Here is a 115343-nt window from a genome sequence, read left to right on the forward strand (position 1 = left end):
AATGCTATGCTATATGAAACAATTATCGTAATCAATCGATCCAATATTTTTGTACCACTCGTATTTTTCTTCATTTTCTCCCCCTAATGTTCTAACGATTATAAAGAAAACTGTTTTCGATTCTCACGTAAGCAATAATAATATGTCATACAAAGCACAGCAATGCTTAACCAGAACGTAAAATAACCAATTTCCCCTACAAACAAATGCATAATTCCGTATCTCGGCATTTGCCAAAACAAATAATCAATTGCATCGTTATGTAATGTCCATATAGCTGCTACTGCAAAATGCCATTTTTTTATACGGTAAAACGGTGCATATAGCACTGCTTGTACTGCCATCGCAAAATGTGAAAGCATTAACATATACCCGATAAAGCCAATAGGACCTTTTACATAGATCATAATCCCATTTACAACAACAGCCCATATTCCATATTTTATTAAAGTAACAATCGCTAGCGCCTCTATTAATCCCCAATTTCTTTTTATTAAAAAAGCAATTAAAACAAAGACAAAAAAGAGACTTGCCATAGGACTATCAGGTACAAACGGCCAAAATATAGGTGAAGTTTCTTTTAATTGATTTCCATACCATATAAATCCGTATATTGTACCTAATATGTTAACAACTAATAAAAATAATAATACGGAGCGTTGTCTTAACATTGCATACAAATAAACCAAGTTGTATGTCCAACACCTTTCATTCTTTCATCAAACTCTACTCTATTATATAGTAAACTTTCTATCATCAAAATAAAAAGCTGACTACAAATTTTGTAGTCAGCTTTTTATTATTTTTTATTATACTTTGCAACGAATTCCGAAAGCTTCTTCAGCTCCTCATCTGTACCTTTAAATACACCTTTAGGCATGGAACCTTTTCCCTCTTTCGCAATTTTAGCAATTTCTTCTGGCTTCAAAGTTAAATTTTGCAGTGCCGGTGCTGCTGCCCCGCCCTGTAAATTGTCACCGTGACATGTTAAACAAGTATTTTTTTGCATTAATTTATAACCGTCATCATTTTTATCAACTGGTGCTGTTTTTACAATTGCTCCTTGTTTTTTTGCAGCTTCCCAGTCGTGGTGTGCTACAGATTCCCAAGTTAAAAAGATAATCGATGCAATTGCTAAAAGCATAAATCCCGTTGCTACAGGACGCTTCAATGGGCGTCTTTCTGGGCCTCGATCAAGAAATGGAGCTAACAGTAATGCGCCAAACGCAATCCCTGGCATAATGAACGCTCCAATTACAGTAAATGAGCCAGAAGCATAAGAATACTTTAATAACTGATACAAGAATAAGAAATACCAATCTGGAAGTGGTATATACCCAGCATCAGTTGGATCCGCCATTCTTTCAAGCGGTGACGGATGCGCCACTGTTAAACATAAATAACCGATTAAAAAAACTGCACCAACCATCCATTCTTTTAACAAGAAGTTCGGCCAAAATGCTTCTGTTTTCCCTGGGTATTCCGAATAGTCTTTTGGAATGTTTGGTTTCCGAGCTACTGGTACCCGAGAATCTCCTACAAACTTCATCCCTTTGCCGCGATGCATAATCTCCCTCCTTTAGTTCTTTCCCCTTTAATTTAGCAATCTCTTATAGTGGACCGGAAATACCTTGTTTGCGAATCATGATGAAGTGGAAGGCCATTAAACCTAGAAGTGCTGCTGGTAAGAAGAAGACGTGAATAGCAAAGAAGCGAGTTAATGTTTGAGCGCCAACAATTTCGGAATGACCAGCGAGTAATGTTTTAATGTAAGGACCAATGAGCGGCGTTTGCTCTGCAATTTGAATCCCTACTTTCGTAGCAAATAACGCTTTCATATCCCACGGTAATAAATATCCGGTAAAACCAAGACCTAACATAACAAAGAAAATAAGAACACCAACAATCCAGTTTAGCTCACGAGGCTTTTTATACGCACCCTGGAAGAAAACTCTAAGTGTATGTAAAAACATCATTACAATTACGAGACTAGCACCCCAGTGGTGCATACCACGAACAATTTGCCCATATGCAACTTCATTTTGCAAATAATAAACCGATTCCCAAGCATTTTTAATATCAGGCACATAATACATCGTCAAAAACATTCCAGATAAAATTTGAATTACAGTAACGAAAAAGGTAAGTCCGCCAAAGCAATAAACGAATGCAGAAAAGTGATGTGCCGGGTTTACATGTTCAGGTACTTCATGATCAGCGATATCACGCCATATTGGTGTAATATCTAACCTTTCATCTACCCAATCATAAATTTTATTTAGCATCTACTTTGCACCCCCTCTTGGCTTCGCTTTTCCTAGATACAACGTTCCATCTTTCACTTTAGATTCGTATACATCAAGTGGAGCAAGGGGCGGCGTGCCTTTAATGTTAATTCCGTCTTTTGTGTAACGGCCCCCGTGACATGGACAAAAGAATTGATTCGGATGTGCTTTGTCCGAATTCCAGTTAACTGTACATCCTAAATGTTTACATACTGGAGAGAACGCAACAATGTCTCCGCTTTCATCTTTATGAACCCAAGCTGATTTTGGCTCTTCGGACTTGTACCAACCATCAACCTGCTTCACCTTAAAGTCGAAACGTTTCGGCTCTGTTGTAATATCCTTTACTTGTGCAACAGCAACCATATCCGTTCCCGCTTCTTTTCTTAACACCGGATCAAGCGCAAATCGCGTCATCGGCATTAAAATACCCGCTGCCATAAAGCCTCCTACCCCTGTAAGGGTGTAATTTAAAAACTGTCTTCTTGACACACGATGTTCTTTCTCGCTCACGAAAATTTCCCCCCTCTATCAGAAATTGTCCCCTCGTGATAAATTATATAAAAAATAAAAACTAGGACACTATCATGATATAATACGCTCATGCACAGGTCAATATCATACTACTCATAATAATAAGAACTTTCTGTTTATTATTGTTTTCCCCATTTTTCTTCTAACATTACCATTATATTTTTTATATGTGCATGAATCACTTCTCTTTTCGCTTGATCACTAAATTGTTCTAACGCTAATGAAGGAAACCAAAATAAATCTCCCTGCAATTCTTGCATATCTTCTTTCCATGAAAAATCACTTGTAACATAAGCAATATGCTTAAAACCTTGCTTTCTCAAATGATTTGTCCATTCTTGCAAACGGCCTTTTTCGTTTTTTTGACTTTCTACTAGATACGTAAATGCAGGTAGTAAAAGCACTCTTCCTTTATATTCTCTTTCTAGCTCCATACTCAACAATTCGATAAATTCGCCTTGTTCTACTACCGTTTTCATTTCTTTTGCTGCTGAAATTGATAAAAGTGGTATAACACCCGTATCTACATATTCTCTTGCTTGCTCAAACTGCTCCACATCTTTTACAATCCATTTCAAATTTCTTCCCTCCCTCACCTGGAAATGACAGAACTTTCACTTTATATATATTAAACCATACTAAAAGAGGTAAAAAAAGAAAAACTACCTATATTAAGGTAGTTTTTCTTAAAAAGTCTGAAATTTGTAAAATTTTATGAATCCAAATGAATTTTATAACATCTTTAACTCCGCTGTTAACCTATGAAACGCTTCCTTATCTTGCTTATCCAGCGCTTCATCAATTTGCTTTAGAAGACGTTCTCTTCTAAAAGAAAATACACTTTCTTCTAAAAACCTTTCTGCAAGTAAACGATCTTTTTCATTTACTTCAATGTGCTTTGGTAAATACGGGTTTTCTTCTAATACAGCTACATAGTTGGCATTTTGAAACGATGATTTAAAATTGAGTTGAATATAAATATCCTCATCTCGATTTAAACGAATATCATGAAACGATTTTTCAGCATCTGTTGTCATAACATTTTGTTTAAAAAAGTGAAACGGTGTATCTTTTACACAATTCGCGGACATTACTAAGCCACGCGGACAATATTTTGCATGCTCTACGAAGTGGACTTTATGCATCAATTGGTCGTGACTCATTAAATAATTCAAAATCCATACACATTCACGCTGTTTCAGTTGGTAATTATTCAAAAACCATTTTACAAAATCCTTCTTCTCGTTTACAGAAACAGGGGTATTCATAGCAATTAAGTCCCTCCTCTGTCTTTCTCTTTTCTTTTTAGATTCAAGAAGCGGCATTCAGTTTCCTTCCAACTTATGAAAAATCCTCTAAATTATATAACAATTCTTCAATATGAATTTGTGTCGGGTCTAGTTGTATTAACTGAGTAAATACTTCTTTCGCCTCTTTTCGCATACCTTCTTCCAATAAGAAATAACCGTACTCTTCCAAGAAGTCTGGATGATTCTTAAAAGAAGTATATGCACTTTCATAGTGTTTTAATGCATCCGAATACATTTCTAATTGTTTTTTTGCAAATGCAAGATCCCAAAGTAGTTGTGTATCTGGTTCTCCGCTATCAATTGCACACTCTACAACAGCGATTAACTCTTCATATTTTTCTTGTTCCTTTAAGATGTACGCATATTTTAATGTTGCACCTAAATGTCCTGGATCTAACTCAAGCGCTTTTTGAAGTACTTCCTCTGCTTCCGCAATTTTCCCTAATTTCGCTGCAATGTTTGCTAATTCTACATAAAATGGTACAGAAAGCTCATCTACTTTAATTCCTTCATGAAGTGTTTCATAGCTTTCTTGAAGCATCCCTTCTTTTTCATAGCTTTTCGCTAAATACATGTAAAGCGATGCATACTCAGGATCTAATTCTTTCAGTTCTTGCCAAGCACCAATTGCTCGTTGGTATTCTTCACCTTGGTATAACGTGAAGGCATATCCAAATAATGAGTGAATATCTTTTTGTTCCTCTAAACCTGCTTCGTAGTAAGAAATCGCCTCTTCCCAATTTCCAATCGCGCTTAACGTTTCTCCAAGGCGTAGCGCAATGACAACACCACCCATTACTTTATGTTCCGCTAATAGCGACTCATAATAAGTGATTGCCTTTTGTTCTTCACCTTTACTACTATATAACTCTGCTAATCCAAACGTAATGACAGGCTCGTCAGGCATCATTTCTTTCGCCTTTAATAGTTTTTGTTCTGCTACATCATCGAAACCTTGCATTTGGAATAAATCCGCAACAAGTAATAACGATTGAACATATAAATCATCATTTTCTGGAATATCATGAAGCACCTCAATCGCTTCATCTTCTTTGTCTAGATCAATATATAATTCTGCTAAAAATACAGTGAATTCACTTTCCTCTGGATACAATAAACGTAAGTCTTCTGTAATAGCTAACGCTTCATCCGTAAATCCAAGTGTATGATAATAGCGAGCGATATCATACTTCTCTTCATCATTCGCGATTTTTAATTGTTCTTTTAATAATTGTAATCCTTTTTCCGCTTCACCATTTTCAATATATGAAACAGCTTGTTCAAACTTTTGCATAAACGTCTCCTTTAATTCTAAAAAATATTCTTTTCTGTTCATTTACCCCGCTATTAACGGGCAGTAAGACCCCACCTCAAAATTCAGCTAAGGCAAAGAAGTTAGTTTTTGGGTCAACTGCCCGTAAAAGCCCGATTGGTTCAACTAATAATCAGCGGGGGATAAACATCCCCTACTAATTAAAGTTTCACTTTATCATAAGCAACTAGGTGTAAGAACGCAACCTTTAGAATGAGCATACTTCTTCTTGTACTTTCACTGATAACGATTCAAATATGACACCGATACCGCATTACTACTTTCTATTGTACCGTTTTCTTTTATGACCGTGCAAATAACTCCCCTTATTAATTATTAGCCCGCACGAACTCTTTACAGTTCTTCTTTATTTAAATAAAAAAAGACTCCTATATTAGGAGCCTTTACAAACTCTTAAGAGTATGTTTCTTCTTTCTTTACTTGCTCGTTTACAAGCTCTTTCAACAGTTCTATAATTTCATCATTTTCTTCTTTCAAACCGACAGTAATACGAATGCCATCATGTATACCAAATGCAGCACCAGAACGAACGATATAGCCTTTCTTCATTAATCGTTCGAAAGCCTCATTACCAGGAATACCGAGCTTTAAGAAAATGAAATTTGTTTGAGATGGATAATAGAATACGTTATATTCCTTACAAAATGCGTAATACTGATGTAAACCTTCTTCATTCTTTTTCACACATTCTTGTAAAAATGCTTGATCTTCTAAAGCAGCGAGTGCTACAGATTGCGCTACAGTCGATGTATTAAATGGTAACCTTGCTACTTCTAATTGCCCAATTAACTGCTCATTACCAACCGCATACCCAATACGGAAAGCGGCTAAACCGTATGCTTTTGAAAACGTGCGTAAAATCATAAGATTTCCATACTTTTCAAGAAGTGGCAACGTTTGCGGATAGTCTTCCGCCCCCGCATATTCATAATATGCCTCGTCCATAATAACGAGCGCTGACTTAGGAACTGATTCTAAAAATGAAAGTAATTTTTGTTTCTCTACATATGTACCTGTCGGATTATTCGGATTACAAATCCATACGATCTTCGTTTTATCATCTACTTGCTCTAGCATCGCATCTAAATCATGAATGCCATCTTTAAGTGGTACTTCACGAACTTCTGCTCCTTCAATAACAGCATGGTGATGGTATTGCGAGAATGTCGGATTCGCCATTACAACATTTGTTCCTTCGTGTAGTAATGCACGGCTAATCATTTGAATGACTTCATCTAATCCACTACCAAATAGTAGTTGTTCTGCTTTTACACCTAAATGTTCCGCTACTTTTGTCCGAAGTTCAAAGGCATATCCATCTGGATAAAGGGCATATTGGCTCGCTAAAGAAGTTAATGCTTCTGTTACACGCGCTGAGCAACCGAATGGATTTTCGTTCGATGCTAATTTCACAATTTTTGATAATCCATATTCCCTTTTTACTTCTTCAATATTTTTCCCAGGCACATACGCTCTCAAAGTTAACAATTGTTCTTTTACTCTCATTTTTCTTCCCCCAGTCGTTTTATTCAATTCGATTACAATACGGTTATACTCCCTTACTATAATCGTTTATCATAACCGTCACTATTACGAAAGCACTTCTAAATAGGCTCTTCACAGTTGTTACCTATCTTTATACCATATCCTTTTGAAATGCCTCTAACGCAATATGAACAGTCTCATCTGGAATAGATACGACATTTACTACCCCATATTCCTGCATAAGTACCATATGAATTGCTCCAGCATTCGCTTTCTTATCTTGTTTCATCAACCCGACGAGGCGTTCTACATTCAAATCACTTGGCATTTTTGGATAACCGTACTTTAAAAACCACTGCTTCATCTCTTCATAAGCAAGATTAACCTTATACACTTGCTCACTTAAGAATATAGCAAATAACATTCCAACCGCTACTCCGTCACCGTGAGTAATATTTCCGTATCCTAGTTCTTTTTCAAGAGCATGACCTAACGTATGTCCAAAGTTCAAATGAGCACGTACACCTTTTTCTGTTTCATCTTGTGCTACAATGTTTGCCTTTACAGGAATCGCCTTCGTTAATATGTGGATTAATTTCTCATCACGAAGATCTGCTAATGTTTGCACTTCTTCTTTTAGCCAATGATATAGTTTCACATCACCAATTAGAGCATGTTTTATCACTTCTGCATAACCTGAGCGCCACTCTTTTTCAGGAAGAGACTGTAAAAACGGTGTATGATATACGACTGCTTCTGGTTGATGGAATGCACCTATCATATTTTTACCTAACGGATGATTGATTGCTACTTTCCCACCTACTGCGCTATCGTGAGCTAATAAAGTCGTCGGAACTTGAACAAAGCGAATTCCACGCATAAATGACGCAGCAACAAAACCAGCTAAGTCTCCAATCATCCCGCCTCCAAGTGCGATAATTAAAGAATTTCTATCTAATTTATTTTCAAGAGCTGACGTATGAGCCGCATAGAAATTTTCAAAGGACTTCTCTTTTTCACCACTCGGTACAACGAATGAAAATACTTTTTGCTCTATTTGCAACGCATCTACAACCGTCTGTAAATGTAAAGATGCAACAGCTTCATCTGAAATAATCATGATGTTTGATACAGATGGCTTCATATTTTGAACAATCGTTGTCAAATGTGACAACGATTCTTTCCCTACATATACATCATATTCTTTTGATTTCGTTTGAATATGTATGTTTCCCATTAAAATCCCCTCGCATATTCATTATGTCTCTCAATATTTTCACGAATAAGGTCCATACGATCTAATCCGAATTGTTCTATTAGAGCTGTAGCTAATTCCCAAGCTACAACCGCTTCTGCAACGACACTAGCTGCTGGAACAGCACAACTATCTGAACGTTCAATACTTGCTGTAAAAGGCTCTTTCGTATCAATATCGACACTTTGCAACGGTTTATATAGTGTAGGTATCGGTTTCATCACACCGCGTACAACAATTGGCATTCCAGTCGTCATACCGCCTTCTAAGCCACCCGCGTTATTTGTTCTTCTTGTATATCCATGCTCTTCATTCCACACAATTTCATCATGAACTTCGCTGCCCGGTCTATGCGCTGCTTCAAAACCAATTCCAATCTCAACACCTTTAAAAGCATTAATGCTCATCATTGCGGCTGCTAATTTTGCATCTAGTTTTCGATCATAATGCACATAGCTTCCTACTCCAATCGGCATTCCTTCCACAATTACTTCAACGATGCCACCAATTGAATCACCATTTGATTTCGCATCATCAATTGCTTTTATCATTTGATTACCAGCTTCTTCATCTAAACAACGTACAGGTGATGCTTCTGTAATACTTTTTAATTCTTCAATTGAACGATACGTAGTCTCCTTAGCCTGTACACCACCAATTTCAATTACATGGCCTGCTACTGCAATACCAAGTTCCGCCAACACTTTTTTAGCAACCGCACCAGCAGCAACACGTACTGTCGTTTCGCGAGCCGAAGAACGTTCCAGTACATTTCTCATATCTCTATGACCATATTTAATCGCACCATTTAAATCAGCATGTCCAGGTCTTGGTTTTGTTACTTTCCTTTTCATTTCTTTTTCTTCTTGTTCCGTTAACGGCTCTGCACCCATAATTTTTGTCCAATGTGCAAAATCACGGTTTTCGACAACAAGCGCAATTGGAGAACCTAATGTCTCTCCATGTCTAACACCACTTACAATTTGCACTTGATCTGTTTCAATTTGCATGCGTCTACCGCGCCCATATCCCTTTTGCCTTCTAGCTAACTCTTCATTTATATCATCCGCTACTAATGGTAGTCCGGCCGGAACACCTTCTATAATCGTTGTAAGTTGTGGACCATGAGATTCACCAGCTGTAATATATCGCATACGTTATTCCTCTTTTCGTATATGTATTTATCTCGCTATATTAAGCAATAATATTATCTTTCATTACTCTAAAAATATGAAAGAGTTATGAATACATCAGCCATTCGCTTATTCTCCGATAGGCCGTTACTTTACATATCAATATATCATAACAGCTCTAACTTCGTAACTAATAGAAATAAAAAAAGTGCAAGAAGAATACCCCTATTCTCCTTGCACTTTCTACTATTATCACAGTGATTAAAGCGTTTACAAATTATTTCAAAATAATTAGTAAATCCATTCATTCATTAATTTTGAGTAGTCAACTAATTCTTCTTCTTTAAAGAAAATAGCAATCTCGCGCTCTGCACTTTCTAACGAATCAGAACCATGGATAATATTTTTCGCAACAGTTACACCGAAATCTCCACGAATTGTTCCAGGAGCTGCTTCATGTGGTCTTGTTTTACCCATCATGTTACGAGCTGTATCTACTACACCTTCACCTTGCCATACCATTGCAAATACAGGGCCAGATGTAATAAAGTCTACTAATTCACCAAAGAAAGGTTTCTCTGTGTGCTCAGCATAATGTTGTCCAGCAATTTCCGGAGTGACTTGCATTAATTTTGCACCAACTAATTGAAAGCCCTTCTTCTCAAAACGAGCTACAATTTCCCCAATGAAGGCACGTTGTACACCGTCTGGTTTAACCATTAGAAATGTTTTTTCCATAAAAAATCTCTCCACTTCTGAATTATGTATGTAATTGTATATCCCCACACACATATTAACACCCTTATCACAATTGTGCAATAGTTTTGAAATAGAGAGATTATTTTATTTTTTAGAAAAAACACTAAAATTTTCGTTTCCCAATATACTTTGCTACATTTTGTAATGCATACTTTGCTTGTCCACGTGGGAGTGGTTTTATAATTTCTAATGCTTTATGTAAATAACGTTCACTAAACGCAAATGCTTTATCAATAGCATCACTATTTTTTACAGCCTCAATAATTTCTTTCATTTCGTCCGCTGTTGTATTTTCATGTACAGATTTGATTTTCTTACAAAGAACCGGATCTTCCATAGCATATAGAGCAGGAAGCGTAATGTTTCCTTGCAATAAATCACCACCAGCAGGTTTTCCAAGTTTCTCTTCTGTGGAAACGAAGTCTAAAATATCATCAATAATTTGATACGACATCCCTACGAAATAGCCATACCAAAACAGACGACTTACTGTATCACGATTAGCGCCAGCAGCAATTGCTCCTAATTGGCAACTTGCAGCAATTAATAATGCGGTTTTTCGCTTTATTCTTCTTAAATATGTTCTTAAATTTTGGTCATAGTCATACTTATCTTTAATTTGTTCGATTTCACCTTTACAAACTTCTAAAATGGTATGCGATAGAGCCTGATGTGCCTCTGGAATTTCAATATTCGTTATACATTCAAGAGACTTAGCGAATAAATAGTCCCCTGTATACATGGCAATACGATCTCCCCATTTCGCATTCACAGTTGCACTACCACGTCGTAAAAACGCGGCATCAATAACATCATCGTGAACAAGAGAAGCCATATGAATAAGTTCTAACGCAACAGCTACATGCTTAATTGCGTCTAACTTATAATCTCCAAATTTCCCTGCAAGCAACACAAATACAGGACGAATTCGCTTCCCACCAGCTTCAATAAGTTGTAATGCCGCCTCTTCTACTAATGGCTGTTCAGAAGCAACTGTCTTTTTTAATTCTTTTTCTATCACATTAATATCCGATCGTAAAAAAGAGTACATAAGTTGTAACTTCATATTGTTCACCTTAACCTAAAACTTCTTTTTTCTATTTTGATTCTGGTTTCATACCTAAATGCATCGCTGCTACCCCAAAAGTAAATGGCTTCACTTGCACACGTTCAAGTCCAGCTTTTTCGAACATATTAGCCAATTCTTTCATACCTGGGAATGTACTAGCAGATTCTTGCAGCCATGAATATTCTTTATAACTTTTCGCAAATAACTTTCCAAATAACGGCATGATATATTTAAAGTATAAAATATAACCTTGTCGAAAACCAATCATTGTTGGTTGAGATGTTTCTAAACAAATTACTTTTCCACCCGGTTTTACTACACGCGTCATTTCTTTTAATACGTGCATATAATCCGGTACGTTACGTAAACCAAATCCAATCGTTACATAATCAAATGTGTTATCTTCAAATGGAAGTTCCATTGCATTTCCGTGTAGAAGTTCTACTTGTTTTAATTGTAAAGCCTCTACCTTTTGCTTACCAACAGATAACATATTTTCACTGAAGTCTAAACCAACAACCTTGCCCTGTTCACCCACTGCTTCAGCTAGCGCAATTGTCCAGTCCGCTGTCCCGCAGCAAACATCAAGCGCTTTACTACCTGGTTTTACATCCATAATGCGCATCGTCTCTTTACGCCACGCTTTATGCCTTTGAAAACTAATTACAGAATTCATTACATCGTATTTATCAGAGATTTTCTCAAATACATCATGTACTCTTTCTTCTTTTGATTGTTGCATGCTCGTACCTTCTTCCAATGTAAAATTGCTTATGTCTTCGATTTATCTCTTAACACAGAGTTTATTTCGCTTATATCTGTGTGATTTTCTAAAAATTGATTTTCTTTCTTTCCGAGTTCCATCATCCATCCATTCATAACTGTTTCTGCATCCGCTTTATCGTTCAAAATCTCTTGAACCGCTTGAAAAACAGGTGAATGCTGTTTTTCAACATGTAATTCACATTCTTTTTGGAGACGATTTTTCCCTAATACATATGTTATAAACGATTTCCAATGCGATAAATGAAAATGATCACATGTTTTTTGCAAAAGTGCAGACTCAATCGTTACTACACTTTCCAGTATGTCATCCATCGTTTTATGCGCTTTTTGATATAACATTATTTTGTGTTCATTAATTTCTTTAATTCCTTCAGCAAGCGCACGAATTAAAACAATATCACGATTCATAGATAATAAGTAATAATATAACCCGCTATAATAATCACCAGCAAGCACTGTTAACTGGCGACGCTTATGCGATTCATTCGCTTCTTCCCCTACTTTATTCGATACTCTTTCATGTGTATCAAGCGCAATTTGCACAAGCATAATCGTTACTACATAATGCTCAATTTGTTCTATATGTAAATTTGCACCTTTTAAAGTACCATATAACAATGCTATTTTCTCTTCATCAATAAATGGTTCTTCAATATAGTTTATAAAATAAGGATGGCGTAATTTCACCATCAATTTCTCTCTTATACCCGCATACCCTCCGTAGATGTCACACACAAAAATCACCCTTGTTTTCTAATTCATAAAACTTATTATAACACATACACTCTATTTTCTATAACCAAAACTTGGCTACTCTTTCCAAACTTCTATCGAACTACATAACATCTTCTATTCTTTTAAGTAGCCTTTCTATTCTCACTCTGCCTTGCTAAAACTATATCATTTATTTACAAAAAAAAAAAAAAGAAAAGCAGTTTCCCACTTTTCTTTACTTCGTTTTAATAAAAGATAAAATTTCACTACGTGCTGCAGCATCATTTTCTAGTACACCACGTACCGCTGTTGTTACTGTTTTTGCACCTGGCTTTTTCACACCGCGCATCGTCATACACATATGTTCTGCTTCTACTACTACCATTACACCATGCGGCTCTAGTACTTCCATAATAGAGTTCGCTACTGTTGATGTAATACGTTCTTGCAGCTGTGGACGACGTGCAATTGTATCTACAGTACGAGCTAATTTACTTAACCCTGTCACTTTTCCGCCTTGCGGAATATATGCAACGTGAGCAACTCCATAGAATGGAACTAAATGATGCTCACACATCGAATAAAACGGTATATCTTTTACTAGTACAAGCTCCTCGTGATCTTCTCCGAACACTTTGTGCAAATGTTCTTTCGGATCTTCATGCATACCTGAGAACACTTCTGCGTACATTTTTGCAACACGCTTTGGTGTATCAAGTACTCCCTCACGATTTGGGTCATCTCCGATTGCCTCTAAAATAAGGCGTACTGCATGTTCAATTTGTTCTAAATTAACTTTTGCCATCCGCTAGCCCTCCCGAAAACCTAAAAGTGATACGAACACATTCTAGCATATTTATGTTTTTAAAAGCAAAAAGAAGAGTTTCCTAAAAGGAAACTCTTCTTCCCTGTTAATATGTAAGGATTATTTAACCGCATCTTTTAACGCTTTACCAGGTTTGAATGCAGGTACTTTACTTGCAGCGATTTCAATCTCCTCACCTGTTTGTGGGTTACGACCTTTACGAGCCGCACGCTCACGAACTTCGAAGTTACCGAATCCGATCAGTTGTACTTTATCACCTTGTTTTAAAGCTTCTAAGATAGAATCAAAAACAGCGTCTACTGCTTTTGTTGCGTCCTTTTTAGAAAGGGAACTTGCTTCTGCAACAGCATTGATTAAATCTGTCTTGTTCATGCCATTCACCTCCTCCCAAAGATAAGACTGTATAATGATCATAAAATGAGTCTTACTTTCATTTGTAGGCAATTTTTACAAATTCTATACTACAAAGATGTAGATAAATCATTATCAACGCCTATATTATACGATTCTCCTTTATAATTCAATATTTTTAAGGAAATTGTTACTCTTAAAATGTGAAAATCTGATGAAACTTGACAATTTACAACAATATATTAGATAATGGCTGTTTATTTTCCTATTTTATATGCGAAAATTTAAAAAATCCCTCTACGATGAGAGGGATTTTTTCTTATAATATAATCGCGATTAATCCGCCAGATCCTTCATTAATAATTCTTTCTAGCGTTTCTTTTAATTTATATCTCGCATTTTCTGGCATTAAAGATAGTTTCGCTTGAATACCTTCCCGAACAATCGAGCTCAGCGAACGTCCAAATATATCAGAATTCCAAATTGATAATGGATCATCTTCAAAATCTTGCATTAAGTAACGAACTAGTTCTTCACTTTGTTTTTCAGTACCAATAATTGGCTCAAACGTGGACTCCACATCAACTTTAATCATGTGAATAGATGGTGCTACCGCTTTTAATTTCACACCAAACCTTGAACCGTGACGAATAATTTCTGGCTCATCTAAGCTCATATCAGCTAACGCAGGCGCCGCTACACCATATCCTGTTTGTTTTACCATACGCAGGGCATCCGCCACTTGATCATATTCTATTTTCGCATGAGATAAATCGAGCATAAGCTTCAATAAATGATCTTTCCCTCGAATTTCTACCCCTACTACTTCTTTTAAAATTTGATCATATAATTCATCTGGTGCATATAGATCAATCTCTGCTACGCCTTGCCCCATATCAATGCCAGCTAGGCTCGCTCGATCAATAAATTCATACTGACTAAACTGCCATACGACACGGTCTACATCACGAAGACGTTTTATATCCTTCACAGTCTCTTGAACGGCTTCTTGATAACTTTGGCGTAACCAATGCCCTTCATTTAGCACCATTACCCAGCTCGGAAGGTTCACATTCACTTCTAAAACAGGGAACTCAAATAACGCCTCTCGAAGTACATTGTATACATCTGTTTCTCTTAAACTTTCAACACTCATCGCAATGACTGGGATATCATATTCTTCAGATAAGCTTTGGCGCAATTGCTCTGTATCTGGATGATACGGCTGTACAGTGTTAATGATCATAATGAAAGGTTTTCCGACTTCTTTTAGCTCATTTACGACGCGTTCTTCTGCCTCTATATAATCTCTTCTTGGAATTTCACCAATCGTTCCATCTGTTGTAATTACAACACCAATTGTTGAATGTTCTTGAATTACTTTCCGTGTTCCGATTTCTGCAGCTTCATGGAATGGAATAGGTTCTTCATACCAAGGAGTATTAATCATGCGCGGGCCATTCTCATCTTCATAGCCTTTTGCTCCTGGAACTGTATATCCGACGCAATCTACTAATCGAATATTCACTTCAAGACCTTCATCTACTTCGATAGAAACCGCTTGGTTTGGAACAAACTTCGGTTCCGTCGTCATGATTGTACGGCCAGCAGCACTTTGAGGTAGTTCATCCTGCGCTCTTTGACGGTCAGACTCATTTTCAATATTAGGAATAACTACAAGTTCCATAAATTTTTTGATGAATGTTGATTTTCCTGTTCGAACAGCTCCTACAACTCCAAAATAAATATCACCGCCTGTGCGTTCCGCAATATCTTTAAAAATATCTACCTTTTCCAAGTGATTCCCTCCCTCAATATTTTTGGGAATAATTCCACGTTTATAGTCAACTAATACCTTCTCTAACGTTGCCTATAATATCTGATATAATATAATGGTATTCTAGAAGTTCGGACAATATATCATATAATTTTGTCCAATTTCATATGACTATTAAAAAAATACCTTTTGTTTGCATCGCAAGTTGTGTAACATAAAAAACCTTTCTTCTAGAACTTATTCACTAAAAGAAAGGTTCATGACTTATGATTTTAAAAAAATTGGTTCTCCATTCTTTACCGTATACGGTAAAGAATACGCAGGTACAAACGGAGAATCTTTCGAAAGTATATTCCGAATATCTTCCCCCTCCTTAAATTGTCCTTCGTTTTTTTTCAGCGCTTCATATAAGTCGATTCTATAATCAACATAAATTTCTCCCTTTTCGTTAATTACAAACGGAAGTCCTTTACCAGAATACGGACTTGTCACTTGCGGTACATCTTTATATCCAAGTTTTTTGAAATCTAATTCATACACACCATCTGAAATTACCTTTTTAAAAGGTGGATATTGATGTTCATCTCGATACATCCTAAGCTTTAATGATAATTGCTGAATTTGTTCAGCCATCCTCACATCAATTAACTTTACTGTCGGGTTTGTTTCAACGTCTATTAATACGTATTGATATACTCCCCCGCTTTCATAGGCATTCCCTGGCGCTTCTTGTATGTAACGCGGAGAAATCTTTTGAAAATCGATTGGATATTTTTGATAAATAGGCGTATTCATATCCCGCGTCTTAATTGGCAATATCCCGTCATTTTGCTCCTTAAATGTCGCAACAGCTTTTTGAACGACCTGCAGCTGATCTTCATAAGGCACAGCATTTTGTTTCATATTTTCTTTTGGATACAGACATCCTGTTAAAATGCTCATACAACAAAATATTAAAATAATATGGACTTTTTTCACTAGCAATCACCTTTTCATACTAATTTAACTCGCTCCGTATCATTCCCTTTACTGCTGTACAGGTCCACTAAATACAACAAGAAAAATAACAATTCCTGATACAATCATAAGGGTGTACGCTACCAACGCTGTAATCCCTTTCAAAAATTTATTCTTTATTTTATATCTGCTTAGCAAAATAAAACTTACTGCAAAAAACATAAATCCAATTGCCCCTAAAGCAAACCACATTTTTATTAGCCCTTCCGACATATACACACCCCTTTTTATCAATCTATTTTTATACTATTTTAACAAATTAAAATCTTTAAACAAATACAAAAAAGAACATTTTACTACAAATCGAGAATATGTAGTTTTAATCAATAGGTTTTTCAGCATTTTCCACCAGTCTAGATAAAAATAAAACCGAAGCGAGTGTATCACTGGCTTCGGTTGACCAAATATGCCCAAAACAGCTCTATTCCCATACTTTCATGGCTATCATATGCAATCTACAAACTCTTTGTTTCTCATATTTTATTTTTTAAACATTTTGCTTAACGAGCCAAAATCTGTCGGCATATTATTGTTAATAATCGCTTTTACAATTTGATCCTCTTGTTCTTTCGGCACTTCACGTCCTGCCATAAGAGCCACTTGATGAATCAATTGACGAAGTACAGTCTCATCACGTAAATTCGCATTTTGTACAGATGATGCTAATTTAAAAATATCTTCTTTATTCACTTTCGCTTCTTTTTCAATATTATTAAAAATGTTGTTATCCATTCTTTTCACCCTCTCCTCAAGTTACTCTTCATCCTATGCAAAAATAAAAAAATGGTGAAAAGACCCAAAAAAATAAAAAGCGACAGAAGTACAATTGTACTTCTGTCGCTTTTCTTTAAAGTAAGTCAGGTATAGCTTCCACTTCATGTTTTCGAACACGCCCCATTAATGAGCCTACTGCATCTTTTACATTATTCCCATTGAATAAGACGTCATATAAAGCAGCTGTAATCGGCATTTCCACTTCCATTTTCTCTGCCAATTCATGCGCAGCTTTCGTTGTTCTTACACCTTCCACAACCATACCCATGCTTTCTAACACTTCTTCTAAAGAGTGTCCTTTTCCAAGCAAATTCCCAGCACGCCAATTTCGGCTATGGACACTTGTACAAGTTACAATTAAGTCCCCCATACCAGTTAGACCAGCAAACGTTAACGGATTTCCACCCATTTTTCTTCCTAAACGAGCAATCTCCGTTAAACCACGCGTCATTAATGCCGCTTTCGCATTATCACCTAATCCAAGACCATCAGTTATCCCAGCAGCTAATGCGATAATATTTTTTAACGCACCACCAAGTTCAACTCCAACGATATCTGGATTTGTGTATACACGGAAATAACTATTCATAAACAAATCTTGTACTTCCTCAGCCGCTTCCATACGCTTTGCTGCAGACGTAACAGTTGTCGCCTGACGTAACCCAACTTCTTCAGCATGACTCGGTCCAGACAGTACAACAACATCTTTAATTAAATCCTCTGGAATTTCTTCCTCAATCACTTCCGAAATACGTTTTGATGTACCAGGTTCAATTCCTTTACTTGCATGAATCCAAGTAGTCGGACCCGCTACATATTTCTTCATATCTTGTAGTACTTCTCTATACGCTTTCGTTGGTACTACAAGCAGTACTACATTTACATCTACTAATGCTTCTTCTAAAGAAGAGTAGGCTACGATTGTGCTTGGCAATGTAATTCCCGGAAGATATCGACTATTCTCATGTTTTGTATTAATCTCATCCATAAGTTCAGAACGATTTCCCCAAATACGTACATCATGCCCATTGTCAGCTAATACCATCGCTAACGCTGTTCCCCAGCTACCTGCTCCAACTACTGTGATTTTTGTCATAAAATCACATCCTCTCCATTAGTCTCTTGCTCTAGCGATAATGTGAATCGGCGTTCCCACAAAGCCAAATGATTCACGTAAACGATTCTTTAAGAAACGCTCATATGAGAAATGCAATAGTTCTGGATCGTTTACAAACACAACAAATGTTGGTGGTTTTACCGCAACTTGTGTTGCATAGAAAATCTTCAGACGACTACCGTTATGCGTTGGCGTTGGATTCATCGCTACCGCATCCATAATTACATCATTTAATACATTCGTTTGAATACGGATACTATGACTTTCATTTACCTCATCGATAACCGGTATTAGCGTTTGTGTACGTTTTCTCGTTTTCGCAGATAAGAACACAATCGGTGCGTAATCTAAAAATTGGAAATGAGCACGGATGTTTTCTTCAAATGCTTTCATTGTTTTCTCGTCTTTTTTCACTGCGTCCCATTTGTTTACAACGATAACGACAGCTCGCCCTGAATCATGAGCGTATCCAGCGATTTTTTTATCTTGTTCAATAATTCCTTCTTCACCGTCTAAAACGACTAAAACAACGTCAGAACGTTCAATCGCTCTTAGTGCACGAAGTACACTATACTTTTCTGTACTTTCATACACTTTCCCTTTTTTACGCATACCAGCTGTATCGATAATTACATAATCTTTCCCATCTTTACTATATGGTGTATCGACCGCATCACGAGTTGTTCCTGCTACATTACTAACAATTACACGCTCTTGACCAAGAAGAGCATTTACAAGTGATGATTTCCCTACGTTTGGACGGCCAATTAAAGAGAAACGAATTGTATCTTCATCATATCCGTCTTCTTCAATCTTTGGAAAATGCTGTGCAGCTTCGTCTAATAAGTCACCTAATCCTAATCCATGTGTACCTGAAATTGGGAATGGTTCACCAAATCCTAATGCATAGAAATCATAAATATCACTGCGCATTTCCGGATTGTCCACTTTATTTACTGCAAGTACAACCGGTTTATTTGAACGATATAATATTTTCGCAACTTCTTCATCAGCTGCTGTTACACCGTCACGACCATTTGTCATAAAAATGATAACATCCGCTTCATCAATTGCTACTTCAGCTTGTTGACGAATTTGTGTCAAAAATGGCTCGTCTCCAATATCAATTCCACCTGTATCAATAATGTTAAATTCATGATTTAACCATTCTCCAGCGCTATAAATACGATCGCGCGTTACACCTGGAATATCTTCTACGATTGAAACTCTCTCTCCAACAATTCTATTGAAAATAGTAGATTTCCCTACGTTCGGGCGGCCTACTATTGCTATTACTGGTTTCGGCATATACTTTCATCCTTTCAACTTGCTTCTGTTTATTATGTAAAAAACCCTTCTTTGTGCAAGAAGGGATTTGCATTCCAGAATATTTCTCAACGTATCAAAACACCTCACATTATAACACACGTTGCTAATGTTTCACAATAATATATACATTCTCTTGTAAGCGATGCGCAATGCCATCTAGAATTGCCTCTAAATTATTTGCAACAAATTCTAATTCCTCTTTAGATTCACAAGTAAACAGAGGAGCACCACCAGCAAATTTCTCCGGGGTCGTTGTAATAACTGCAAGAATTACACTTTCTAACATCATCTCTTATCTCCCCTTCCTTTCGGGGCTTCCGATGACATATGAACAGCACTTTCTAACGTCGGCACGTTCCCTATGACACCTATCGCTTTCTCCGCATCTTGATCTTGTGGCAAGACAAAGATTCCAACCCTGCCATCCTCTAAATCACGCTTTGCTAACGGTACAAGTGCCGGCGTACCAGAATCTCTATAAATCCCTAAAGCAACAGAAACATCATGTAAAATAGCTTGTCGTTGTCCTAAGTTAGAGATTGTCACCATCGCATCAATTGATTTCGGTCTTAAAATAAAACCCATTCCATACTTCATAATTTCCTCTTGTCTTGCTGGCAATCCAATATTCATAATGTAAATATTATCAATATACAGCCCCGCTCCTTCAAAACGAAGTGGAACATGCTCGATATCAACAAGATCATGCAACCTCTTACCAGACATTAATTTTTTCGCGATAAAAAATGCGATGATAGCCATAACTACTCCAGCAATCCATGAACGGAACCCTATATAAGCAAACGTCGTTACAAACGACGTTAACATCGCCAAATAGTTGCGACTTTCAAAAACTAATGCAATTCCTTCAATATATGTATTCCCACGTGGTACAAGCTCATAACCATCTAATTGTTGCAATGTATTTCTTTCCATATTACGCACATCACGAAACTGTGTTGCTGCTAACGTAAGAAACGTAATGGCAGAAAAATCTTTTTTCAATATAGACGGAATTGCAATCGCTCCTAAAGCCGCCGCAATTAACCCCATCGCAATATGAATAATTTTCCCGTGGAGCCTCGTCGGATATTGCCGGGTATCTGTCCGAAGCATGAGCACTCTCGTTACTGTCCCTGCTATTACGCCGCATAAAATGGCCGGTGTATATTCAATCATGTATTACCCTCGCCTTTCTTTTACGTGTTTTCCTCTTAAACTGTTCCATGTGTACGGAGACTTTCGCAATCCAAAATAAAATTGCCATGAATAATGTAGAAACAGCAACGATATCAAAAAACGCTAAACTACCGTAATCGTAAGGAAAATGCAGTTTCCGAAAAATAATTGTCACAAACAATTCTCCCTGTAACATTCCTATATAAAGAGAACATAGTCGTAATATGCGATCCTCATGTAATAAAACGGATGCATATACAAGAGCACTACTTAACAAAAATAACCTGTCCACCACAATCCAAATTGGATCATATACTTCTAACAAATGAAAACTTGTATATAACATTGCAATAATAAGTGCCGAAAGTAAGCTATATAATTTTTTCCAAATAGAATAGAGCGTGAGTCCTATAAAAGCTATACCAGAAAGTAAAAGTGCATTTACTGATACCGTAAATGAAGCAATCGTTACATGTAACGGAGAACAAATAATAAAAATCAATATACAGGCGCTTATCTTCCACCGAATAGAGTCCTTTTTCATAAAAAATGTTACGACAATCCACCCTATCCAAGCTACAAAATAAAAAGTACTCCCTTCCATCATTTCACCTCCTATGTTTTCCATTATGGGAACTTTTTATGAAAGTTAATCCACTTTCTTCGCGCATAGTTTTTTCATATAACAGCAACACTTTTAATAAGGAGGTGCTATTCATTATGGGTAAAGATCGTCAAGAACGAAAACTAAGAGAATCTCGCCGCGTTGAATCTGACCGCGACCAATCACTACAATATCCGGGTGCAACTGGACTTGATACACCTGAGCAAGCTCGAAAACAGAATCAGCACTAAATAAAAAAACAGCCGATTTCCGGCTGTTTTTTTATTTATCATAATATTAATCCCTTTTCTGTCGCTTTATTAATTGCTTCCACTCGATTAGAGACCTCCAGCTTAGCGTATATATTAATTATATGTGTCTTCACCGTTGAAATTGAAATACAGAGTCTTTCAGCAATTTCTTTATTCTTAGCACCAGTCGATAAAACCTTTAAAACTTCTAATTCTCTTTGGCTCAATACAATACCTCTTTGCTCGCTTTCTCCTAATAAGGTATATAAAAACTTCTTTTCTTCCTCATTAAAGTTTTCGATTCTCTCTTTTTTTAATTGTATAAGTAATGATTTTATTTGTTCCATCATTAATATATATGGAGAGATAATATGATTTTCATAACTATAATAAATCGCTTCTCTCGTTAAATTTAAAAGCTCACGCATATCACTTTCTTCTTTTTTTAGTATATAAATTTTTAATAATATTGCTTCAATAAGCATAAGCTTCATTTTATTCTTTCTTGTAAACTCTGCGACTTCATCAACCAATTGCAAAGCTTCTTGCACGTTCCCTTTTCGAAATATAATTTTTGCATACAACAATTTATCTTCGATACGCAGCTTTTTTCGCTTTATTTTTTCATGATACATTGAAACAAAGTTTTCGATTTGTCCTGTATATTCTTCACTAAGTTCTATGGCATATTTTAAGACTGATGCTAAATATTGTTCATTTTTATATATCGAAAATGTTTGCAGTTTTTTTATCGTTTCCTTCGCACACTGTTTCTCACCTTTTAACACTTGCACTTCCATCACATTGTATAAATACGCTTTTTCTAACGCTAACTCCTTTCTTGAAATCCTTTGCAGTGATTGTTCTGCTAAATGTAATTGCATCCTTTTCGTATACACACCTGTAATACCAATATCACAACTACCTTCCAGTGACGATAACGATGGATATTGTTTCATTAAATCATACATAGCAGTGTATAATGATTCACATTCATTCAAATCTCCTAAATCTTCTTTTATTTGACTCAACGAACTAAAAATAACCATTTTTACATATGGATTTTCAAGATCTTCCTCAATCCTTTGAGCTTTTTCCAGCATATAAAGAGCATCTTGAACACGATCTTGATATCGTAAAAAAAACGAAAATTCTACATACATAATCGCTTTAGTAACATCACTTACATTCATTTCATCAATTTCATGAGTGAGTTGTATATCCACATATAAATTTTCTTCTGTCACTAAAGCTTTACAAAAATCAAATAACCTCCAAGGTTGCCCCCCCTCACTTTGTTCGTAAATTGCTTTTAACAACTCTTTACAACGTTCTAATTCTAAATTGCAATAATAATAAAAAATAAGCTGTAAAGCCATCTCTCTACGCTTTACAACAAAGGATAAAGGAATAAGTCTCAAATATCCCCATCCTTTTCGGTTTTGCGCATATTGTTCTATTTTAGTTAAAGCCAATTCATAACTTTTCACTTCTAATAGTAGTTTTATACATTCATCAAAATCACTTAAATGTTCGTATATAGTTGATGCATGTATATATAAATTTTCTCGTTCACTTAATTCATTACAATAATGCTGTAAAAACTTTTGAAAAATTGCATGATAACGATATATTCCGGCATTTTCATCAACCACTATTATAAATAAATGTTTTTGAAGCAAACGATTTAATATTTCTTTAGCATTCTCTATTCCTAGTAATTCATTACAAATATTCTCATTAAAATAATTTAAAATAGAAGTCTTTATAAGAAAATCTTTTTCCTCTTCTTCTAAAGATTTTAAAATTTCATTGGACAAATATGCGATTACATGCTTATTCAATCCCTTTATATTCTTCAATTCATCCTTGCGATCTATTCGTGCAAGTGCAAGTAATTGTAAACCACCAATCCAACCTTCTGCCAAACTATTCATCTTTTGAAGAAGTTCTCGTTTCATATTTAGCCCAAGTGTTCTTTGGATAAAATGTTCTCCCTCTAGAGATGAAAAACGCAAATCCATATTATCTATTTCTAACACTTTTCCTTCTACTAATAGATCTCCAATATATATACTTAGTTCATTTCTCATCAAAAAAATAACTCGAACATTAGACGAAGAATATTTTATAAAATACATGATAGATTCACATACATCTTGATCATCTATGCAATGGAAATCATCTAATACAATCGTAATATTTTCTTCTACATTCAAGAGATTAATTAAAGATACAATTATATTTTCTAATTCCGCTTTATGCATAATTGTTTGAAATAGAGAGAATAGATCATCTCCACCTTTTATAAAATGACGCAAACTTGCCAACATGTAATACCAAAAAGAAAACAGCGTATTATTCTCTCTATCTAATGAAATCCAAGTTGCTGATAAATGAGGATTTTCTAATAAAAACGATGCTAAAACTGTTGTCTTTCCACTACCCGCTTCACCCTTAATAACTATCACTTTATAATCATATATACGCTGCAATTTCCGAATAATATGCTCTCGTTCCACATAATTTTTACGTGGAACTGGCGCTATTAATTTTGTCGAAATGATTTGAAAATCTTTATTCATTAAATCACCTTACTATTCCCATTATAAAAATTCATTTTTATATTTTACCTAATATTACCTTCTTTCTATTTAACCATATACTCAGCGCAAAAAATACCGCAATTATAACAAGTATATATAATAGATGACCTACACTATTTACAAATCGATTTCCATTTTCTATCGATTCAGCAAATAAAAGATATTGTTTCTGCGGGAACAAACTAACAATCCAATCAAATATTGTCCCCTTTTCCTTCACAGTAAAAAACACCCCTGACAAAATAGATGTTAAAACAATAATTGAAGACGAAATCGATACTGCGTTATCTATTTTATTCACTACTGTGCTCATAAATAAAGAAAACGAAATTCCAAATAGTATAAGTAATCCTATTAAAAAGCTATATTGTAAATAACTAAAACCTATATCCACTTTAAACATATTCTTTTCGATAATTAAAACGAGTATAGTTGGTATATATAACATAAAAAAGGTAAATATAATATGCCCTAATAAGTAATTCGCAATATATATTTTGGATGAAACAATACGTGTAAACATCCCCTTTTCACGTTCTTCCGCATAAAAACTCATAAACATTACAGTACTTATTAAAATAAACATACAAGTGTATCCTAATATGGCTGTCCCTATTTTTCTCTTTGATTGAAATGGTATATTATTATTTTTTTGAATTGTCTTTTCTAGTTCTTTTTTAAACTCACTTCCTCTTATTGTTTTCACTTCTAGCTCCCCATTTCCTACTGGGGTAATTACCGCATCATACTTTTTCGTCACAAATTCCGACATAGCTGGCATTTTATTTACTTGCACGAGATTGATTCCCTGTATCGAAACATAGGAATCCATTTTCCCTACATAAGCTACATTTGCTTGCATTTCAAACTTCACTGTAAAAAAAATAGCCAGTGCTATAGAGATACTTAAAAAAGTAATCGTTAAAAAAATATAGCCTTTCTTACTTAAAACACGATTCATATTATTTTCAAAAATACTTCTTATTTCATTCATACATAATCCTCCACTTTAAAAAATAACTTGCAAAGTAACAAACAGAAGCTAGACATAACGATAAGTATAGTGCTTGTGGTAATAACTAGACTTAAATCCTGGTCATATATAATTTTCATTACACATTCTACAATCCACTTTACAGGTGAAATATAAGATAGAGCGCGTGTTAGCTCCCCATATCCGTCAAGAGAAAAGAATAGCCCTCCTAGAATTGCTAAAACATTATTTACAATACTTAATATCATATTCGTTATTTCTTCACTTTTAAAAATACAGCAAAACAGTACGCCAACTATTGAGGAAAAAAAGTTAAACAAAAATAAAATTATAATGACATAAATAGTATTACTACCTCCATAACTTACATTTAAACAACCATGTACAATTAACATAACTAATAGTAAACAAATAGATGTTACAGTAAAAGTCGCCATTACTTTTGCAACATAAACATATCCAATACGAATCGGACTATACATTACTCGTAAATTACTACTTTTCAAACTCGTTTCCATGAAACTATTAGATGCCGTCATTGACACGTTTAATACACAATAAACTAGTATAGTAATTCCATAATAATTGTAAGATGTAATTTCTTTATCACCATAGTAGTCTGAACTTAAATAACCAAAAATCATAATAAATAATAATGGAAATATGGAATTTATTATTAAAAGCGTTGGATTTTTTATAACGTTAACTACATCTCGTTTATATAGTGTAAAAAAACTCATACATATCACCTTCAATCTCTTAAGTTTCTTCCTGTTAATTGTAAAAATACCGTTTCTAAGCTGGCTACCTCACTTGTTATATTTTTGATTTTAATTCCGTTATTCATTAAAAAACTTATCAATTTATCTAAATTTTCTATCCCTTTTATTACCTTGATTTGCAAAACATTCTCTTTTACCTCTACACTTGTTACTCCTTCTATAACAAATAACCGTTCTTCAATTCCTTGTATCATTCCATCACATATAATGGTATAACGCATATCATTTTCAATACTCCGTTTTATTTCTTCTTTCGATCCTTTCGCGATAATTACACCATGATCAATAATGATAATTTCTGTAGCAATTTCCTCTACTTCTTCCATGTAATGAGTCGTATACAAAACCGTATTTCCTCGCTCACTTAATTGCTTAATTGATTGTAAAATGTGATTACGCGATTGCGGATCAATCCCAACAGTTGGTTCATCCATAATAATTATTTTCGGTTTATGAGCAATTGCACACGCTATATTTAATCTTCGTTTCATACCTCCAGAGAAAGTTTTCGGTTTCTCGTGTTTTTTATCTAGTAAAGCAACAAATTGTAAAGCATCTGTTACAGCCTGTTGAAGCTCCGGCCCTTTTAATCCATATAAAGATGCAAAAAATGTTACGTTTTTTTCAGCAGATATATCTTCATATATAGCTATATCTTGTGGAACAATCCCAATATTACTTTTTACATAACGACCATATTTCTTACTACTCTTTCCTTCAAATAAAAAATCTCCATTATCCGGTTTCAATATTGTTGATAATATATGAATCAACGTACTTTTCCCTGCACCATTTGGACCGAGAATACATAAGACCTCTCCCTCCTTAACGGAGAATGAAATATTAGATAAGGCTTTAAATCCCCCATAATATTTCGTCATTTCATTTACTTCAATTATATTTTTCATTTAATCCTCTCCTCTCTATGTCAGTTTACGAAAAGAAAGCATAAAAAAAATCAACCGAACGGTTGATTCCTTCGGTTGATTTTTTATCTCCTACTATAATGCGTCGTATCAATACCACGCTGCGTTAACCAATGATACGTTTCGCCCTTTACAACAAGAGGTACAGATTGTAACTCTTCTATCGTCTTCGCGCCAAGAGCTGTCATAATAAATTTCAAATCTGTATGTAGAAGATCAATTTCATCCACTAACTTCTCGATGCCATCTTGCATTAAAATGCGTAAAAAGTATCCAGCAAAAGCAGTTGTATTCGCCCCTAATGCGATTGCTTTCGCTACGTCAAGCGCTGTTTGTATACCCCCAGATGCAATAAAAGAGAGGTTATTATTTGTAGAGGTTGCTTCAATAATCGAGGTTGCTGTTTGTATGCCCCAGTTATTAAAATAAGAAAGCATTCGCTGTCTTCTTTCATTTTCAACAGCAGCAAAATTCGTACCACCTTGTCCGCCAATATCAATTGCCGTTACACCTATGCTCGCTAACTGTTGCATTGTTTCCTTACTCATTCCAAATCCAACTTCTTTCACAATGACAGGAACTTTACTATTTAAAACAATTTTCTCAACACGCTGAAGCACACCAGTAAAGTCACGGTCTCCTTCTGGCATCGTTAACTCTTGTATGACATTTAAATGAATTTGTAATGCGTTCGCTTCAATCATATCAACGGCACGCTCTGCCTGCTCAGTAGTTGCCTCACTACCTAAATTAGCAAAGAAAACCCCATGTGGATTTACCTTTCTAATTATCTTATAAGAAGCAGCCTCACTTTCATCTTTTAACGCAGCCATTTGCGATCCTACAGCCATAGCAAGATTATGATGTTTCGCTACATATGCTAATTGCTCATTAATATGTAACGTTTTCTCTCCTCCACCACCAGTCATCGCATTGATAAAAATCGGCGAACTTAGTGAAAGTTCGCCGATTTTTGTTTCACATGTTATTGTGTCATAATTTGAATTTGGCAAGCTTTGATGCACAAAATCAATATCATGAAAGCCATGCGTACGAGACTGACCAGTAGAAAGAGCGTATTCAATATGATCTAATTTACGTTTTGCCCTTACCACTTGTACCCCTCTTTATTTCTTTAATTTTTTCAGTTGTTCACCAATAATGTCACTTAATTGGAAAGTAGCAGAATCAGCATTCGGTTCATACTGACTATAATCTTCAGTTACATTATTTTCCTCAAGCGCTTCTTTTATACTTAAAGAAATACGTTTCTCTGCTACATGAACTTCAAGTACTTTCACTTTTACTTCTTGTCCCATTTCCAATACTTCATTTGGATTTTTCACGTGACGATTTGCAATTTGAGATACATGCACAAGACCTTCGACGCCAGGTAAAATTTCAACGAATGCACCAAATGTAACAAGACGTTTTACTATTCCCTCACGAATATCACCAGCTTTTACTTCACCAGCAATATTTTCCCAAGGTCCTGGTTGAGCTGCTTTAATTGATAAAGAAATACGTTGTGTATCAGCATCAACAGATAATACCTTTACTTTTACCTTTTGACCTTGCTCTAATACTTCAGAAGGTTGCTCTACACGTTCGTGTGAAATTTGTGAAATATGAACTAAACCGTCCACACCGCCAACATTAACGAAAGCACCAAAATCCGTTAGTCGTTGTACTGTCCCTTCAACAACGTCGCCTTCTTTTAATGAAGAAATTGCTTCTTTCTTCTTAGAATCTAGTTCTAATTCTACTACCGCTTTATGCGAAAGGATCACACGATTTTTTTCACGGTCCAATTCAACAATTTTCACGGCTAATGTTTTGCCTTTATAGTCAGTAAAATCTTCTACATAATGTACTTCTACAAGTGAAGCTGGTATAAAGCCACGAACACCAAGGTCCACAACTAATCCACCATTCACGATATCTTTTACGGTAACATCAAATACGTGACCAGAAGTAAATTTCTCTTGTAATTCTACCCATGCTTTTTCTGCATCAACAGCACGTTTAGATAAGACAAGATCATTTTCTTCTAATTTAATAATCTTTAATTCTAGTATTTGATCTAATTCTACAACATCGCTTGCTTTTTCAATATGAACGTTAGCTAATTCACTAATTGGAATTACGCCATCTGTTTTGTATCCAACATTTACAAGCACTTGTTTCTCTTCAACTTTCGTTACAGAACCTGTAACAACGTCACCAACTTGTAATTCTTTTGAATCCATAACTTCTTCATTCATTTTCTCTACCATGGAAATACCTCCCTACAGAATTGACAAAGCATTTTTTATGTATATACGAAATGAAAACAATTGTTTTCATTTGCATGTTTAAGAATTTATCATCACATACGTAAGCTTCATACATTTCACTAGAAAATATATTAAACCTATATAAATAGTATACAGCAAAATCATGTTGAAGAAAGTATGTTTTGAAATATAATAGCGAATATATTCTGACAGTTTTATTCCTCTTTAACTAACTTCTTATAAATCCGGTCATTTGTCAAGGAAAGAGACTCACAATTCACGTATCCTTTACATTTTTATATAAACAAAAAAGAAAGAGGCTACCCCCTTTCTTTATTTCGCAAACACTCCCGAAACAATACCCATAATTTTTTGGACAACTTCTTCAATTGATAAAGAAGTTGTATCTAATTCCAATGCATCATCAGCTTTTTTTAGAGGAGAAACTTCGCGTTCTGAATCTAATTTATCACGCTGAGCAATTTCTTCTTTTAACTGCTCTAAATTAGAATCGAAACCTTTATTCATATTTTCTAAATGTCTTCTCTCTGCTCTTTCTTCAACAGAAGCAAGCATAAAGATCTTTACTTCAGCATCTGGTAACACATGTGTACCAATATCACGACCATCCATTACAACGCCGCCTTTTTCTGCTAACTCTTGTTGACGACGTACCATTTCTTCACGAACAAGGCGATGTTTTGCCACAATCGATACTCGATTCGTCACCTCAGGTGTACGAATGACTTCCGAAACATCTTGTCCATTTAAAAATACAAGTTGTGTATTTTCTCCTTGCTGAAACTCAATTTTCACATTTTTTACAACTTCCATTAACTGCTCTTCATTTTCAATGTCCACTTTTTGCTCAAGGGCTGCATATGTAATTGTACGATACATTGCGCCTGTATCAATATAAACGTAAGAAAGCTTCTTCGCCACAACTTTCGCAACTGTACTTTTTCCAGCCGCTGCTGGACCATCTATAGCAATTGAAATTCGTTTATCCATTGTAACACCTCATTTTTTCACTTATAAAACAAAACGAAAAGCAGGTATTCTCCTGCTTCTTCTCATTTGCTTCACGTCATTAAATCCTCAATTATTGTAGCATAATCCTTCATAGAAGAAAATGAAAACTACCTATTCACCCGTAAGATTTCTGCTTTGTTTTTTACCATGACACCTTCATAATAAACAATTTTAGATAAATATTTCACTGATGACTTATGTATAAATAACAATTGCACAACAGAAAGACAAATGAATTGTATTATTAATATACGAATAAGCATTCTCTCCATCTTTTTCAACGTAACGGCTCCCTCCTATACTGTATTTGCACATTTCGTTTCGTAATTTTATACATCGTACATATAGCATTTCATTTTATTGTCATTTTCGAGGCATACTTTTATACATTTCCATTGTCGAATTTACTCAAAACATGTTATGTTCTAAATGTATTTTTTTACTTGAAAGGGGTATAAGCATTGAAAAAAATCCTAGTTTTACACACAGGTGGAACAATTGCAATGGAGGAAGATAAAGAAACTGGGGTCGTACAACCAGGTGAAAAAAATCCTCTTTTAAAATTCATTCCGGATTTAGAAGGCGATGTTGATTTAATCGTTGAAGATGTGTTTCATCTACCATCTCCTCATATGACACCGAGCGAAATGTTACAATTACAAGTCATCATTGATGAAAGAGTAAAACAAGACAACATTCATGGCGTAGTCATTACGCATGGTACGGATACATTAGAAGAAACGGCCTATTTCTTAGATTTAACAGTACAAGCAACTATTCCGATCGTTGTAACAGGCGCAATGCGCTCTAGCAATGAATTAGGTGCTGATGGTCTATATAACTTCTTATCAGCTGTAAAAGTCGCTAGCAGTAGTGAAGCTGCCGAAAAAGGCGTTTTAGTCGTATTAAACGACGAAATTCATTGCGCTACAAACGTAACGAAAACACATACAAGTAATGTAGCAACATTCCAAAGTCCACAGTATGGACCAATCGGTATGGTAACAAAACGTGGTGTTGTATTCCACCATGCTTTAGTACATCACGAAACATATTCAGTAAATAAGGTTTCTAAAAATGTAGTCGTTCTAAAAGCGTACGCTGGTATGGACGATACATTGTTAGCAGCAATTGAAAATCTTCCGGTAGACGGGATTGTTATTGAAGCGCTTGGACAAGGTAATTTACCTCCAAGAACACTTCCTAGTCTAGAACGACTAATAAATAAAGGAATTCCTGTCGTATTAGTTTCTCGCTGTTTCAATGGCATCGTTCAAGATGTATATTCATATGAAGGTGGCGGCAAACAATTAAAAGATATGGGTATTGTATTCACATACGGTTTAAACGCTCAAAAAGCACGTATTAAATTATTAGTTGCATTAGAGAATACAACTTCTCATGAAGCAATCCAAAACATGTTTATGCACGATTAAAAAGGAAGCTGTCGAAGTTTATTTCGACAGCTTCTTTTTATATTTCTCTTGTTGCAATGGTTTGCGCAATCGCATCCCCATGAAATCGACCGTTCTCAATAAATATTTCATTTGCATTATTTCCAGCAGCAATTACACCTGCAATGAAAATATTTTCAGCGTTCGTTTCCATCGTATCCTGTGCATAAATTGGACGTCCTGTCTCTTCATCAATCCGAACACCCATCTTTGTTAAGAAACTATGATCAGGGTGGTAACCAGTCATCGCAAATACAAAATCATTTTGGATTGTATATGCTTCGCCATCAACGGTATACGTTAATGTATGTTCAGTAATTTCTTTCACATGAGCCCCGAAATGCATGTCAATTGTACCATTTCGGACTAACGCCTCAAACTCTGGCAAAATCCACGGCTTTATACTTGGTGAATACTCACTTCCGCGATATAAAACCGTTACACGTGCACCAGCTTTCACAAGCTCTAAAGCGGCATCTACACTCGAGTTTTTCCCACCTATAACGACTACATCTCGATCAAAATAAGGATGTCCTTCTTTAAAATAGTGAGCTACCTTCTTCAATTCCTCACCTGGAACATTCATATAATTTGGATTGTCATAATATCCAGTTGCTACTACAATATATTTCGCTATATATATTTCTCTACTTCCGTCACGCTTTGTCGTCTCAACCTGAAAAGCTTCTCCATCTTTTTGAACGTTCTCCACTCGTTCAAAAGCATTTACACGTACAGATTTACGTTTTACTACTTCGCGATAATACGCAAGCGCTTGATTTCGAACAGGCTTACGATTTTCTGTAATAAAAGCTACATCACCAATTTCTAATTTTTCACTAGAGGAGAAAAATGTTTGATGAGTTGGATAATTATAAATCGCATTTACAATGTTTCCTTTTTCAATTACTAACGGATTTATCCCTACCTTTTGCAACGAAATTGCTGCTGCTAATCCGCACGGACCGCCTCCAATTATAATAGCTGTTTCTTTCTGCATACTCGGTTCACTCCTAGTCTTCTACCAATACACTATTTATAAAAACAAGAAAAAACCTACTTACAGCAGTAGGCACCTATCTTTATTGTATTCATTTTTCATATATTTGTCATCTAAACGAAACGTACATCCGATAGACATCTGCTAAAAACTGCTGAAATTTAATACCTTGTTTCCCTAATACATTTTCAGGATCAATCTTTCTAGCTGGGTCAAGTGTTTTATGTGATACGATATCTTTTTTCGGATTCAAGCCGAAGATTTGACATAAATACGCATGATACCACGTAAAACGGGTATATGCTTCCCAAAAGTTAACATCACCGCCATAACAAAGCTCCACTCCAATGGCAGCCTTATTGGCATCATATCCATATAAGTCATTATCTGTCGGCACACCATATCGAACATGGTAGGCAACTTCATTTATAGGAATAATTTCTAATATCGTTTTGTCATCTATAAATGTATGTGCCGAAGCTTTCGGCTGTATTTCATTAAAATAATCCCGATTCCCAATCGCATTGCTACCAGGATTCCCCGTATCATGACTTACAATAAACCTTACTTTAGAAAGAGGAATACCCGGTCGTGAACTTCCATATCCAATATAGTTACGCTCTATAGGAAACATCGCCATTACTACCAACTCCCGCTTCAGAAGATTACCTTACTTCTTTATATATGTATTCGGTAGCAATGTCCTTATAGCATATTTCTTACGCGAAGAGAAAATCGAAAATATTTGATGTGAACACCATAAATAATAAAATACTTACAGCAACTCCATAAAAACCGTAAAACCAAACACAATCTTCTTTCGTATCTAAACCGAAAAATTTATTTACTGATTGTAATAATGTGCCGCGCTTACTTTGTTTGTTTCTTAATACTTCCACTCGTTCTACAACATCTGCTGGCATCATAAATCTTTGGTCTACTGTCATTTTCATCATTTATCTCTCCTTAAAATCATTTCCGTTTTGTTTATCTAAGGAGAGTATAGCACGTTTGTTCGTGTAGAACAAGCGTTCTTTTTGTTTTTATTTTATTTTTCAACAAACCAATTAATAATTACCAATATAAAAGCGATAATCGGCCCTACTACAACCGCACCAAATATTAAAAATAATAATCCTTCTCCGAACACCCGAGCGGTACTTGCTTTTCGATCTTGCTTCGTTTTTACGAGTTCTCCCTCTAACCTCTTAACCTTTTCTTCTAATTGTTCTACTCGTTCCATCATTTCATCTCCCATTTACAACACCTCACTCTAATACTTCAACAAAAAAAACGTGATTCCCTCGAAAGGAATCACGTTTTCTCACAATATAATATTATACCCAACCTCTGAAGCGACTTGCTTCAGCCATTTTACGAACACCGACCATATACGCTGCTAAGCGCATGTTCACTTTACGAACTTGTGCTGTTTCATAAATAGAATCAAATGATCTTACCATTACTTTTTCTAAACGTTGTTCTACTTCTTCTTCAGTCCAGTAGTAACCTTGGTTATTTTGTACCCACTCAAAGTAAGATACTGTTACCCCACCAGCACTCGCTAATACGTCTGGAACAAGTAAAATTCCGCGATCTGTTAAAATTTTAGTTGCTTCTAATGTTGTTGGACCATTTGCAGCTTCAACAACAATTTTTGCTTTAATATCATTAGCATTTTCTTCTGTAATTTGATTCTCAATTGCAGCTGGAACTAAAATGTCACAATCAAGTTCTAACAATTCTTTGTTTGAAATTGTATTATTAAATAGTTTTGTTACTGTACCGAAGCTATCACGACGGTCTAATAAATAATCAATATCTAATCCATTTGGATCATGCAATGCGCCGTAAGCATCTGAGATTGCAATAACTTTTGCACCTGCATCATGCATAAATTTAGCTAAGAAGCTACCAGCATTACCGAATCCTTGAACAACAACGCGCGCACCTTTAATATCAATGTCGCGTTTTTTTGCAGCTTCGCGAATACAAATTGTAACACCTTTCGCTGTTGCTGTTTCACGTCCATGTGATCCACCTAATACAAGTGGCTTACCTGTAATAAATCCTGGCGAGTTAAATTCATCAATACGGCTATACTCATCCATCATCCATGCCATAATTTGAGAGTTTGTGAATACATCTGGAGCTGGAATATCTTTCGTCGGCCCTACGATTTGACTAATTGCTCGTACATAACCACGGCTTAATCTTTCTAACTCACGGAATGACATTTCACGTGGGTCACAGATAATTCCACCTTTACCTCCGCCATATGGTAAGTCGACAATACCACATTTTAAACTCATCCAAATTGAAAGTGCTTTCACTTCATTTTCTGTTACATTCGGATGGAAGCGAATTCCACCTTTCGTTGGACCAACAGCATCATTATGTTGTGCACGATATCCTGTAAATATTTTAACAGTCCCGTCATCCATACGAACTGGTATTTTCACTGTCATCATACGAACTGGTTCTTTTAATAATTCATATACTTCGTTTGGATAACCCAATTTTTCTAACGCTTCACTGATAACAATTTGTGTTGAATTCAATAGTTCAAAATGTTGTTCCCTTTGTTGTTGTGTTTTTGTTTGAGTTCCCTTTTCGGCTACCATAGTAAGTAAACCCCCTGTAATTTCACTTGTTTAGTAAACCTTCATTGCCTAGTATACACCGTTAAATTTGGAATGCAATAGAAAACGCTAACAAATATATACAAAGTATTTTCTGTTGCAAGCGTTTTCACTATCATTATAGTCCTTTTATTACTTTTAGAAAAGTAAAATACTTAAATATTTAAATATTTTTTATTTTATTCATGTACAGCACTTTGAAAAGATACATTTAAGTACAATAAAAAAAACAAAACCTTAGGTTATATTAGCTAAGGTTTTGTTTTTTCACAAAGTAATTGTGTATTTGTTCAATTGCTTGAGAAGCCATTAATTCTTTACCATACTCCATTAGACGATAAATAGTTGCTGTAGACGGATTACCATATTCCGCTAAAATAGCTATAAAATCTGCCTTCAGTAATTGAATTTGCTCCTCTTCTTCCATCCAAAGATAGAAACGCCCATCCCACGTATATAATTTTCCGCCAGTTACATCAAGGTTATATAAACGATTCGACAGGTTAATTACGTCATCTAGTGTAGCAAATTCATAAAGGATATGCTCGCTTTCATCTAGAGTCACTTGCATTTCAATAAACTCGTCACGGAACTCATCATCTGTATCCGCTTCTTGATGTTCTTTCGTTACAATTACGACCATTCCTTGCGCTTGTAGAGAAAATACTTCAACTGCAATCGGACCATCCGCTTCAAATCCTAATTCTTTATTTGCTTCTTGCATCATATCACGAAATAATTGCTGTACTTTCGGTGCATTTCTCCACAAATCTTCTTTCGTTAATCCTCTTTCAGATAAATCATCAAATGTTAAGAAAATTTTTATCTTATTGTAATTTAATCGTTCCAGCCTCATATCATACCCTCCCTACGCAACCAATGAATATAATTTTTATTATATGAAATAGAAAATAGATGGTTCTTTTCGAACAACTATTCTAACATGTTTAACCAATCATCCCATTCTTCTTTCGTATCACCAATTAGGCTTGTTTGAATGTTCAACTGATCTCGAGCACCTATTTCTCCTATAATCCCAACAGAAAGGTTCTCATTTTTTTCTTGCAAAAAACCCACATAGCTCATTACATTCTTCCGTTCTCGTCCGTCATCAAAAGAGATTACTACATATTTAGGTCTTATTTGCTCAACAGCTAACGAAATACTATCTTCCGCTACGCTTGCCCGAATATATATCACATCATATCCTTTTAATCGTAAATACGTTGAGAAAACAAACCCTTTCAACATATTACTTTCTAACACGACAACTTTGTGTATAGAAGAAAACGATGATGCATTATGATATACCATCCCTAGACGCGTTTGTAAAAATGATACGACATATTGGAATTGCACCATTGTAACTTCATTGTTATTTTTTAACGTTAACAATTTATTTGACACTTGAAGAACAATACTTGCTATAACTTTTTCTGTTGCATAAATACTAAAAGCCTCGTTTAACAATGCAGAAGTTGTAATTTCATCAAATTTTAACAAAGCTTGTAGTATATCGTCCACTAAAACAACTTCTCTATCGTAATGTATTTCATTTTGAACATTATTCTGCAAACGATTCCCTTCTAATAATTGAACTGCTTGTCCAATCATCATGCCGGAAGAAACCTTGTCCATTAACCATTTTAAAATTTGAATATGCTCTTCTGTATATAATCGATGCCCCGCATGATTCCGCTTTGGGGCAATCATTTGATATCGTCTTTCCCATGCACGAAGCGTACTTGGTTGAATTCCAATTATATTCGAAACAGCTTTTATATTATATTTTCCGTTTAGAGTTGGCATCATTTCCCTCCGCATAACGTAATAATATGTGTTTGAGCAGGTGCTCGGAAGCGAAGTGGAACCAACGTTGTTCCATACCCATTACTAACAAAAAGAGTCATATTTGAATGCTTATATACGCCACCTTTTAAATATTTTTTAGATGGGAATAATCGAATCTGTCCTCCATGTGTATGTCCACTTAACACAAGTGAAATTTGTTCTTTTCCAGACATTTTATTTATTATATCAGGGTTGTGGCTAATTAATATGCGAAAACCATCTTCCTTACAATCAGCCAACGCTAAATCTAAACGATCACGTTTCAAACCAACATCATCTACACCGAGCAAACAAATTTTCTCTCCTAATTCAGACTCAAATACAACTCTTGTATTATCTAAAACTTTCACATTATTTTCTAATAATAAAGCATCCAATTCATGATATTCAATCTCATAATCATTATTTCCCCATACAAAATATACAGGAGCTATCGCTCTTAACTTTTGTATATTTGCAGAGATTTTCGATAAAGGGACACCTTTTTCCGCTAAATCACCACCAATAATTACAAGATCTACTTTTCTTTTTACTTGTTCAATTAACGAATTCGAAATGCCCCTTCTATGAATATCTGATATAAAGAATATATTTACTTTTTGAAAACTTTTCGGAAATTCTTCAAATATTAAAGTATGTTCTAGCACCGTATTACGCGTTGCTTCCGTATACATTACAAGAAGAAATATAATACCAATACAAACGAGAGTACTTAATAAGATAATCCATATCATATATTTTTTACTCCCTTCCTCATAAAGATAATTCCCAGTTTTTATAGTAAGTATTTTACTAACTCTCTCGCTTCGTGGACTTATCTTTTATCGGAATTTTTAATTCTTGACCTACATTCACTTCATCTTTTTGTAAATCATTATACTTTTTAATCACTTCGATCCCAGTTTCATCTGAAAAATATTGCTTTGCTATACTTTCTAAGGTTTCTCCCTCTTTCACCGTATGTGTGACAACTTTCTCAGATGATGCCTCGGACTGAGATTTAGCTGAATCAAAGAAAATGACCTCAAATGCACTTTTTCCAGCGTTATTACCATCACTTTTCACCTGAATATATTTATCCGTATACCATAAAATACTAATTGGTAGTAATATGAATAGAAATGTTAAAACTCGGACGAAAATATGATTCATTTTAAACTTTTGTTTTTTCTCTTTATTTCTATGAATTTCACTACGCGGCGGTAAACCTTCTTTTTCTTCCACTCGCTCAACTTCTAATTCCTCTTCAAAATCAGGAATTCGTCTTCTCATGTTGTTCACCACCACCTTCCATTTATTTTCTTAATTGGAGCCCCATTATAAAATCAACAAGAAAGTGTGCAAAGATTGTTATAAACAAATTTCCTGTCCATTCAAATACATAGCCAAAAACAAAACTAATGAAACAGACGAAACAAAACAAAAATGGCTTTTTTATATACCGAATATGTAATACTGCAAATACGAAACTCGCTATTACAATTCCAAAGTGCGTCTGCACTACACCTCTAAATAAAAATTCTTCTGCAAAGCCGATAATGAATGTAATAACAAGTAGATGCATAACTGACATCCCTTGAAACATCCTATCATTAATACCACCATCATCAAACCAAGACTCTGGAAATACTCGCATTGCAACATAATCTAATAACACAATACCAATCGCTAACAAGCCACCTATTATAAGTATAGACACCGGTTCCCATTTCCACAGACTATACACCGACTTTATATCTCGGAATAGTATATATGCTAGTAAACAACCGATACCGATAATAATGAACTGTGTGATATACAGATTCAACCTTATTTCTTTCGGACTCATATCTTCAATATTATGCCTTTGAATGTTCATCATTCCCCCATCTTTTCTAGACCGAAAAGCTTTTGTAACTCTGTTTCCCAATTATAGTCGAAATCCGATTGTTGCGCTTGTCTTTTTTTATAATCTGTTTTTGTAATATGACAATAGTCGCAGCAATTCTTTAACTCGCCCTCTTTTCTGTAACCGAACTGTCGCAGCAAATATTCACGTCTACATTCTTTCACTTGTATCCATGATTTCATGTTTTCTAGCTCACTATATTTATTACGTAGCCTGATTTCTACTTCAGCTATTAATCTTGTCATAATTTCATCTGACAAGCTCTCTAATATTAATTTTCTCTGTTGTATGATTCCAAGCTTTTCAAGATGATAGCGGACGAAACGCCAATATTGTTCATTAAATCTTGCTGCATTATAACAAATTTCTTCTACCTCTTCTATTGGTAATTCTTTTGTTTGAAACATTCTTTCCTGCAGTAAAGAAAATAAAAATTGTATTTGTGACTGGCTTGGCAATTCATCTTCAATGATTGAAATTGGTAAATCGTGATCTAACGGACTGCATAGTAAAATAGCTATACTAGGTTCACCATCTCTTCCAGCTCTTCCGATTTCTTGTAAATAAGAAGCTATATTAGTCGGATAGTGGAAATGAATAATATATCTCGTATTTGATTTATTTACTCCCATACCAAAAGCACTTGTACATATTACAAGCTGCAACTGGTCATTCATAAACTGCTGTTGAATTAACATGCGCTCTTCATGTTCCATACCACCATGATAGAAAGCGACACCAGTAACGCCTTTTCCCCTTAAATATTCCGTTAAACGTTCTGTCCATGCTCTGCTTGAACAATATACAATCCCCGGCCCTTGTAAATACATCACCTGTTCCAAAAGCGCCTCTTTCTTCTCTTCTATCGTCTCCACAAATTGTACTTCCATTGCTATATTTGGACGATCAATAGAATACACATGCTGCGTCACATTCTCCAAATTCAAACTCTCTGCTATATCTCGGAGTACATCTTTCGTCGCTGTTGCAGTTAATGCTAGCACCGTAGGAGACCCGATATTTTCAATAACTACATTTAGTTTTTTATAATCTGGTCTAAAATCATAACCCCATTGCGAAATACAATGAGCTTCATCCACAACAAATAATGAAATATGAACTTTCTTCAATTCTCTTATTAACAATTCCGACTGCAACATCTCAGGTGAAACAAAAATAAATTTATAGGAAGCTAACCTTTTCATTGCTTCTCTTTTTTCATGTAATGTCCGAAAACTATTAAATGCTATCACTCGGTTTTTCACAACATATTTTAATTGTGTAACCTGATCTTCCATCAAAGATAATAATGGTGATACAACAAGTACTGTCCCTTCTTGCATGAGCCCTGGAAGTTGATAGCACATAGACTTCCCTCTTCCGGTCGGAAGCATCGCTATAACATCTTTTCCTTCCAATAAATCTGTAATTACCCCTTTTTGACCTGGACGAAATTCAGAATATCCAAACCACCTATATAAATATTCCTCAAGTTTCATTTATACCCTCCATCCGCGCCAATACAAGACGAACTTCAAAATAAGAGATACCCTCTCCAACAGCTTGTTTCAACTCACGCAACTTACGTGTTTGTAATGCATCAATTACTTCTGTTACTTTATCTATTTTGTCTTTTTCCATAAACATCTCGATAGAAAAATCTCTTTCACGCAAAGCAATTTCAACAAAATGATCTTCTATCGTTGCAACCTTTAGATTTCTAATTGTCGCTATTTCTTCTAATGAGCGCCCTTGTCTCCAAAAATTATATGTTTTTTTCGTTGATAAACTAAATAATTCAGCTCTCTCATTTGGATAAGAGATAATCTCAGCTAATAACGGAAATTCATTTTCTTTATCGCGAACTTCTTGTATAAGGAAATGAATTGTACCCCAAAATAAGAAATATACCCTGAAAATATCTCGTTTCGTAATTTCCGCTAACTGCTGCAATGTACAACCGATACGTTCATATCCTGTTAATCTATATGTTACAATCGTTGCTTCTATCACATCACATTTCCCTAAAAGATTATGTATTTCTTTCCATAATCTTTTCGCCAATTCACTTCGCCTATACGGCATACCTGTTAAAAATCGCTTCACCCACACCATTATTTCTGTATCTTGTTGAATAGGAATAAACTTCGTATTATTCTGTTGTAAATTAGATACAGTTTGAATAATTAAAGATAATCTTTTCCAAAACGTTTCACCTAATTCACCATAGTGCAAACCATGCAAATGGGCTGGAAAAGCATACCCTTCCTCCCATGTATGTAACTGCATTTTACCTTTAGGTGTTAACAAATATGTATTTTCATGTATTTCTTGAATCAAATCTGCTTGCAACAACTTTGCAACTTCACGATCATATTCATTTCTATTTAACGATTTATATATTCCAAACAAAAAAGAAATTCGGAACATATTTCCATCTTGTAACGTTTGCGAAGAACGTTTTCCCTTTAATAAATAATAAATAGAAGAAACGGTTCTTTCACCATTCAATTGTTTTAAACAATACAATACAGTATATTGTAGTTGCATTACCGCTTCCACCTTTCAATCTAACTTAATTACTTTTGATATGATTGCGCCATCTACCGTTACTCATTAAACTTATCATATGGGCAATATATACCTGTATATATTATATTGTACCAAACGAAATAACATTTACGTATTTTGAAAATCTTATGACATAATGCAAAAATTAGTTGACACTCTAATTGATAAGGATTATCATTATAATTTTATGTTGAAAAGTTTTAAAAACCGTTTTACAATAAGGTTATAATTTTTATAGCGAGCTTTTCACATACATATTATCAGGAGGGAAAAAAGATGGCAAAATATACAATCGTTGATAAAGATACTTGTATTGCATGTGGTGCTTGTGGCGCTGCTGCACCAGACATTTATGACTATGATGATGAAGGTATTGCATTCGTAACATTAGACGATAACCAAGGTATCGTTGAAATTCCAGATGTATTACTTGAAGATATGATGGATGCATTCGAAGGTTGTCCAACTGACTCAATTAAAGTTGCTGACGAATCATTCGACGGCGATGCTTTAAAATTCGAATAGTCTTTTATTAACTTCAAAAAATACCTCTCATTCATTTGAGGGGTATTTTTTGTTTTCTATTTTCAGTCTCCTTAATAAAAAACCATTAGTAGTTGTATACTACTAATGGTTTTATTTTATATTTATGCATTTTTCATTTTTGCAAATACCCATACTTTCAGGCGTGAGAATAACGCTACAAATACAATTGTTACAACAATTCCTTTAATCAAATTAAATGGTAAGATTGCCGTTACAACCGTTGTTTTTATCGCTTCGCTAGACATAGCTGGTGAATTTAAAAACCAAGTGTAAGCTGGGAATATGATGATGTAATTTAATACACTCATAATGAGCGCCATTGTAATTGTCCCTAGCATTAATCCTGTCGTTAAACTCTTAACAGTACGATACTTCCTAAATAAGAAAGTTGCTGGTCCAATAAATAAACATCCTGCAATAAAGTTAGCAATTTCTCCAACTGGTACTCCCGTTAAACTCCCTTGAATCCCGTAATGTAAAATATTCTTTATCGCTTCTACAATTACCCCTGCAACTGGCCCGAAAATAATCGCAGCAATTAGAGCTGGCACATCACTAAAATCAATTTTTAAAAATGGCGGAAGCCCTGGGAATGGGAAATCCAACATCATCAGTAAATATGCAATACTACTTAGCATTGCTACACTCACCATCTGCACTACACTGTTTTTTTGTTTCATCTTTCTCTCTCCTTTTCCATCGATCATCTCATGGAAAGTGGAAAGGTTCTGCTATGCCTACTTTTTCATAGAACGAAAAAACCCTTTGTGTTTTACACAAAGGGAGAATTTAAGGCACATCAAACAGACGTTCAAATACCTATCTTTTTTGAACGCTTGAACCTCCATCTTCTCCCATCCAGACTGTACTGTCGGCTTTGGAATCACACCAAATCCTGCCTTAACGGCTCGCGGGCTTAGAACAAAATCACATATAGTTCATCACCGCCGGTCGGGATTTTCACCCTGCCCCGAAGATAGACCGATATTCTATTTTCTACTTCATTATACAACAACATGATCGTATTGTGAACAAAAAAATCGTAACTTATTAAAAATAAGTTATTAATTTTACATAATCAAAATCATTCATTATATTTTACAATACACTCCATATTTTTTAGTATTCGGCATTTCTCCTATGAATCCCCTAGTCATATATAATTAAAAGTGATAAGATGTTGAATTGTTAAGATAAGAACATTTTCTGGATTATGGAGGAAATGTCATGAAGAAAGAAAAGAGACACTCTATTCGAGAAACAATGAAAAAAAACTTAAGGAAAGAATACTTTTACTTAAAAAAAGAATTACTTTTCTACTGTCCAATTGATTTAGGCACATTCTCAAGCGAGACATACTATGCTGCTTTCGATGAAGATGGCATCAGTATTTATCAGTATGATAAAAAGTCAGAAAGTAAATTAAAATTATGTGAGCGTCATCCATGGAAGAGTTGGAATAAAGTAAAGGTTGATCATTATTTGACAACTTCACAATTTATTTTTCAAGGTGAGCGAAACTGGATATTATCCCTTTTCCAAAAAGGAAAAGAAGCTCAAAAAATAATAGAAGAGCATACATCTTTACAAATTGAAGTTGTTTCCCGCTCTTTCTTAAAAAAGCTTCCTGGTTTCCGTTCTAATGCACCGTTGAATAAATACATCGGCAGCATTTGCTATACTGCACTCATTGCATTTTTATTAAAATGGATGATTCCATTTCAAGGACCACAAATCGCCCTGTACTCTATTTCAATCGGTTGTATGCTTCTTGGTTTACTTTGTTTGACAATTGGTTTAATTGAACCGACTATTGTACTATTTCGAACAAACGAAAAAACAAGAGCGAAAGTATTTTACTTATATAGCTACTTAGCTATTTCTGGATTTATATGTGTCTTTATTTTTTGGTAAAAAAGAGCTAGTTTTAACTAGCTCTTTTTTTACTTTACATATAATTGTTGATTTGGATAAATCAGCTCTTGTTGCAACCCATTTTTTTCTTGAATTTCCTTAACTGACATTCTAAATTTCCGCGCAATGCTAACTAGAGTGTCGCCTTTTTGGACGACGTATAACGATGAAGAAACTGCTTCATTTCTTTGTTCATGTAAAACAAGCAATGGATTCATCGCATTCTTTTTTGCCATCGTCCATCTTCCTTGATGAACTTCTAAATGTAAGTGTGCACCTCGGGATTCTCCTGTATTTCCTACTTCTCCAATTATTTCTCCTTTTGAAATATAATCCCCTTGAACTACATATCTCTTATTTAAATGTGCATACACAGCCTCATATTCTCCATGTTTAATAAAAACAACGTTTCCATAACTACTTGAATAATAAGACTTTGTTACCTTACCTTCTTGAATAGCTGACACAGGCGCGCCAATCGGTGCCGCTATATCTATACCGTAGTGTTTTCCGTGCCTTGTTCCAAAATAATCACTTATCTGTCCTTCAACAGGCCATGCCCATTGATTTCCCTCTGCGTACACATGTAATTGAGATAAAAATAGTACTGTCAATAACATGACGCCATATTTTAAAGCTTTCATATACATCCTCCGTTTTCTAATTACGACCATACCTTCTCTATTTTGGTATATTACAGAAAAAACTATACAAAAAAAGAAAGTGAATCACTCCACTTCCTTCTCTTTCTTATCACGAAAAACGATTGCACTGCGATTATACTCTACATCTTTTACTTGTAATCGAGCGTTTATTACTCTAGCTACTGCAAATAAATAATCAGATAATCTATTTACATACTTTAGAACAACTTCATTTATTTCTCCTTCTTTTTGCAGGGACACGATACATCGTTCTGCTCGCCTTACAACTGTACGTGCAATATGAATAGCAGCTGCCGACTCGCTTCCACCTGGTAAAATAAACCGTTCTAGTGGCGGTGCTTCTTCTGTATACGAATCGATCCTACTTTCTAAGTTTTCGACCATTTCAATTTTTACTTTATAAGGAATTTTCTCGCCTACTATCGCCAAGTCTCCCCCGCAATCAAATAGTTCATGTTGAATCGTTTCAAGTTCATTGTAAATATCTCCGAAAGACCCGCCTTGTAGTTTAGTCATCGCATATCCAATATGAGAATTCGCCTCATCTATTGTGCCATATGCTTCAACTCGGATATTATCTTTATCCACTCTGCCGCCTATTACACTTGTTGTCCCTTTATCTCCTGTTTTTGTATATAATTTCATCGCTTTACGACACCCCTCTCATCATTCTTCATTGGACTAAGTTAGAAAAAAAGTTCTACTATTATTTATTTAATTGATTTTACAAAAAAATAAACAACAGTAGAACTTTATTCATTATCAACTTTAAAAACGTATATCTAAATTATACGATTCGGTAAATATACAGAGAATGTAGTTCCCTCTCCAACGACACTTGAAACAGCAATTTTCCCATCATGGCCTTGCACAATATTTTTTGCAATCGCAAGCCCGAGTCCTGTTCCACCTTTTTTCCCACGTGTTCTTGCTTTATCAGCTTTATAGAAACGATCAAATAAAAATGGAATATCTTCTTCTGGAATACCAGCGCCCGAATCTTGTACTTCAAAAATAAGACCATTATTTTTCGTATCAATTACAAGCGTTACATGTCCACCTGCGTTCGTATGACGTATTGCGTTATCAATTAAATTCGTCAATACTTGTTCCATACGATCTGCATCAAACGGGTATTGCTCAATTGGATTTTTGAAATCAACCGTTAACGCGACTTCTTTATCCTTTGCAATTCCTTGGAATTTACGACTTATTTTTTCAACGAAAGGATGAATATCAACTTCACCTATATGTAACTCTACATTACCACTTTCCATACGCGCTAAATCTAACAATTCATTTACAAGTTTCCCTAAACGAACGGATTCATCATAAATGATTTGAACAAACTCGTTAATTTCTTCTTTTGTTTGCACAATATCATCTAAAATTGCTTCACTATACCCTTGGAGCATGACCATCGGTGTACGAAGTTCATGTGATACGTTCGCAATAAAGTCTTGGCGCATTTTCTCAAGACGGCGTTCTTCCGTCATATCACGCAATACAGCTACAGCCCCACGAATTTTCGTTTGATTGTAAAGCGGCGTCATAAGAACTACATAGTTACCTTTTTGTAAATTAATTTCAACCACTTGTTGTTGTTCGCTTTCTACAACGAGATGGAATAGTTCAACAAGTTCAGAAGGTAGTTTTTTACTGAGCTCTATCTCTTTTTCTTCTTGCCAAACTTGTAAGAAATGTTCAGCCGGCGGATTGATTACAACGACTTCACCCTCTTGATTTAATGTAATAACCCCATCTGCCATACTACTTAAAATACTAGCTAACTGTTCTTTCTCTTGCTGCAGGGCATTCATATTAAACTTCAACTGTTTCCCCATTTGATTTAAGGCTGTTGCAAGCTCACCAATCTCGTCCTGGGATACCATAGGAGCTTTTGCATCAAACTTCCCACGCGATACCTCAAAAGCAACCTCACGCATTTTACGAAGCGGTGCTGTAATTCGAGTAGATAAGAAGAATGCAAAGAAAGTTGTTAATATAATCGCAATCCCTGCTGATAAGAATATAAAATCAGTCGTTCTTTCCATACCTTGTATCGGCACTTGTAAAGATTCGTATACAAACACTGCACTTTGATTTTTTGACTGTACTGGTTTTCCGACAATCATAATATCATTTTCAGTATTTTTATTCTTTCTACTATTAGAGGCTTTTCTAATGTTATTCTTAATTTCTTTTTTGTCTGTAAACACAGCCGCTAATTCTTTATCTTCTTTTAAGTCATCCATTGTAAGAGTGACTAATCCTTCTTGTTTCGGTGAAGAAGATATTTCTTTTCCATCTTCTACAATAATGATCCTTGAAAGTGGATCAGAGAATTTGTATGCGATATTCTCAATCGTTTTTACATCGGCACCTTCTTCAATTAACTCTGAAACACTTGTTGCAACTTTTTGAAGCCTAGCTTCACTCATATCAACATAATATGTTCTAAAAAACTGTGAAAGTAAAATCGCAACAAATCCAAGCACGAACGAAACGAGAAGTAATATGGTCATCCATAACTTCCCTACTACACTTCTCCAAAGCATCAGTCGTTCACAACCTCAAACTTGTAACCTACTCCCCAAACGGTAACAATCATCTTCGCAGCATCGGGTGATTTTTTACTTAACTTCTCACGTAAACGCTTTACATGCGTATCAACTGTACGTAAATCTCCGAAGAATTCATATTGCCATACTTCTTTTAGCAATTGCTCACGATCGAATACTTTATCAGGCGCTTTCGCTAAGAATAATAGTAATTCGTATTCTTTCGGTGTTAAGTTCACCTCATTACCATCTGCTGTAACACGGTGTGCATCATTATCAATTGTTAAATGAGGGAATACAGTAACATCTTTTGTCGTTGTATCTTGTGTAAAGAATGTTGTTGGTACAGAACGGCGTAAGACCGCTTTCACTCGAAGCACTACTTCACGTGGGCTAAATGGTTTCACAATATAATCATCAGTTCCTACCTCAAACCCTTGTACTCGATTTACTTCTTCACCTTTTGCTGTTAACATAATAATTGGCGTCGCTTTCTTCTCACGAACCCCTTTACATACTTCGATACCATCTTTACCCGGCATCATAAGATCTAATAAAATTAAATCATAATCATTTTGCAGCGCCATTTCTAAAGCTGTATCACCATTGTCTGCTTCTTCAATTGTGTATTGTTCTCTCTCTAAATACATTTTCAACAAACGACGAATACGATCCTCATCGTCTACAATTAAAATTCTTGATTCATTTTCCATTTCTACCCGTTGCGTACTTTTACCACAACGGTTCACACCTACCCTTCTATACTATTATGTTGCGCTATTCTCGTTTATTTAAGCAATCTTCTAAATGTTTCACTTCCCATATTATGCTTCACAAGAATAATAAAGTTTGTTCAATTTTTTTCCAAAACTATGTATTTTTTTTGAACAGTATATAATGTCCTCGACATCATTTTACAAAATCAACCGCTACTTTGTCATGTTTTTCTCAAAAAAGAAGAAAAGTTGACAAAAATAAAATAGGAAAGTGACATACACTCTCCTATTTTATTTCTCTATGCGTATGAATGTAAACCCGCGATAATTAAGTTTACTACAATAAAGTTAAACATAATGATTGCAAAACCAATTACCGCTAACCATGCTGACTTCTCTCCGTGCCACCCTTTTGATAAACGTAAATGTAATACCGCCGCATAAAAGAGCCAAGTTATAAGTGCCCAAACCTCTTTCGGATCCCAGCCCCAAAAACGTGTCCACGCTATTTGAGCCCAAATCATGGCGAAAATTAATGCACCTAATGTGAAAACTGGGAATCCAATTGCAATAGAACGATATCCTATTTCATCTAACAAATCGCTATTCGTATTTTTCACTAACGGCTGAAGTGCCGCTGATACTCGTTTACGTAAAATTAGCCTTAATACGATATAGAGTAACGTTCCAACTAACATTGACCAAATAACAGTATTTAATTTTTTCGCATTTACAATCGCCGGAACTTCAACTGTCGGCTCTAATTTATTTTCTGTCAGTAACTTCCCTTCATGCGGCCCCACTAAAGCCGGAAGATTGTATTTCATTTCCACTTGTTGTTCATTTTTATCAATCCATTGAAACTTCGCTTCATATTTCATACTAGAATATACCGTTGTTACTCCAATAAACCCAACTGTACAAACAAGTGTGAATACTACCGTCTCTAGCCAAAATGTACGTTTACTTTTCACTGATTGATCTACATTTTTCAATAAATACATAACGCCCGTAATAAAACTAATTGCTAAAATTGCTTGTCCTGCAGCCGCAGTCGTCACGTGAATATGTAACCAATTACTTTTTAAAGATGGAATAAGCGGTGATATTTCCCTCGGAAACATACTTGCATAAGCAATTAATAAAAGCGCAACTGGTAATGCAAATAGTCCGATTATACTTACGCGGTACATAAAGTACATGACAATAAATGCTCCGACAAGCATCATGCCGAAAAACGTACCAAATTCAAAAAAGTTACTAACTGGCGCATGACCTGATGCGATCCACCTTGTTACAAAATAAACTGTTTGTGCAATAAACCCTAAAATTGTAATCGTTATTCCTACGTTTGCCCATTTATGACCCTTTTCTTTAATTGCTCCCCCAAAAAATAGAGTGGCAATTAAATATAAAATAAATGCGGTAAAGAGAAAGTTACTACTTATTTGCACCATATCGTTTCCCCACCTTAACTAATTTTTTTATCGACTACTTTATCATTTGGTTGCGGAATTGCTGTACCTTCTAGTACTCTTTCAATATCTTTCTTTAAACCGAACCAGTTTTTATTCGTATGTCCTGCAATCCACCATTCATCATTAACGCGTTGTATCCAAATACGGCGATGATTCCAATACATTCCTTGAATGACACCAACCATAAATATAAATCCTCCAATACCGAGAATCCAAAGCGTTAAATCTTTCCTTACAGTAAGTGCTGTTGCATTTTGCATTTCCACGCCTGCAAACGACATTTTATATTTATTATTTCCATCAGGTTCTATATTTTGCTGAATACCAACAAAACTCACTTCACCATCTGGTGTTTCAGGCGTAAACATTTTAAATACAAATGCAGGGTTGTTTGGTAATTTTGTTTTTGTATTTGGCCTTCCATTCTCATCAAAATAAAAATCAGGGAAATAGCTTAATAGTTCTAAAGAATAACCATTTCCTAAATCATATTTTTCTGCAGGGTTTGTTAAATCAACTTTAATCGGTCCCCACTTTTGATTATTTTCTTTATTTTGCAAACGGAAGGACATACTTTTAAATTCATTTTCTCTATAACTCAATTGATAAACAGCAAATTGATCAAATTTCAGCGGTTCATTTACTCGAATTTCAACTTCTTTTACTTTTTCCAATTTTGGTTTTTGTCCAGCTATCTTTTCACCTACCGCTTTATATAATACGGCATTCGTTTGGAAGTTTTTCGCAATCATTTTATCACCTACACGGTCAATTGCTTCATCAAAAACTTCCTTGTCCTTACTTTTATCATAAACTTCCTTTATAAACTTCTCACTTTTTAAATAATATTGGCCATCCGTCCCTGGTATTTCTTTCGTTTCACCATCACGTAACCAAAGCGTTTCATCTACATACATACTCGGTAAAAAACGAAGCATCGCACCGAATAAAAAGATAATAAGACCGATATGATTTACATATGGACCCCAACGCGAGAAACGTCCCTTTTCTGCTAAAACGTTTCCGTCTTCCACTTTCACATTATAGTTCGTTTTCTTTAAATTCTTTTGAACTTTTTCAAAATCTCCCTCTTGCGGTGTACCAGTGCCATATAATCTTTGTCTCTTTAAAAAGCTAGGGTGTCTTTTTACCCCTTGCTTCTTTAAAGCTTTATAAAGTGGAATGACACGGTCTAAGCTACATATCACAAGAGAAATACCAATTGAAGCAATTAACATCATATACCACCATGAACCGTATAAATTATTAAAGCCTAATTGATAGTATAATTGCCCTAAAAATCCGTATTCTTGCTTATAATATTCAGCTGGTGCAATTCCTGGAGTTATGTACATTTCTTGCGGAAAAATAGTCCCTATCGCCGATGCAGCTAAAGTGATTACAATGAGCCATACACCCACTTTTACAGAAGAGAAAAAGCTCCAAATTTTATCAATAATCGTTTTTGTTTGCGTGAGAGATCTCCGAGCACTCCCCTCATAGCGCATATCCAATAGTTTTATATTTTCATTGCTTTCAAATGGTTTCCCACAAGCTTCACAAAAAACAGTTCCTATCGGATTCACATGTCCACATTCACATTTAATTTCTTTCAACACTCTCACCGCCCCTGTATCTATATGTACTATTGTATATTCTAACCTCAAGTTACCGCAATACTCAGAATTTTTAAACCGAAGGCACTATAGGTAAGCGCCTTGTATGTAAAGGTTTTCTTTATTACGGAGTGATTTTCTTTAAATACTCCTCCAATTGTTCCTTCGTTTGTTCACCTTTAATCTCTTGAATCACCTTACCATCTTTATCAATCAAGAAGCTTGTTGGTAATGGTATTACTCCATACGTTTTTATAATTTCTCCACCTTTATCGATTGCAACGGGGAACTTAAGATCGTATTGTTTCACAAAATTCTTAACAGCAATATCCGTTTCATCTGCATCTAACGCAATGATTTCAACGCCTTTTTCTTTATACTTTGGATATAGTTCATTCATATAAGGCATTTCTTTCTCACAAGGTTTACACCACGTACCCCAAAAGTTTAAAAATACACCTTTTCCCTTAAAATCTTTTAGCTCAATTTTCTTTCCTTCTAAATCTGTCACAACAAAGTTAGGTGCTTCTTTTCCAATTTCCATTTTCTCTTCTTTAGAGAAATATCCTTGATAAAGTGTAAATCCTACAGCACCGCTTAAAATGAGCAGAATAATAACGCGAAATAATAAGCGATTTTTTTTCATATTGTTTCCCCTCTCTTCGACGAGTGATGAATATATGTATTTTTAATAAATCACCAGCGGAGCATTCCACTGGTGAAAGTTTCACAATATCGATTAGCGAGGCTTTGTAGAAGCCAATGCACGTAATTGTTTCACCTCATGCGGTGTCAATTCTCTTGCATCACCAGGTCGCAAGCTACCCACTTCTAAAAAGGCGTAGCGTTCACGCTTTAGTTTCACTACTTTACAGTCTAAAGCTTCAAACATACGACGTACTTGACGGTTACGACCTTCATGAATTGTTAATTGTACAATCGCCATTTCTTTACGCTTGTCCCAAGAAATGATTTTCACACGCGCTGGTGCTGTTTTTCCGTCTTCTAACATAACACCGCGTTCTAACATGCGAATTTTCTCACCTGTTAGAGGACCTTTTATTTTTGCAACATATGTTTTTTCAACTTTATATCTAGGGTGCATTAATACATTTGCGAAGTCCCCATCGTTTGTCATTAATAATACGCCAGACGTATCATAATCTAATCGTCCGATTGGGAATAAACGTTGTGTAATTTCCGGGAAAAAGTCTGTTACAACACTTCTTCCTTTATCATCTGATACACTTGAAATTACGCCAGTTGGTTTATATAGTAAAAAATAAACAGGTTCTTCTTTTTCAAGAGGAATGTTATTCACTTCTACTTTATCTTGAGGAGTTACTTTCGTTCCTAACTCCTTCACTATTTTTCCGTTAACTTTCACTTTTCCTTGCTGAATTAATTCCTCAGCCTTTCTTCTCGATGCAATACCTGCTTGCGCAATCACTTTTTGTAATCGTTCCATTTCTTTTTTTCACCTCGAATTTATCTTACCTTACATTAGAAAGACTTGGCAACCGCATACGCTTAACGGCTTTTCGCTTCCTCTTACTTAAACAACATAGCGATGATAATAAACATATAAAGGTCAAATCATGGTTTTACCTTTTATTATTGTCCATATTTTTCATATTGCTCACAATAAAAGTTCATTATTTTGTCAAAAATACCGCATAAAAAAACCACTATTAAGCAACACCTTAATAGTGGTCGTATACGTATTATAAGCGAAATAGCATAAAAAATGAATAGTATTACTTAAACATTAAAGAAACAAACACAATCGAACAAATAATTCCGATTAAATCAGCAAAAAGTCCTACTTTTAATGCATCTCCCATTTTTCTAATTCCAACAGCTCCGAAGTATACTGTTAAAATATAAAAAGTCGTATCTGTACTCCCTTGCATCGTAGAAGCCAATCGCCCAATGAATGAGTCTGGTCCATATGTGGCAATTAAATCGGTCGTAATACTTAAACCAGCAGAGCCCGAAATAGGGCGTATAAGTGCCAGTGGAACAATTTCTGCTGGGACATGAATTAAATCTAACATCGGCTTCATTACTGATATCATTGCATCCAATGCACCTGAAGCTCGAAATATAGAAATAGATACGAGCATTCCAACCATAAACGGTAAAATAGAGATTGCAATTTGAATTCCTTCTTTTCCCCCCTCAACGAACGATTCATACGTCGGCACTTTCTTTATCGTTCCATATAAAAGAATAAAACCAATTACACAAGGGATTACCCATAATGATATCGTATTAACAATACTCATTTTTTCCGCCCCTTCCTACTCCTTCTTCGGTAAAAATAGCGATCAATCCAAATCGCTCCGATCATAGAGAGTACTTGTGCAATGAATGTTACCCCAACAATTTCAGTTGGATTCGCTGATTCATACGTCATTCGAATCGAAATGACAGTAGTAGGAATTAAAGTAATCGCTGATGTATTTAACGCAAGAAACGTCACCATAGAACGGCTCGCCGAATCCTTTCCCCCATTTAACTCTTTCAATTGTTCCATCGCTTTTATACCAAGAGGGGTCGCAGCATTACCTAACCCAAAAAAGTTAGCCATCATATTCGATAAAATAAATCCCATTGACGGATGGTCCTTTGGTATTTCTGGAAACAATCTTTTTACTATCGGCATAAAAAGTGACACTAACTTTTTTAACAACCCTGCTTCCTCTGCAACTTTCATTAAACCGAGCCAAAATACTAAAACACTAATGAGCCCTATACAAATTGTTACTGCGTCTTTTGCTCCATCAAATACTGCTTTATTGATTGCTTCCATCGTTCCATTAATCATGGCATATACAATCCCTATGACTGCCATCGCTACCCATACGAGATTAACCATCGCTTCCAACACCTATCATATGAGAAAAAATTTCTTTCACATTATTCCAATACACTCCCGTTGTAGCTACTAACTTTCGTTTACTATAAAATAAATTTCGTTCTCCAACTTTCTCATTGCCAACATAAATTTCTGTCTTTCCAACCTTTACTCCATCCTTAAGTTTCGCACTTTTATCGAGTTCAACTTTTAATACGACATTCTTTCTTTCCTGCTCAGTTAAAGGTACCGCAAAACTATTTTTCGTATAAACATGATTGGCATATTTCTTTTCAGTTATTTCAGCAAGAGCTCCTTGTCCTACAACGTTTGTTTGTTTGAAACGTTCAAAACCTTTATCAAATAAATTCATATGATCATCCCAATCGCTAGAAGCGCTCAAAGTCACGACAATTAAATCTAGTCCATCTTTTGATGCTGTTGTAACAAGCGTCCGTCCTGCTTTCTTCGTAAAACCCGTTTTTCCTCCTGTTGCAAATTCATAATAAGACGTCACAAGTTTATGTTTGTTTTTCCACGGATAATCCCACGAATCTGATTTATACGTTTTTGTCCCAAAAATCTTCTTAAAGGTTTCGTTCCCCATTGCATACCTTGTTAAAAGTGCCATATCATAGGCCGACGAATAATGGGATCCATCTCCATCCAAACCATGTGGGTTTGAAAAGTGAGTATCTTTCATTCCAATTTGTTTCGCCTTTTCATTCATTAAATATACAAACCCTTCTATACTCCCTCCTACATTTTCAGCAATTACTTGTGCTGCATCATTACCAGATCTAAGCATGAGTCCGTATACTAAATCCTCTAATTTTACTTTCTGTCCAGGCTTTAAATAAATTGCTGAGCCTTCTACTCTCACTGCTTCATTACTAACCGAGACCATTTCTTTCATTTTTCCTGACTCAGCAGCTAACAAGGCAGTCATAATTTTTGTTATACTAGCAATCTTTTGCGGCTCATGTTCTGCTTTTCCGTATAATACGCGACCTGACTGTTGCTCCATTAATACAGCATTTCGAGCACTAACATTGCTGGTCATCTTTGCATATGTAGGAATTGGTATAACGCTTGCGTACATAATAAGAAGCGTAATGATTACACAAATTCGTCTCATATTTCCCCCCACGTCCTTTTGGCACTTTTTGTACAAGTGTATGCTTGGCCTTTTAAAATATGAACGAAATCTCCCTCTCCTACCAATAAAAAAGACGCAGAGAACCTGCGTCTAATAAGGTGTCCATTCTATTTGTTTTGCACTTTCAAATCTTTTTTCTACATCCGGCCAATTTACAACATTCCACCAATTTTTAATATATTCATCTTTTCGATTTTGGTATTGTAAATAATACGCATGTTCCCACACGTCTAGTACAAGGAGCGGTATCGTATCCCATTGTGTAAATAATTGATGAAGTGTACTCTGTAAAATTTCTAATCTTCCCGATCGCGGAACCCAAACGAGAATTGCCCATCCTGAACCTTCCACTTTAGAGGCTGCTTCTGTAAAATGTTTTTGAAAACGCAAGAAACTTCCAAAATCTTGTTCAATCCGGTGTGAAAGAGCCCCTCTTGGACTTCCGCCGCCACCTTTTTTCATGTTATTCCAAAATATTGTGTGCAAGTAATGACCTGATCCATGAAAAGCAGCTTCTCTTTCCCAATGCTTAATTAAATCAAATTGATTTGTTTTTCTCGCTTCTTCCATCATCTTCTCTGCCTTATTTAATCCTTCCACGTAACTACGATGATGTTTATCATGGTGTAACATCATAATTTCTCTAGAAATATACGGTTCTAACGCATTATATGGATATGGTAGTGGCGGGAGTGTATGCCCTCCAATTGGAACAGCTCGTTCACTATCCCCTCTTTCACATAGTTCATATTCCTCTTCTCCCTGCACGAATACTTCCTGCAAATGATGCTGAATATGTTCTACATCATCACTTATTTCATACATAAACTCTGCATCTGTATCATACTCATGCTCTTTCATACGATCTAATAACGTTTGAATTTTATAAGCAAGCATATGGACATCATACACTTCCATTGCACGGCTATCTAATACGTGAAGAACACTTTCACACCAGCTTTCTACTTCATGAAAGTAATCTGTGAATACACCTTGCTGACTCATGTTACACCTCCTTAATGCTATCCCCTTAAATATATTCAAAGGAAATCCCTTATATAACTGTGCAAAAGGAAAAGAAGCTAAGTACCCTTAGCTTCTTTTTCACAATTAATATTTGTGTAACATCTTTGTTTGGTAATCCGTCTCATAATATTCTAGTTCTTCACGCATCAATTGAAATTTACCTTCTAAATTCTTCATTACTTGCTCTATAGATGCAGGTGGCGTTTGTTGAAAAACGATGGAGTTTTTCCCTGTATAAGCAGATCGACTATTTTCATACCAATGATCACTCTTTGGTGAAAAAAACTCTGCAATTACTTGATGATAAATTTTATATAAAATCTTTTCAGCTGCTGTCTTTCGAAATGGCTGGCTATTTAACAAAACAAAACACGCATCATGCCCTTCTTCACAAAAAACGAGAAGACGTCTTATTGCCGCTAATAACCCTTTATAATATTGTTCGTTTCCTGCCGGTGTCTCTTCTAATAAAGAAGGCAACGTATGATAATTTACATAATTGGTTATCAAATGAATAACATCTTCTAAAAACATAGAAACTTGTTCTGTTTGATTTTCCACCATTAGATTAGACATTTTTCCCTCTCCTTTGCCAGTTCACGCTATTTCTACTCTTTTATTTTTATGTAATTCAGCCAATATTTCTTGTACTTTCACGACTATTTCCTCATCAAAATATTGTTGGAATTCTTCTATATTATTTAAATACAAACGTTTTTGCATGCGAAGCTCATTCTCTTTCAGTAAACAACAGATCGCTACAATATCCCGCAAATATATGTCTTGATTTTCTACTTTACATACCGGATTTCCTTCAAAAGGAGTAATTTCTTGTAAAACTTCTTCAAAATATCGAACATATAAAACAGAAAAGGTTCTTTCTTTATCATTTAATATATATGTCACTTCAGATCTATTAAAGAAATCTTCTGATGTATTAGGTTTTGCTTTCTCTAGCTCATATCCCGCATAACCTATTATAATCATCTACTTCCCCTCTCTTCCTTCTTTCAATTTATTTTAACTTAATTTTCTGACAAACGAAATACTCTTTTAAATATAATCCCTATAAAAAAATAGCTTCTTCATACAGGAATTTACCTTTTTATTTTTCTTGAAGTTTGTCATAATAATATTATTGTCTCAGTTTTCTTATACAAGGAGAGTTGTATTTATGTCGTTTTCATGGAAACGTTTCTTACAAATCGGGAAAATTATCTTCCCATTTGTTGTATTAACCATTGTATTCTTTCAAGCAAAAAAAGAATTAGCAGGCATTTCTTTTTTAGAAGCAATCAATACAATTAAAAACATTCCAACCGGAGGAGTCTTTTTAGCAATTACACTTGGTGCATTTGCCGTATCAACAATGTTCTTTTACGACTATGTTATGCTTCGTTATTTAAAAGCTGATATACCTGTCCAAAAGATTTTTCGTATCTCATGGATTGCTAATACCTTAAATGGATTTATTGGATTTGGTGGTCTCGTTGGAGCGGGTGTACGTACGATGCTTTATCGTCCATACATAAAAGAAAATGGCAAGCTGATTAAAAGTATCGCCTGGATGACAACTGCTTTTATTAACGGACTCGCTATTCTTTCATTCCTCGGCCTTATTGGAATATTAGACACAAGTTTTATTTTGCATGAAAAACCGTGGCTATGGCCTGTTTTGATCTTCTTCGCCCTTTTCGTCCCTATATACATCGGCTTTTCTAAACTAAAAAATAGAAAACCAAAGCAAACCGAAGGACAAGATGAACGAGAAGAAGAGAAAAATCCAACTGTTTTATACTCATTAGTTTCGTTAGTTGAGTGGGTATCTGCTGGTATTGTTATGTACGTCATACTAATATTATTTGGCATTGATATCGAATTTCAAAAGTTTTTAGGTGTGTATGTCATTGCTGCTTTAGCTGGTGTTGTTAGTCTTGTACCTGGTGGACTTGGTTCATTTGACCTTGTGTTTTTAACTGGGCTCGGACAATATGGCATTGATACAGGCGTATTACTACCTGCTATGTTATTATATCGCCTCGTCTATTACATTTTACCATTCTGCCTCGGTCTTATTTTTGCAGCTTTTGAAATGACAGGCGTGGCCATTAAAAAGTTTGAAGACAAACCTTTTATTGCGCCTGCATTAGAAACAACTGGTGTTATATGGACTTTGCAGCGTGATTTTCTAGGAAAACTAGGTTCATGGGCCTCTGCTGCTTTAACAGTATTTGCTGGATTAATGGTTATTTTATCGACCATTCTACCGACAAGTATAAACAGAGCACACGCCTTACATATTCTAGCTCCAAAACATCTTATTCAATTTTCTTTTAGCTTATCACTAACATTCGGTATTCTCCTCCTAATCCTTTCACGAGGCATATATTATGGAACAAAGCGTTCTTACTATATGACGATTGTTTCTTTAATCGGAGCAGCTATCTTTAATACGCTAAAAGGGATTGATATTGAAGAAACGTTTATTTTATTAATTGTACTCGCTGTATTATATATGCTTCGTAAAAGATTTGTACGCGAGAAAATGGAAGTCTCACTTTCTGATATCGTAAAAGTTTTTATATTCTTACTTATAACTTTATATTTATATAAAAACTTAGGGATTTTATTTGCAGGTGCAAAAGAAGCTTTTAAACCTGATTTTGTCGTTCGTAATATTACGCAAGTAAAACGAAGTGCATTAGCAGCTGCCTTTTTCGTTCCTACATTTTTACTAATTGGCTCACTCATTGCTAATCGTTATCGAAATGAATTTCCCGGGCAACCAGCTAATGATAAAAGATTGCAAAACTTTTTAGATGAACATGGTGGAAATGTACTTAGTCATTTAGGTTTTTTAGGTGATAAACAATTCTTCTTTAGTAGTGATGGGAAAGCGCTCCTTCTCTTCTCTATAACTGGAAAACGTCTTGTTGTGCTAGGTGATCCAATTGGAGATCCTTCCTCCTACCGTACTGTGTTACAAGAGTTTTTAGCTGAAGCTGACCGATTTGGATACATTTGTGTATTCTACCAAATCGAAAGTAAATGGATGAGTTTATATCATGATTTTGGTTACAACTTCTTTAAGCTTGGTGAAGAGGCTGTCGTTGACTTGAACACATTTACAATAACAGGAAAAAAACGTGCCGGTATGCGAGCAACTTTCAACCGTTTTGAACGAGAAGGCTATACATTCTCTATTCACCAGCCGCCGTTCTCAGATGAACTATTTGAAGAATTAAGAAAAGTTTCAGATGCGTGGCTCGGTGGAAAAAAAGAGAAAAGTTTCTCACTCGGATACTTTGATCGTGAATATATTAGCCGTGCTCCTATCGCTACATTATCTGATGCAGATGGAAAAATCATTGCATTCACGACATTTATGCCCGTATATCAAGACGGATCATTGTCTGTTGATTTAATGCGCTATTATCCAGATGCGCCTAGCGGCATTATGGATGCAATTTTCATCCACCTATTCCAGTGGGCAAAAGAAAATGAATACCACTCCTTTAATATTGGTATGGCACCACTTTCAAATGTAGGTTTATCGACACAATCTTTCTGGTCTGAACGGGTTGCTGCTGCCATCTTTAATAATGTTCGTTACACATATAGTTTCAGCGGGTTACGACATTTTAAAGAAAAATATAAACCAGCATGGAGCGGTAAATATTTAGCATTTAGAAAGAATCATTCTTTACCAATTACGATGCTCTCTGTAACAAAATTAATAGGAAAAAGAAAAAACAGCTAAATAGTTAGCTGTTTTTTCTTTTTTGAACTTGTACAATAAATTCTTTTTCATATTTCTTACCATTTATATAGAAATCTCCCCATATTTTGTACGTTCCTTCAGCAGGAAATGTAATACGGTATTGTAATTGTCCATCTGTATCAACAGGGATTGCATATAAAAAATTTTCTCTCGTTTCGTCCACAATATAGAGCGCCTCCACTTCTCCTCTCTCTGAATGTAATTTCAATTTTTCACCCTTTTTCGCTTGAAATTGAAATGTTAACGTCACTGGCTCATTCGGATGCAGTGCACCGAATAAAAGAGAAACTTCATACTCCCCTATTTTTTTTGTAAGTACACTATCGATTGGAAATTTTACTTTTTTCTTATTTTTCTCCTCTATTTCCTTCCCAAAATCTTTCTTCGCAAATGATTGCACAGACTTATTTTTGTCTTCATATAAAAATATTGTATATCCTTCATCTTTCGCTATTTTAGAAGATACCTTATATGATCCATTTCCTGCGAATGTAGGTTTCATTTGTTGTACATGTTTTAATTGTCCGTCTACAATAACTGCCCGAATTTGATCATTCACACCACGCACTTCGCTACTTTTATTATTTAATAATTGAAACACAATATCTGCTTTCTCATTTCCTTTTCCATTTGACACATCCCATTTTACTTCCTGAACATCACCTACAGTCTCTGTAGTTTCTTGATACTTTTTTATGTAAAATCCGCCTACTACAACAAATAGCAAAGCAACGAGTCCAATGACAAGATTTTTCAAAACATCACCTACCATTTTTATAGTCTCTATTCATACAAAACTTCTTACATATATATTCTAGATGACAATTTATGAAATCCTTCTGTTTTGCACATATTACAAATAATAAAAAGATTTTAATTGAAAGGATTCGTAGTGTATAATGCAAATGATATTGATTTCTATCAATACATTATAAGGAGGACTTTTCATGAGTGTACATATTGAAGCAAAACAAGGCGAAATTGCTGAATCTATTCTATTACCTGGTGATCCATTGCGTGCAAAATATATTGCTGAAACATTTCTAGAGGACGTTACTTGCTATAATAACGTGCGTGGTATGTTAGGTTTCACTGGAACTTATAAAGGAAAACGTGTATCTGTGCAAGGTACAGGTATGGGTGTTCCTTCTATTTCTATTTATGTAAACGAATTAATCCAAAGCTACGGAGTTAAAAATTTAATTCGCGTTGGAACTTGCGGTGCCATTCAAAAAGACGTAAAAGTACGTGACGTTATTATTGCAATGACAGCTTGTACGGATTCTAATATGAACCGTTTAACATTCCCAGGATTTGATTTTGCACCAGCTGCAAACTTCGATCTTCTAAAGAAAGCTTACGATGCTGGAACTGAAAAAGGCCTACACGTTCGTGTTGGTAACGTTTTAACAGCAGATGTATTTTACCGCGAAAGCATGGACATGGTTAAAAAGCTTGGAGATTACGGTGTACTAGCAGTAGAAATGGAAACAACTGCGCTTTACACATTAGCAGCGAAATACGGTGTAAATGCATTATCTGTCTTAACAGTAAGCGATCACATCTTCACTGGTGAAGAAACAACATCTGAAGAGCGTCAAACTACATTTAACGAAATGATTGAAATCGCTTTAGATGCAGCAATTCAACAATAATACATTAAAGAACTCGTCATACGTCTGTCGAGTTCTTTTTATGTGACTTTTTATTAAAAACTACTTCCAGAAGAGACAGATTTTCTCCTCTACTTTTTTGTAACGTTTGTTATAATAAAGAAACCATTTACAGTATTTCTCACAAGAGGTGACGCAGTGAAAAACAGAAGTATCGTCTTTAAACTATTTCTATTAACATCAACATTATTTACAATCATATTCCTCCTATTTTTCCTAGGACAATCTCTATTTTTAGAGAAATTTTATATTAATAAAAAAGTAAAAACAGTTCAAACTGCTTTTGAAAAGTTCGTAGATACGTACGAAAAAAGTGGGAAAACTTATGAAGAAATTCGAAAACTAAAACAAGAATTTCATGATAAAACAAATGCTGACATGCAATTTTTAAATACGAATGGCATTATTAAAAGCGACAACAATTACTATATTGATGTATTTAATCCTAAAAATAATGAGACATATTCTATTCCTCTCAATAATCTTTTAACACCCGAAGAATATAAGAAATTCGAAAACTTAGGATTGAAAAAAGACGATGTGATAAACGTCGTCGGTTTGCTACAAAACAAAACAATAACACCAATAAAATTGACAACAAATTATAATCGATGGCAAAACGAATATACCAATTCAGATTTTTCATCTATTAATGGTAACCCTTCTAAAAATAGACTTACAAACCGATACAAAACTGTTACTCAAATTGAGTTTACTGGTACGATCTCTAAATTACAGCTTCCATCGAAAGCGGAGGTTCGTCTTGCAAATGATATTGAAACATTGCAAGCCGTTCAATATTTTGCAGAGCTTATTAGAAATGGCACTGCTAACTCGCAGCAATTAAACACTTATATAATAGATAGCGGGGAGAATATAAAGAATAGTATCTTTGTAAAACCTATTATAGAAAATGGAGAGATTACAGAATATGCTTTTGCGATAGCATCTTTGCAACCTGTTAATGAAGCGATGCTCGTTTTGAAAGATTATTATGTCTATGCCTTAATCATCGTATTTCTCGTAATTATTTTGTTATCCTTCTACTACTCAAAAATCATTGTGAAACCATTAATTAAAATGAATCGCGTTACAAAGAAAATGGCCAATTTTGATTTTAGCGAAAAATTACCTGTAACAGCAGACGATGAAATTGGAGGGCTTTCCGGTAGTATTAATACGTTATCTGTAAATTTAAAAGACCGAATCGATCGATTAAATGTTGCCAATACAAAATTACAACAAGATATTGAACGTGAACGTCAATTAGAAAAAACGCGAAAAGAATTCATTTCTGGTGTATCACACGAATTAAAAACACCGCTCAGTGTAATTAGAAGTTTCGCTGAGGGAATTAAAGATGGCGTTAGTAAAGATACGACGTATTACACAGATGTTATTTTAGAAGAAACTGAAAATATGAACAGACTTATTGTTGAAATGTTAGAATTAGCAAAATTAGAATCAGGTACGTACAAACTAGATATGACGACGTTCTCAATCGGTGAATTAATTCAACAAGTCTATACAAAGTTATTATTTAGCATGGAGGAAAAGCATTTACAAGTGAATATAGATGTAGACCCTTCTATATTTGTGAAAGCGAATCGTAGTCGTATTGAACAAGTAGTTGTGAATTTACTTAGCAATGCAATTCGCTATACACCAGATGGAGAAAAAATACAAGTCTCCGTTATGGAAATGGAAGGTACAGTAAAAGTTGAAATCGAAAACACAGGAAACCCTATTCCAGAAGAAAGTCTTGAAAAAATTTGGGATCGTTTCTATCGTTTAGATGCATCGCGTAGCCGTCATACTGGTGGTACTGGTCTTGGATTATCTATTGTTAAAAATATTTTAGACCTCCACCATGCCGAGTACGGTGTATATAATACGACTAATAGTGTTGTATTCTACTTTAATTTACAAAAAGTAAAAGAAGTCAAATAATTTGTCTTAATTTCACTAGGAGTTCACATGAAATTCACACTCTCCCTTTATAGTAAGAAACAAGTTAATCCTTTCCTTTACACATATAAAAGAGGAGAGTGCGTGAAATGAAACAAGCAGGACAACCTATTCAAAACGAAAAACAATTAGAAACTATCAAAAATATACTTTTACAATCTTCGAAACGTGATGGCTTATTATTCGTATTAGCTGTAAATTCTGGCTTAAAAGTAAGCGAAATCTTACAATTAAAAGTTAGTGATGTAATCGATGAAAATGAAAATGTTCGCCATTCCATTTTATTTTACAATGAAAAAGTAAAGAAACATAAATGGTTCGCTGTAAATGAAGACTTACAGCACGCGATCGAAGACTATATGAAAGAACGTAAAACTTGGAAACGTAATGAACCATTGTTAAAGTCTCAAAAAGGAACAAAATCTATTACGAGACAACATGCGTGGTACATTTTAAACAAAGCTGCAAAAGAAGTTGGATTAGAAGGGATTAGCTCACATACACTTCGAAAAACTTGGGGATATTGTGCATACAAATCAGGTGTTGATATCGCATTTTTACAACACTTCTTTGATCATAGTACTCCATCAAAAACTTTAAAGTATATCGGTATTGCTTAATAACTCTTATACATAAAAAAGGTTACCATTTATAAATGGTAACCTTTTTTATGTTTCACATTCTCTTTTCTTGTCTCTCCTATATTGTAGTGGTACTCTAATAGTAAGGGGGAGAAATTATGAACACTTTAACAATTGAATTACCGAAAGAAACGGCTGAAAAACTTGATTTATTAAAACAAGCTTATGAAAAGAAAACAGGTGCTTCTATTTCTGAGAGTACTCTTGTTCAAACACTTATCTCAAAAGAATTTATCCAAGCGATAACTCCTTTTGATTTACAACAATTCATCACTAGCAAAGAACAGCATTAATTGCTGTTCTTTTTTTATACTTTATCAGGGGTTTGCCGGAAATCTACCTCGAAACAATTCCTTACTTTAGCCAAACTTCTATTAGGCATCTCCCTATCGTTACTACCTCACAAAAAATTTTTTATTTATTTTCAGGAAAACCATTGACAATGATAATGATAACCATTATCATTTATTATGAAGCCAACAATTGATGAATCAACCAAACGCTCAGTAACATTGTTACCCCTCTTTTTCATATAGAAAGGCACTGTACATTCCCCCTGTTTGTACAGTGCCTTTCTTGTTTATTATCACTCAAACAAATTTAATTGCTCAGGCTTTGGCTCACCATATGTAATGTTCATCATTTTCATAAGCTGTTTCGCATTATCAGCCGCATCTCCGCCTGAATTATTGTTAAATAGTACGTATATGTCCTTTGTCTTCTTTTTTAATTGTTCTAATCTTTCTACCCATTCTTCTAATTCTTTATTATTGTAGCGATATAAGCAACGAACCGCTCTCCAATTTTCCCCTTTATCAAGCCAGCCATGAACATTTCGGCCATGAAAACGTATTAACACCATCTCTGCATTCGTTACTTCTAATACGAGTGGTACCGAACCCATCCCTGCCTGTGGCTCATCACAAATTGTATGAATCCATTTCTCTTGCTCTAGAAACTTTAACGTCTTATCTCTCATTTCTGGATAAAACCATGTTTGATTTCGAAATTCTATTGCACACGGAAAACCTTCCATTTTTTCTTTCGTATATCGGAGAAAATCTACATTTTTCTTTTTACAATCAAACCATGGTGGATATTGAAATAAAATCGTTTTTAATTTACCAGCTTCAATTAAAGGAAGAATAGATTGTTTATATACATCAAACATCTCATCGAACGTAGAAAAAGGAATTTCACCTTTCATATGTCCTGTCATTCCTTGATATGCTTTGACGATAAAAGAAAAATCTTTCGGTGTTTCCATTGCCCATTTCGTATAGTTTCGTGCAGGTTGCATCGCATAAAATGAACTATCCACTTCTACTATAGGGAAATACTCACTATATGTTCGTAATTTATTTCTATTTTCATAGGGGTCTATATATAAAGAATCATGATCTCCCCACCCTGTTACTCCAATGAAAAGCAAATATATTCCTCCCTTTTCAACTTCACCTACTATCCATTCTACTCACTTCCTGAACACTTCGACCAATCAATTTCATTAAGTAGTCCCTTCTTTAAGAGTATCCGTATAAAAATATGATATACTAGATGGAAGAATTTTTAAATTGAGGGGTTATTTATTTATGCTTCCAAAAGATGATATTGTGTCTCATGAAAAACGAATAGAAGAATTAGAAAATAAAGTACGTTTTTATGAAGAACTTGTGAATCAATTACCACATCATTTCACATATAAAAATCCACAGATTGGTTTACAAATAAAGAAAACGAGATCAACTCATTCTATTCAAAACATACAAAAAGAGAATAAAGAGGCTGATTTTCAGCTTACTTGCGATTCATTATTTTTATTTAAACAACTTGAAACATACTTTGTTCATATTTTTGATGCTTTTTCACATCATGTAACCTTTGTTGATAATAAAGGAAATATAACCTTATGTAATCAGGCTGCGGCAGATGATTTTGGTGTAGTACGAAATGATATAATCGGAAAACCAATTCAACAATTACTAAAATTACCTGAAGAAAAAATTAAAGCTCTTGAAACCTTAAGAACAGGCACAGAAATATATAATGAAGAAGTTTTAGACAAAAACTATGGCATTTTAAATAACCGGATTATTCGTGATTATAACGGAGAAATTTTTAGAGTTATTAGTGTCTTTCATTATTTAAACACAGAACGTGATGCAGAAAAATTTTCGTTAGCAGGGCGAATTGCAGCTGGTATTGCACATGAAGTACGTAATCCTCTTACAACCGTACGAGGTTATTTACAATTTTTACAAGAAACTGTTTCTCCATCTAATAAAGAACTATTTAAAAACTTACTTATTCCTGAATTAGATCGCGCAAATAGTATCATTACAAAATTTTTATCTATTTCAAAAACACGTGAATTTACAAGAGAACCCTTTCCAATTAATACATTTTTACGTGATTATATTCAACAGTTACTAGCTAGCGAAGTCTTTTTACATAACATTTCAATTGATTATAATTTTTCTACCGAATTAGATGATATTTTAGTTCATATTGATCGTCATGAACTTGTGCAAGTTTTTTTAAACTTATTCCAGAACGCTGTCGATGCTCAAGGAGAAAAAAAACTTTCTATCCAAATTACTAGTTACCGCCTAGATAATTTTGTTCGTATTACTTTCACTGATAATGGAACTGGTATTCCATCAGCGATTCAAGAATATATATTTGATCCATTCTTCTCAACAAAAGATTCCGGTACAGGACTCGGCTTGGCAGTAACGAAAAAAATTATTCAAAATCATAACGGTACATTAAAAATGACTAGTAATGAAGATGGTACTACTTTTACTATTTCAATTCCAATCTTACCTAAAACAGCCCTTGAAAGATTAAATCAAGACAAATAAAATCCAATCCACGAACTGCATGTCAATTGTTAAATCCCTTAACAATCGACATGCAGTTTTTTATGTTGAACTTTTCTTCTTTACATTATATGAAACCTTCTCTATATCTTACTTATTTGTTTGCCAAGCGGGCCAATTTCTTATTTTTTTAGAAATGGTAGTTTGTCCATCACGGATTTAGTATAAATTTCATTTTAATATATAGTAATGACTATTGATTCTATGAAAGAAAGGAATGAAAAGATGAACAATAAAAATAAAGGAAAAGTATTTTATGGTAATGACTGTTGCGAAGTCAGAGCTTGTAGTCATATTAACATCTCTAAGTCCGAACTTACAGAATTCGTTAGACTTCTTCAAGCTCTTGGCCAAGCTATTCAAGCTGTCTTTCAAAACCCTTCTCAAAATAATATCGATAACTTAATCGCTGCCCTAAATAACTTACAAAAATTTCTCAATTGCTTAGATTTATCTCCAGCACAAAAACAAATTGGAAATTCTATCATTGCTAATCTATTAACTATTTTAAGAACAACACCTTTCTCATGCGGAGCGTTGTACGTTGAACTACAAAGCCTGCTTAATTATTTATTGTATATCGCTAAGTTATTCAAAGTAGATTGTTGTACGACCGACAAACTAGTTAAACTCATAACAGAGATCCAAGCTATCCTAGTTCAATACGGGTCAGGATGCCTTGGAGGAGGAGGAGCAACTGGTGCTACTGGCGCAACAGGGGCTACTGGACCTCAAGGACCGGCTGGTGCTCAAGGTGCTACTGGGCCTCAGGGACCGGCAGGCGCTCAAGGCGCTACTGGACCTCAAGGACCAGCAGGGGTTCAAGGCGCTACTGGACCTCAAGGACCTCAAGGTATTCAAGGACCGGCGGGCGCTACTGGGGCTCAAGGACCTCAAGGCGTTCAAGGACCTGCGGGGGCTACCGGCGCTACCGGGGCTCAAGGACCTCAAGGCGTTCAAGGACCTGCAGGGGCTACTGGTGCTACGGGGGCTCAAGGACCTCAAGGTGTTCAAGGGCCAGCAGGGGCTACCGGGGCTCAAGGACCTCAAGGCGTTCAAGGACCTGCGGGGGCTACCGGGGCTACCGGGGCTCAAGGACCAGCAGGGGCTACTGGCGCTACTGGGCCTCAAGGACCTCAAGGCGTTCAAGGACCTGCAGGGGCTACTGGCGCTACTGGGCCTCAAGGACCTCAAGGCGTTCAAGGACCTGCGGGGGCTACCGGGCCTCAAGGACCTCAAGGCGTTCAAGGACCTGCAGGTGCTACCGGCGCTACCGGGCCTCAAGGTATTCAAGGACCGGCTGGCGCTACTGGCGCTACCGGGGCAACAGGTGCAACAGGTGCTACCGGGGCTCAAGGACCTCAAGGTATTCAAGGACCGGCTGGCGCTACTGGCGCTACGGGTGCAACAGGACCGGCGGGTACTCCAATTCCTGTAACTACGGCTGTATTAGGAAACACAAATGCACAAACTGTATCACCAGGAAGTAATATACAATTTAATGAAACATTTGAATTGTCAAATATATCCTTTAATGGTTCTGATACTCTAACTGTTTTAGAAACTGGTGTATATGATATTAGTTTCTCTGCATCTACAACTTTCCCAGGTTCTTCACCATTTGGCTTCGGTCTTTCATTTAACGGGCAACCACCTACTCGTAATTTCTCAACTAACGTTATCGGTAGTGCGGTTTCTTTCTCAACGATTGTTACTTTAACAGCTGGCACAACAATTTCTGTACAGCCTACAGCAAATACTATTTCTATTCCTAATACAGGCGAAACAACTGCTATACTTTCCATCTTCCGAATTTACTAACCACAATTTCCAATACTATTTTGGAGTTATCAAGCACATTTATAAGTACTAAGTTTTTGATTGTCTATTAAATCTCTCTTTGAATAAAAAGGAGCACTTATTTGGGAGGATAGGTGCTCCTTCTTTACGTTTCTTTACTTCAAATTTACTCTATCTTAATCCTCATTTTGTATGATAAATAGTGAAGTCAAAGATATGAAAGAGGGATGAAAATGAGAGTTATGTCACTAATACGCATTTGGTTTGCACTTATGGTATGCATTATTTTATGTGTAGGATTTTTTTTAACTCTAAAATATTCCACTATATCAAAAGCAGAGAGAAAAACTGCTCCATACAAACTTCTATATACGAAACAAAGCAACATCCCTTATTCCAATGCCACAAAGAATGAAAAAAAAGTTATAAAAGGGATACTTATTACGAAAGCTTCTAGTTCCGAGGCGTTACTCCAAATTGCTGAAATGATTAAAGATCAGTATACAAATAAAAAAGTCGATGAAATTACACTTTCTATCCACAATGAAAATAGCGGTAATTACGAAGAAGAATTACCTTACGAACCTATTAGTAAAGGCCAAATAATCGTCACATACGATTCCGAATCCTTTGGCAGTACGAATATTATACTTAACGAGTAATATCATGTATCTCAATAGATATGGATTAATAGCTAATGAAGATAGACAAAACTCTCTACCGATTAAAATTTTATGTTGTTTTTGTACAAAAAAAGAGGCGAATTTCGTTATTCGCCTCTTTCTTTTACCAAAATGAAGGAATCCATTCTTTCACTTTATCAAGCCACTCTTGTTGCTCTTGTTTTCGTTGTTTTTCCTCTTCTTTCCTTCTCTTCTCTTCTTCTTTTCTTCGTTTTTCCTCTTCTATTGTAGTCAATTGTTTTTTATAATCAGCCTCAGATATGAGCGATAACTGAAATGCTTTTTGAGCTGGATTTGCGTTCGCTTTTTTCATAATATCCCGGAACATTGTCGTCGTAATTTGACTACCACCCGGAACATAATGATCGCTATCGGTTTTATCATATCCTACCCAAATCGCACCTACCAAATCTGGTGTGTATCCAACAAACCATGAATCCTTTGCACCGGTGCTCGGGCCATTTACAATTTGAGTAGTTCCTGTCTTACCTGCCGTATCAACATTATTAACTTTCGCCTTTTCGCCCGTTCCCTTTTCGACAACACCTTTTAATAAATATGTCATTTTTTGAGAAACTTTCTCGCTCGTCACTCGTGTCTCTTTCTTATACCACTTTCCAAGCGTTTCACCTTCAGCATTTTGTATCTCCCTAATTGCATGAGCTTCCACTTGGACTCCGTCATTTGCAAATGTACTGTATGCTTGAGCCATTACAAATGGAGATGTTCCCACATGCATACCGCCTAAAGCAATTGGATACGTACGATCTTCTGGCACTAATGGAATACCAAATCGCTCTAAAGATTTCAATCCTTTATCTAATCCAATTTGTTCTAATAGCCACACAGCTGAAACATTATACGACTTTGCTACGGCTTCATACATTGTCACATCACCGTGAAAAGTATGATCGCTATTTTGTGGTTTATATTCTTTAATGTTAAATGGTTCATCTTTTAATATATCGTATACTTCATATCCTTGTTCTAACGCTGGTACATATACAGCCAAAGGCTTTAACGTTGAGCCAGGTTGTCTTTTTAATTGGGTTGCATGGTTAAACTGTAAAAACTGATACGGCCCTCTGCCTCCAACTAAAGCTGGTACACCACCTGTTTTGGGATTCATAAGAACTACACCCGTTTGCATGAGTTGGTCTGAGCCACTATCTTTGAAATAACTATCATTATTCACAACGTCTTCTACGGCCTGTTGTTTTTTCGGGTCAAGCTCTGTATAAATACGATAACCACCTGCTAAAATTTCATTTTGTGTTAATTCGTACTTGTCCATCGCCTCTCTAACAATATAGTCTACATATTGAGAGTATTTTCCCTTGTATTTATCATCAACGCCACGTTTTAACACAAGTCCACTCTCTTTTTCTTTATTATACTGTTCGTCCGAAATATACCCTTGCTCTTTCATTAAACTTAATACGACATTACGTCTTTCAATTGACTTGTTAAAGTTTTTATAAGGTGAATACGCAGATGGTGCTTTAATCAAGCCCGCAATCGTTGCTGCTTCTGAAATTGTTAAATCTTTTACATCTTTATCAAAATAAGATTTAGCTGCCCTTTTTATACCCCAAGCACCTTCACCAAAATAAATTTGGTTCATATACATTTCAATAATTTCATCTTTCGTATACGTACGCTCTATTTTTTTTGTTAAAAAATATTCCTTAATTTTTCGAGAGTATGTGCGATCCTGTGTCAGAAATACATTTTTCGCAAGTTGTTGTGTAATTGTACTTCCCCCTGCTACAACTTCTCCTGCTGTAATATTTTTAAAAACTGCACTTATAATTCCACTATAGTAAATCCCGTGATGGTTAAAAAATTCCTTATCTTCTACTGCAACAATGGCCTGAACCATAATATCAGGAATATCTTTCTTTTTTACGCCTTCTGTTTTAGAAGAAGCTAATTTAGTCGCAACTTCATTATTTGCATCATAAATTAAGGTCGGCTGCGGAACAGCCTGCTTTAATTCAGATATGTCTTGAATAGAAATTATTATATTTATAGCAATAAATAGAGTAGCGAGCAAACTTCCTAATACAATTAATGAATTACGAAGCTTCTTCCTCTTGTTGAACCACTCCTGCATTTTTTTTAAGTGAGTGTTCTTCAATTTCATTCGTTCACTTCCTTCGTTTGTTTACACTCTTCTTTTCAAAAGGAAGAATATACCTCCTTTTAAATTTATTATAATAACGTAGTCTTTCCTGTAGTGTAAAGCTTTTCTTTCACATTCATACTTTTTGCAAGAAAAGGACATTCTACAAGTAAGATATTCAATATTGATTATTAATATTATTAATACAACAATAAGAGTTATGTTAAGTTTTTGTAAACTTTTCGATAAAATGTTTTAAAAAACGACAGTTTTTTGTTAGAATTGACTAGCCAATATATTTTACATATATTACTTTTGTGGGGGTAACTAATAATGGTCTTTAAATCAAAAAAAGATAAATTTTCTGAAATGTTAATGAATGTTTCCGAAAATTTAAAAGAAGGCGCGCAGTTTTTCGTGGAGTATAAAATTAAAAATGCTAGCGATTTAAAAGAGTTTTCTATGCGCATGAAAGAGTATGAGTCAAAAGGTGACTCATTTATTCACGAAATCATTATGGAGCTAAACAAAGCGTTTATTACTCCTATTGAACGTGAGGACATCCTACAGCTTGCAATGAGTATGGATGATGTATTAGATGGATTAGATCATAGTGCTGGTCTATTCGAAATGTATTCTATTACAGAAGCTGATGAATACATGATTAAATTCGTAGAAGCAATTAATCAATGTGCGATTGAAATTGCAAACTCTGTTGAATTAATGTCTAACAAAAAATTAGTCGACATTCGTACAAATGCGATTAAGATTAAAGATTATGAATCACAATGTGATGATATTCGCCGTCACGCGATTAAGCACTTATTCTCTCGTGAAAAAGATCCAATTAAGATCATTCAATACAAAGAGATTTACGAAGAGCTTGAAGAAGTAGCGGATAGCTGCCAAAGCGTTGCAAACGTATTAGAAACAATTATTATGAAGAACGCGTAAGGAGTTTGATCATGGATACACTCTTGATACTGACCGTTTTAGTAGTCATTTGCGCTTTAGCTTTTGACTTTATTAATGGATTTCACGATACAGCAAACGCTATTGCAACGGCTGTTTCAACGAAAGCTCTAAAGCCTAGACATGCAATTATTATGGCAGCTATTATGAACTTTTTAGGTGCGATGACATTTACAGGTGTAGCAAAAACGATTACGAAAGATATTGTTGATCCGTTCGCTTTACAAAATGGTTCTCTTGTAATTTTAGCTGCTTTACTTGCGGCAATAGCATGGAATTTGATTACTTGGTACTACGGTATTCCAAGTAGTTCTTCGCATGCAATCATTGGCTCCATCGCAGGTGCAGCTATCGCTGCTGCTGGTTTTAGTTCATTAAACTTTAAAGGATTCATAAAAATTATTGAAGCTTTAATCATTTCACCAATTATCGCATTTGTTATTGGTTATATCGTATACAGTATTTTTAAAGTCGTCTTTAAAAACTTTAATTTAACGAAGACGAACAAAAACTTCCGTATATTCCAGATTTTCACTGCTGCATTACAAGCTTATACACATGGTACGAATGATGCGCAAAAAGCAATGGGAATCATTACAATGGCTCTTATGGCGAATAGTTATCATACTTCTAGCGATATCCCGTTCTGGGTACAATTATCTTGTGCCATTGCAATGGGTCTTGGTACTTCTGTCGGCGGATGGAAAATCATTAAAACTGTCGGTGGACAAATTATGAAAATTCGTCCTGTAAATGGTGTAGCTGCTGATTTATCATCATCTCTTGTTATTTTCGGGGCAACATTCATTCACTTACCAGTTAGTACGACGCACGTTATCTCTTCTTCTATTTTAGGGGTTGGTGCTTCTCATCGTGTGAAAGGTGTAAAATGGGGAACTGCAAAACGCATGTTAATTACTTGGGTTATTACACTTCCTATTTCAGCTTCTTTAGCTGCTTTATTTTATTCTTTATTACACTTAATCTTTTAATTAAAAGTCGTCTTCCTTATTTTTCTAGGAAGACGACTTTTTTGTGAACAAAGCTTTTTCCCATGAAAAAGCGTGTATAATAATTGGTGGATAAGTTATATAGAGGAGTTGGCAATTTTGGAATACATCATGTTACTTTTCATCGGGCTAATCGCCGGGACAGTCGGGAGTCTAGTCGGACTTGGCGGCGGAATTATTATTGTTCCGTTATTAATCGGATTACACAGCCTATCACCACAACTTGCAGTAGGAACCTCAATGGTAACAGTCGTTTTTACAGGACTATCTTCCACCCTTACTTATATGAAGCATAAACGAGTAGATTACAAAAGTGGACTTATTTTATTTATCGGGAGTGGCCCTGGTGGTATCATCGGCTCGTGGGCGAATAAATTTTTAAACCAAGATACATTTTCTTTATATTTTGGGATTTTTCTTATTTTTGTCTCCATTCTTCTTATGTTACGAGACAAATTAAAACCCCTTTCTTTATCAAATATGACTGTAATCAAGCGCTCTTTTACAGATAACGAAGGAAACACTGTACACTATCAATTCCCACCGCTTCTCGCTATCTTTATCGCCTTTATAGTTGGTTTTATATCTGGGTTATTTGGAATTGGTGGCGGTGCTTTACTTGTTCCAGCAATGATGCTACTTTTTGCATTCCCAGCACATATTGCTGTAGCAACTTCGATGTTTATCGTATTTCTATCAGCAATTGTAAGTTCTGCAACTCACATCTCCCTTGGAAATGTCAGCTGGATTTACGCATTAATTCTTATTCCTGGTGCATGGATTGGTGGAAAAATCGGGGCATATATTAATACAAAATTAAGCGGTAACGCCGTAATTAATTTATTACGTATCACATTAATTATTCTTGGGACTAGATTAATCATTACTTCTTTTTTATAACGTGTTCTTTTTAGAATGCGTTTTTTCTTATACACATGAATATAAAAATCCTCCTAAGAGAACAAATAAAATTAAACAAACACATAATAACATGTAATTGGAAATATGTACTTTCTTCACGTTGACCACTCCTATAACTGCGACTGTTACCTTTATGATAGCGAAAAAATAATTTACTTGCAGTTACAAAGTGCTAACAATGCAAAATCATTTATTACAAATTTTATCCTTATATTTCATTTCTTTGTATATTCTATCGTTTTAATAAAAAAAGATGTCATATTGACATCTTTTTAGTGAAGAAGTGACCATCCCATAAAGTCTTCATGTACTTGGCACGCCCTCTTATCGTTTCGATCATACAATTCAGCATAACTATCTGTTTCTTCATCATAAGCCATCGTATAAATAATTTGGCCATCCACTTCAACGGATAACACGACTCCACCTTTCATCTCTTCTACATGAATGATGGCATTTGCCGGAATTCTCATATCCGTCATTTTTATCGCATCTAACAATATACTAAACCCCCTACAGCGTATTCATTGCTAGTACTATTACACACTAAATAGTATACTACTGTAATAGCATATATTTCGTCAATGAAATTGCTGTTTAAATAGCATATTGTCTTTATACATATACACTAAAAAATAGAAATGTTTAATAAACGGGGGGCTAACATTGATTCTACACAAAGGAGATGTACTATTCCGTCAAGGTGAGGACGGTCCTTTATATTTTATAAAAACAGGTTTATTAAAAGTAGTAAGGATAGAAGAAGATGGAACACCATTTCTATTTAACATTATCGTTCCAGGAGAAACGATACCTCACCATTCCTTAATTTCACCGAAGGAATATCACGGTACAGCAATCGCTTTAATGAAAACGGAAGTTGAACCTATAATTAGCAATGAGTGGTACAATCAACTTCAAGCGGATCCTGCATCATATGCAAATATCGCTATGCAATTACAGTCAAAATTAAGAATGATGCAGCAACGTATCGACCAATTGACGACCGTCTCTCCAAAAGAACGTCTTCATCGCTTACAAGAATGGTTCACACTATATTTAGGTGACATTCCTATATATGAAATATTAACACAAACTGAAATTGGTCAGCTCATCGGTATACGCCGCGAAACGGTAAATCGATTATTGCGAGAACAAATAAAAAACGAGGTGAAATAATACCTCGTTTTTTTGCTTCTTCAAACTCCATCTATTGTAAGCTTGCTGCTGGACCGAAAAATTCATAATGAATATGCTCTTGTTTCACACCTAAATCCGTTAATGTAGCATTTATATGCTTCATAAATGCTACTGGACCACAGAAATAAAATTCTGCTTCCGTTGTCGGAATAATCGTTTGCAGCCATTCAGCTTCAATCAAACCTTCTTTATCAAAGTTTTTCATTTCCAGATCTTTTTCAGTCGGCGCCGAATAGCAAGTGTATGCTTTCACTTGTTCGTATTCATTATCTACTGCCTCAACGTGTTCTTTCATTGCATGTGTATTACTATTTAGTGCTGCATGAACAAAACATACATTACGTTTTGAATCTTGTTCAATTAACGTATTTAGCATACTCATCATTGGTGTAATACCTACTCCACCACTAATTAGGACAACTGGTAATGTTGAATCCATATTTAATACGAAATCTCCCGCTGGTGCACTTACTGGTAACATATCGCCTTCTTTTACATGATCATGTAAGTAATTAGATACTTTACCGTCCGGTGTATCTACACCTTTTTCTTTCTTGACACTAATACGATAATATTCTTTTCCAGGAGCATCTGATAAGCTATATTGACGATTATGTGTATATGTTTCACCTTCAATATTGATTTGAACCGTTACATATTGTCCTGGGATGAATGAAGAAACTTTCCCTCCATCTTCAGGTTTCAAATAAAATGACGTAATAACATCGCTTTCCTTCACTTTTTTTACAACTACAAAGTTACGGAAATCTTTCCATCCACCTTCTTTATGTGCCGCTTCTTCATACATCTCTGCTTCAATACTAATGAATGCATCAGCAATGACACCATAAGCTTCTCCCCATGCGTTTAAAACTTCATCAGGTGCACCTGCGACCTCTTTAATTGCGCGTAGTAAACATGTACCTACAATCGGGTAATGCTCTGCTTTAATACCTAAACTTCTATGCTTATGACCAATTTGTTTTACAACTGGAATAATAACTTCTAAATTATCAATGTACGTTGCAGCTGCATAAACAGCATTCGCTAACGCTTGTTGTTGTCTTCCCTTTTTCTGATTTGTATGATTGAAGATATTCAATAGCTCCGGATGTTCCGAAAATAAAATTTCATAAAATCTCGTTGTAATTTCAACGCCTTTTTCCTGTAATAATGGTACTGTTGACTTTACGATTTCAATTGTTTTTTCACTTAACATTGTATCCCACTCCTCTATTTCCTTAACTGTTTTTAGTTTAACCGAATTGTATAATACAGATTGTGATTTTAATCACTATTAACACGGTGTTTTTGTGAAAAATATATGAACATTGCACTTACAAAAGAAAATAAGCTAACTAGAATGCTAGCTAGCTTATCATTTCGACAATATTTTTCTATACATTCCTCGTTGGCAAATGTTCTTGTAAAACCATATACCCTTCATAAGCTGCGTAACCGAGTATAGCCATTAATCCGATATAACAAGCAAATGCTGTCCATTTCGTTTTCGTATCCACTTTGTAATAGTTTTCCTGTTGTCTCTTGTCTGCATCCCATTCCTGTAATTTTCTTTCTGACATTTCAAATGCTTCTCGTATATGAATTGTATGTGTTTCTTTTTCATCTTCATATGGGACGTAATCAAGTGGCTCAAACTTTGGTAAAAGATACTCTAACACTTCAATCTTTTGAAGTTCTCCTGTTTTTAATTCTTTCTCTCTTTCTTTTTGCCTTAATACATTTATTTCATGTTGCATCATATATATATTCCGATGCACTGCACCAGTTTCTTTTAACTCTTCTTCAAGCCTTGCAACATATTCTTTCATTCCATCAATTTTATATCCTAATTCCTTAATTGGCTCATCTCTCTTTATTACTCTATACAATTCCATACAGCCGATAATAAAAATAAATCCGCCCAAAATACTTTTAAAATAAATTGAATACCCAAGTAGTAAAACAAGCCCCGCTCCCCAAATTTTCGTACTTACAACTGAAATAATCCGTCCCCCGTCTAACGGAGAAACCGGAATTAAATTAAAGAAATTAATCATACTTCCGAGTAAAATAATGAGCGCCCAAAACGGCTCTTTCGTTATCATATAAAGTGGAATAGCTGGTAAAAATGAAAGTAATCCGAAAAGAGGTCCCATATAGGCAATATATGCTTCATCTTTTGCATTTTTAGGCATCTCTTTCATCCCAATAAGAGCGCCCATAAATGGAATAAATATTGCTGGCGATGTTGGTATACCTTTTCTTTTCGCAGCCCATAAATGACCCATTTCATGAATAAACAACAAATAAATGAGCGCTACCCCAAATTGCCAACCATATATAACTGCGTACGCACCAAGTGATAGAAACATACTAAATACCGTTGAAAACTTTGCTAATTTAAAAATTGCAAATACCCACTTTAACTTAGAAAGTAAAAATAACCCTATTGCAACAATAATTCCCCATAATCCTTTTTTATTATTTTTCATATTCCTCTCCTTTATCTTTCATTAATGAATGATATACATTCATCAAAGCTTGTTCTTTTCTCTATTATGACATATTTTTTTCTATTGTTAGAAATAATGTTTATATAATCCATTTTTAGACAAAAATATAAATAAAAGGAGGTGCGCACAATTGAATTTACAATCTCTCATAATAGGAGCTCTATCTTTTTTAGCCTCAACTCTTATTTTTTATACCGTTAGTTACGTATTACTATTAGATTTGTTGCCCAATCACGTATTTATTGCTCTTATCATCCTTTCCGCTCTTATGATTTCTTTTCTTATTACACGAAAATCAATGAATGAGCCATCTGCAAAAGCAAAGTAATAGAGAGGGGGGTTCCCCTCTCTATTATCATTTCCTAGGAAAGTTCATATAGAATTGAGGAGTTTATCTCGAATAACGTTTCACCTTATCTTTGTAAATTAATTTTTTCACCATAATCTTTAACAATTTGAATAATATTTTGAAAAACACCTATTTTTTCTTGTTTACTATTTAATATTTTCAAATCATAATTTTCATAATATGTTTCTAATGACTTTAATTGTGATTCTGAAGCACCTTGTACCGGAACAGTAGCATGCAATTCATACTGTTTATATCCTTCCTTTACCTTTTCTCCTAAGATTTTTCCACTCTCTTTTGCTCCAATTAATTTTTGAACTTTTTCTGGAAAAATGACCTGCAAATAGTATTCTTGTTCCTTCTCTAACTTGTTGTATAGTGATTGTGAAATCGTATACCGTACTGTATAATTCACTTTTTGATCGCCCGCTTTAATATGGAACGCGGTAATCTGCAAATCTTTTTTTGTTACTTCCGTTAAAGGACCTGCCTGTGTTTCATCTTCTTTTTGTTCTGATACATTTGGAAATATAGCCAAAAGCTTTTCTGTATCTTTTTTATTCAGCATATACATAGCTTTCTTATGTTGTACCCACCCTCGTCTGTCTTCTCCTCTTAGCCATGCATAATACGTTTCTTTCTTCCCATCTCTACTAATTTGTATTTCATATTCAGGTTCACCAAAGCTACCTGTTATTTCTTGTTTCTCAGCTTTATCTATAATGTCTATTACTACCTTAGCTTCTGATTCCTGTAACTTTTTCTCTTTATGTTTTTTTTGTATAACGGTTACCTCTATTGTTTCTTTCACTTCATTCACCGTCTCTTCCACTTTTTTTGTTTCTTTTTTTTGCTCAACTTGACTACAAGATGCTAGTAACATAACAAATAACAGCAATACATATTTCATTTTCAACTTAATCCTCCTTTTACAATAAGAAACTCTTATAATCTTCATACAAAAAACAAAAACGTGACACACTATAAAATACGCTATACTAAGCATTGAAAGGAGGTCTTTTTCATGTCCATTAATTTTCACGATGCAAATAATAAATACACATACGCACAGCGAAACGCCCATATTTCTTGGAGAGAAATGATAAAAAATATTACAGACGTACAAAAGAAACGAATAATTGATATCGGCTGTGGTGGCGGGATTTATACGAAAGAACTTGCTCTTATGGGAGCAGAAAATGTTGTTGGGCTTGATTTTTCAAAAGAAATATTACAGGCTGCAAAAGAAAATTGTAGCGGATTTTCAAACATTTCTTTCATTCAAGGTGATGCACATAGCGTCCCATATCCTAATGATACATTCGACATTGTTATTTCGCGCGCAGTTATTCATCATTTACAAGACGTTCCTACATTTCTACGTGAAGCTTCTCGTATATTAAAGAAAAACGGTGTACTTATTGTACAAGACCGAACTATTGAAGATTGTACGATCCCTGGAAGTCCCGAACACATCCGTGGATATTTTTTCTCTATCTTCCCAAAACTCATTGAAATAGAATCAAAAAGACGTCCAAAAACCACCACGATACAGCAAGAATTACAAAAACATTTTCTTCACGTTTTCCCGACTCAAACACAATGGGAGATACGAAAAATACATGGTTCTGTAGAGGCATTATTGCAAGATTTATCACCTCGAACAGGCCGATCCATTCTATATGAACTAACAGATTATGAACTTTCTCAACTTCTACAACAAGTAAAGACTGCCTTACAAAACGTCTCTCCTATTATCGAAAGAGATCGTTGGACCATTTGGAGCGCCATGAAGTTGTAAGGAAGGAAGCCTCACAAAATAATGTGAGGCTTCCTTCTTTCATAATCTAATTTTGCAACACTCTTGATATCCTCCACTTCTGGCCTGTGCACTTCCACACTTCGGACATACTAAATATCTAGACTGATTTGTCAACAAACTACCTTTTTGAAAGAGTAAAACTTCTGCTTGTTTAAACGAACGCGAATAATATAACCACATAAAACCAATTATAGCAATAATGCCAAATAATACTCCCATCGCAAGCATTTCAGTCACCTCTTTTGGTTTGTTCTTTCCAGCAAGTGGATTGTTGTATTATTCTCTCTAAATTCAAACAATCCCTTCTTTACTCCTATAAATATCAACTTTCTCTATAAATTTTACAATTCTCCGCAAATTTTTACTTCTGTTTTACAATTCAATTTACATCAACTATTCATTCCAAAACAAATAATATTTCCGCATATATATATTTTATTAAAAAATATATTGACTTTCTAAAAAAAAAATGTAACAATACTTTCAGAATACTTGAATAAAAATTCATTGACGAGAACGAGTACGTTATAGGACTGTCCCCCAGAGAGTTGACGATTTGCTGAAAGCCAACGTTCAGTGCGTAGCCGAAAATCATCTCCGAGAAGTAGAACCGAATGTTATAGTAAGTTCTTACCGGCTGTTCCCCGTTACAAGGAACACGTATCATGTTGTACGTTGCAGAGCCGTATACATATAGAATTATTTCTACATGTATAAATTAGGGTGGTATCGCGGGTAAATATAACTCGTCCCTTTCTTTAGGGACGAGTTTTTTGTGTTCTTACAAATGAATTTTAAAAAAGGAGGAAAAACAATGAACACTGTATCAAAAAAACATATTTTTTTCACGGGTCTTATGCTATTTTCTTTATTTTTTGGGGCAGGTAATTTAATTTTCCCTCCCATGCTTGGACAAAATGCAGGCGAAAACTTTTGGCCGGCAATGATTGGATTTTTACTAACAGGAGTGGGTTTACCACTACTAACAGTTATCGCAATTTCTTTATCAGGAAATGGTATGCAGCAACTTGCAAGTCATGTTCACCCATTATTCGGAATATTCTTTACGGTAGTTGTATACATCGCCATTGGTCCTTCTATGGGTATTCCACGCGTTGCAAATGTCGCTTATGAAATGGGCGTTAGTTCTTTCTTACCAGAAACGATTCGCTCTAGCAGCCTAGCACTTTTTGCATATACAATCATCTTCTTTGCTATCGTATATTGGCTGAGTTTGAATCCATCTAAACTTGTAGATCGTATCGGAAATATATTAACACCTATTTTATTACTCTCTATTTTCTTATTGTTTGTTAAAAGTGTATTTACACCACTTGGACAATCAGGACCTGCAATGCAAGAGTATCAAACTTCTCCGATTTTCAAAGGCTTTATGGAAGGTTACTTAACGATGGATACCATTTCAGCACTTGCATTTGGCATTATCGTTGTAAATACCATTCGCTCTAAAGGTGTGAAGGATCGTAAATCCATTGCCATCGCAACAGCCAAAGCTGGACTTATTGCTGCTATTGGCCTCGTACTTGTATATGGTGCGCTTGGCTGGCTCGGTGCAACTAGCGTCTCGCTCGGATATGCAAAGAATGGTGGAAAATTACTTACTGTAATCGTACAACAATTATTCGGTCCATATGGTCTGCTTTTATTATCTCTTATCGTTACACTCGCTTGCTTAACAACATGTGTTGGACTTGTATCTGCATGTAGTCAATATTTCTCAACATTATTGACTAAATTTTCATACAAAACATTCGCAAGTATCATTTGTGTATTGGGATTATTAGTTGCCAACTTAGGTTTAACAAAAATCATTTCCATCTCTGTTCCAATTTTACTTGTTGTATATCCAGTTGCGATTGTACTTGTTCTACTATCGTTACTGCATAAATATTTCGGTGGATATCGCTCTGTTTATGTAGGTGCTTTAATTGGCGCAGCAATCGTAAGCGTATTTGATGGATTAAAACAAGGTGGTATTTCAGTTTCATTTATCACATCATATTTTGAATTTATCCCTTTATATAATGAAGGAATAGGTTGGCTAGTACCTGCATTAATCGGAGCTCTTATCGGCCTTACAATCGCTAAGCTAAGCGGCGCGAAAAAAGTTCCCTTACTCACCGAATCTCGTGAAATAAAAGCATCCTAAAAAACTCCCGAAAGGGAGTTTTTTTACATTTGATAAGCAGTATGATTAAAACTGCTTATTTTATACGCTTTCGTATAATAATCGATATTTGTATCCACTGTTTCTACTTTGACAACATCGTAGCACTCTTCTTGCTTTATTAAAAATAAATAGTACTCTTCTGTCGCCTCAACAATTGCAATTTTATCTGTTTCAACATTATATTGTTCACAAAGTGCTTGTAATGCGTTCACATAATCCCCTAGTTTTTTAGACTTATCCATACCGAATATAGTTTGAACTAGCATATACATTCTCCCCTTTGTATGTACTGTTAACAACTTAATGATAACGCTTACATTTATTGGCGTCAATAAAAAGATTTTGTACAAACTAATAACCAGTGGGGACCACCCCACTGGTTAAAATTTCACTTTATCATTTCGTCAATTGATGTCGAAACGCATAAATAACCGCCTGTGTCCGGTCACTTACATTTAGCTTATTTAATATATTGCTCACATGTGTCTTTACTGTTTTGAGGGCAATAAACAACTCATCTGCAATCTCTTGATTACTTTTCCCCTCTGCAATTAATAACAAAATTTCAGACTCTCTTTCTGTTAACTCCTCATGCAAAGGTTGTTCTTTCTTCTGACGCATACGAGACATCATTTTACCAGTAACTTTCGGCTCTAATACCGTTTCTCCATCATAAGTAGCTCGTACAGCGTCTGCTATATCACTCGCTCTTGATGTTTTTAATAAATAACTTGTCGCTCCGGCCTCAATAACAGGATACAATTTCTCATCATCTAAAAAGCTCGTTACAACTACAATTTTTGCTTCTGGCCATTCTTGAATAATAGCACGTGTTGCTTCAACACCATCCATCTCATCCATGACAAGATCCATCAAAATAATATCCGGCCTTAATTGCAAAGCTAACTCTGAACCTTTTCTTCCATTTTCAGCTTCTCCAACTACTTCAATATCTGGCTGCGTTGATAAATATGCTGATACACCCATTCGAACCATCTCATGATCATCCACTAGTAATACTTTAATCATGATTCTCCCCTCTCTCAATCATAATCGGTACTTTTACTTCTATTTGTGTACCTTTATTTGGAAAACTAAGTACCTTTAATGTCCCACCAATTTCATGAACACGCTCTTGTATTGACCTTAATCCGTAAGAACCAGCCTTATTCACTCCTACTTTAAAACCTACACCATCATCAATAATTTTCAATATTGCATATTGATCAATTTTTCGAAGACGCACTTCCGTTTTCTTTGCCTTCGCATGACGTAAAGTGTTAGATAGCGCCTCTTGTACAATGCGGAATAAGTGATCTTCTACACCTTTTTTTAATTGAATCGGTTCAATTAACCATTCAATTTTCATATGTTGCTTTCTAGATAGTTCTGTTAATAATTCTTCTATACCTTCTGTTAGTTTCTTACCTTCTAACTGTACTGGGCGTAAATGAAGAAGCAATGCTCTCATTTCTGACTGTGCATTTACAACCATATTTTCAACGAGCTGTAACTGCTTTTTCGTCGTTTCTGGAAATTCAGCTACTTGTTCATTAATAGCCGACATCATCATCGACATTGCAAAAAGTTGCTGACTTACAGAATCATGCAGCTCCCTCGCCAATCGATGCCTTTCTTGGGAAATCGCTTCTTGTCTCATCTCTTCATTCCAATGAGCTCGTTCATTCGTTACCTTTTGAAAGAGTCCAGCTTGCTCCTCTAATCGACGAGCCAGACCGATTACTTTTCGTTCCACTTCATGAAATTCATCATCTGCAGTAAACGAAACATCACTCGGAAAATTCCCTCGCTCTACTTCAAATAGAAACGTATTTAATCCTTGTATACGCTGCTCTATATAGTAACCGATTGCATATCCTACAATCCCCCCGATAAGTAAACTTGTAGTCATAATAAACAAGCCAATTGGAACAGAAGCGATGGATTCCTTCCATAATAAATCATATACTTGTTGCTCGCTTTTCCATACATATACAATTGTACAAATGAGTGCGATACTAACTGAGGACAACATAGAATAACGAATATACATCCACGAAATATTTTTTTGTTTCTTCATTATACTTTCCTCACTTCCGTATCGCCTACGACAAGCGAAGAAATAATTTTAATACGACGAGGAGCCTCTTTATACTGCTCTGTTCTAAATGTAACATTGCGGTTAAACCCTGTCTCCTCATGACCTGGCAAGAGCACACGTCCGACAATAACAGAATGATTTAAAGACAGTTCAATATCATATGGCACATATAAACGAATATTACCAACGACACCCCGAATAACAATTACCGTTTCTCCTTCTGGAATCATAGCAGTTGTTAAATCTATTTCCACATCACAAGCACCATATTGAACATTAATATCCTCAAGTTCATAAATATGATCCATCATTCGTACATTGCCTACAAACATATTTTTTAAATATGGTTCTGTACGATATATTTGCTTCTCTTCGTCTATAATCCCTTCTTCTTTAATTTCAACCTTCATTGCTTTTTGCTGATGCCCTTGTTGAATCAATTGATAACCAATTAAAGCTAAACAAGCAAATACGACAAGAACAAATGCTGCTGATGAAAATAAGAAGAATAAAAATACGATACCACCGACAAATAAAAATACATTTCCCCGTACATAACGATTCTTTTTACGATAATGCCTTCCAAACATAAGCATAATAAATGCAAAAATGAGACCACCTGGTTCAAAATGTCCAAGTATCATATCAAGAAAAAGACCGAATCCAAATATGATGAGGAGCATCCCCATTAATTGTGTCTTTGAAAAATGTTTCTTCATTTCAGCTCCCCCCTTCTTGTCACATATACATAGAAGAAAAGGCATTGCTTTCCAACACCTTTTCTCCTATCACTATATCATAAGCCTGTTTTATAATATACTACTATTATTTTGTTAACTCTTTCGTTAACGATACATCATTCTTTTCTTTCATTTCACGCTCAAGCTTTGCAATCTTCATATCAAATGTGTCACGTTCATGCTCCTCGTTCATACGAGTTTCTAAGTCGCGAATATGATCTTCAATTTCTTCAAAGCGTAAGAATGGATTATTTTCATCCATTTTATGCATCGCAGTATTCATACGACGATTTGCATGTGCCATATTTTCACGTGCCATTAATTCCATACGTTTTGCGTGCATTTCTTTTAATTTATTTTTCATTTCAGAAAGACGACGCTCTAGCTCATCAATTTGTTCTACAACACCTGCATACATTTCTTCTAATCGAGTTACTTGCCCTTCATAATAAGCTACTTCTTCTAATGCACGCTCATGTAGTTGTAGTTCGCCTGCTTCTTGAGCGATGATCGCTTGCTTAGATCTTTTATTCACGAAATAACGTGCTTGCTCAAGCTCACGAGCAAAGTTAGATTTTAATGTTTTATGACGCTGAATTAACTTCTCAATTTTTGTTATTTCACGCTCACTATCACGTAAATATTGGTTTAACATAGCAATTGGGTTTTTTCTTTCTTTCTCATCTAACACATTATGAAAATCTGCTAAAATTGCATCGCGTACACGTCCGAATAAAGATTGTTTCATTATAATCTTCCTCTCTTCTACTTTATAAATTTGATTGATTTTATATTAGTTTTTCATTAACTTGTTCCACTCATCTTCAAAGTTGCTATATGGTTTAGAACTTTCTGGAGCAGAATCAACAACTACATCTTTTTCTTTTTTCCACTCACGGTATCCGTAGTATAAAACTACTAATGCTGCTATACCGATTAATGCTGGGGAATGCGAAAGGGCGATGGACAAGCCGATCAAACCAACAATACCCCAAGCTAACTTTCCAAAAAATGATTGTGCTCGCACAAATGATTTATAGCTCCAGTACACAACTCCTGCTCCAATTGCGAATCCTATAATACCAGCAAGACTGCCAAGAGCAATTAAAGCTAAAATACCAGCCGCGATAAACGCTAGAAATTGTTTCATCTTGTGCTTGCCTCCCTTCGATTTGATACTCTTATCTTAACTATTTTTTCTTTTTTCCATAACGAGCTTAAGAACCGTTTTTAACTCAGACTTAAGACCGAGTTGCATTCAGCCTTTTGTAAAAACATACGGTAGCATGGGATCATTCACTCTTTTCCCGCACATAAAAAGCCGTACAGAGAATGTTCTCTGTACGGCTTTCGTTACTTTTCATACACTTCATTTTCATTATGCTGTTTTATGATACTCTTTCTTTTCCGCTACTTTAGAAAACCTTGGGAAACCAATTAATATAGAAATGATTCCACATACGCCAACTAAGATTGGATAAAACGCATATGGTAACAGTTCAATTGGAGATAACGCCGCAAATCCTGCTGCTGTTAACATTTGCGCACCATACGGAATTAACCCTTGCACACAGCACGAGAAAAGATCTAATACACTCGCTGATTTACGAGGATCAATTTCATATTGATCTGCAATGTTTTTCGCAAGCGGACCTGTAAAGATAATAGAAATGGTATTATTCGCTGTACACATATTCGTCATACCTACTAAACCAGCGATACCGAACTCTGCTCCTTTTTTTGAACGAATGTTACGCGTTAAAATATTCATTAAATATTGAATGCCACCATTATATTGAATCAATTCGACCATACCGCCAATTAAAATAGCAAGTAATACTAACTCCATCATACCGCCCATTCCAGTCGTTACACTTTTAAAGAAACTCTCTAACGTATAACTTCCATCTAAAAGACCGATAACCCCAGATAGTACAGTTCCACCAGTTAACACGATAAGTACATTCCAACCAAGTAGCGCTGTAATAAGTACTCCTGCATACGGTAAAATCTTTATCCAGTCAAAGCTATGCGTTTTAATCTGCGTATCGCTTCCTAAAGTAATGATTACTAATAGTACAATTGTAATAATAGCTGCTGGTAATACAATTAAAAAGTTCGTTTTAAACTTATCTTTCATTTCTGTTCCTTGTGAACGTACAGCTGCGATTGTTGTATCTGAAATAAATGATAAATTATCACCAAACATCGCTCCGCCAACAACAGTAGCCATCGTAAGTGCAATTGAGATATCAGTTTGCCCACTAATACCTACAGCAATTGGTGCTAATGCAGCAATTGTTCCCATTGAAGTTCCCATCGCTAATGAAATAAATGCTCCTATAACGAAAATGCCAGCTACGATAAATCCTTGTGGTAAAATCGATAACGCTAAGTTAACTGTAGAATCAACGCCACCCATCCCTTTTGCTGTTTCAGAAAATGCTCCTGCCAGTACAAAAATCAGAACCATAATCATAATGTCTGGGTTCCCTGCACCTTTAGCAAATCGTTCCACTTTTACATGAAAACTTTCTTTACGATTCATTGCTAAAGCGACTCCTACAGCAATTGAAATTGCTACAAGTATCGGCAATTTATAGAAATCACCTGTAATAATTCCAGAACCAATAAATAGCGCCAAAAATATCCCAAGTGGTAATAATGCCAAACCATTTCCTCTCGTTTCTTTCAAAGTACCATCTCTCCCTAGTTTCAACCTTTTTCTAATGAATAACAAAAGACCTCTTCCAACGAGAAGAGGTCTTATACATCTATAAGAAACGCTCTTCTCATCTTTCAAGCATATGCTTGCTGGATTTGGCACAGCACTCTGAAATCGAGTCCGCTGCCGAGGCATCGTAGGGCCAGTCCCTCCGCCTCTCTTTATAAGAAGGTTTCATATTTATTTTTTAATAATAATTTCTTCCCTAACTTTACTCGCTTACAAAACAAAAGTCAATTATTTTTTGTATAGATTTTTTTGGTAATTATACAAAAATTTGAATACAATAATCATTTTAACTTTTTGATTTCTTCTTCCAATATTGAAATCCAATAAAATTCACTATTTTTCATTGCAGCTATGATCCATTTCGTAGTGTACCAAGCTAACTCATACTCTTCTTTTGTAACATCGCCACTTTTATAAGCATCCTCTAGCTCATCTTCATCGAGTACATACATTTTACCATTCGGTAATAACACTACATCTAAATATAAATCATCAAAATATGGTAAGCCACAGTCATCTATTTCATATTCTTTCGCCACATCGATATAATATTGCACTAATTTTTTCTGATCATCTAACATAGCTGTAATCGCAAAGTTTTTCCCATCTATGAAATATTGAATCCACGTATACTGATTACCAGCAATACAAAGTTCCTTACCATCATATTCTTTACAACTAGGTTCTCTCACCTTTTTTATTTCCAGTATTCCTAGCATTCCTTCTTCTATTTGCTTAACAGTATAATCCCTCTCTATTAGTCGCTTCCACGAAGAACCGTCACCATATTTACGTTTCATTTCGTCTGCTCCCTTTCTATATAGAAAAGCCCCCACATATTATGTGAGAGCTTGTTCAAATTATAATTAAGCTGCTTGCTTATTAGAAATTTCTTTCAAATAGGCTTGTCCTTTTTCAGCGTCATACTGACCTTCCCACTTAGACATAACTACAGCTGCTAAAGAGTTACCTACAACGTTAACTGCTGTACGGGCCATATCTAAAATACGGTCAATACCAGCAATAAACGCTAAACCTTCAGCTGGAATACCTACTGTACCAAGTGTCGCTAATAATACAACGAATGATACGCCAGGTACACCCGCAATACCTTTTGATGTAAGCATTAATACAAGTAATAATGTAATTTGTTGTGTAATAGATAAATCAATACCATACATTTGTGCTAAGAAAATAGCCGCAATTGCTTGATATAAAGTTGATCCATCTAAGTTAAATGAATAACCTGTCGGAATAACAAAAGATGTAATTGCCTTTGGACAACCAAACTTCTCCATTTTCTCCATGATTTTTGGTAAAACTGTTTCTGAACTTGCTGTAGAGTACGCTAAGATCAGTTCATCTTTTAAAATCTTAAAGAATTGGAAAATGTTAATTCCAAATATTTTCGCTGTAATTCCTAATACGACTACAACGAAGAAAATCATTGCTCCGTATACTACAATTAATAATTTCCCTAATGGAATTAATGAAGAAAGACCAAATGTAGAAACTGTAACTCCAATTAACGCAAATACACCAAATGGTGCAAATTTCATAACTTGGTTTGTTACGTAAAACATTGCATCAGCTACACCTTGGAAAAATTGAAGAACCGGTCTTCCTCTTTCACCAATTGCCGCTACACCTAAACCAAATAATACAGAGAAGAAGATAATAGCAAGCATATCTCCGTCAGCTAATGACTTTACAATGTTTGTTGGAACAATATTTACAAATGTATCTGCAAACGAATGACTTTGTACTTGCTCTGTCGTATGTGTATATTTCGAAATATCTGTCTTTGTTAACTGCTCCATATTTACGCCTTTTCCTGGTTGGAAAATATTCGCAATTAATAGACCGACAATAATTGCAATTGTTGTAATAATTTCAAAGTAAATAATTGTTTTTCCGCCTAGTCGACCTAATTTTTTAACATCGCCAACACCAGCAACCCCAACAACAATACTCGCTACAACAATCGGTACAACGATCATTTTAATTAATCGGATAAAAATATCACCAATTGGTTGTAAATAGCTCACCACTGCCGGATTGCCAAAGAAAATTGCCCCAACTGCAATACCTAGCGTAAGACCAATTAATATTTGCCATGCAAGTCCTATTCTTTTCATATTTGTTGTAACCCCCTCTTCGATGTGTCACTCTATCTCTCATTCTATCTATCTCTATAAAACTTGAAATTAAGAGTATTACATATTATTCGACAATTCACTACATTTTGTCCCTGTTAAAAATCATAAATCAAAATTTAAAATCTGACAACAAAATAACTTTGCCCGAACGCAAATAATTTTCTTGACAAAAATAAAACCCATGTCAGAAAACCTAACATGAGAACGATTCCTTACCAGTGTTTTATTGAATATATAACTAATATTTCACTACATAAAACAAATTCACTTTTCCCTTTATTTTACAAGAAAACTCTAAAAACAAACCTTTGTTACACAAATATAAAAAATGAATCTACAGTGAAATTTATCGTTGAAAAATGATAAATTCCGACAAAACTTAGTAATTTTATAAAATTTTCTTTACATTATGGTTACAACGATAGACACTCTTCTTCTTATGATATATAACATTCATAGGGAAAGGAGCTAGACAACCATGAAAAAGAAATTTGTAGCGTTCAGCGTTTTAGCAGCAGGAACGATTTTTGCTTCCCCGTTACTTTCACCCGCATACGCTGAAACGAATCAAGATAAATTATCTAATATTCAATCTGAATTAGAAGGAAAACAAAATGACTTACAAAATAAATCAGCCGAGAAAGAACAAATAGAAAAAGAAATTCAAGAATTACAAAAGAAAATCGACGATTTAACTACTTCTATTAATAAAAACGAAGCTGAATTAAACGATACAAAAAAAGAAATTAGTAAAACACAACAAATAATTACTGAAAAAAAGAAACATATAGAGCAATTACAAACAAACATAGATACACGTCAGGAAGTTATTAAGCAACGACTGCAATCTATGCAAGAAAAACCTCGCACAAATATCATTACGGAAGTATTAACAAATTCTGCAAACATTGCTGATCTTGTTGATAATATGTACTCTGTCAGTTTAATTTTAAACAACGATACTGATATTGTGAAAAAACAAACAACTGACCAAGATGCTGTGACGAAAGAAAAAGAGGCTGTTGAGAAAAAAGAGCAACAACTGAAAGAATCCGAGCAAAAATTAGAACAAAAACAACAAGAATTACAAAATAACCAACAACAGCAACAAACTCTTATTAGCGATCTACATACGAAAGTGGCAAAAGTAGATTCAGAGATTGAAGGATTAGAAGAATCTAAAGGCATTTTAGAAAATCAGCGTCAAGCTGTTCAAAAGGCAATTGAAGAAGAAAAACGCGCAGAAGAAGCTCGTAAAGCTGAGGAAGCTCGCAAGGCGGAAGAAGCTCGTAAACAAGCTGCTTCATCTGCTCAAACAGCTCAAGCGGCCCCAACACCACACGATACAAACATCGGAGGATTTATTAAACCAGCAGCTGGATCAAAAACTTCTGGTTTTGGCGTGCGCTCTATTGATAACCATAAAGGAATCGATATCGCTGCTTCAGGAACTGTTCCAATTATTGCCGCTGCAGATGGCGTTGTTATTCGCTCAGAATTATCATCTAGTTACGGAAATGTTGTGTACTTATCTCACCGTATTAACGGAAAAACATATACAACAGTATATGCTCATATGAGTAGCCGTTCTGTATCGAATGGACAAACTGTAAAACAAGGAACTCAACTTGGATTTATGGGGAATACCGGCCAATCATACGGACAACATTTACACTTTGAACTTCATCTTGGAGAATGGAATGTCGGTAAGACAAACGCAGTTGATCCATCTCCTTATATCGGATTATAAAAAAACTCGGTGCATACCGAGTTTTTTTATTTCCCCTTCACACACTATAGGCATTCCACATAGACTACAACTAAATGCCTATAGTTTACGGGGTGAATTATATGAATACACAATTACAACAAGAAATACAAGAAGCTAGAGAAACTTTTATTGGCCGGATATTTACATTTGGCGGCTCAGTTTTATTTTTAATCGGATCATTCCTCGCAGTCGTCACAGCCTATAAAGCATATAATCGTTTATTAAATACACCTACAACATAATAAAAAGACGGAGAAATCTCCGTCTTTTTATTATGCAAACATTTTAAATACGCCTATCGCATTTAAAAATACAATAATTACAGTTACTGGAATAACATAACGAAGTAAGAAGAACCAAATATTAAATAATGTTTTCCCTTTCGTTTCCGTAACTTCTAATTCTTTCATTAACATTTCTTTACTCATTTTATTTGGTACAAATAACGAAATAGCTAGTACCCCTAATGGCAGCAATACGTTACTTACTGAGAAGTCGACTAAGTCAAAGAATGTTTTCCCAAATATTTTCACATCACTCATAATTCCAAACGATAGAGCTGACGGAATTCCAACTGCAAAAATAAGAATACCAATTAATAACGATGCTGACGGACGCTTTTTCTCGTTATCTTTCGCAACAGATGCTACTACAATTTCAAGCATGGAAATCGCAGATGTTAACGTTGCAAAGAAAAATAACACCAAAAACATAATGAAGAAAAATTGTCCAAATGGTATTTTCGCAAATACTGCTGGAAGGACGATAAATAGTAACCCCGGTCCTTCAGTCGGCTTAACACCTAATGCGAAAATCGCCGGAAAAATCGCTAATCCTGCAAGTACTGTAATAAAAACAGTTAAACTTACAATAGATGTTGCTGATTTCGCTAAATGTTCTTCTTTCTTCAAATAGGAACTATACGTGACCATTACCGAGGCCCCAACTGTTAGCGAGAAGAATGATTGTCCCATCGCGTATAAAATCGTATCTGCTGTCAGTTTTGAAAAATCTGGTTTTAAGAAGAACTCTACCCCAGCAAAAGCACCATCCAGTGTTAACGCACGAACAATAATTGCAATAAACAAAATAAATAATAGCGGCATCATATACTTACTTGCTTTTTCTATCCCTTTCTCTACACCTTTACTTACAACAAAAATCGTACAAAGCATAAAGACAAATTGCGCTCCAATCGCGCTTACTGGATTTGAAATCGTCTCACCGAATAATTGCCCATAATCAGTCACTCCATTCCAGAAGCTTCCTGTCACACTATAGTATAAGTAAAGTAAAATCCATCCACCTACAACACTATAAAAAGATAGTACACTAAAACAAGTAACAACTCCCATGCGACCAATCCAAGGATATACCTTGCTATTTGGCACTAATACTTTATACGCTGTAACTGCCTCTTTTTGCGTACTACGCCCAATAACAAATTCAGCTAAAAGGAGTGGCATACCTATAAATAAAGTTAATAGTAAAAATACAAGGAAGAATGCGCCTCCCCCGCCATTACCTGCAACATATGGAAATTTCCATATTGCACCAAGACCTACTGCGGCTCCGGCTGCTGCGAGTACAAAGCCTATTTTCGACGTCCATTGCTGTGTTTCTTTCATCATAAATTCTCCTTTTCTGAATATTTAAACTTTTGTTAATTATACACTTTCATTTCATACTCGCACACCTCCTTTAGAAAATAAAAAAGTCCCCTACACGCAAATATGCATGTAGAGGACGATATATGTAATGTTAATACCGTGGTACCACCTCAATTGGATTGATAAATCCCACTTGTTCAAGTACAGGAAAAACTCCGATACTCTATCCTTTTAACGGCGGAACCCGGGTTGCCTACTACAATGTTCAACATACCTCTCGCAAGCCCATTCTGTATATTTTATCGTACCGGGCTCACACCTTACCCCAGCTCTCTGAACGTATCAAATATACATACTCTTCTTGCTCATCGATTTCATCTATTGAAGTTACTTGTGATTATAAATTATATTTTTATAGTTGTAAAGTACAATTTATTTATTATCCTATATGAACTCTTCTCTCTAATTCTTGTAAAAACAATTCTCTTTTTTGTTCATTTTGAACATATATCGACTTCAATACCTCTTGCAACAATATATTTCTCTCTCTTTTCTCTATTTGTAATTCTTTCACTTTTATTCTAACTTCGTATAAAAAATCCAGATACGATTCATACGTCTCATCATATTTATTTGCGATATCATCTCGAATTTTTTTTGCAAGTTTCGGACTCGCTCCTCCAGTAGAAACAGCTATATTAAGTAGCCCACGATGAAACGCCGCCGGAAAATGAACATTTCCACTTTCCGGATTCGTAATAACATTTACCAGCTGATTTTCTGCCGTATCTTCAGCAACCTTTTCATTCAATACGGCATCACTACTCGCTGCTACAACTAAAAAAGCACCATTAATATCACTTTTTTCATACTCCCTTTGATACCAACGAATTTTCTTTTCTTCTACAAGTTTCACTAAATTCGCATCCAATTCAGGACTTACCACAACTATATCTGCACCTTGTTTTAGTAAAGGAATAATTTTGAATCCCGCGACTTTCCCTCCACCAATGACAACAACACGTTTCTTCTCAACTCGCACTGTAAGTGGATACATATTGATCTCCCTTCAATAATTTCTTCGTTTTCTGAATTAACATATACTGAAACGCTTCATTCTTTCCTAAATACGGACTTATTTTTATCTCATCTAGCTCATATTGGCGCACTTCTTTTTCAATATGTTTCATAAGTAAACCTGTAAATAACAAGTAAGGTAGCACAACGATATTCTTTTCTTTTCGTTCTACAACTTCCTTTAACTTCTCCTCAAATTTCGGCTCGGCAGCCGCTAAGTAACAAACTTCTACTTTCTTAATCTTCTCTTCCGTTTGAAATAAAGAAGCAATCCAGTTTATATCTTTTAATACTTCAGGATCACTGCTCCCTCTTGCAACGAGAAGTAACGTCACTTCATTCTTATCTTCCTGTTCAATGCCACTTCCGCTATACACTGATTTTATAAGTGCTTCTGATACACCAAATGGATTACCATAGGTCACTTTTATACTTGGATATTGATTATTTAACTTTTCCAATTCAAACGGGATATCTTTTTTCACATGACCTGCCGCTAATAAAAAAACTGGAATAATAATAATCTCTGTAGCACCACGCTTCACACATGTACGGAACCCTTCATCAATAGTTGGACTCGCTAACTCTAAAAAACAAATTTCTTGAATACTTGCCTCTACACGGTTCATACATGACGTAATAAATGCAACCGCTTCTTCTTTCGCTGCTTTCAAGCGACTTCCATGACATATATATAAGATGGCTTTCATTTTATAACACTCCACTTACTTGATACGTACTTTCTGTCTGTTTCTCAAACCAATGGATTTTTTCTCTAAAACGGACGACTTCTCCAATTACAATCATGCTCGGATTTTGAATTTGTTCTTTTTTCGCAACATCTACAATTGTTCCTAACGTCCCAACAACTGTGCGCTGCATAGATGTCGTTCCCCGCTCAATAATAGCAGCAGGCGTACTTTTATCTTTTCCATGCTTTATCAGTTGCTCACATATGTAGGGTAAATTGCTAACCCCCATATACACAGCTAAAGTCTCTACACCTTTCGCTAAATTTTCCCACTTCACATCCTCTTCAGCATCTTCTTTTCTATGCCCTGTCACAATAGCAAAACTTGCACTTGCATCACGATGTGTCACTGGAATACCAGCATAAGCAGGAGCAGCTATTCCAGCTGAAATACCAGGAACGATTTCAAACGGTACACCTTGCTTTGCTAACGCTTCAGCTTCTTCTCCTCCTCTACCAAATACAAATGGATCCCCACCTTTTAGCCTCGTTACAACTTTTCCTTTTTTCGCATATTTAATAAGAAACGTGTTAATTGTCTCTTGCTTCATCGTGTGATAATTTGGTAGTTTTCCGCAATAAATTAAATCCGCTTCAGGCTTTGCATAAGAAAGCAATTCTTTATTCACGAGACGGTCGTATAAAATAACATCTGCTTTCTCAATGCATTTCAATCCTTTTACAGTAATTAAATCTGGATCACCAGGGCCCGCTCCAACGATATATACTTTTCCCATCATCTCTCCTCATTTCTACTATTAAAGTGAAACTTCCATCCTTATATAGGAATGGAAGTTTTCATTTCTTAATATTTCAATGTTCCTTACTCATGAATAACAAAGGCTGCGCTTTTTCGAATCTTCTTTTTTTCAAACAAAGCAATCTCCTTTACTTCTGGTAACGGTAAAAAATGTTTTTCAAGCTCAATCTCCGCCATCTTAAATGCCTGTTCTTCACTTTCAGCAACAACAACAATCGGAACAATGCTATTCACTAATACCGCTTCAAATCGATATAAATCCATATTACCCCTCCTAAGACGCTATTACTTCTTCTAACACGTTATTTAACGCTGTTTGTAATGTCTCTACACCAACACGGCCTACAAAATCATAAAACGTTTCAGCTGGTAATTTATTTTCTTTGAAATAACTTATAAATGATGCGAGTACATCAGGTAGATCCTCGCCATCTATTTTTCCTTTTAACTTTTGATTATAAGCACCACCATCTAACAGCGTTCCACCTACATATATTTCAAATGCTTCAACAATTCCTTTTTCCTTCGTTTTCATTTTTACACCTTGCAATCCAATGTCAGCAATTTGACGTTGACCACATGAATTCGGGCATCCTACCATATGAATACGAACCGGAACATCGAGTGCCATTTGTGTATCTAAGTATTCGGCAATTTTTCGTAATCTTTCTTTCGTTTCTACTAATGCAAGATTGCAATATTCAATACCAGTACAAGAAACCGCGTGACCAATAAACGATTTCGGATTTGCTGATATCGCTTCAAACAACGGCTCATTTAGCAAGCCAGTTACATTTTCTGGCGGAACATTCGGAATAATGAAGTTTTGTGAATTACATGTACGAATTTGTCCATTCCCATATTGTTTAGCAATTCTTGCAATCTCAAACATTTCTTCTGCATGTAGGCGTCCTACTGGCACATTAAAACCTACATATTTTAGTCCATCTTGTTTTTGGTCTTGGACACCATAAAAGTACCCCGCATTCCAGCCTTTAAGAGCACTTTCTCCTTTACTTTGTAATGGTCCTGTATATTCTATTAGCTTCTCTTTAAACTTCTCTGCTCCCCAGTCTGCAACAAGAAATTTCAAACGAGCTAAATGACGTTTTTCACGATATCCAAAATCACGGAATATCGTAGCAATCGCAATTGCTACCGCCTTCACTTCTTCTGGTAAAACGAATACATCTAATTCATCAGCTAAATATGGACGGGCTGATAACCCACCGCCTACTTTTATATGAAAACCAACTTTTTTCTCACCATCTATTTCTTTCGTTGCAGGTGTAAATGCAACACAGTTAATCTCTGCGTTTGCTGAATTATAAATGTTAGAACTAATAGACATTTTAAATTTACGTGGTAAGTTAGAAAATTCTTCATTATGTTGGAAATAATCATATACCTCTTTTACAATGCCAGTTGTATCAAATAGTTCATTTGCATCAATACCAGCAAGTGGATTCCCCGTAATATTACGCGTTATATCACCACACGCCCCAGCTGAAGATAACCCAACCCTTGCTAATCTTTTAAAAATATCTGGAATTTGATGAATTTCTAACCAATGAAACTGAATTGCCTGTCTTGTCGTAATATCTATTACGTCACGTCCATAATCCTCAGCGATAGAAGCAAGCACTTCTGCCTGTGCATTCGTAATAATGCCAGAAGGGATATTTACACGCATCATAAAATAACCAGCTTCCTTCGGTCTTTGTAAGTACAACCCTGCCCATTTGAATGCGTCCCACTCTTCTTTCGGAATAGATTCGAAGCCATTCTCTGCATAGTAAGGAATATCATTAAAGATTTCCAATCCATCTTTTTTTAATTTATTTTTCTCAGTTTGATTTAATTTTTCATTGTTAGCCCATACTTTTTCATAACTCATTTTTTATCCCCCCTATATAAAACTACGCTCTTGTAAGTACTTCACGATTTGTTCTGCACATTCTTCAATAGAATACTTGTGCGTTTCTACAGTTAATTCCGCTTGCTCTGGTTCCTCATACGGTGAATCGATACCTGTAAAATCTTTAATATCACCTTTTCTTGCTTTTTTATAAAGTCCTTTCGGATCACGTTTCTCACACTCTTCCATTGGACATTTTACAAACACTTCTATAAATTCATCTGCAGCTAATAGATCTCTAACTTGTTTTCGGTCTACTCGAAACGGTGAAATAAACGCTGTAAGAACAACAGTCCCTTGATCTACAAATAGCTTCGCTACTTCGCCAATTCGTCTTATATTTTCCATACGATCACTTTCAGAGAAACCTAAGTCTTTATTTAAACCGTGACGTATATTATCTCCATCAAGTACATAGTTTCCAATATTCTTTTCAAATAGTTTACGAGCAACCGCGTTCGCTACTGTAGATTTACCCGAAGCTGATAAACCAGTAAACCAAATGACAAAACTATGATGCCCATTCTTCACTCTTCTCTCATCTTTTGAAACAGAAGCTGTATGCCAAGTAATATTCGTATCCATCTCATTCTCTCCCTATTCTGTTACTACTTCTTTTTTCAAACCTTTAATTAGTACCTCTACTACCTCTCTACGACTAAATGTACTTGGCGGAACCTCACCGTTTCTTAATAGTTCTCTTACTTTCGTACCAGATAAGATGACATGATCCTCTTTTCCATGCGGGCATGTTTTCGTTGAAGCCATCGCTTCACATTTCGTGCAGTAAAAACTATGCTCAAAAAATAACGGTGTAATCCCTAACTCTTCTACTGTAAAGTTTGTAAAAATTTCTTGTGCTTCATAAGTACCGTAATAATCTCCTACTCCTGCATGATCGCGTCCTACAATAAAGTGGGTACATCCAAAATTCTTTCTGACTAATGCATGGAATATCGCTTCCCTCGGTCCTGCGTAACGCATTGCTGCAGGAAATACACTTAAAAAGACACGATCTTTCGGATAGTAGTTTTGAAGTAATACTTCATAACTTTCCATTCTTACATCAGCAGGAATATCGTCCGACTTCGTTTCCCCAACGAGCGGATTTAAAAAGAGGCCATCTACAATTTCAAGAGCAGATTTTTGAATATATTCATGAGCACGATGTACCGGATTTCTCGTCTGGAATCCAACTACTGTTTTCCAACCACGTTTTTTAAATTCTTCTCTCGTTTCAATTGGATCTAAATGATAAGAAGGAAACGGATTATTTTCAAAACGTTTCGTCAGAACAATAGCTCCTCCGACGTAAACGTTCGGTCGTTCGTATAATTTTTTCACTCCTGGATGAGCCTCATCCGTCGTTTTATACACTAGTAACGCTTCTTTTTCCTTATCAGGCACAAAAATATCTTCTATTTGAATGACACCATATACATTTCCACCGTTAACAAGTTTTACTTCCTCTCCAACTTTTAGCGTCTCTGCTACCTCTTCTGTTACTGGTAATGTAATAGGTATACTCCAAACACTTCCATTATTTAAACGAAGCGTTTCTACAACCGAATCATAATCTTTCTTTCCTAAAAAACCAGTAAGCGGGCTATATCCCCCTGTCGCTAATAGTTCTAAATCACTTAATGCAATGTTGTCTAGCCCAATTTCTTTTTCAATTTGTGATACGTCGTATGTCTCGTCTATTCGATTTATTAATTCGTTTCTTGTACTCATTTTCTATACCCTCTCTTAGCTTTATTTTCAAATTCACCTTATTGATAATGAAGGCCACATTCAGTTTTTACTTTCCCGGCCCATCTACCATCTCTTGAATCGCCACCCTCTCCTACAGGTAACGTACACTTCTCACACCCAATACTTGGATATCCAATGTCATGTAATGGGTTATACGGCAAACTATGTTTGTATACATATCGCCATACCTCTTTCCACGTCCAATGAATGAGCGGACAAACTTTAATAGATCGAAAGCGATGATCTTGATTTATAAACTTTGTATGCTTACGGGTTTCTGATTGTTCCCTCCTCAGTCCCGATATCCACGCTTTTTCATTCGCTAATGATTCTTCTAAAGGCAAAATTTTTCTAATCTTACAACAGAGATTAGGATTGCTCTCCCATAGCTTGTCACCATGCAAGTTGGCTTGTTCATCAAGTGTAAGTTCTGGTTGTTTTTCTATAATATTTAATGACGGAAATCGTTCCCGCACTTTTTGAATTAATTCATACGTTTCTTGAAAATGTACGTTTGTATCTAAAAAAACAACTTTAGCAGATGGATTTACTTGGTTAATAAGATGCAGCAGTACCATCCCTTCCACTCCGAAGCTACATGCGTATACAATTTCACTTTTATATTCTTTATAAGCCCAACTTAATACAGATAACGCGCCTTTCGTTTCATCTTCTTCTGAAAATGAAACATCATTTTCTTCCCACGTTTCATACGTCAACATGTTTTTTCCCCCTATAAAAGCAAAAAGACGGTTTTAACCTAATGAAATAGGTTAAAACCGCCTCTAGTTTTTCTAGTCAGCGCTTTTTACTTTAAACGTACTTTTTCACTTTTCTCTAATTGAATGACTTTGCCATCTTGCACAACAATTGTAATTGAACCATATTTCATATCAGCAAGCATCGCTTCAATTTTCTCAGATACTTCCTCAAAATGTTCCCGTACGCTCACGCGAACAGCCCCCCTTTTTATTCATAAAAAAAATCTTTCCCATTTCGAAAAGACTGTTCGGTAATATATTTTACCTTATCTTTCAAAATGGATTCCATTTTGCTGGATTTAGCACCTTGCTTTCTATAAGCAGGTTGCCGAGCTTCGCCGGGCCAGTTCCCTCCGCTTCTCTTGATAAGCTTTGTATTTGTATTTTATCACAATTCTGATTTTTTTCAATCCTAGTTTTCCGATATATTTTAATTATTTTATTTTATAAAAAAGGAATTGCCCATCCGAACAACTCCTTTTTCCTCATTTAAACAAGTTCTTTAATACGTATGCGATCGTTCCCAATAATATTTTCATATGTTTCGCGCTCTACAACAATTTGTGATGTACCACCTTTCGCGAAGACGACAGCTGGTCTACGAATCCGATTATAATTATTCGCCATCGAGTACCCGTATGCCCCTGTACAAGAAATTGCTAGTAAATCCGCAGAAGTAACTTTCGGTAGATTAATATCCCAAATTAACATATCTCCACTCTCGCAGCATTTCCCTGCAATCGAAACAACTTCCTCATTCTCATCATTCCCTCGATTCGCTAACATCGCTTCATAACGAGCGTTATATAAAGCAGGTCTTAAGTTATCAGTCATCCCACCATCCACTGATACATATTTCCGAATACCAGGAATGTCTTTCACAGATCCGACTGTATAAAGTGTCGTTCCGGCATCACCTACAATACTACGACCTGGTTCAACCCATATTTCTGGCAATGGATAATTACATAACGTAAATTGTTCTCTCACCGCACTTGTTACAGCTCGCACATACGTCTCAAGAGTTAATGGTGCATCGGACTCTGTGTAGCGTATTCCGAATCCTCCCCCTACATTTAGCACTTTTACTACATAGTTTGTTCGCTCTCTCACTGCTTCTAAAAATTGACGAAGAACTTCAATCGCTCGCACAAAGCCAGCCGTTTCAAATATTTGTGATCCGATATGTGAATGAATTCCTAACACGTTATAATTGGATTTTTGTAAAGCAAGCTCAATTGCTTGCATCGCTTGACCATTTGACACGCCAAATCCAAATTTTGAATCATCTTGACCTGTTGTAATATATTCATGTGTGTGCGCCTCTACTCCGGGCGTTACACGAATTAATATGTTCACAAATTTCCCATGTTGCACTGCTAAATCATGCAAAATTTCTAATTCTAAGAAGTTATCTACGACAAAACAACCAATATTCGCCTGAAGAGCCATCACAATTTCTTCATCTGTTTTGTTATTGCCATGAAAATGAATGCGCGATGCCGGAAATCCTGCTTGTAGTGCAGTATATAATTCTCCTCCAGAAACAACATCTAATGACATATTCTCTTCACGAGCTACTCGGCACATCTCCATGCACAAGAACGCCTTGCTTGCATATGCTACTTGATAAGAGAACCCACTTTCTTTAAAAGCACGATGAAACGCGCGGCACTTTCCTCGAATTGACTCTTCATCGTATACATAAAGTGGTGTTCCGTATTGTTTTGCTAGCTGCGTCGTATCGCACCCTCCAATTTCTAAGTGTCCTTGCCCATTGATTCGGCTTGTGCCGTGTAAATACATTTGAATTCCTCCCTTATTTCCTCTAAAACTCATAACCCCAATCTTCTATTCATTGCAGCACGCTTTTAGATAGACAAAAAACGCGCGGAACAATGTTCACACGCGTTTCTTATTAGGAAAAATATATATTGAAAAAATAAACGAGTTGTTATCTCCTCAAAATAAGAAACCGCATCAACATCTCCAAATAGCTCTCCATAAAATAAATCTTATGACAGTACTACATTTATTCAATGTAGTCCCAATATATGAATAAGATGGTTATTCTTATATTTCGGCAATAGTCCCTTTCAACCTATGATCACAGATCCCATTAAATCTCCCATAGCTTACTCTTTCCTATCGCGGCCTCTACCTTTGAGAGTAGATGAGGTAAGTCTATTTAATTTTCAAACATCTAATTGTTGCTATTAACAATACCAAAGGACCATTTTATTTGTCAAACAATTTTTTATATTGCTTTTTTACAGTTTAGTTTCGTATCGTTTGATAAGCGCTTTACTGAAACCTTTGTCACTTCCCATTCGCCTTCTTCGTTATTAAATGTAATCGTTACCTTCTCAAATGGTGGCGCAATTTTCCCTGCAACACGTTCATACTTTGTCACTTCAATAACTGCTTGAAATAAATATGTACCGCTATACACTTTTTTTAAACTAATAATTTTCGGGCATTGATAAGGCTTCAAGCTCCCATATTGTTTTTCGATTGCTTTATTTATTTTCGGGAATAAGACAGAATAAAGGGCATCTTCCATAAGAGGTGCATCATACTCTGCTACCGACACACTTGGTGAAGCAAAAAGTATAACACTACTGCATACTATAAAATATAATAATTTTCGCATTATAACCTCCGTATTGTTACACGATTCTTTCCGCGCACGATAATAATCATACATAGAAACTCCATTTTATTGTCTCCTACTGCCCTTTTTCTACTCAATTGTTATAAAAAAGTCCACAACTCTCTTTTATTTTCGTATAATGATACTCATAGTATAATAAACATAATAATAAAGGACTGTTCGTATATATAAAATGAGGCGCTAATCAAATAGGCCCACAAGAACCGTCATGCTTTTTAGGAGAGGAGTATATTATGCTACAACGTCTGTTTCCAAAACTGCGATTCGCACTCGTTGCAGTCGTTTTATTATGGATAAAAACATATATTGTGTACAAGCTAGCGTTTGATATTAAAATTGATAATTTCTTTGAAGAATTTATGCTTTTTATTAATCCACTAGCTGCGTTACTTTTATTTTTCGGTTTTGCTTTATTTGCATCTAAACACCGAAATCGCATTATAGTTGGAATTAGTTTTATACTATCATTCATTTTATTTGGAAATGCAATGTTTTATGGGTTTTATAACGATTTCGTTACGTTCCCAGTATTATTTCAAACAAATAATATGGCTGATTTAGGGACGAGTATAAAAGAACTCTTTACGTATAAAACATTACTGTTATTCGCAGATGCGATCATCTTAATGTTTCTTTCGCGTAAATTCCCATCATTTTGCGACAAAACGCCGCTTTCTCGCTCTGAAAAGAGAACTTTCTTTAGCGGTGTAACAGCTCTATTAGCACTACAAATTGTTGTTTCCATTATTTATAAACCACAAATGTTCTCACGCTCGTTTGACCGTCAAACTGTCGTGAAAAATTTAGGGTTATACACATATCATCTATTTGATATTACACTTCAATCTAAATCTTCAGCTGAACGTGTATTTGCGAGTGGGGACGGGTTCTCTGAAATTAAAAACTATACAGACTCAAAAGATAAGCAAGTTGATAAAAACTTATTTGGAGCTGCAAAAGGTAAAAATGTAATTTTGATTTCAATGGAATCTACACAAAGTTTTGTTATTAATAAAAAAATAAATGGAAAAGAAATTACTCCATTTTTAAATGCATTTATTAAAGATAGTTTTTATTTCGATAACTTCTATCATCAAACAGGGCAAGGTAAAACTTCTGACGCTGAATTTATCGTTGAAAATTCACTTTATCCGTTAGACCGCGGTTCTGTATTCTTTACTCATGCAACAAATGAATATACAGCTACACCAGAACAATTAAAGAAATACGGATATTCTTCTGCTGTCTTCCATTCAAACGATAAAACGTTTTGGAATCGTGATGTAATGTACCCTGCACTTGGATATGATCGTTACTTTAATTTAAATGATTATGTTGGCACAGAACAAATGTCTGTCGGTTGGGGGTTAAAAGATAAAGAGTTCTTTGAACAATCTATTCCAAAGCTAAAATCTTTACCACAGCCGTTCTATACAAAATTCATTACTTTAACAAACCATTTTCCATTCCTTCTAAATCCAGAAGATCAATATGTTGATGAGTTTAATTCAGAAAGTGGTGTTGTAAACCGTTACTTCCCAACTGTTCGTTACACGGATGAAGCTCTTAAACAATTTATTAAACAATTAAAAGAAGAAGGACTGTATGATAATTCCATTATTGTCATTTATGGAGATCATTACGGTATTTCTGAAAACCATAACGCAGCTATGGCTCAATTCCTTGGGAAAGACGCTATTACACCATTTGATTCTATGCAATTACAACGCGTCCCTCTCATCATTCACGTGCCTGGTCAAGAAGGAAAAGTCATTTCTAAAGTGTCTGGTCAAATTGATATTAAACCAACGCTACTTCATTTACTTGGTATTAAAACAAATCAATCAGTTGAATTTGGAACTGACCTATTTATTAAAGAAAAAGACCCTCTTATGGTAATGCGTGATGGTAGCTTCGTTTCGGAAGATTATGTTTATACAAAAAACATGTGCTATAAACGAAACACAGGTGAAGAAGCAGACATCTCATTATGTCAACCGAATATTGAAAAAGCAAAAACGGAATTGAAACTTTCCGACAAACTCATTTATGGAGATTTGTTACGTTTCGATCCTAACAATCGGTATAAAACTGGAACTATGACAACGAACTTTGAATAATACACGAAGCAACTTTATAAAAGTTGCTTCTTTTTTCACTTATTTTTCAAATCATTCTTCTATGAAATCTTTCACAAATTGGGAATTTCTTTCGTATGAAGAAGAAATTTATGGTATGATAAAATAAGTAAACTTTCATAAACTAATTAAGAATTTATTACAGAAAGCAAGGGATCAGATTTTGTATAGAGCAGCTATTCCAAACTTATTTACGCTCGGAAATTTATATAGTGGATTCTTGTCAATCGGCTATGCATCTTTAGGATATTATAAATCAGCTGCTATTTTAGTACTTATCGGGATGATGTTAGATAGTCTTGATGGGCGTGTTGCTCGTTTATTACGTGTTGATTCACAAATGGGAAAAGAGCTTGACTCGCTTGCGGATGTCGTAACATTTGGTGCAGCACCTGCTGTTCTCATGTATTACACATCTTTCTCTAATTATGGAATCATCGGACTATACATAGCGGGGCTATTCCCTCTTTTCGGAGCATATCGTTTAGCACGATTTAATGTAACACCATCTTCTACTTCAATGAAATACTTCACTGGGGTACCGATTACAGCAGCGGGAGGGCTTGTTGCTTTCTTAACATTATTTTCACATACCATTCCAAAAATCGTTCTTATTACAGTATTTGTAACGTTCGCATTTTTAATGGTGAGCCGCATTCGTATCCCAAGTTTAAAAGATGTACCAATTCCACGATATAGCATCATTATTACACTATTTTTAGTGGGCATCATTATCACAATGTACCAAACAGGATTCGGTAATTTTTCTGTTTTCTTATTCATTGCTATTCCACTATATATTTTGTACATGCTATCTCAATTCCTTAGACAACGACCATCAAAAAGAGCAAATAAAGAAAAATAAAAAGAAACCTTCCGATTCCGGAAGGTTTCTTTTTATTTTGTAACGAATACTTTTTGATTGACAGGCGTTACAGGTTCTTCGCCATTTAATACAGCTAAAATATTTCTTACCGCCGTTTCGGCCATCGCATCACGCGTTTCGAATGTTGCATTTCCTACGTGAGGAGCAAGTACCACATTCTTTAATCCTTTTAGCTCTTCAGTAATTTTCGGTTCAAATTCAAACACGTCAAGAGCTGCCCCTTCAATTTCATTCGTTTTTAAAGCATGAGCAAGTGCCGCTTCATGCATAATTGGTCCACGTGAAGCATTTATAATATACGCTGTTTTCTTCATCATTTTGAACTGTTCCTCATCAATCATATGATGCAATTTCGGATTATACGCACAGTTAATTGTAATAAAGTCTGCTGTTTGTAATAATTCTTCCAATGTTACATATGTTGCTTCCAGTTCACTTTCAGCTTCGGGCTTTCGATTTGGTCCTGTATATAAAACATTCATTCCAAACGCTTTTGCACGCTTTGCAACTGCCTTTCCAATTTCTCCAAGGCCGATAATTCCAATTGTCTTACCATGTACTTCGCGGCCTAAGAAAAATAATGGAGCCCATCCGTTAAATCCAGTTGTACGGCATAGCGTATCACCTTCAGGAATTCTACGTGCAGCTGCTAAAAGAAGTGCAAATGTTAATTCCGCTGTCGCTTCCGTTGATACTTTCGGTGTATTCGTTACCGCAATCCCTTTTTCTCCGGCATATGAGTAATCAATATTATCGTAACCAGCACCGTAGTTTGCAACAATCTTTAAATTAGGTGCCGCATCAATCACTTCTTTTGTCACCTTTGTAGAAAGTAAGCTTAACAATGCATCTTTATCTTTTACACGTTCTGTTAATTCATCTAAAGAAATTAACTCCTCTTTATCATACATTTCTACATCATGATCTTTTAATAGTTCTAATCCGATTGCTGGAATTTTTCCTGCTACTAATATTTTTGCCACTATACTAACACCTCTTCTATACAAAATAGGATAGCTCTTATCTTTCATTGTAAGAAATCCACATATAAAAACCAAGGAATTTGATTATAGTTTTGAAAATCGACACTTTTCCATAAAAAAAGAGGAGATGCAAGTCTCCCCTCTTTTTACGCTTTTTCTTGCGATTGTTTTCCAAGCTTCACATCAATTGTTCCTTCTGCAACTGTATCACTAATTTGCTCCTCAATCACTGATTGAGATGTAGCATTCGTATCAGAAGTATACGCTTGTTGCTGTGCATCTTGTACATTTTGTTTATTTTGTTGTTTCACCATTTCTTTACCCTCCTTTTTATTCTTTCTTATTTTGAACAAAAAGATGGGTTTTCATGAAAAAATCATGATCATTTTGAAATTGTTACTTCTTCTAGTAATCTCATCGTTCGGACTCGTTTCGTAAATGTAGCTAAGTGAGCAATATCATGATTACGTAACGTCTTTATATTCTCTTCCACATATTTCCCTAAATCATTCGGATAATGAGCATCTGAAGAAAGTGTAATCGGAACTTCGTGTTTAGCTAATACTTGTAAATATAGCGGACTCGGACACATTTCGCGCACAGGATAGCGATAGTACAATCCCGCATTTATTTCCGTTGCTGTATTTGTTTCTACTAATGCACGCGCAATTTTCTTATAATAAGAAATTTGTTCATTCTCATCTAACCGATAATTAAATACTTTTATGTTGTCAAGATGAGCAATAATATCAAATAACTCAGAACGAACTGCGCACTCAACCGTTTTGAAAAACGTATCATATAAAGCATATAAGTCATGTTCCTTAAAATATTCTTTCGTATCTGGATTATCAAATCCCCAGCCATTTAAAAAATGAACAGAACCAATTACATAATCAAAATCTCCTAATGCAAGTAAAGATTGTAATTGTTGTTCACCACCAATAAAATAATCTGCTTCAATTCCAAGTTTAAGCGTAACACCTCTTTTACTCCACCGTTCTTTCGCCTCTTCAATTGCCTTTGTAAAATCATGTAGTGAAGCTACCCTTACTTGGTCTAACCATTCCTTTTGTAAACGTCCAAGCCCCGAATCACTAATATCAACATATTTTTCATAGTATTCTTTCGCTTCATAAAAACGGTATAAATGATCGACAATACCAACTTCTTTTATCCCTTTTCGCAAAGCTTCTTCTAAATATAAATCAATCCATTTCGTTGTAAATGGTCCTTCATTCACACGTCTTTGCAGGCGTTCTTGTGTTTTCACAAGCCATTCCATAGAATGTTTTTCTTCTTTTAGCGGTTCATAATGTTGTAATGATTCATTTATTTTAGCTAGCCATCCTATTGAATATGGCCCTTCTTCTAAATGAATGTGATAATCCACCTTCATACGTATTCCCCCTATAATGTATCTATTTCTCTTCTGTCCCCTACTCTCGAAAGCTTCCCATTTCTTTCTGTCACTTCCTCCATAATATCTTCTAATGATATATTTTTTTCGGCTAATAACACGAAGCAGTGATACAATACATCAACCATTTCTTTCACTAGCTCTTCGTTATCATTATTTTTGGATGCAATAATTACTTCCGTACATTCCTCACCAATTTTCTTTAAAATTTTATCTTCTCCTTTTGAAAACAAGTAATTTGTATATGATTCAGGAAGTGGATTTCTCTTTCGTTCTTTAATTGTTTCAAATAGTAATGTAAAGGCGTTTTTCATATGTATCCCCCTATATAATTTTGTAATGAAAACATGTTTTTTCTCCCGTATGACATGCAGGTCCTACTTGCTTTACGACAACAACAATTGAATCTTGATCACAATCTAAATAAAGAGATTGCACATGTTGGACATTACCTGATGTTTCTCCTTTATTCCATAACGACCTTCTTGAACGAGAATAAAACCATGTTCTTTTCGTTTCTATTGTTTTTTCATATGCCTCTTCATTCATATAAGCTAGCATTAAAACTTCTTTTGTATCTTCTTCAATTACAACTGCTGGTAATAGTCCTTTTGAAAAGTTAGGTTTCATAGCCGCACCTCAACATTTGCATTTCTTAACTTTCTCTTTACGTCCCCTATTGTCGCCTCACCGTAATGAAAGATTGATGCCGCTAATGCTGCATCAACTGCTGTCTTTTGAAACACTTCTATAATGTGATCAGCATGACCGCACCCGCCTGACGCGATGACAGGTACGGAAACACTTTTTGAAATTTCTTCTGTTAAACGAAGGTCATATCCGTTTTTCGTTCCGTCTGCATCCATACTCGTTAATAAAATTTCGCCTGCGCCTAGCTCTGTAACGCGCTTTGCCCACCTGATTGCATCCATTCCCGTATCAACTCTTCCGCCGTTCACATATACATTCCACTTACCCTCCGCTACTTTTCTAGCATCAATTGCGACGACAATACATTGTGAGCCAAAATGCTCTGCCCCTTCTCCGATTAATTTTGGATTTCGCACTGCTGCTGAGTTAATTGAAACTTTATCTGCTCCAGCTCTTAGTAAATTGTACATATCTTTCACATTTGAAATTCCTCCGCCAACTGTAAGAGGAATAAATACTTTTGAAGCCGTTTTTTCTACAACATCTACAATCGTTTTTCGTCCTTCATGAGTTGCCGTAATATCTAAAAATACTATTTCATCTGCTCCCGCATCATTATATAAAGCTGCTATTTCAACAGGATCCCCGACATCTTGTAGTCCTATAAAATTTACACCCTTTACGACTCGCCCTTCTTTCACATCTAGACATGGAATAACACGTTTTGCTAACATAACTTTGTTACCTCTAGCACTTCTTCTAAATCAATCGTTTTCTCGTAAAGAGCCTTACCAATTATGACGCCGTATATGTTCATATCATTTAACTTTTTCACATCTTGAATAGATGCAATTCCTCCAGAAGCAATAAGTCGAGTAGAAACGCTTTTTTGTAGTAACTCCAATTGTGCTATATTCGGTCCTGCAAGTGTCCCGTCTTTCGAAATGTCTGTAAATACAATTGTTTGAACACCTATATTCTCCATTTGTTTTGCTAAATCAATGTAAGAAATTTCAGATACATCAAGCCAGCCTCTCGTTGCGACGAAACCATTTTTCGCATCAATTCCGACGATGATTTTTTCTTTATATAGAAAAACTGCTTCTTCTAAAAATGGCTTATCATAAAGAGCAGCTGTTCCTAAAATCACTTTATCTACCCCTACTGAAAATAACTTCTCTACGGCTACAAGTGATCGAATTCCTCCGCCAACTTGCACTGGAATACGTACTGCCTTGCAAATTCTTTCAATGACGGACAAGTTTAACGATTCACCAGCAACTGCACCATCTAAATCAACAATGTGCAACCGTTTCGCTCCAAATGTTTCAAATATAATCGCTTGCGCAACCGGATCTTCATTCATTACTGTTTCTTTACTAAATTCCCCTTGATACAGTCTAACGCATCGTCCCTTTTTTAAATCGATAGCTGGGAAGATTTCCATGATTCTACCACTCCTTTAAAATTTTTCAACATTTGCATGCCTATATCACCACTTTTTTCAGGATGAAACTGTGCGCCATATATATTTTCTTTTGCTACAAAACCAGGTACTTTCACTCCATAATCACTTATTCCATACACAATTTCATTTGGACAATCTGCGTAATAAGAGTGGACATAATATACGAAAGAACCGTCCTCTACTCCATTCCAAAGCGCTATTTCTCCTTCTTTCTTTAACTCATTCCATCCCATATGAGGAATTTTATAAGGAACCTTTAGCTTTCGAATAACGCCTGGCAATAAACTTAGCCCGTTACAGCCTTGTAGTTCCTCACTTTTTTCAAATAAAAGCTGCATTCCTAGGCAAATACCTAGAAGTGGTTTTCTTGAACGCCCGATTTCTTGTAACACACGCACTAAATCTTTTTCTTCCAATACATCCATCGCTTTTGGAAATGCACCTACTCCTGGTAAAATCACTCCATCACTTCTAAAAATCTCTTCTTTATCACTCGTTACAATGTACGCTGCTCCAATATGCTTTAATGCTTGTTCTACACTACGAATATTTCCCATTCCATAATCTATAATGGCAATCAATTACAACATCCCTTTCGTTGAATTTACACCAGTAATGTTGGCATTTCTTTCGACTGCTTCTCTAAGCGCTCTACCAAACGCTTTAAATAAGGCTTCAATTTTGTGATGTGTATTACTTCCGTATAAAATACGAGCATGTAATGTAATATTGGCAGCATGAGCAACTGCTCTAAAAAATTCTTCCGTTAGTTCTGTATCAAAATCCCCAAGCTTCGGATTCGTTAATTCTCCTTGAAATACAATATATGAGCGTCCACTTATATCAATTGCAACAAAGCCTAAAGACTCATCCATCGGTACATATGCTGAGCCGTACCTGTTAATCCCCTCTTTACTGTGCAATGCTTCTTTCAAACAATTTCCGAGTACAATTCCAACATCCTCAACTGTATGATGCGCATCAACGAATACATCGCCTTCTGCCTCCACTTGCAAACCGAATCTTCCATGCCTTGCAAATAAAGTTAGCATATGATCAAAAAAACCAACTCCCGTTCGTACAGAAACGTTCTTCCCATCATCAAGCTGTAAACTTAATTTTATTTTTGTCTCTGTCGTCTCACGTATTTGACTAGACTCACGCATTATTCTTCCTCCTCAAATCTTATTTGAATTGCTCTCGCATGCGCATGTAATCCTTCTTTATTGGCAAGCTCTACAATATGATGTTGGACATCTCTTAATGCTTCCTCCGTATAAGACAGAAAGCTTGATTTTTTCACAAAATCATCGACTGATAACGGTGAGAAAAACCTTGCCGTTCCACTTGTCGGTAACACGTGATTCGGTCCTGCTAAATAATCCCCGAGCGGTTCTGGTGCATATGGTCCAAGAAAGATAGATCCTGCATGTTTCACATAAGCTAAAGCATTCATCGGTTCTTTTATATGTAACTCTAAATGTTCCGGGGCAATTTCATTCGATAACTGTAGTGCCTCATCTATAGAAGGAACGATAAAAATGGCTCCATTTCTATTTATTGATTCACGTGCAATTTCGCTTCTTGGTAATGTTTCTAACTGCCTTTCTATCTCTTTTTCTACTTCTTTTGCTAACTCTATATTTGTTGTAATACAAATCGCTGTCGCTCTCTCGTCATGTTCTGCTTGTGATAATAAATCAGCCGCAATATATTTTGCATTGCCGGTTTCATCCGCAATAACTACAATTTCTGACGGTCCAGCAATCATATCGATATTTACTATTCCATATACCTCTCGTTTCGCTAGAGCGACGTACAAATTTCCTGGTCCAACTATTTTATCCACTTTCAGAATCGATTCCGTACCGTATGCTAAAGCAGCAATTGCTTGCGCACCACCTATCGTATAAATTTCATCTACTCCCGCAAGGCTTGCAGCAACTAAAATATGTGGATCAATTCCTCCTTCTCTTGGCGGTGTTACCATTACAATCTTTTTCACACCAGCGAGTTTTGCTGGCAATACATTCATTAATACTGACGAAGGATACGAAGCAGTTCCGCCTGGCACATATACGCCTACATTCTCTAACGGCCGAATGATTTGCCCTCTAATGATGCCTTCACTCGCACAATCGAACATCGATTGTCTTTTTTGCTTTTCATGGTACGAAATAATGTTTTTCTTCGCCTCTTGTAACGCTTCTAAAAATGAATTCTCTACAAACATACTCGCTCGTTTTTCTTCTTCTTCACTTACACGAAACTCTTTTATCTTTACACCATCAAACTTTTTTGTATAAAAAGATAAGGCCTCATCCCCACTCTCCCTTACATTTCGAACAATTTCGCTTACATTTCTTTGAACAGTTTCTTCTATTATGTTAGCGTTTTCTCGTAGCAATTTTATTTTCGATAACGCCTTTTGAAAATCTTCAAAAACGATCTCCATTACAAGTCCCCCTATTTTCCTGACAAAATTTCTTGCTCCATCATATTTATAATACTGAATATTTCGTCTTTTTTAGTTTTTAATGCAGCCTTATTCACAATCATTCGAGCAGATATAGAATACATTTCCTCAAATACAATGAGTCCATTTTCTTGTAATGTTTTTCCTGTTTCAACAATATCAACAATCGCATCTACCAATCCAAGAATAGGAGCGATTTCTACAGACCCTTCTATTTTTATGATTTCTACATCCTCTCCTTTATCATGAAAATAGTTAGAAGTAATATGTGGATATTTCGTCGCAATACGTTTCTTCCGGTAGCTCTTCGGATTATAAGTAGGAATAGAAGCAACACAAAACTTACACACACCTACTCCTAAATCCAACATTTCATAAATATCTTTTTCGTTTTCCATTAAAACGTCTTTTCCAACGACCCCGATATCCGCTACTCCATGTTCTACATAAGTAGCAACATCTACTGCTTTCACCAAAATAAATGAGATATCTGTATTTTTACTTTGAAAGACAAGCTTTCGTCCTTTATTTTTAAGCTCTGAACAATCGATTCCAATCTGCTCAAAGAGTGGAATCACATGTTTTTCTAATCTTCCTTTCGTTAACGCAATTTGAATGTTACGCATGAAGTTTCTCCTTCTTTCTGGACTACCCATTTCTCGTTCCATACATATTCCACTAACGATTCGTTCTTTGCCTCAACAACCGTCACTATTTGATTTTTTCTTGCAAATTGAAAGGTGTCATTTAAATTAGAACATAAAGATATCTCTACTTTTTTCCCGTCCTTTTGAAGTAAATTTCGTAACCGTTCCGCTTCTGCTAATCTATTTAACTCGTAATGAATCATAATATCTATTCTCTTTCGTTCATACGGTTCTTGCTGCTCCTGCAGCGCCTTCACAATTTGATTAACTTGCACCGCGAGTCCAACAGCCGGCAACATTTCTCCAAAATTTCCAATTAACTCATCATATCTTCCGCCACTAACAATTTCTTCTCCAATTTCATATATATACCCTTTGAAAATAACACCTGTATAATAGTCCAAATGTTGAATCATACCTAAATCAATTGATATGTACGATCCATAGCCTAGCTTGTCAATTGCTTCATATATTTCTTTCACTCTTGCAATGGCCATTTTCATTTCATTACTGGAGGCGAGTTTTTCTGCTTCCTCAATCACTTCTAAATTCCCAAATAACCTTGGTAATTTCTCCAGTAACCTTACTGTTTCATCACATCGATCAAATTTTTTTTCTCTAATAAAATTTGATAGAGCAGCATAATTTTTACTTTCAATATATGTTCTAAGAACTTTCTCTTCTTCCTCATGAATGGAGAGCTTTTTGACAATACATTTATATAACTGCACTTGCCCAATCTCTATTGTAAAAGATTGCACTTTCAACTTTTGAAGTGATTGAATGACACTTATAACACATTCAATTTCAGCTCTTACATTATCAATACCGATAATTTCAATACCACTTTGCACGATCTCATTATATTTTCCAGTAAG

The 115343-nt window shown here is 35.4% G+C and carries 125 protein-coding genes, 4 riboswitches and 2 other annotated features (2 of these 131 running past the window's edge); of the genes, 23 read left to right on the forward strand and 102 right to left on the reverse strand.

What is annotated here, in order from left to right:
• The 26 genes from lit to PDK19_RS10870 all read right to left on the reverse strand — a co-directional run.
• Positions 1 to 74: the 5' portion of a lipoprotein intramolecular transacylase Lit gene (gene lit / locus PDK19_RS10745; RefSeq protein WP_049113561.1), read on the reverse strand. The gene continues 613 nt to the left of window position 1, outside the view; the window shows 74 of its 687 coding nt (coding positions 1–74); its start codon is at positions 72 to 74; the stop codon falls past the left edge of the window.
• A gap of 24 nt (positions 75 to 98) precedes the next feature.
• Complete coding sequence (locus PDK19_RS10750; protein ID WP_000262825.1) at positions 99 to 689, reverse strand: DUF1405 domain-containing protein; 591 nt, start codon at positions 687 to 689, stop codon at positions 99 to 101.
• A 110-nt stretch (positions 690 to 799) separates the two neighbouring features.
• The gene (gene qcrC, locus PDK19_RS10755; RefSeq protein WP_000554603.1) at positions 800 to 1567 is read right to left on the reverse strand and encodes a menaquinol-cytochrome c reductase cytochrome b/c subunit; all 768 of its coding nucleotides are present in this window, start codon (positions 1565 to 1567) and stop codon (positions 800 to 802) included.
• A gap of 43 nt (positions 1568 to 1610) precedes the next feature.
• Complete coding sequence (qcrB, locus tag PDK19_RS10760; RefSeq protein ID WP_000932700.1) at positions 1611 to 2285, reverse strand: menaquinol-cytochrome c reductase cytochrome b subunit; 675 nt, start codon at positions 2283 to 2285, stop codon at positions 1611 to 1613.
• A complete protein-coding gene (qcrA, locus tag PDK19_RS10765) occupies positions 2286 to 2798 on the reverse strand; it encodes a menaquinol-cytochrome c reductase iron-sulfur subunit (protein ID WP_001290418.1) in 513 nt (170 codons plus the stop codon).
• Between the two features lie 140 nt (positions 2799 to 2938).
• A complete protein-coding gene (locus PDK19_RS10770) occupies positions 2939 to 3415 on the reverse strand; it encodes a YpiF family protein (RefSeq protein WP_116733345.1) in 477 nt (158 codons plus the stop codon).
• 135 nt (positions 3416 to 3550) lie between these two features.
• A complete protein-coding gene (locus PDK19_RS10775; RefSeq protein WP_001095923.1) occupies positions 3551 to 4087 on the reverse strand; it encodes a ReoY family proteolytic degradation factor in 537 nt (178 codons plus the stop codon).
• A gap of 73 nt (positions 4088 to 4160) precedes the next feature.
• Positions 4161 to 5423, reverse strand: coding sequence for a tetratricopeptide repeat protein (locus PDK19_RS10780; protein WP_270707080.1), 1263 nt, complete (start codon positions 5421 to 5423; stop codon positions 4161 to 4163).
• Between the two features lie 432 nt (positions 5424 to 5855).
• Positions 5856 to 6968 carry a histidinol-phosphate transaminase gene (hisC, locus tag PDK19_RS10785; protein WP_049113555.1) on the reverse strand — a complete coding sequence of 371 codons (1113 nt, stop codon included), beginning with the start codon at positions 6966 to 6968 and terminating at the stop codon, positions 5856 to 5858.
• 130 nt (positions 6969 to 7098) lie between these two features.
• Positions 7099 to 8184 carry a 3-dehydroquinate synthase gene (gene aroB / locus PDK19_RS10790; protein ID WP_016717016.1) on the reverse strand — a complete coding sequence of 362 codons (1086 nt, stop codon included), beginning with the start codon at positions 8182 to 8184 and terminating at the stop codon, positions 7099 to 7101.
• On the reverse strand, positions 8184 to 9356 hold the full coding sequence (gene aroC / locus PDK19_RS10795) for a chorismate synthase (RefSeq protein ID WP_016717015.1): 1173 nt from the start codon (positions 9354 to 9356) through the stop codon (positions 8184 to 8186). The genes aroB and aroC overlap by 1 nt, the downstream gene beginning before the upstream one ends.
• Positions 9357 to 9626: 270 nt before the next feature.
• Positions 9627 to 10073, reverse strand: coding sequence for a nucleoside-diphosphate kinase (gene ndk, locus PDK19_RS10800; protein ID WP_000415885.1), 447 nt, complete (start codon positions 10071 to 10073; stop codon positions 9627 to 9629).
• A gap of 124 nt (positions 10074 to 10197) precedes the next feature.
• Entirely contained in the window at positions 10198 to 11160 is a 963-nt protein-coding gene (hepT, locus tag PDK19_RS10805) for a heptaprenyl diphosphate synthase component II (RefSeq protein ID WP_000776070.1), read from the reverse strand.
• 31 nt (positions 11161 to 11191) lie between these two features.
• A complete protein-coding gene (gene menG, locus PDK19_RS10810; protein WP_001187662.1) occupies positions 11192 to 11905 on the reverse strand; it encodes a 2-heptaprenyl-1,4-naphthoquinone methyltransferase in 714 nt (237 codons plus the stop codon).
• Between the two features lie 29 nt (positions 11906 to 11934).
• Entirely contained in the window at positions 11935 to 12684 is a 750-nt protein-coding gene (locus tag PDK19_RS10815; RefSeq protein WP_270707082.1) for a heptaprenyl diphosphate synthase component 1, read from the reverse strand.
• Positions 12685 to 12898: 214 nt separating this feature from the next.
• Entirely contained in the window at positions 12899 to 13468 is a 570-nt protein-coding gene (gene folE, locus PDK19_RS10820; RefSeq protein WP_001151482.1) for a GTP cyclohydrolase I FolE, read from the reverse strand.
• A gap of 120 nt (positions 13469 to 13588) precedes the next feature.
• Positions 13589 to 13861 (reverse strand): HU family DNA-binding protein, encoded by a 273-nt coding sequence (locus PDK19_RS10825; RefSeq protein ID WP_001043860.1) that lies wholly within the window; start codon positions 13859 to 13861, stop codon positions 13589 to 13591.
• 298 nt (positions 13862 to 14159) lie between these two features.
• Complete coding sequence (gene spoIVA / locus PDK19_RS10830) at positions 14160 to 15638, reverse strand: stage IV sporulation protein A (protein WP_000416519.1); 1479 nt, start codon at positions 15636 to 15638, stop codon at positions 14160 to 14162.
• A 243-nt stretch (positions 15639 to 15881) separates the two neighbouring features.
• Positions 15882 to 16595: a hypothetical protein gene (locus PDK19_RS10835; RefSeq protein ID WP_049113550.1), complete on the reverse strand. Its 714-nt coding sequence runs from the start codon at positions 16593 to 16595 to the stop codon at positions 15882 to 15884.
• Positions 16596 to 16643: 48 nt separating this feature from the next.
• Positions 16644 to 16847 (reverse strand): DUF2768 domain-containing protein, encoded by a 204-nt coding sequence (locus PDK19_RS10840; protein WP_001288995.1) that lies wholly within the window; start codon positions 16845 to 16847, stop codon positions 16644 to 16646.
• 267 nt (positions 16848 to 17114) lie between these two features.
• Positions 17115 to 17366, reverse strand: a complete 252-nt coding sequence (locus tag PDK19_RS10845) for a stage VI sporulation protein F (protein WP_000369754.1) — start codon at positions 17364 to 17366, stop codon at positions 17115 to 17117.
• 115 nt (positions 17367 to 17481) lie between these two features.
• Entirely contained in the window at positions 17482 to 18504 is a 1023-nt protein-coding gene (locus PDK19_RS10850; RefSeq protein ID WP_000161775.1) for an NAD(P)H-dependent glycerol-3-phosphate dehydrogenase, read from the reverse strand.
• Positions 18505 to 18522: 18 nt separating this feature from the next.
• Positions 18523 to 19833 (reverse strand): ribosome biogenesis GTPase Der, encoded by a 1311-nt coding sequence (der, locus tag PDK19_RS10855; protein WP_001125892.1) that lies wholly within the window; start codon positions 19831 to 19833, stop codon positions 18523 to 18525.
• A gap of 124 nt (positions 19834 to 19957) precedes the next feature.
• Positions 19958 to 20143: a capping complex subunit for YIEGIA gene (locus tag PDK19_RS10860; RefSeq protein WP_000979051.1), complete on the reverse strand. Its 186-nt coding sequence runs from the start codon at positions 20141 to 20143 to the stop codon at positions 19958 to 19960.
• Entirely contained in the window at positions 20140 to 21033 is an 894-nt protein-coding gene (locus PDK19_RS10865; RefSeq protein ID WP_000575281.1) for a YIEGIA family protein, read from the reverse strand. Before PDK19_RS10865 ends, PDK19_RS10860 begins: the two co-directional genes overlap by 4 nt.
• Positions 21026 to 21637, reverse strand: a complete 612-nt coding sequence (locus PDK19_RS10870) for a YphA family membrane protein (RefSeq protein WP_000399224.1) — start codon at positions 21635 to 21637, stop codon at positions 21026 to 21028. Before PDK19_RS10870 ends, PDK19_RS10865 begins: the two co-directional genes overlap by 8 nt.
• Before the next feature lie 116 nt (positions 21638 to 21753).
• On the opposite strand from PDK19_RS10870, the gene PDK19_RS10875 reads away from it, so the two are divergent.
• Positions 21754 to 21888, forward strand: a complete 135-nt coding sequence (locus PDK19_RS10875) for a YpzI family protein (RefSeq protein WP_000513900.1) — start codon at positions 21754 to 21756, stop codon at positions 21886 to 21888.
• Positions 21889 to 21926: 38 nt separating this feature from the next.
• Here the strand turns inward: PDK19_RS10875 and PDK19_RS10880 are convergent, their stop codons facing one another.
• The 8 genes from PDK19_RS10880 to PDK19_RS10915 form a co-directional block, all read right to left on the reverse strand.
• Entirely contained in the window at positions 21927 to 24473 is a 2547-nt protein-coding gene (locus PDK19_RS10880; protein WP_270707084.1) for a LuxR C-terminal-related transcriptional regulator, read from the reverse strand.
• 37 nt (positions 24474 to 24510) lie between these two features.
• The gene (locus tag PDK19_RS10885) at positions 24511 to 25488 is read right to left on the reverse strand and encodes an ABC transporter permease (RefSeq protein WP_074615706.1); all 978 of its coding nucleotides are present in this window, start codon (positions 25486 to 25488) and stop codon (positions 24511 to 24513) included.
• Entirely contained in the window at positions 25485 to 26228 is a 744-nt protein-coding gene (locus tag PDK19_RS10890) for an ABC transporter permease (RefSeq protein ID WP_074615705.1), read from the reverse strand. Before PDK19_RS10890 ends, PDK19_RS10885 begins: the two co-directional genes overlap by 4 nt.
• Before the next feature lie 11 nt (positions 26229 to 26239).
• Entirely contained in the window at positions 26240 to 27178 is a 939-nt protein-coding gene (locus PDK19_RS10895) for an ABC transporter ATP-binding protein (RefSeq protein WP_074615704.1), read from the reverse strand.
• Positions 27179 to 27261: 83 nt separating this feature from the next.
• Positions 27262 to 28311, reverse strand: a complete 1050-nt coding sequence (locus PDK19_RS10900) for a type 2 isopentenyl-diphosphate Delta-isomerase (RefSeq protein WP_000251030.1) — start codon at positions 28309 to 28311, stop codon at positions 27262 to 27264.
• Positions 28312 to 28323: 12 nt separating this feature from the next.
• Positions 28324 to 29472, reverse strand: coding sequence for a 30S ribosomal protein S1 (gene rpsA / locus PDK19_RS10905; protein WP_000229551.1), 1149 nt, complete (start codon positions 29470 to 29472; stop codon positions 28324 to 28326).
• 333 nt (positions 29473 to 29805) lie between these two features.
• Positions 29806 to 30483, reverse strand: coding sequence for a (d)CMP kinase (gene cmk, locus PDK19_RS10910; protein WP_000361264.1), 678 nt, complete (start codon positions 30481 to 30483; stop codon positions 29806 to 29808).
• Positions 30484 to 30611: 128 nt separating this feature from the next.
• Positions 30612 to 30785 carry a YpfB family protein gene (locus tag PDK19_RS10915; protein ID WP_014893178.1) on the reverse strand — a complete coding sequence of 58 codons (174 nt, stop codon included), beginning with the start codon at positions 30783 to 30785 and terminating at the stop codon, positions 30612 to 30614.
• Positions 30786 to 30965: 180 nt separating this feature from the next.
• On the opposite strand from PDK19_RS10915, the gene ansA reads away from it, so the two are divergent.
• Positions 30966 to 31940, forward strand: a complete 975-nt coding sequence (gene ansA / locus PDK19_RS10920; protein ID WP_000723054.1) for an asparaginase — start codon at positions 30966 to 30968, stop codon at positions 31938 to 31940.
• Between the two features lie 37 nt (positions 31941 to 31977).
• Here the strand turns inward: ansA and PDK19_RS10925 are convergent, their stop codons facing one another.
• The 12 genes from PDK19_RS10925 to PDK19_RS10980 all read right to left on the reverse strand — a co-directional run bounded on the left by PDK19_RS10925 (position 31978) and on the right by PDK19_RS10980 (position 41889).
• Positions 31978 to 32958, reverse strand: a complete 981-nt coding sequence (locus tag PDK19_RS10925) for a YpdA family putative bacillithiol disulfide reductase (RefSeq protein WP_014893179.1) — start codon at positions 32956 to 32958, stop codon at positions 31978 to 31980.
• A 109-nt stretch (positions 32959 to 33067) separates the two neighbouring features.
• Positions 33068 to 33598 carry a peptidoglycan recognition protein family protein gene (locus tag PDK19_RS10930; RefSeq protein ID WP_262722669.1) on the reverse strand — a complete coding sequence of 177 codons (531 nt, stop codon included), beginning with the start codon at positions 33596 to 33598 and terminating at the stop codon, positions 33068 to 33070.
• A 79-nt stretch (positions 33599 to 33677) separates the two neighbouring features.
• Positions 33678 to 33914, reverse strand: a complete 237-nt coding sequence (locus PDK19_RS10935; RefSeq protein ID WP_001983018.1) for a DUF3961 domain-containing protein — start codon at positions 33912 to 33914, stop codon at positions 33678 to 33680.
• Between the two features lie 92 nt (positions 33915 to 34006).
• Positions 34007 to 34216, reverse strand: a complete 210-nt coding sequence (locus PDK19_RS10940; RefSeq protein ID WP_014893180.1) for a hypothetical protein — start codon at positions 34214 to 34216, stop codon at positions 34007 to 34009.
• Positions 34217 to 34295: 79 nt separating this feature from the next.
• Positions 34296 to 35582, reverse strand: a complete 1287-nt coding sequence (gene gudB, locus PDK19_RS10945) for an NAD-specific glutamate dehydrogenase (protein WP_000225176.1) — start codon at positions 35580 to 35582, stop codon at positions 34296 to 34298.
• A gap of 265 nt (positions 35583 to 35847) precedes the next feature.
• Positions 35848 to 36456 (reverse strand): genetic competence negative regulator, encoded by a 609-nt coding sequence (locus tag PDK19_RS10950; RefSeq protein ID WP_001235392.1) that lies wholly within the window; start codon positions 36454 to 36456, stop codon positions 35848 to 35850.
• A 77-nt stretch (positions 36457 to 36533) separates the two neighbouring features.
• A complete protein-coding gene (locus PDK19_RS10955; RefSeq protein ID WP_001142649.1) occupies positions 36534 to 37409 on the reverse strand; it encodes a MerR family transcriptional regulator in 876 nt (291 codons plus the stop codon).
• Positions 37409 to 38185 (reverse strand): metallophosphoesterase, encoded by a 777-nt coding sequence (locus tag PDK19_RS10960; RefSeq protein WP_000637813.1) that lies wholly within the window; start codon positions 38183 to 38185, stop codon positions 37409 to 37411. Before PDK19_RS10960 ends, PDK19_RS10955 begins: the two co-directional genes overlap by 1 nt.
• Before the next feature lie 58 nt (positions 38186 to 38243).
• Complete coding sequence (locus PDK19_RS10965) at positions 38244 to 38723, reverse strand: LysM peptidoglycan-binding domain-containing protein (RefSeq protein WP_001254344.1); 480 nt, start codon at positions 38721 to 38723, stop codon at positions 38244 to 38246.
• Between the two features lie 22 nt (positions 38724 to 38745).
• Entirely contained in the window at positions 38746 to 39309 is a 564-nt protein-coding gene (locus tag PDK19_RS10970; protein WP_001025765.1) for a CPBP family intramembrane glutamic endopeptidase, read from the reverse strand.
• Entirely contained in the window at positions 39309 to 40838 is a 1530-nt protein-coding gene (locus tag PDK19_RS10975; RefSeq protein ID WP_000762989.1) for a RecQ family ATP-dependent DNA helicase, read from the reverse strand. The genes PDK19_RS10970 and PDK19_RS10975 overlap by 1 nt, the downstream gene beginning before the upstream one ends.
• The gene (locus PDK19_RS10980) at positions 40828 to 41889 is read right to left on the reverse strand and encodes a helix-turn-helix domain-containing protein (protein ID WP_014893181.1); all 1062 of its coding nucleotides are present in this window, start codon (positions 41887 to 41889) and stop codon (positions 40828 to 40830) included. The genes PDK19_RS10975 and PDK19_RS10980 overlap by 11 nt, the downstream gene beginning before the upstream one ends.
• A gap of 297 nt (positions 41890 to 42186) precedes the next feature.
• Between PDK19_RS10980 and PDK19_RS10985 the strand changes: the two genes are divergently transcribed.
• Positions 42187 to 42435 carry a ferredoxin gene (locus PDK19_RS10985; RefSeq protein ID WP_001151996.1) on the forward strand — a complete coding sequence of 83 codons (249 nt, stop codon included), beginning with the start codon at positions 42187 to 42189 and terminating at the stop codon, positions 42433 to 42435.
• A gap of 122 nt (positions 42436 to 42557) precedes the next feature.
• Here the strand turns inward: PDK19_RS10985 and PDK19_RS10990 are convergent, their stop codons facing one another.
• A complete protein-coding gene (locus PDK19_RS10990) occupies positions 42558 to 43136 on the reverse strand; it encodes an ECF transporter S component (RefSeq protein ID WP_000810858.1) in 579 nt (192 codons plus the stop codon).
• Between the two features lie 162 nt (positions 43137 to 43298).
• Positions 43299 to 43438, reverse strand: a riboswitch (FMN riboswitch).
• 245 nt (positions 43439 to 43683) lie between these two features.
• Here PDK19_RS10990 and PDK19_RS10995 point away from each other — a divergent pair.
• Positions 43684 to 44370: a hypothetical protein gene (locus PDK19_RS10995; RefSeq protein WP_000711802.1), complete on the forward strand. Its 687-nt coding sequence runs from the start codon at positions 43684 to 43686 to the stop codon at positions 44368 to 44370.
• Positions 44371 to 44399: 29 nt separating this feature from the next.
• Here the strand turns inward: PDK19_RS10995 and PDK19_RS11000 are convergent, their stop codons facing one another.
• The 14 genes from PDK19_RS11000 to PDK19_RS11065 form a co-directional block, all read right to left on the reverse strand.
• Positions 44400 to 45014, reverse strand: a complete 615-nt coding sequence (locus PDK19_RS11000; protein WP_000645699.1) for a peptidoglycan DD-metalloendopeptidase family protein — start codon at positions 45012 to 45014, stop codon at positions 44400 to 44402.
• Positions 45015 to 45098: 84 nt separating this feature from the next.
• Positions 45099 to 45680 (reverse strand): cob(I)yrinic acid a,c-diamide adenosyltransferase, encoded by a 582-nt coding sequence (locus PDK19_RS11005; protein ID WP_000781287.1) that lies wholly within the window; start codon positions 45678 to 45680, stop codon positions 45099 to 45101.
• Between the two features lie 137 nt (positions 45681 to 45817).
• Entirely contained in the window at positions 45818 to 47593 is a 1776-nt protein-coding gene (resE, locus tag PDK19_RS11010) for a sensor histidine kinase ResE (protein WP_000964684.1), read from the reverse strand.
• Positions 47593 to 48309 carry a DNA-binding response regulator ResD gene (gene resD / locus PDK19_RS11015; protein WP_000426862.1) on the reverse strand — a complete coding sequence of 239 codons (717 nt, stop codon included), beginning with the start codon at positions 48307 to 48309 and terminating at the stop codon, positions 47593 to 47595. Before resD ends, resE begins: the two co-directional genes overlap by 1 nt.
• Before the next feature lie 302 nt (positions 48310 to 48611).
• Entirely contained in the window at positions 48612 to 49769 is a 1158-nt protein-coding gene (gene resC, locus PDK19_RS11020; RefSeq protein ID WP_000250095.1) for a cytochrome c biogenesis protein ResC, read from the reverse strand.
• Between the two features lie 14 nt (positions 49770 to 49783).
• Entirely contained in the window at positions 49784 to 51409 is a 1626-nt protein-coding gene (gene resB, locus PDK19_RS11025; RefSeq protein WP_000910531.1) for a cytochrome c biogenesis protein ResB, read from the reverse strand.
• Positions 51410 to 51530: 121 nt separating this feature from the next.
• Positions 51531 to 52052 (reverse strand): thiol-disulfide oxidoreductase ResA, encoded by a 522-nt coding sequence (gene resA, locus PDK19_RS11030; RefSeq protein WP_000742210.1) that lies wholly within the window; start codon positions 52050 to 52052, stop codon positions 51531 to 51533.
• 93 nt (positions 52053 to 52145) lie between these two features.
• Complete coding sequence (gene rluB / locus PDK19_RS11035; RefSeq protein ID WP_000440555.1) at positions 52146 to 52874, reverse strand: 23S rRNA pseudouridine(2605) synthase RluB; 729 nt, start codon at positions 52872 to 52874, stop codon at positions 52146 to 52148.
• Between the two features lie 289 nt (positions 52875 to 53163).
• On the reverse strand, positions 53164 to 53694 hold the full coding sequence (gene spmB, locus PDK19_RS11040; protein WP_000029511.1) for a spore maturation protein SpmB: 531 nt from the start codon (positions 53692 to 53694) through the stop codon (positions 53164 to 53166).
• Positions 53691 to 54287 (reverse strand): spore maturation protein SpmA, encoded by a 597-nt coding sequence (spmA, locus tag PDK19_RS11045; protein ID WP_000247807.1) that lies wholly within the window; start codon positions 54285 to 54287, stop codon positions 53691 to 53693. The genes spmB and spmA overlap by 4 nt, the downstream gene beginning before the upstream one ends.
• Positions 54280 to 55404, reverse strand: a complete 1125-nt coding sequence (gene dacB / locus PDK19_RS11050) for a D-alanyl-D-alanine carboxypeptidase DacB (RefSeq protein WP_001252623.1) — start codon at positions 55402 to 55404, stop codon at positions 54280 to 54282. The genes spmA and dacB overlap by 8 nt, the downstream gene beginning before the upstream one ends.
• A 111-nt stretch (positions 55405 to 55515) precedes the next feature.
• The gene (locus PDK19_RS11055) at positions 55516 to 56430 is read right to left on the reverse strand and encodes a superoxide dismutase (RefSeq protein WP_000082669.1); all 915 of its coding nucleotides are present in this window, start codon (positions 56428 to 56430) and stop codon (positions 55516 to 55518) included.
• 105 nt (positions 56431 to 56535) lie between these two features.
• A complete protein-coding gene (locus tag PDK19_RS11060) occupies positions 56536 to 57027 on the reverse strand; it encodes a YpuI family protein (RefSeq protein WP_049122706.1) in 492 nt (163 codons plus the stop codon).
• Positions 57028 to 57048: 21 nt separating this feature from the next.
• Entirely contained in the window at positions 57049 to 57438 is a 390-nt protein-coding gene (locus PDK19_RS11065; RefSeq protein WP_000583785.1) for a hypothetical protein, read from the reverse strand.
• Between the two features lie 187 nt (positions 57439 to 57625).
• Here PDK19_RS11065 and mprF point away from each other — a divergent pair, with 187 nt between their 5' ends.
• Positions 57626 to 60211, forward strand: a complete 2586-nt coding sequence (gene mprF, locus PDK19_RS11070; RefSeq protein ID WP_000010863.1) for a bifunctional lysylphosphatidylglycerol flippase/synthetase MprF — start codon at positions 57626 to 57628, stop codon at positions 60209 to 60211.
• Positions 60212 to 60215: 4 nt separating this feature from the next.
• Here mprF and PDK19_RS11075 read toward each other — a convergent pair whose 3' ends face one another.
• Positions 60216 to 61004, reverse strand: a complete 789-nt coding sequence (locus PDK19_RS11075; protein ID WP_041184453.1) for a hypothetical protein — start codon at positions 61002 to 61004, stop codon at positions 60216 to 60218.
• 175 nt (positions 61005 to 61179) lie between these two features.
• Between PDK19_RS11075 and deoD the strand changes: the two genes are divergently transcribed.
• From deoD to PDK19_RS11095, 4 genes are all read left to right on the forward strand, one after another.
• Positions 61180 to 61887 (forward strand): purine-nucleoside phosphorylase, encoded by a 708-nt coding sequence (gene deoD, locus PDK19_RS11080; RefSeq protein ID WP_000110707.1) that lies wholly within the window; start codon positions 61180 to 61182, stop codon positions 61885 to 61887.
• A gap of 156 nt (positions 61888 to 62043) precedes the next feature.
• On the forward strand, positions 62044 to 63855 hold the full coding sequence (locus tag PDK19_RS11085) for a sensor histidine kinase (protein ID WP_000797532.1): 1812 nt from the start codon (positions 62044 to 62046) through the stop codon (positions 63853 to 63855).
• A gap of 107 nt (positions 63856 to 63962) precedes the next feature.
• Positions 63963 to 64493 (forward strand): tyrosine-type recombinase/integrase, encoded by a 531-nt coding sequence (locus tag PDK19_RS11090; protein WP_000806236.1) that lies wholly within the window; start codon positions 63963 to 63965, stop codon positions 64491 to 64493.
• Between the two features lie 119 nt (positions 64494 to 64612).
• Entirely contained in the window at positions 64613 to 64807 is a 195-nt protein-coding gene (locus PDK19_RS11095) for a DUF3924 family protein (RefSeq protein WP_001094859.1), read from the forward strand.
• A 293-nt stretch (positions 64808 to 65100) separates the two neighbouring features.
• Here the strand turns inward: PDK19_RS11095 and PDK19_RS11100 are convergent, their stop codons facing one another.
• Positions 65101 to 65946 (reverse strand): DUF72 domain-containing protein, encoded by an 846-nt coding sequence (locus PDK19_RS11100; protein WP_049111617.1) that lies wholly within the window; start codon positions 65944 to 65946, stop codon positions 65101 to 65103.
• 160 nt (positions 65947 to 66106) lie between these two features.
• Between PDK19_RS11100 and PDK19_RS11105 the strand changes: the two genes are divergently transcribed.
• The 3 genes from PDK19_RS11105 to PDK19_RS11115 all read left to right on the forward strand — a co-directional run bounded on the left by PDK19_RS11105 (position 66107) and on the right by PDK19_RS11115 (position 69858).
• A complete protein-coding gene (locus tag PDK19_RS11105) occupies positions 66107 to 67378 on the forward strand; it encodes a PAS domain-containing sensor histidine kinase (RefSeq protein WP_000937012.1) in 1272 nt (423 codons plus the stop codon).
• A gap of 243 nt (positions 67379 to 67621) precedes the next feature.
• Positions 67622 to 69217, forward strand: coding sequence for a Gly-Xaa-Xaa repeat protein (locus PDK19_RS11110; RefSeq protein WP_270707089.1), 1596 nt, complete (start codon positions 67622 to 67624; stop codon positions 69215 to 69217).
• A 212-nt stretch (positions 69218 to 69429) separates the two neighbouring features.
• Entirely contained in the window at positions 69430 to 69858 is a 429-nt protein-coding gene (locus tag PDK19_RS11115; RefSeq protein WP_001265562.1) for a hypothetical protein, read from the forward strand.
• 124 nt (positions 69859 to 69982) lie between these two features.
• Here PDK19_RS11115 and PDK19_RS11120 read toward each other — a convergent pair whose 3' ends face one another.
• Complete coding sequence (locus PDK19_RS11120; protein WP_270707091.1) at positions 69983 to 72025, reverse strand: transglycosylase domain-containing protein; 2043 nt, start codon at positions 72023 to 72025, stop codon at positions 69983 to 69985.
• Between the two features lie 312 nt (positions 72026 to 72337).
• Between PDK19_RS11120 and PDK19_RS11125 the strand changes: the two genes are divergently transcribed.
• The 3 genes from PDK19_RS11125 (at position 72338) to PDK19_RS11135 (ending at position 74886) form a co-directional block, all read left to right on the forward strand.
• Positions 72338 to 72958, forward strand: coding sequence for a DUF47 domain-containing protein (locus PDK19_RS11125; protein WP_000231448.1), 621 nt, complete (start codon positions 72338 to 72340; stop codon positions 72956 to 72958).
• An 11-nt stretch (positions 72959 to 72969) separates the two neighbouring features.
• Complete coding sequence (locus PDK19_RS11130; RefSeq protein WP_000380271.1) at positions 72970 to 73968, forward strand: inorganic phosphate transporter; 999 nt, start codon at positions 72970 to 72972, stop codon at positions 73966 to 73968.
• Between the two features lie 117 nt (positions 73969 to 74085).
• On the forward strand, positions 74086 to 74886 hold the full coding sequence (locus PDK19_RS11135) for a sulfite exporter TauE/SafE family protein (RefSeq protein ID WP_000455758.1): 801 nt from the start codon (positions 74086 to 74088) through the stop codon (positions 74884 to 74886).
• Between the two features lie 293 nt (positions 74887 to 75179).
• Here the strand turns inward: PDK19_RS11135 and PDK19_RS11140 are convergent, their stop codons facing one another.
• A complete protein-coding gene (locus PDK19_RS11140; protein ID WP_000882907.1) occupies positions 75180 to 75407 on the reverse strand; it encodes a hypothetical protein in 228 nt (75 codons plus the stop codon).
• Between the two features lie 166 nt (positions 75408 to 75573).
• Here PDK19_RS11140 and PDK19_RS11145 point away from each other — a divergent pair, with 166 nt between their 5' ends.
• Complete coding sequence (locus PDK19_RS11145) at positions 75574 to 76086, forward strand: Crp/Fnr family transcriptional regulator (RefSeq protein WP_000600575.1); 513 nt, start codon at positions 75574 to 75576, stop codon at positions 76084 to 76086.
• Positions 76087 to 76117: 31 nt separating this feature from the next.
• On the opposite strand, the gene hmpA is transcribed toward PDK19_RS11145, so the two are convergent.
• Both hmpA and PDK19_RS11155 read right to left on the reverse strand, forming a co-directional pair.
• Positions 76118 to 77326, reverse strand: a complete 1209-nt coding sequence (gene hmpA, locus PDK19_RS11150) for an NO-inducible flavohemoprotein (RefSeq protein ID WP_000947720.1) — start codon at positions 77324 to 77326, stop codon at positions 76118 to 76120.
• Positions 77327 to 77504: 178 nt separating this feature from the next.
• Positions 77505 to 78602 (reverse strand): site-2 protease family protein, encoded by a 1098-nt coding sequence (locus tag PDK19_RS11155; protein WP_000794485.1) that lies wholly within the window; start codon positions 78600 to 78602, stop codon positions 77505 to 77507.
• A 151-nt stretch (positions 78603 to 78753) separates the two neighbouring features.
• Between PDK19_RS11155 and PDK19_RS11160 the strand changes: the two genes are divergently transcribed.
• Entirely contained in the window at positions 78754 to 78951 is a 198-nt protein-coding gene (locus PDK19_RS11160; protein WP_001053353.1) for a hypothetical protein, read from the forward strand.
• An 85-nt stretch (positions 78952 to 79036) separates the two neighbouring features.
• Here the strand turns inward: PDK19_RS11160 and PDK19_RS11165 are convergent, their stop codons facing one another.
• Complete coding sequence (locus PDK19_RS11165) at positions 79037 to 79888, reverse strand: hypothetical protein (RefSeq protein ID WP_270707094.1); 852 nt, start codon at positions 79886 to 79888, stop codon at positions 79037 to 79039.
• A 108-nt stretch (positions 79889 to 79996) separates the two neighbouring features.
• On the opposite strand from PDK19_RS11165, the gene PDK19_RS11170 reads away from it, so the two are divergent.
• Positions 79997 to 80773, forward strand: a complete 777-nt coding sequence (locus tag PDK19_RS11170; protein WP_262722672.1) for a class I SAM-dependent methyltransferase — start codon at positions 79997 to 79999, stop codon at positions 80771 to 80773.
• Between the two features lie 39 nt (positions 80774 to 80812).
• On the opposite strand, the gene PDK19_RS11175 is transcribed toward PDK19_RS11170, so the two are convergent.
• Positions 80813 to 81022, reverse strand: coding sequence for a hypothetical protein (locus tag PDK19_RS11175; RefSeq protein WP_000880630.1), 210 nt, complete (start codon positions 81020 to 81022; stop codon positions 80813 to 80815).
• Positions 81023 to 81292: 270 nt separating this feature from the next.
• Positions 81293 to 81551, forward strand: a binding site (T-box leader).
• Between the two features lie 57 nt (positions 81552 to 81608).
• On the opposite strand from PDK19_RS11175, the gene brnQ3 reads away from it, so the two are divergent.
• Positions 81609 to 82964: a branched-chain amino acid transport system II carrier protein BrnQ3 gene (gene brnQ3 / locus PDK19_RS11180; RefSeq protein ID WP_001099152.1), complete on the forward strand. Its 1356-nt coding sequence runs from the start codon at positions 81609 to 81611 to the stop codon at positions 82962 to 82964.
• Between the two features lie 23 nt (positions 82965 to 82987).
• Here brnQ3 and PDK19_RS11185 read toward each other — a convergent pair whose 3' ends face one another.
• The 9 genes from PDK19_RS11185 to gltP form a co-directional block, all read right to left on the reverse strand.
• Positions 82988 to 83326, reverse strand: a complete 339-nt coding sequence (locus tag PDK19_RS11185) for a DUF3922 domain-containing protein (RefSeq protein WP_370530097.1) — start codon at positions 83324 to 83326, stop codon at positions 82988 to 82990.
• A gap of 55 nt (positions 83327 to 83381) precedes the next feature.
• Entirely contained in the window at positions 83382 to 84014 is a 633-nt protein-coding gene (locus tag PDK19_RS11190; RefSeq protein WP_000598709.1) for a response regulator, read from the reverse strand.
• The gene (locus tag PDK19_RS11195) at positions 84007 to 85065 is read right to left on the reverse strand and encodes a sensor histidine kinase (RefSeq protein WP_270707096.1); all 1059 of its coding nucleotides are present in this window, start codon (positions 85063 to 85065) and stop codon (positions 84007 to 84009) included. The genes PDK19_RS11190 and PDK19_RS11195 overlap by 8 nt, the downstream gene beginning before the upstream one ends.
• Positions 85065 to 85805: a cell wall-active antibiotics response protein LiaF gene (gene liaF, locus PDK19_RS11200; protein WP_000716091.1), complete on the reverse strand. Its 741-nt coding sequence runs from the start codon at positions 85803 to 85805 to the stop codon at positions 85065 to 85067. Before liaF ends, PDK19_RS11195 begins: the two co-directional genes overlap by 1 nt.
• A gap of 106 nt (positions 85806 to 85911) precedes the next feature.
• Positions 85912 to 86574, reverse strand: a complete 663-nt coding sequence (locus PDK19_RS11205; RefSeq protein ID WP_000814138.1) for a PspA/IM30 family protein — start codon at positions 86572 to 86574, stop codon at positions 85912 to 85914.
• A 45-nt stretch (positions 86575 to 86619) separates the two neighbouring features.
• On the reverse strand, positions 86620 to 86976 hold the full coding sequence (locus PDK19_RS11210) for a lmo0954 family membrane protein (RefSeq protein ID WP_000808632.1): 357 nt from the start codon (positions 86974 to 86976) through the stop codon (positions 86620 to 86622).
• Between the two features lie 228 nt (positions 86977 to 87204).
• On the reverse strand, positions 87205 to 88521 hold the full coding sequence (locus tag PDK19_RS11215) for a Na+/H+ antiporter NhaC family protein (protein WP_000665478.1): 1317 nt from the start codon (positions 88519 to 88521) through the stop codon (positions 87205 to 87207).
• A 94-nt stretch (positions 88522 to 88615) separates the two neighbouring features.
• A riboswitch (SAM riboswitch) is annotated at positions 88616 to 88721 on the reverse strand.
• 120 nt (positions 88722 to 88841) lie between these two features.
• Complete coding sequence (locus PDK19_RS11220; RefSeq protein ID WP_270707098.1) at positions 88842 to 89360, reverse strand: DUF402 domain-containing protein; 519 nt, start codon at positions 89358 to 89360, stop codon at positions 88842 to 88844.
• 66 nt (positions 89361 to 89426) lie between these two features.
• Positions 89427 to 90698 (reverse strand): glutamate/aspartate:proton symporter GltP, encoded by a 1272-nt coding sequence (gltP, locus tag PDK19_RS11225; RefSeq protein ID WP_000821146.1) that lies wholly within the window; start codon positions 90696 to 90698, stop codon positions 89427 to 89429.
• Positions 90699 to 91197: 499 nt separating this feature from the next.
• Here gltP and PDK19_RS11230 point away from each other — a divergent pair, with 499 nt between their 5' ends.
• Both PDK19_RS11230 and PDK19_RS11235 read left to right on the forward strand, forming a co-directional pair.
• Entirely contained in the window at positions 91198 to 92469 is a 1272-nt protein-coding gene (locus tag PDK19_RS11230) for a murein hydrolase activator EnvC family protein (RefSeq protein ID WP_000726427.1), read from the forward strand.
• A 101-nt stretch (positions 92470 to 92570) separates the two neighbouring features.
• Positions 92571 to 92732, forward strand: coding sequence for a hypothetical protein (locus PDK19_RS11235; protein WP_001095994.1), 162 nt, complete (start codon positions 92571 to 92573; stop codon positions 92730 to 92732).
• A 30-nt stretch (positions 92733 to 92762) separates the two neighbouring features.
• On the opposite strand, the gene PDK19_RS11240 is transcribed toward PDK19_RS11235, so the two are convergent.
• From PDK19_RS11240 to PDK19_RS11295, 12 genes are all read right to left on the reverse strand, one after another.
• Positions 92763 to 94118 (reverse strand): sodium-dependent transporter, encoded by a 1356-nt coding sequence (locus tag PDK19_RS11240; protein ID WP_041184454.1) that lies wholly within the window; start codon positions 94116 to 94118, stop codon positions 92763 to 92765.
• 111 nt (positions 94119 to 94229) lie between these two features.
• Positions 94230 to 94478, reverse strand: a binding site (T-box leader).
• Positions 94479 to 94539: 61 nt separating this feature from the next.
• Entirely contained in the window at positions 94540 to 95157 is a 618-nt protein-coding gene (locus PDK19_RS11245) for an NAD(P)-binding protein (protein WP_000283349.1), read from the reverse strand.
• Positions 95132 to 95887 carry a sirohydrochlorin chelatase gene (locus PDK19_RS11250; protein WP_000644352.1) on the reverse strand — a complete coding sequence of 252 codons (756 nt, stop codon included), beginning with the start codon at positions 95885 to 95887 and terminating at the stop codon, positions 95132 to 95134. Before PDK19_RS11250 ends, PDK19_RS11245 begins: the two co-directional genes overlap by 26 nt.
• A 1-nt stretch (position 95888) precedes the next feature.
• On the reverse strand, positions 95889 to 96665 hold the full coding sequence (gene cobA, locus PDK19_RS11255) for a uroporphyrinogen-III C-methyltransferase (protein ID WP_000521271.1): 777 nt from the start codon (positions 96663 to 96665) through the stop codon (positions 95889 to 95891).
• A gap of 86 nt (positions 96666 to 96751) precedes the next feature.
• A complete protein-coding gene (locus PDK19_RS11260; protein WP_000366912.1) occupies positions 96752 to 96952 on the reverse strand; it encodes a DUF3906 family protein in 201 nt (66 codons plus the stop codon).
• A 10-nt stretch (positions 96953 to 96962) separates the two neighbouring features.
• Complete coding sequence (locus PDK19_RS11265) at positions 96963 to 98585, reverse strand: nitrite/sulfite reductase (protein WP_000119632.1); 1623 nt, start codon at positions 98583 to 98585, stop codon at positions 96963 to 96965.
• A 12-nt stretch (positions 98586 to 98597) separates the two neighbouring features.
• Positions 98598 to 99191, reverse strand: a complete 594-nt coding sequence (cysC, locus tag PDK19_RS11270) for an adenylyl-sulfate kinase (RefSeq protein ID WP_000380511.1) — start codon at positions 99189 to 99191, stop codon at positions 98598 to 98600.
• Positions 99192 to 99203: 12 nt separating this feature from the next.
• Positions 99204 to 100340, reverse strand: a complete 1137-nt coding sequence (gene sat / locus PDK19_RS11275; RefSeq protein ID WP_049111560.1) for a sulfate adenylyltransferase — start codon at positions 100338 to 100340, stop codon at positions 99204 to 99206.
• 38 nt (positions 100341 to 100378) lie between these two features.
• Complete coding sequence (gene cysH / locus PDK19_RS11280; protein ID WP_000958989.1) at positions 100379 to 101083, reverse strand: phosphoadenylyl-sulfate reductase; 705 nt, start codon at positions 101081 to 101083, stop codon at positions 100379 to 100381.
• Positions 101084 to 101169: 86 nt separating this feature from the next.
• Positions 101170 to 101313 (reverse strand): YezD family protein, encoded by a 144-nt coding sequence (locus PDK19_RS11285; RefSeq protein WP_000116161.1) that lies wholly within the window; start codon positions 101311 to 101313, stop codon positions 101170 to 101172.
• A 72-nt stretch (positions 101314 to 101385) separates the two neighbouring features.
• Positions 101386 to 101494, reverse strand: a riboswitch (SAM riboswitch).
• Between the two features lie 117 nt (positions 101495 to 101611).
• Positions 101612 to 102928, reverse strand: coding sequence for a diaminopimelate decarboxylase (lysA, locus tag PDK19_RS11290; RefSeq protein WP_049111562.1), 1317 nt, complete (start codon positions 102926 to 102928; stop codon positions 101612 to 101614).
• 180 nt (positions 102929 to 103108) lie between these two features.
• Positions 103109 to 103290, reverse strand: a riboswitch (Lysine riboswitch).
• An 89-nt stretch (positions 103291 to 103379) separates the two neighbouring features.
• Complete coding sequence (locus PDK19_RS11295) at positions 103380 to 103829, reverse strand: DUF3888 domain-containing protein (protein WP_049111564.1); 450 nt, start codon at positions 103827 to 103829, stop codon at positions 103380 to 103382.
• Positions 103830 to 104029: 200 nt separating this feature from the next.
• Between PDK19_RS11295 and PDK19_RS11300 the strand changes: the two genes are divergently transcribed.
• On the forward strand, positions 104030 to 105916 hold the full coding sequence (locus tag PDK19_RS11300) for an LTA synthase family protein (RefSeq protein ID WP_000941720.1): 1887 nt from the start codon (positions 104030 to 104032) through the stop codon (positions 105914 to 105916).
• 181 nt (positions 105917 to 106097) lie between these two features.
• Positions 106098 to 106799: a CDP-diacylglycerol--serine O-phosphatidyltransferase gene (gene pssA, locus PDK19_RS11305; protein ID WP_000285422.1), complete on the forward strand. Its 702-nt coding sequence runs from the start codon at positions 106098 to 106100 to the stop codon at positions 106797 to 106799.
• 32 nt (positions 106800 to 106831) lie between these two features.
• Here the strand turns inward: pssA and PDK19_RS11310 are convergent, their stop codons facing one another.
• The 12 genes from PDK19_RS11310 to hisZ form a co-directional block, all read right to left on the reverse strand.
• Complete coding sequence (locus PDK19_RS11310) at positions 106832 to 107803, reverse strand: 2-hydroxyacid dehydrogenase family protein (protein WP_001062826.1); 972 nt, start codon at positions 107801 to 107803, stop codon at positions 106832 to 106834.
• 146 nt (positions 107804 to 107949) lie between these two features.
• Complete coding sequence (locus tag PDK19_RS11315) at positions 107950 to 108117, reverse strand: DUF4025 domain-containing protein (protein ID WP_000240694.1); 168 nt, start codon at positions 108115 to 108117, stop codon at positions 107950 to 107952.
• Between the two features lie 68 nt (positions 108118 to 108185).
• A complete protein-coding gene (locus tag PDK19_RS11320) occupies positions 108186 to 109202 on the reverse strand; it encodes a histidinol phosphate phosphatase domain-containing protein (protein WP_000861821.1) in 1017 nt (338 codons plus the stop codon).
• An 11-nt stretch (positions 109203 to 109213) separates the two neighbouring features.
• Positions 109214 to 109537 (reverse strand): phosphoribosyl-ATP pyrophosphatase, encoded by a 324-nt coding sequence (gene hisI / locus PDK19_RS11325; protein WP_000786130.1) that lies wholly within the window; start codon positions 109535 to 109537, stop codon positions 109214 to 109216.
• Between the two features lie 10 nt (positions 109538 to 109547).
• Complete coding sequence (gene hisI / locus PDK19_RS11330) at positions 109548 to 109853, reverse strand: phosphoribosyl-AMP cyclohydrolase (protein WP_000803969.1); 306 nt, start codon at positions 109851 to 109853, stop codon at positions 109548 to 109550.
• Positions 109850 to 110608, reverse strand: a complete 759-nt coding sequence (gene hisF / locus PDK19_RS11335) for an imidazoleglycerol phosphate synthase cyclase subunit (protein WP_000880230.1) — start codon at positions 110606 to 110608, stop codon at positions 109850 to 109852. The genes hisI (PDK19_RS11330) and hisF overlap by 4 nt, the downstream gene beginning before the upstream one ends.
• Positions 110602 to 111321 (reverse strand): 1-(5-phosphoribosyl)-5-[(5-phosphoribosylamino)methylideneamino]imidazole-4-carboxamide isomerase, encoded by a 720-nt coding sequence (gene hisA / locus PDK19_RS11340; RefSeq protein WP_000402315.1) that lies wholly within the window; start codon positions 111319 to 111321, stop codon positions 110602 to 110604. The genes hisF and hisA overlap by 7 nt, the downstream gene beginning before the upstream one ends.
• A complete protein-coding gene (gene hisH, locus PDK19_RS11345) occupies positions 111294 to 111923 on the reverse strand; it encodes an imidazole glycerol phosphate synthase subunit HisH (RefSeq protein WP_000560335.1) in 630 nt (209 codons plus the stop codon). Before hisH ends, hisA begins: the two co-directional genes overlap by 28 nt.
• Complete coding sequence (gene hisB / locus PDK19_RS11350) at positions 111924 to 112508, reverse strand: imidazoleglycerol-phosphate dehydratase HisB (protein WP_001209290.1); 585 nt, start codon at positions 112506 to 112508, stop codon at positions 111924 to 111926.
• A complete protein-coding gene (hisD, locus tag PDK19_RS11355; RefSeq protein WP_270707103.1) occupies positions 112508 to 113797 on the reverse strand; it encodes a histidinol dehydrogenase in 1290 nt (429 codons plus the stop codon). Before hisD ends, hisB begins: the two co-directional genes overlap by 1 nt.
• An 11-nt stretch (positions 113798 to 113808) precedes the next feature.
• A complete protein-coding gene (hisG, locus tag PDK19_RS11360; RefSeq protein WP_016716980.1) occupies positions 113809 to 114444 on the reverse strand; it encodes an ATP phosphoribosyltransferase in 636 nt (211 codons plus the stop codon).
• Positions 114420 to 115343, reverse strand: partial view of an ATP phosphoribosyltransferase regulatory subunit gene (gene hisZ / locus PDK19_RS11365; protein WP_000170318.1) — the 3' portion only. Its footprint extends 339 nt past the window's final position; 924 of the gene's 1263 nt are visible here — the last part of the coding sequence; its start codon lies off the right edge, out of view; the stop codon is at positions 114420 to 114422. Before hisZ ends, hisG begins: the two co-directional genes overlap by 25 nt.

It is taken from the genome of Bacillus cereus group sp. BcHK124 (assembly GCF_027712065.1).
GTDB lineage: Bacteria > Bacillota > Bacilli > Bacillales > Bacillaceae_G > Bacillus_A > Bacillus_A pacificus.

What these genes read in the sequence shown, in the direction of transcription:
- qcrC (WP_000554603.1), bottom strand. Translation starts at nt 1,567, where the DNA reads ATGCATCGCGGCAAAGGGATGAAGTTTGTAGGAGATTCTCGGGTACCA.
- qcrB (WP_000932700.1), bottom strand. Translation starts at nt 2,285, where the DNA reads ATGCTAAATAAAATTTATGATTGGGTAGATGAAAGGTTAGATATTACA.
- PDK19_RS10775 (WP_001095923.1), bottom strand. Translation starts at nt 4,087, where the DNA reads ATGAATACCCCTGTTTCTGTAAACGAGAAGAAGGATTTTGTAAAATGG.
- PDK19_RS10780 (WP_270707080.1), bottom strand. Translation starts at nt 5,423, where the DNA reads ATGCAAAAGTTTGAACAAGCTGTTTCATATATTGAAAATGGTGAAGCG.
- hisC (WP_049113555.1), bottom strand. Translation starts at nt 6,968, where the DNA reads ATGAGAGTAAAAGAACAATTGTTAACTTTGAGAGCGTATGTGCCTGGG.
- aroB (WP_016717016.1), bottom strand. Translation starts at nt 8,184, where the DNA reads ATGGGAAACATACATATTCAAACGAAATCAAAAGAATATGATGTATAT.
- aroC (WP_016717015.1), bottom strand. Translation starts at nt 9,356, where the DNA reads ATGCGATATATTACAGCTGGTGAATCTCATGGTCCACAACTTACAACG.
- ndk (WP_000415885.1), bottom strand. Translation starts at nt 10,073, where the DNA reads ATGGAAAAAACATTTCTAATGGTTAAACCAGACGGTGTACAACGTGCC.
- hepT (WP_000776070.1), bottom strand. Translation starts at nt 11,160, where the DNA reads ATGAAGTTACAACTTATGTACTCTTTTTTACGATCGGATATTAATGTG.
- menG (WP_001187662.1), bottom strand. Translation starts at nt 11,905, where the DNA reads ATGCAACAATCAAAAGAAGAAAGAGTACATGATGTATTTGAGAAAATC.
- folE (WP_001151482.1), bottom strand. Translation starts at nt 13,468, where the DNA reads ATGGCAAAAGTTAATTTAGAACAAATTGAACATGCAGTACGCCTTATT.
- PDK19_RS10825 (WP_001043860.1), bottom strand. Translation starts at nt 13,861, where the DNA reads ATGAACAAGACAGATTTAATCAATGCTGTTGCAGAAGCAAGTTCCCTT.
- PDK19_RS10840 (WP_001288995.1), bottom strand. Translation starts at nt 16,847, where the DNA reads ATGTCGGAAGGGCTAATAAAAATGTGGTTTGCTTTAGGGGCAATTGGA.
- PDK19_RS10845 (WP_000369754.1), bottom strand. Translation starts at nt 17,366, where the DNA reads ATGGATAACAACATTTTTAATAATATTGAAAAAGAAGCGAAAGTGAAT.
- PDK19_RS10850 (WP_000161775.1), bottom strand. Translation starts at nt 18,504, where the DNA reads ATGACAAAAATCACAGTAGTTGGAGCAGGTAGCTGGGGAACAGCGTTA.
- der (WP_001125892.1), bottom strand. Translation starts at nt 19,833, where the DNA reads ATGCCGAAACCAGTAATAGCAATAGTAGGCCGCCCGAACGTAGGGAAA.
- PDK19_RS10860 (WP_000979051.1), bottom strand. Translation starts at nt 20,143, where the DNA reads ATGATGTTAGAAAGTGTAATTCTTGCAGTTATTACAACGACCCCGGAG.
- PDK19_RS10865 (WP_000575281.1), bottom strand. Translation starts at nt 21,033, where the DNA reads ATGATTGAATATACACCGGCCATTTTATGCGGCGTAATAGCAGGGACA.
- PDK19_RS10870 (WP_000399224.1), bottom strand. Translation starts at nt 21,637, where the DNA reads ATGGAAGGGAGTACTTTTTATTTTGTAGCTTGGATAGGGTGGATTGTC.
- PDK19_RS10875 (WP_000513900.1), top strand. Translation starts at nt 21,754, where the DNA reads ATGGGTAAAGATCGTCAAGAACGAAAACTAAGAGAATCTCGCCGCGTT.
- PDK19_RS10880 (WP_270707084.1), bottom strand. Translation starts at nt 24,473, where the DNA reads ATGAATAAAGATTTTCAAATCATTTCGACAAAATTAATAGCGCCAGTT.
- PDK19_RS10885 (WP_074615706.1), bottom strand. Translation starts at nt 25,488, where the DNA reads ATGAATGAAATAAGAAGTATTTTTGAAAATAATATGAATCGTGTTTTA.
- PDK19_RS10890 (WP_074615705.1), bottom strand. Translation starts at nt 26,228, where the DNA reads ATGAGTTTTTTTACACTATATAAACGAGATGTAGTTAACGTTATAAAA.
- PDK19_RS10895 (WP_074615704.1), bottom strand. Translation starts at nt 27,178, where the DNA reads ATGAAAAATATAATTGAAGTAAATGAAATGACGAAATATTATGGGGGA.
- rpsA (WP_000229551.1), bottom strand. Translation starts at nt 29,472, where the DNA reads ATGGTAGAGAAAATGAATGAAGAAGTTATGGATTCAAAAGAATTACAA.
- cmk (WP_000361264.1), bottom strand. Translation starts at nt 30,483, where the DNA reads ATGGATAAACGAATTTCAATTGCTATAGATGGTCCAGCAGCGGCTGGA.
- PDK19_RS10925 (WP_014893179.1), bottom strand. Translation starts at nt 32,958, where the DNA reads ATGCAGAAAGAAACAGCTATTATAATTGGAGGCGGTCCGTGCGGATTA.
- PDK19_RS10930 (WP_262722669.1), bottom strand. Translation starts at nt 33,598, where the DNA reads ATGGCGATGTTTCCTATAGAGCGTAACTATATTGGATATGGAAGTTCA.
- PDK19_RS10935 (WP_001983018.1), bottom strand. Translation starts at nt 33,914, where the DNA reads ATGATGAAAATGACAGTAGACCAAAGATTTATGATGCCAGCAGATGTT.
- PDK19_RS10940 (WP_014893180.1), bottom strand. Translation starts at nt 34,216, where the DNA reads ATGGGAGATGAAATGATGGAACGAGTAGAACAATTAGAAGAAAAGGTT.
- gudB (WP_000225176.1), bottom strand. Translation starts at nt 35,582, where the DNA reads ATGGTAGCCGAAAAGGGAACTCAAACAAAAACACAACAACAAAGGGAA.
- PDK19_RS10950 (WP_001235392.1), bottom strand. Translation starts at nt 36,456, where the DNA reads ATGAGGCTGGAACGATTAAATTACAATAAGATAAAAATTTTCTTAACA.
- PDK19_RS10955 (WP_001142649.1), bottom strand. Translation starts at nt 37,409, where the DNA reads ATGCCAACTCTAAACGGAAAATATAATATAAAAGCTGTTTCGAATATA.
- PDK19_RS10960 (WP_000637813.1), bottom strand. Translation starts at nt 38,185, where the DNA reads ATGATATGGATTATCTTATTAAGTACTCTCGTTTGTATTGGTATTATA.
- PDK19_RS10965 (WP_001254344.1), bottom strand. Translation starts at nt 38,723, where the DNA reads ATGAGAAGACGAATTCCTGATTTTGAAGAGGAATTAGAAGTTGAGCGA.
- PDK19_RS10970 (WP_001025765.1), bottom strand. Translation starts at nt 39,309, where the DNA reads ATGAACATTCAAAGGCATAATATTGAAGATATGAGTCCGAAAGAAATA.
- PDK19_RS10975 (WP_000762989.1), bottom strand. Translation starts at nt 40,838, where the DNA reads ATGAAACTTGAGGAATATTTATATAGGTGGTTTGGATATTCTGAATTT.
- PDK19_RS10980 (WP_014893181.1), bottom strand. Translation starts at nt 41,889, where the DNA reads ATGCAACTACAATATACTGTATTGTATTGTTTAAAACAATTGAATGGT.
- PDK19_RS10985 (WP_001151996.1), top strand. Translation starts at nt 42,187, where the DNA reads ATGGCAAAATATACAATCGTTGATAAAGATACTTGTATTGCATGTGGT.
- PDK19_RS10990 (WP_000810858.1), bottom strand. Translation starts at nt 43,136, where the DNA reads ATGAAACAAAAAAACAGTGTAGTGCAGATGGTGAGTGTAGCAATGCTA.
- PDK19_RS10995 (WP_000711802.1), top strand. Translation starts at nt 43,684, where the DNA reads ATGAAGAAAGAAAAGAGACACTCTATTCGAGAAACAATGAAAAAAAAC.
- PDK19_RS11000 (WP_000645699.1), bottom strand. Translation starts at nt 45,014, where the DNA reads ATGAAAGCTTTAAAATATGGCGTCATGTTATTGACAGTACTATTTTTA.
- PDK19_RS11005 (WP_000781287.1), bottom strand. Translation starts at nt 45,680, where the DNA reads ATGAAATTATATACAAAAACAGGAGATAAAGGGACAACAAGTGTAATA.
- resE (WP_000964684.1), bottom strand. Translation starts at nt 47,593, where the DNA reads ATGCTTTGGAGAAGTGTAGTAGGGAAGTTATGGATGACCATATTACTT.
- resD (WP_000426862.1), bottom strand. Translation starts at nt 48,309, where the DNA reads ATGGAAAATGAATCAAGAATTTTAATTGTAGACGATGAGGATCGTATT.
- resC (WP_000250095.1), bottom strand. Translation starts at nt 49,769, where the DNA reads ATGGTGCAAATAAGTAGTAACTTTCTCTTTACCGCATTTATTTTATAT.
- resA (WP_000742210.1), bottom strand. Translation starts at nt 52,052, where the DNA reads ATGAAAAAAAATCGCTTATTATTTCGCGTTATTATTCTGCTCATTTTA.
- rluB (WP_000440555.1), bottom strand. Translation starts at nt 52,874, where the DNA reads ATGGAACGATTACAAAAAGTGATTGCGCAAGCAGGTATTGCATCGAGA.
- spmB (WP_000029511.1), bottom strand. Translation starts at nt 53,694, where the DNA reads ATGAGTATTGTTAATACGATATCATTATGGGTAATCCCTTGTGTAATT.
- spmA (WP_000247807.1), bottom strand. Translation starts at nt 54,287, where the DNA reads ATGGTTAATCTCGTATGGGTAGCGATGGCAGTCATAGGGATTGTATAT.
- dacB (WP_001252623.1), bottom strand. Translation starts at nt 55,404, where the DNA reads ATGAGACGAATTTGTGTAATCATTACGCTTCTTATTATGTACGCAAGC.
- PDK19_RS11055 (WP_000082669.1), bottom strand. Translation starts at nt 56,430, where the DNA reads ATGAGTCAGCAAGGTGTATTCACAGATTACTTTCATGAAGTAGAAAGC.
- PDK19_RS11060 (WP_049122706.1), bottom strand. Translation starts at nt 57,027, where the DNA reads ATGTCTAATCTAATGGTGGAAAATCAAACAGAACAAGTTTCTATGTTT.
- PDK19_RS11065 (WP_000583785.1), bottom strand. Translation starts at nt 57,438, where the DNA reads ATGATTATAATAGGTTATGCGGGATATGAGCTAGAGAAAGCAAAACCT.
- mprF (WP_000010863.1), top strand. Translation starts at nt 57,626, where the DNA reads ATGTCGTTTTCATGGAAACGTTTCTTACAAATCGGGAAAATTATCTTC.
- PDK19_RS11075 (WP_041184453.1), bottom strand. Translation starts at nt 61,004, where the DNA reads ATGGTAGGTGATGTTTTGAAAAATCTTGTCATTGGACTCGTTGCTTTG.
- deoD (WP_000110707.1), top strand. Translation starts at nt 61,180, where the DNA reads ATGAGTGTACATATTGAAGCAAAACAAGGCGAAATTGCTGAATCTATT.
- PDK19_RS11090 (WP_000806236.1), top strand. Translation starts at nt 63,963, where the DNA reads ATGAAACAAGCAGGACAACCTATTCAAAACGAAAAACAATTAGAAACT.
- PDK19_RS11095 (WP_001094859.1), top strand. Translation starts at nt 64,613, where the DNA reads ATGAACACTTTAACAATTGAATTACCGAAAGAAACGGCTGAAAAACTT.
- PDK19_RS11105 (WP_000937012.1), top strand. Translation starts at nt 66,107, where the DNA reads ATGCTTCCAAAAGATGATATTGTGTCTCATGAAAAACGAATAGAAGAA.
- PDK19_RS11110 (WP_270707089.1), top strand. Translation starts at nt 67,622, where the DNA reads ATGAACAATAAAAATAAAGGAAAAGTATTTTATGGTAATGACTGTTGC.
- PDK19_RS11115 (WP_001265562.1), top strand. Translation starts at nt 69,430, where the DNA reads ATGAGAGTTATGTCACTAATACGCATTTGGTTTGCACTTATGGTATGC.
- PDK19_RS11120 (WP_270707091.1), bottom strand. Translation starts at nt 72,025, where the DNA reads ATGAAATTGAAGAACACTCACTTAAAAAAAATGCAGGAGTGGTTCAAC.
- PDK19_RS11125 (WP_000231448.1), top strand. Translation starts at nt 72,338, where the DNA reads ATGGTCTTTAAATCAAAAAAAGATAAATTTTCTGAAATGTTAATGAAT.
- PDK19_RS11130 (WP_000380271.1), top strand. Translation starts at nt 72,970, where the DNA reads ATGGATACACTCTTGATACTGACCGTTTTAGTAGTCATTTGCGCTTTA.
- hmpA (WP_000947720.1), bottom strand. Translation starts at nt 77,326, where the DNA reads ATGTTAAGTGAAAAAACAATTGAAATCGTAAAGTCAACAGTACCATTA.
- PDK19_RS11155 (WP_000794485.1), bottom strand. Translation starts at nt 78,602, where the DNA reads ATGAAAAATAATAAAAAAGGATTATGGGGAATTATTGTTGCAATAGGG.
- PDK19_RS11170 (WP_262722672.1), top strand. Translation starts at nt 79,997, where the DNA reads ATGTCCATTAATTTTCACGATGCAAATAATAAATACACATACGCACAG.
- PDK19_RS11175 (WP_000880630.1), bottom strand. Translation starts at nt 81,022, where the DNA reads ATGCTTGCGATGGGAGTATTATTTGGCATTATTGCTATAATTGGTTTT.
- brnQ3 (WP_001099152.1), top strand. Translation starts at nt 81,609, where the DNA reads ATGAACACTGTATCAAAAAAACATATTTTTTTCACGGGTCTTATGCTA.
- PDK19_RS11190 (WP_000598709.1), bottom strand. Translation starts at nt 84,014, where the DNA reads ATGATTAAAGTATTACTAGTGGATGATCATGAGATGGTTCGAATGGGT.
- PDK19_RS11195 (WP_270707096.1), bottom strand. Translation starts at nt 85,065, where the DNA reads ATGAAGAAACAAAAAAATATTTCGTGGATGTATATTCGTTATTCTATG.
- liaF (WP_000716091.1), bottom strand. Translation starts at nt 85,805, where the DNA reads ATGAAGAAACATTTTTCAAAGACACAATTAATGGGGATGCTCCTCATC.
- PDK19_RS11205 (WP_000814138.1), bottom strand. Translation starts at nt 86,574, where the DNA reads ATGAAACAATCTTTATTCGGACGTGTACGCGATGCAATTTTAGCAGAT.
- PDK19_RS11210 (WP_000808632.1), bottom strand. Translation starts at nt 86,976, where the DNA reads ATGAAACAATTTCTAGCGTTTATCGCGGCTGGTATTTTAGCTTTAATT.
- PDK19_RS11220 (WP_270707098.1), bottom strand. Translation starts at nt 89,360, where the DNA reads ATGAAACGTAAATATGGTGACGGTTCTTCGTGGAAGCGACTAATAGAG.
- gltP (WP_000821146.1), bottom strand. Translation starts at nt 90,698, where the DNA reads ATGAAAAGAATAGGACTTGCATGGCAAATATTAATTGGTCTTACGCTA.
- PDK19_RS11230 (WP_000726427.1), top strand. Translation starts at nt 91,198, where the DNA reads ATGAAAAAGAAATTTGTAGCGTTCAGCGTTTTAGCAGCAGGAACGATT.
- PDK19_RS11235 (WP_001095994.1), top strand. Translation starts at nt 92,571, where the DNA reads ATGAATACACAATTACAACAAGAAATACAAGAAGCTAGAGAAACTTTT.
- PDK19_RS11240 (WP_041184454.1), bottom strand. Translation starts at nt 94,118, where the DNA reads ATGAAAGAAACACAGCAATGGACGTCGAAAATAGGCTTTGTACTCGCA.
- PDK19_RS11245 (WP_000283349.1), bottom strand. Translation starts at nt 95,157, where the DNA reads ATGTATCCACTTACAGTGCGAGTTGAGAAGAAACGTGTTGTTGTCATT.
- PDK19_RS11250 (WP_000644352.1), bottom strand. Translation starts at nt 95,887, where the DNA reads ATGAAAGCCATCTTATATATATGTCATGGAAGTCGCTTGAAAGCAGCG.
- cobA (WP_000521271.1), bottom strand. Translation starts at nt 96,665, where the DNA reads ATGGGAAAAGTATATATCGTTGGAGCGGGCCCTGGTGATCCAGATTTA.
- PDK19_RS11260 (WP_000366912.1), bottom strand. Translation starts at nt 96,952, where the DNA reads ATGGATTTATATCGATTTGAAGCGGTATTAGTGAATAGCATTGTTCCG.
- PDK19_RS11265 (WP_000119632.1), bottom strand. Translation starts at nt 98,585, where the DNA reads ATGAGTTATGAAAAAGTATGGGCTAACAATGAAAAATTAAATCAAACT.
- cysC (WP_000380511.1), bottom strand. Translation starts at nt 99,191, where the DNA reads ATGGATACGAATATTACTTGGCATACAGCTTCTGTTTCAAAAGATGAG.
- sat (WP_049111560.1), bottom strand. Translation starts at nt 100,340, where the DNA reads ATGAGTACAAGAAACGAATTAATAAATCGAATAGACGAGACATACGAC.
- cysH (WP_000958989.1), bottom strand. Translation starts at nt 101,083, where the DNA reads ATGTTGACGTATGAAACGTGGGAAGAAAATGATGTTTCATTTTCAGAA.
- lysA (WP_049111562.1), bottom strand. Translation starts at nt 102,928, where the DNA reads ATGTATTTACACGGCACAAGCCGAATCAATGGGCAAGGACACTTAGAA.
- PDK19_RS11295 (WP_049111564.1), bottom strand. Translation starts at nt 103,829, where the DNA reads ATGTATGATTATTATCGTGCGCGGAAAGAATCGTGTAACAATACGGAG.
- PDK19_RS11300 (WP_000941720.1), top strand. Translation starts at nt 104,030, where the DNA reads ATGCTACAACGTCTGTTTCCAAAACTGCGATTCGCACTCGTTGCAGTC.
- PDK19_RS11315 (WP_000240694.1), bottom strand. Translation starts at nt 108,117, where the DNA reads ATGGTGAAACAACAAAATAAACAAAATGTACAAGATGCACAGCAACAA.
- PDK19_RS11320 (WP_000861821.1), bottom strand. Translation starts at nt 109,202, where the DNA reads ATGAAGGTGGATTATCACATTCATTTAGAAGAAGGGCCATATTCAATA.
- hisI (WP_000786130.1), bottom strand. Translation starts at nt 109,537, where the DNA reads ATGAAAAACGCCTTTACATTACTATTTGAAACAATTAAAGAACGAAAG.
- hisI (WP_000803969.1), bottom strand. Translation starts at nt 109,853, where the DNA reads ATGAAACCTAACTTTTCAAAAGGACTATTACCAGCAGTTGTAATTGAA.
- hisF (WP_000880230.1), bottom strand. Translation starts at nt 110,608, where the DNA reads ATGTTAGCAAAACGTGTTATTCCATGTCTAGATGTGAAAGAAGGGCGA.
- hisA (WP_000402315.1), bottom strand. Translation starts at nt 111,321, where the DNA reads ATGGAAATCTTCCCAGCTATCGATTTAAAAAAGGGACGATGCGTTAGA.
- hisB (WP_001209290.1), bottom strand. Translation starts at nt 112,508, where the DNA reads ATGCGTGAGTCTAGTCAAATACGTGAGACGACAGAGACAAAAATAAAA.
- hisD (WP_270707103.1), bottom strand. Translation starts at nt 113,797, where the DNA reads ATGGAGATCGTTTTTGAAGATTTTCAAAAGGCGTTATCGAAAATAAAA.
- hisG (WP_016716980.1), bottom strand. Translation starts at nt 114,444, where the DNA reads ATGCGTAACATTCAAATTGCGTTAACGAAAGGAAGATTAGAAAAACAT.